This window comes from Rhodobacter sp. (genome assembly GCA_020637515.1).
Lineage (GTDB): Bacteria > Pseudomonadota > Alphaproteobacteria > Rhodobacterales > Rhodobacteraceae > Pararhodobacter.
Genome location: JACKKG010000001.1, coordinates 1,136,841 through 1,248,363 on the forward strand (window position 1 = coordinate 1,136,841; position 111,523 = coordinate 1,248,363).

107 protein-coding genes and 3 riboswitches (2 of these 110 only partly in view) are annotated in these 111,523 nt (G+C 69.3%); of the genes, 64 read left to right on the plus strand and 43 right to left on the minus strand.

Translation table 11 applies throughout. The annotated features are described in order from the left end of the window. From H6900_05500 to H6900_05540, 9 genes are all read left to right on the plus strand, one after another. A protein-coding gene (locus H6900_05500) for a trypsin-like peptidase domain-containing protein (GenBank protein MCC0072726.1) crosses the window boundary here: on the plus strand, positions 1 to 566 show its end. It extends 1,282 nt beyond the left edge of the window; only the last 566 of its 1,848 coding nucleotides appear in the window; the start codon falls outside the window, past its left edge; its stop codon occupies positions 564 to 566. Positions 567 to 710: 144 nt separating this feature from the next. Continuing rightward, a complete protein-coding gene (locus tag H6900_05505; protein MCC0072727.1) occupies positions 711 to 3,278 on the plus strand; it encodes a pyruvate, phosphate dikinase in 2,568 nt (855 codons plus the stop codon). A 362-nt stretch (positions 3,279 to 3,640) separates the two neighbouring features. Beyond that, positions 3,641 to 4,186 carry a cell wall hydrolase gene (locus H6900_05510; protein MCC0072728.1) on the plus strand — a complete coding sequence of 182 codons (546 nt, stop codon included), beginning with the start codon at positions 3,641 to 3,643 and terminating at the stop codon, positions 4,184 to 4,186. A 114-nt stretch (positions 4,187 to 4,300) separates the two neighbouring features. Next, on the plus strand, positions 4,301 to 5,215 hold the full coding sequence (locus H6900_05515; protein ID MCC0072729.1) for a dihydroneopterin aldolase: 915 nt from the start codon (positions 4,301 to 4,303) through the stop codon (positions 5,213 to 5,215). 48 nt (positions 5,216 to 5,263) lie between these two features. After that, positions 5,264 to 6,232 (plus strand): dihydropteroate synthase, encoded by a 969-nt coding sequence (gene folP / locus H6900_05520; protein ID MCC0072730.1) that lies wholly within the window; start codon positions 5,264 to 5,266, stop codon positions 6,230 to 6,232. Then, positions 6,229 to 7,572: a phosphoglucosamine mutase gene (locus H6900_05525; protein MCC0072731.1), complete on the plus strand. Its 1,344-nt coding sequence runs from the start codon at positions 6,229 to 6,231 to the stop codon at positions 7,570 to 7,572. The genes folP and H6900_05525 overlap by 4 nt, the downstream gene beginning before the upstream one ends. Positions 7,573 to 7,647: 75 nt before the next feature. Beyond that, complete coding sequence (locus tag H6900_05530; protein ID MCC0072732.1) at positions 7,648 to 8,382, plus strand: ABC transporter ATP-binding protein; 735 nt, start codon at positions 7,648 to 7,650, stop codon at positions 8,380 to 8,382. Then, positions 8,379 to 10,739, plus strand: a complete 2,361-nt coding sequence (locus H6900_05535) for an FtsX-like permease family protein (GenBank protein MCC0072733.1) — start codon at positions 8,379 to 8,381, stop codon at positions 10,737 to 10,739. Before H6900_05530 ends, H6900_05535 begins: the two co-directional genes overlap by 4 nt. A gap of 10 nt (positions 10,740 to 10,749) precedes the next feature. Continuing rightward, on the plus strand, positions 10,750 to 11,946 hold the full coding sequence (locus tag H6900_05540) for an HlyD family efflux transporter periplasmic adaptor subunit (protein MCC0072734.1): 1,197 nt from the start codon (positions 10,750 to 10,752) through the stop codon (positions 11,944 to 11,946). An 83-nt stretch (positions 11,947 to 12,029) separates the two neighbouring features. On the opposite strand, the gene H6900_05545 is transcribed toward H6900_05540, so the two are convergent. From H6900_05545 to leuC, 5 genes are all read right to left on the minus strand, one after another. Continuing rightward, positions 12,030 to 13,046 carry an endonuclease/exonuclease/phosphatase family protein gene (locus H6900_05545; GenBank protein MCC0072735.1) on the minus strand — a complete coding sequence of 339 codons (1,017 nt, stop codon included), beginning with the start codon at positions 13,044 to 13,046 and terminating at the stop codon, positions 12,030 to 12,032. After that, entirely contained in the window at positions 13,043 to 13,894 is an 852-nt protein-coding gene (locus H6900_05550) for a hypothetical protein (GenBank protein ID MCC0072736.1), read from the minus strand. The genes H6900_05545 and H6900_05550 overlap by 4 nt, the downstream gene beginning before the upstream one ends. A 245-nt stretch (positions 13,895 to 14,139) precedes the next feature. Next, entirely contained in the window at positions 14,140 to 14,745 is a 606-nt protein-coding gene (gene leuD / locus H6900_05555; GenBank protein MCC0072737.1) for a 3-isopropylmalate dehydratase small subunit, read from the minus strand. An 18-nt stretch (positions 14,746 to 14,763) separates the two neighbouring features. Continuing rightward, on the minus strand, positions 14,764 to 15,285 hold the full coding sequence (locus tag H6900_05560; protein ID MCC0072738.1) for a DUF308 domain-containing protein: 522 nt from the start codon (positions 15,283 to 15,285) through the stop codon (positions 14,764 to 14,766). A gap of 33 nt (positions 15,286 to 15,318) precedes the next feature. Further along, positions 15,319 to 16,728 carry a 3-isopropylmalate dehydratase large subunit gene (gene leuC, locus H6900_05565; GenBank protein MCC0072739.1) on the minus strand — a complete coding sequence of 470 codons (1,410 nt, stop codon included), beginning with the start codon at positions 16,726 to 16,728 and terminating at the stop codon, positions 15,319 to 15,321. Between the two features lie 316 nt (positions 16,729 to 17,044). On the opposite strand from leuC, the gene H6900_05570 reads away from it, so the two are divergent. From H6900_05570 to rlmH, 3 genes are read left to right on the plus strand one after another with little or no spacing between them, the layout of a single operon-like run. Then, positions 17,045 to 18,391 carry a mechanosensitive ion channel gene (locus tag H6900_05570; protein MCC0072740.1) on the plus strand — a complete coding sequence of 449 codons (1,347 nt, stop codon included), beginning with the start codon at positions 17,045 to 17,047 and terminating at the stop codon, positions 18,389 to 18,391. A gap of 33 nt (positions 18,392 to 18,424) precedes the next feature. Next, positions 18,425 to 18,844 (plus strand): ribosome silencing factor, encoded by a 420-nt coding sequence (gene rsfS, locus H6900_05575; protein ID MCC0072741.1) that lies wholly within the window; start codon positions 18,425 to 18,427, stop codon positions 18,842 to 18,844. Further along, positions 18,844 to 19,314, plus strand: coding sequence for a 23S rRNA (pseudouridine(1915)-N(3))-methyltransferase RlmH (rlmH, locus tag H6900_05580; protein ID MCC0072742.1), 471 nt, complete (start codon positions 18,844 to 18,846; stop codon positions 19,312 to 19,314). Before rsfS ends, rlmH begins: the two co-directional genes overlap by 1 nt. 147 nt (positions 19,315 to 19,461) lie before the next feature. Here rlmH and cobO read toward each other — a convergent pair whose 3' ends face one another. Further along, on the minus strand, positions 19,462 to 20,082 hold the full coding sequence (gene cobO / locus H6900_05585) for a cob(I)yrinic acid a,c-diamide adenosyltransferase (protein ID MCC0072743.1): 621 nt from the start codon (positions 20,080 to 20,082) through the stop codon (positions 19,462 to 19,464). Positions 20,083 to 20,118: 36 nt separating this feature from the next. After that, positions 20,119 to 20,327, plus strand: a riboswitch (cobalamin riboswitch). A 71-nt stretch (positions 20,328 to 20,398) separates the two neighbouring features. Here cobO and H6900_05590 point away from each other — a divergent pair. The 7 genes from H6900_05590 to cobJ are packed head-to-tail and all read left to right on the plus strand — an operon-like array spanning position 20,399 to position 28,253. Next, a complete protein-coding gene (locus H6900_05590) occupies positions 20,399 to 20,761 on the plus strand; it encodes a DUF1636 domain-containing protein (protein MCC0072744.1) in 363 nt (120 codons plus the stop codon). Continuing rightward, positions 20,758 to 21,792, plus strand: coding sequence for a cobalamin biosynthesis protein CobW (cobW, locus tag H6900_05595; GenBank protein ID MCC0072745.1), 1,035 nt, complete (start codon positions 20,758 to 20,760; stop codon positions 21,790 to 21,792). Before H6900_05590 ends, cobW begins: the two co-directional genes overlap by 4 nt. Then, positions 21,793 to 25,044, plus strand: coding sequence for a cobaltochelatase subunit CobN (gene cobN / locus H6900_05600; protein ID MCC0072746.1), 3,252 nt, complete (start codon positions 21,793 to 21,795; stop codon positions 25,042 to 25,044). Next, the gene (locus H6900_05605) at positions 25,034 to 26,161 is read left to right on the plus strand and encodes a cobalamin biosynthesis protein CobG (GenBank protein ID MCC0072747.1); all 1,128 of its coding nucleotides are present in this window, start codon (positions 25,034 to 25,036) and stop codon (positions 26,159 to 26,161) included. The genes cobN and H6900_05605 overlap by 11 nt, the downstream gene beginning before the upstream one ends. Then, positions 26,162 to 26,791 (plus strand): precorrin-8X methylmutase, encoded by a 630-nt coding sequence (locus H6900_05610; GenBank protein MCC0072748.1) that lies wholly within the window; start codon positions 26,162 to 26,164, stop codon positions 26,789 to 26,791. Next, positions 26,788 to 27,510 (plus strand): precorrin-2 C(20)-methyltransferase, encoded by a 723-nt coding sequence (gene cobI / locus H6900_05615; GenBank protein MCC0072749.1) that lies wholly within the window; start codon positions 26,788 to 26,790, stop codon positions 27,508 to 27,510. Before H6900_05610 ends, cobI begins: the two co-directional genes overlap by 4 nt. Further along, entirely contained in the window at positions 27,507 to 28,253 is a 747-nt protein-coding gene (gene cobJ, locus H6900_05620; GenBank protein MCC0072750.1) for a precorrin-3B C(17)-methyltransferase, read from the plus strand. Before cobI ends, cobJ begins: the two co-directional genes overlap by 4 nt. 107 nt (positions 28,254 to 28,360) lie before the next feature. Here cobJ and H6900_05625 read toward each other — a convergent pair whose 3' ends face one another. Further along, positions 28,361 to 29,092, minus strand: coding sequence for a cobalt-precorrin-6A reductase (locus tag H6900_05625; protein ID MCC0072751.1), 732 nt, complete (start codon positions 29,090 to 29,092; stop codon positions 28,361 to 28,363). Between H6900_05625 and cbiE the strand changes: the two genes are divergently transcribed. The 12 genes from cbiE to H6900_05685 all read left to right on the plus strand — a co-directional run bounded on the left by cbiE (position 29,091) and on the right by H6900_05685 (position 40,065). Then, on the plus strand, positions 29,091 to 30,290 hold the full coding sequence (gene cbiE, locus H6900_05630) for a precorrin-6y C5,15-methyltransferase (decarboxylating) subunit CbiE (protein MCC0072752.1): 1,200 nt from the start codon (positions 29,091 to 29,093) through the stop codon (positions 30,288 to 30,290). The two genes, H6900_05625 and cbiE, sit on opposite strands and share 2 nt — an antisense overlap. Continuing rightward, on the plus strand, positions 30,287 to 30,634 hold the full coding sequence (locus H6900_05635) for a cobalamin biosynthesis protein (GenBank protein MCC0072753.1): 348 nt from the start codon (positions 30,287 to 30,289) through the stop codon (positions 30,632 to 30,634). The genes cbiE and H6900_05635 overlap by 4 nt, the downstream gene beginning before the upstream one ends. After that, positions 30,631 to 31,416 carry a precorrin-4 C(11)-methyltransferase gene (gene cobM / locus H6900_05640; GenBank protein ID MCC0072754.1) on the plus strand — a complete coding sequence of 262 codons (786 nt, stop codon included), beginning with the start codon at positions 30,631 to 30,633 and terminating at the stop codon, positions 31,414 to 31,416. The genes H6900_05635 and cobM overlap by 4 nt, the downstream gene beginning before the upstream one ends. Continuing rightward, positions 31,413 to 32,732: a cobyrinate a,c-diamide synthase gene (locus H6900_05645; protein ID MCC0072755.1), complete on the plus strand. Its 1,320-nt coding sequence runs from the start codon at positions 31,413 to 31,415 to the stop codon at positions 32,730 to 32,732. Before cobM ends, H6900_05645 begins: the two co-directional genes overlap by 4 nt. An 85-nt stretch (positions 32,733 to 32,817) precedes the next feature. Continuing rightward, on the plus strand, positions 32,818 to 33,534 hold the full coding sequence (cobA, locus tag H6900_05650) for a uroporphyrinogen-III C-methyltransferase (protein ID MCC0072756.1): 717 nt from the start codon (positions 32,818 to 32,820) through the stop codon (positions 33,532 to 33,534). Further along, a complete protein-coding gene (locus tag H6900_05655; GenBank protein ID MCC0072757.1) occupies positions 33,531 to 33,848 on the plus strand; it encodes a DUF1636 family protein in 318 nt (105 codons plus the stop codon). The genes cobA and H6900_05655 overlap by 4 nt, the downstream gene beginning before the upstream one ends. A gap of 64 nt (positions 33,849 to 33,912) precedes the next feature. After that, a riboswitch (cobalamin riboswitch) is annotated at positions 33,913 to 34,113 on the plus strand. A 29-nt stretch (positions 34,114 to 34,142) separates the two neighbouring features. Continuing rightward, the gene (locus H6900_05660; GenBank protein ID MCC0072758.1) at positions 34,143 to 34,307 is read left to right on the plus strand and encodes a CbtB-domain containing protein; all 165 of its coding nucleotides are present in this window, start codon (positions 34,143 to 34,145) and stop codon (positions 34,305 to 34,307) included. Positions 34,308 to 34,326: 19 nt separating this feature from the next. Beyond that, positions 34,327 to 35,073: a CbtA family protein gene (locus H6900_05665; protein ID MCC0072759.1), complete on the plus strand. Its 747-nt coding sequence runs from the start codon at positions 34,327 to 34,329 to the stop codon at positions 35,071 to 35,073. 56 nt (positions 35,074 to 35,129) lie between these two features. Beyond that, a riboswitch (cobalamin riboswitch) is annotated at positions 35,130 to 35,314 on the plus strand. A 34-nt stretch (positions 35,315 to 35,348) separates the two neighbouring features. Continuing rightward, positions 35,349 to 36,020, plus strand: coding sequence for an energy-coupling factor ABC transporter permease (locus H6900_05670; GenBank protein MCC0072760.1), 672 nt, complete (start codon positions 35,349 to 35,351; stop codon positions 36,018 to 36,020). Between the two features lie 64 nt (positions 36,021 to 36,084). Beyond that, a complete protein-coding gene (locus tag H6900_05675) occupies positions 36,085 to 36,816 on the plus strand; it encodes a precorrin-6A synthase (deacetylating) (protein MCC0072761.1) in 732 nt (243 codons plus the stop codon). Between the two features lie 109 nt (positions 36,817 to 36,925). Further along, positions 36,926 to 38,941: an FAD-dependent oxidoreductase gene (locus H6900_05680; protein ID MCC0072762.1), complete on the plus strand. Its 2,016-nt coding sequence runs from the start codon at positions 36,926 to 36,928 to the stop codon at positions 38,939 to 38,941. 218 nt (positions 38,942 to 39,159) lie between these two features. Continuing rightward, positions 39,160 to 40,065: a LysR family transcriptional regulator gene (locus H6900_05685; protein ID MCC0072763.1), complete on the plus strand. Its 906-nt coding sequence runs from the start codon at positions 39,160 to 39,162 to the stop codon at positions 40,063 to 40,065. Between the two features lie 81 nt (positions 40,066 to 40,146). Here the strand turns inward: H6900_05685 and H6900_05690 are convergent, their stop codons facing one another. The 3 genes from H6900_05690 to H6900_05700 all read right to left on the minus strand — a co-directional run bounded on the left by H6900_05690 (position 40,147) and on the right by H6900_05700 (position 42,938). Beyond that, entirely contained in the window at positions 40,147 to 40,290 is a 144-nt protein-coding gene (locus tag H6900_05690) for a hypothetical protein (GenBank protein MCC0072764.1), read from the minus strand. A 96-nt stretch (positions 40,291 to 40,386) separates the two neighbouring features. Further along, a complete protein-coding gene (locus tag H6900_05695; GenBank protein MCC0072765.1) occupies positions 40,387 to 41,313 on the minus strand; it encodes a GTP-binding protein in 927 nt (308 codons plus the stop codon). Continuing rightward, on the minus strand, positions 41,310 to 42,938 hold the full coding sequence (locus tag H6900_05700; GenBank protein MCC0072766.1) for an amidohydrolase: 1,629 nt from the start codon (positions 42,936 to 42,938) through the stop codon (positions 41,310 to 41,312). The genes H6900_05695 and H6900_05700 overlap by 4 nt, the downstream gene beginning before the upstream one ends. 259 nt (positions 42,939 to 43,197) lie before the next feature. On the opposite strand from H6900_05700, the gene H6900_05705 reads away from it, so the two are divergent. The 5 genes from H6900_05705 to H6900_05725 all read left to right on the plus strand — a co-directional run bounded on the left by H6900_05705 (position 43,198) and on the right by H6900_05725 (position 48,674). Further along, positions 43,198 to 44,775, plus strand: coding sequence for an ABC transporter substrate-binding protein (locus H6900_05705; protein MCC0072767.1), 1,578 nt, complete (start codon positions 43,198 to 43,200; stop codon positions 44,773 to 44,775). Between the two features lie 75 nt (positions 44,776 to 44,850). Continuing rightward, entirely contained in the window at positions 44,851 to 45,831 is a 981-nt protein-coding gene (locus H6900_05710; protein MCC0072768.1) for an ABC transporter permease, read from the plus strand. A 4-nt stretch (positions 45,832 to 45,835) separates the two neighbouring features. Continuing rightward, positions 45,836 to 46,711: an ABC transporter permease gene (locus H6900_05715; protein ID MCC0072769.1), complete on the plus strand. Its 876-nt coding sequence runs from the start codon at positions 45,836 to 45,838 to the stop codon at positions 46,709 to 46,711. Further along, positions 46,708 to 47,700 carry an ABC transporter ATP-binding protein gene (locus H6900_05720; protein MCC0072770.1) on the plus strand — a complete coding sequence of 331 codons (993 nt, stop codon included), beginning with the start codon at positions 46,708 to 46,710 and terminating at the stop codon, positions 47,698 to 47,700. Before H6900_05715 ends, H6900_05720 begins: the two co-directional genes overlap by 4 nt. After that, the gene (locus H6900_05725) at positions 47,697 to 48,674 is read left to right on the plus strand and encodes an ATP-binding cassette domain-containing protein (protein ID MCC0072771.1); all 978 of its coding nucleotides are present in this window, start codon (positions 47,697 to 47,699) and stop codon (positions 48,672 to 48,674) included. The genes H6900_05720 and H6900_05725 overlap by 4 nt, the downstream gene beginning before the upstream one ends. Before the next feature lie 425 nt (positions 48,675 to 49,099). Here H6900_05725 and H6900_05730 read toward each other — a convergent pair whose 3' ends face one another. Next, positions 49,100 to 50,479, minus strand: coding sequence for an aminotransferase class III-fold pyridoxal phosphate-dependent enzyme (locus tag H6900_05730; GenBank protein MCC0072772.1), 1,380 nt, complete (start codon positions 50,477 to 50,479; stop codon positions 49,100 to 49,102). 153 nt (positions 50,480 to 50,632) lie between these two features. On the opposite strand from H6900_05730, the gene H6900_05735 reads away from it, so the two are divergent. The 3 genes from H6900_05735 (at position 50,633) to H6900_05745 (ending at position 54,748) form a co-directional block, all read left to right on the plus strand. Further along, positions 50,633 to 52,102 (plus strand): PLP-dependent aminotransferase family protein, encoded by a 1,470-nt coding sequence (locus H6900_05735; GenBank protein ID MCC0072773.1) that lies wholly within the window; start codon positions 50,633 to 50,635, stop codon positions 52,100 to 52,102. Positions 52,103 to 52,229: 127 nt separating this feature from the next. Continuing rightward, the gene (gene xsc, locus H6900_05740) at positions 52,230 to 54,005 is read left to right on the plus strand and encodes a sulfoacetaldehyde acetyltransferase (GenBank protein MCC0072774.1); all 1,776 of its coding nucleotides are present in this window, start codon (positions 52,230 to 52,232) and stop codon (positions 54,003 to 54,005) included. Next, on the plus strand, positions 54,002 to 54,748 hold the full coding sequence (locus H6900_05745; GenBank protein MCC0072775.1) for a sulfite exporter TauE/SafE family protein: 747 nt from the start codon (positions 54,002 to 54,004) through the stop codon (positions 54,746 to 54,748). Before xsc ends, H6900_05745 begins: the two co-directional genes overlap by 4 nt. 71 nt (positions 54,749 to 54,819) lie before the next feature. Here H6900_05745 and H6900_05750 read toward each other — a convergent pair whose 3' ends face one another. Beyond that, positions 54,820 to 55,689 carry a phosphate acetyltransferase gene (locus tag H6900_05750; protein ID MCC0072776.1) on the minus strand — a complete coding sequence of 290 codons (870 nt, stop codon included), beginning with the start codon at positions 55,687 to 55,689 and terminating at the stop codon, positions 54,820 to 54,822. A 38-nt stretch (positions 55,690 to 55,727) separates the two neighbouring features. On the opposite strand from H6900_05750, the gene H6900_05755 reads away from it, so the two are divergent. Continuing rightward, complete coding sequence (locus H6900_05755; protein ID MCC0072777.1) at positions 55,728 to 56,861, plus strand: citrate (Si)-synthase; 1,134 nt, start codon at positions 55,728 to 55,730, stop codon at positions 56,859 to 56,861. Between the two features lie 6 nt (positions 56,862 to 56,867). Here H6900_05755 and H6900_05760 read toward each other — a convergent pair whose 3' ends face one another. Continuing rightward, the gene (locus H6900_05760) at positions 56,868 to 58,244 is read right to left on the minus strand and encodes a multicopper oxidase family protein (GenBank protein MCC0072778.1); all 1,377 of its coding nucleotides are present in this window, start codon (positions 58,242 to 58,244) and stop codon (positions 56,868 to 56,870) included. A 194-nt stretch (positions 58,245 to 58,438) separates the two neighbouring features. Here H6900_05760 and H6900_05765 point away from each other — a divergent pair, with 194 nt between their 5' ends. The 6 genes from H6900_05765 (at position 58,439) to H6900_05790 (ending at position 65,878) form a co-directional block, all read left to right on the plus strand. Continuing rightward, positions 58,439 to 59,281: a DMT family transporter gene (locus H6900_05765; protein MCC0072779.1), complete on the plus strand. Its 843-nt coding sequence runs from the start codon at positions 58,439 to 58,441 to the stop codon at positions 59,279 to 59,281. A gap of 157 nt (positions 59,282 to 59,438) precedes the next feature. After that, the gene (locus tag H6900_05770; GenBank protein ID MCC0072780.1) at positions 59,439 to 60,533 is read left to right on the plus strand and encodes a TRAP transporter substrate-binding protein; all 1,095 of its coding nucleotides are present in this window, start codon (positions 59,439 to 59,441) and stop codon (positions 60,531 to 60,533) included. 64 nt (positions 60,534 to 60,597) lie between these two features. Continuing rightward, positions 60,598 to 61,635, plus strand: coding sequence for a TRAP transporter small permease subunit (locus H6900_05775; protein ID MCC0072781.1), 1,038 nt, complete (start codon positions 60,598 to 60,600; stop codon positions 61,633 to 61,635). Between the two features lie 5 nt (positions 61,636 to 61,640). Next, entirely contained in the window at positions 61,641 to 64,298 is a 2,658-nt protein-coding gene (locus H6900_05780; GenBank protein MCC0072782.1) for a TRAP transporter large permease subunit, read from the plus strand. Positions 64,299 to 64,433: 135 nt separating this feature from the next. Further along, positions 64,434 to 65,393, plus strand: a complete 960-nt coding sequence (locus H6900_05785; protein MCC0072783.1) for an acetyl-CoA carboxylase carboxyltransferase subunit alpha — start codon at positions 64,434 to 64,436, stop codon at positions 65,391 to 65,393. Then, a complete protein-coding gene (locus H6900_05790) occupies positions 65,390 to 65,878 on the plus strand; it encodes a GNAT family N-acetyltransferase (protein ID MCC0072784.1) in 489 nt (162 codons plus the stop codon). Before H6900_05785 ends, H6900_05790 begins: the two co-directional genes overlap by 4 nt. 89 nt (positions 65,879 to 65,967) lie before the next feature. Here the strand turns inward: H6900_05790 and H6900_05795 are convergent, their stop codons facing one another. From H6900_05795 to H6900_05810, 4 genes are read right to left on the minus strand one after another with little or no spacing between them, the layout of a single operon-like run. Next, positions 65,968 to 66,300 (minus strand): TfoX/Sxy family protein, encoded by a 333-nt coding sequence (locus H6900_05795; GenBank protein ID MCC0072785.1) that lies wholly within the window; start codon positions 66,298 to 66,300, stop codon positions 65,968 to 65,970. Continuing rightward, on the minus strand, positions 66,284 to 67,036 hold the full coding sequence (locus tag H6900_05800; GenBank protein ID MCC0072786.1) for a 1-acyl-sn-glycerol-3-phosphate acyltransferase: 753 nt from the start codon (positions 67,034 to 67,036) through the stop codon (positions 66,284 to 66,286). The genes H6900_05795 and H6900_05800 overlap by 17 nt, the downstream gene beginning before the upstream one ends. Beyond that, positions 67,036 to 67,917, minus strand: coding sequence for a cell division protein FtsX (locus tag H6900_05805; protein MCC0072787.1), 882 nt, complete (start codon positions 67,915 to 67,917; stop codon positions 67,036 to 67,038). The genes H6900_05800 and H6900_05805 overlap by 1 nt, the downstream gene beginning before the upstream one ends. Continuing rightward, positions 67,914 to 68,585 (minus strand): ATP-binding cassette domain-containing protein, encoded by a 672-nt coding sequence (locus tag H6900_05810; GenBank protein MCC0072788.1) that lies wholly within the window; start codon positions 68,583 to 68,585, stop codon positions 67,914 to 67,916. Before H6900_05810 ends, H6900_05805 begins: the two co-directional genes overlap by 4 nt. Positions 68,586 to 68,718: 133 nt before the next feature. Here H6900_05810 and H6900_05815 point away from each other — a divergent pair, with 133 nt between their 5' ends. Continuing rightward, positions 68,719 to 69,495 carry a zinc-ribbon domain-containing protein gene (locus H6900_05815; GenBank protein ID MCC0072789.1) on the plus strand — a complete coding sequence of 259 codons (777 nt, stop codon included), beginning with the start codon at positions 68,719 to 68,721 and terminating at the stop codon, positions 69,493 to 69,495. A 31-nt stretch (positions 69,496 to 69,526) separates the two neighbouring features. Here H6900_05815 and H6900_05820 read toward each other — a convergent pair whose 3' ends face one another. Both H6900_05820 and H6900_05825 read right to left on the minus strand, forming a co-directional pair. Next, a complete protein-coding gene (locus H6900_05820) occupies positions 69,527 to 69,904 on the minus strand; it encodes a diacylglycerol kinase (protein MCC0072790.1) in 378 nt (125 codons plus the stop codon). An 87-nt stretch (positions 69,905 to 69,991) separates the two neighbouring features. Then, positions 69,992 to 70,234: an accessory factor UbiK family protein gene (locus H6900_05825; protein ID MCC0072791.1), complete on the minus strand. Its 243-nt coding sequence runs from the start codon at positions 70,232 to 70,234 to the stop codon at positions 69,992 to 69,994. A 117-nt stretch (positions 70,235 to 70,351) separates the two neighbouring features. On the opposite strand from H6900_05825, the gene H6900_05830 reads away from it, so the two are divergent. The 4 genes from H6900_05830 to H6900_05845 all read left to right on the plus strand — a co-directional run bounded on the left by H6900_05830 (position 70,352) and on the right by H6900_05845 (position 74,106). After that, the gene (locus H6900_05830) at positions 70,352 to 71,236 is read left to right on the plus strand and encodes a prolipoprotein diacylglyceryl transferase (GenBank protein MCC0072792.1); all 885 of its coding nucleotides are present in this window, start codon (positions 70,352 to 70,354) and stop codon (positions 71,234 to 71,236) included. Further along, positions 71,233 to 72,318 (plus strand): SAM-dependent methyltransferase, encoded by a 1,086-nt coding sequence (locus H6900_05835; protein ID MCC0072793.1) that lies wholly within the window; start codon positions 71,233 to 71,235, stop codon positions 72,316 to 72,318. Before H6900_05830 ends, H6900_05835 begins: the two co-directional genes overlap by 4 nt. Then, positions 72,315 to 73,067 carry a peptidoglycan editing factor PgeF gene (pgeF, locus tag H6900_05840; protein ID MCC0072794.1) on the plus strand — a complete coding sequence of 251 codons (753 nt, stop codon included), beginning with the start codon at positions 72,315 to 72,317 and terminating at the stop codon, positions 73,065 to 73,067. The genes H6900_05835 and pgeF overlap by 4 nt, the downstream gene beginning before the upstream one ends. 346 nt (positions 73,068 to 73,413) lie before the next feature. Beyond that, positions 73,414 to 74,106, plus strand: a complete 693-nt coding sequence (locus H6900_05845) for an aquaporin (protein MCC0072795.1) — start codon at positions 73,414 to 73,416, stop codon at positions 74,104 to 74,106. A gap of 24 nt (positions 74,107 to 74,130) precedes the next feature. On the opposite strand, the gene recR is transcribed toward H6900_05845, so the two are convergent. The 7 genes from recR to H6900_05880 all read right to left on the minus strand — a co-directional run bounded on the left by recR (position 74,131) and on the right by H6900_05880 (position 80,074). After that, positions 74,131 to 74,730, minus strand: coding sequence for a recombination protein RecR (gene recR / locus H6900_05850; GenBank protein MCC0072796.1), 600 nt, complete (start codon positions 74,728 to 74,730; stop codon positions 74,131 to 74,133). A 1-nt stretch (position 74,731) separates the two neighbouring features. Next, complete coding sequence (locus H6900_05855; GenBank protein ID MCC0072797.1) at positions 74,732 to 75,088, minus strand: YbaB/EbfC family nucleoid-associated protein; 357 nt, start codon at positions 75,086 to 75,088, stop codon at positions 74,732 to 74,734. A gap of 55 nt (positions 75,089 to 75,143) precedes the next feature. Beyond that, positions 75,144 to 76,865, minus strand: a complete 1,722-nt coding sequence (locus tag H6900_05860; GenBank protein MCC0072798.1) for a DNA polymerase III subunit gamma/tau — start codon at positions 76,863 to 76,865, stop codon at positions 75,144 to 75,146. A 79-nt stretch (positions 76,866 to 76,944) separates the two neighbouring features. Then, positions 76,945 to 77,532: a hypothetical protein gene (locus H6900_05865; protein MCC0072799.1), complete on the minus strand. Its 588-nt coding sequence runs from the start codon at positions 77,530 to 77,532 to the stop codon at positions 76,945 to 76,947. 85 nt (positions 77,533 to 77,617) lie between these two features. Next, a complete protein-coding gene (locus H6900_05870) occupies positions 77,618 to 78,100 on the minus strand; it encodes a hypothetical protein (GenBank protein ID MCC0072800.1) in 483 nt (160 codons plus the stop codon). Positions 78,101 to 78,321: 221 nt separating this feature from the next. Continuing rightward, positions 78,322 to 79,296: an NAD(P)H-quinone oxidoreductase gene (locus H6900_05875; protein MCC0072801.1), complete on the minus strand. Its 975-nt coding sequence runs from the start codon at positions 79,294 to 79,296 to the stop codon at positions 78,322 to 78,324. A 106-nt stretch (positions 79,297 to 79,402) separates the two neighbouring features. After that, complete coding sequence (locus tag H6900_05880) at positions 79,403 to 80,074, minus strand: COQ9 family protein (protein ID MCC0072802.1); 672 nt, start codon at positions 80,072 to 80,074, stop codon at positions 79,403 to 79,405. 129 nt (positions 80,075 to 80,203) lie between these two features. On the opposite strand from H6900_05880, the gene H6900_05885 reads away from it, so the two are divergent. Together H6900_05885 and H6900_05890 are read left to right on the plus strand one after the other, a co-directional pair. Continuing rightward, on the plus strand, positions 80,204 to 80,410 hold the full coding sequence (locus H6900_05885; protein ID MCC0072803.1) for a 30S ribosomal protein S21: 207 nt from the start codon (positions 80,204 to 80,206) through the stop codon (positions 80,408 to 80,410). A 120-nt stretch (positions 80,411 to 80,530) separates the two neighbouring features. Beyond that, positions 80,531 to 81,844 (plus strand): glycosyltransferase family 4 protein, encoded by a 1,314-nt coding sequence (locus H6900_05890; protein ID MCC0072804.1) that lies wholly within the window; start codon positions 80,531 to 80,533, stop codon positions 81,842 to 81,844. Here the strand turns inward: H6900_05890 and H6900_05895 are convergent. Continuing rightward, positions 81,819 to 82,277: an Lrp/AsnC family transcriptional regulator gene (locus tag H6900_05895; GenBank protein MCC0072805.1), complete on the minus strand. Its 459-nt coding sequence runs from the start codon at positions 82,275 to 82,277 to the stop codon at positions 81,819 to 81,821. The genes H6900_05890 and H6900_05895 overlap by 26 nt on opposite strands. Before the next feature lie 146 nt (positions 82,278 to 82,423). Here H6900_05895 and ald point away from each other — a divergent pair, with 146 nt between their 5' ends. After that, positions 82,424 to 83,542 (plus strand): alanine dehydrogenase, encoded by a 1,119-nt coding sequence (ald, locus tag H6900_05900; protein MCC0072806.1) that lies wholly within the window; start codon positions 82,424 to 82,426, stop codon positions 83,540 to 83,542. A 101-nt stretch (positions 83,543 to 83,643) separates the two neighbouring features. Beyond that, positions 83,644 to 84,999, plus strand: coding sequence for a hypothetical protein (locus H6900_05905; GenBank protein ID MCC0072807.1), 1,356 nt, complete (start codon positions 83,644 to 83,646; stop codon positions 84,997 to 84,999). A gap of 3 nt (positions 85,000 to 85,002) precedes the next feature. On the opposite strand, the gene H6900_05910 is transcribed toward H6900_05905, so the two are convergent. After that, a complete protein-coding gene (locus H6900_05910) occupies positions 85,003 to 85,503 on the minus strand; it encodes an Lrp/AsnC family transcriptional regulator (protein ID MCC0072808.1) in 501 nt (166 codons plus the stop codon). A 199-nt stretch (positions 85,504 to 85,702) separates the two neighbouring features. On the opposite strand from H6900_05910, the gene trxB reads away from it, so the two are divergent. Further along, positions 85,703 to 86,644 (plus strand): thioredoxin-disulfide reductase, encoded by a 942-nt coding sequence (trxB, locus tag H6900_05915; GenBank protein ID MCC0072809.1) that lies wholly within the window; start codon positions 85,703 to 85,705, stop codon positions 86,642 to 86,644. A gap of 185 nt (positions 86,645 to 86,829) precedes the next feature. On the opposite strand, the gene H6900_05920 is transcribed toward trxB, so the two are convergent. After that, positions 86,830 to 87,297, minus strand: a complete 468-nt coding sequence (locus H6900_05920; protein ID MCC0072810.1) for an NUDIX hydrolase — start codon at positions 87,295 to 87,297, stop codon at positions 86,830 to 86,832. Positions 87,298 to 87,340: 43 nt separating this feature from the next. Between H6900_05920 and H6900_05925 the strand changes: the two genes are divergently transcribed. Then, a complete protein-coding gene (locus tag H6900_05925) occupies positions 87,341 to 88,105 on the plus strand; it encodes an alpha/beta hydrolase (GenBank protein MCC0072811.1) in 765 nt (254 codons plus the stop codon). 32 nt (positions 88,106 to 88,137) lie between these two features. On the opposite strand, the gene H6900_05930 is transcribed toward H6900_05925, so the two are convergent. Genes H6900_05930 through H6900_05940 form a run of 3 tightly spaced genes read right to left on the minus strand, consistent with a single transcriptional unit; the run spans position 88,138 to position 91,534 of the window. Next, entirely contained in the window at positions 88,138 to 88,959 is an 822-nt protein-coding gene (locus H6900_05930) for an alpha/beta hydrolase (protein MCC0072812.1), read from the minus strand. Between the two features lie 58 nt (positions 88,960 to 89,017). Beyond that, positions 89,018 to 90,142: a hypothetical protein gene (locus H6900_05935; protein MCC0072813.1), complete on the minus strand. Its 1,125-nt coding sequence runs from the start codon at positions 90,140 to 90,142 to the stop codon at positions 89,018 to 89,020. Between the two features lie 57 nt (positions 90,143 to 90,199). Further along, a complete protein-coding gene (locus H6900_05940) occupies positions 90,200 to 91,534 on the minus strand; it encodes an amidase (GenBank protein MCC0072814.1) in 1,335 nt (444 codons plus the stop codon). Positions 91,535 to 91,618: 84 nt separating this feature from the next. Here H6900_05940 and H6900_05945 point away from each other — a divergent pair, with 84 nt between their 5' ends. Further along, entirely contained in the window at positions 91,619 to 92,845 is a 1,227-nt protein-coding gene (locus H6900_05945) for an FAD-dependent monooxygenase (GenBank protein MCC0072815.1), read from the plus strand. Between the two features lie 30 nt (positions 92,846 to 92,875). Here the strand turns inward: H6900_05945 and hrpB are convergent, their stop codons facing one another. Next, positions 92,876 to 95,485: an ATP-dependent helicase HrpB gene (gene hrpB, locus H6900_05950; GenBank protein ID MCC0072816.1), complete on the minus strand. Its 2,610-nt coding sequence runs from the start codon at positions 95,483 to 95,485 to the stop codon at positions 92,876 to 92,878. Positions 95,486 to 96,117: 632 nt separating this feature from the next. Here hrpB and meaB point away from each other — a divergent pair. Both meaB and rpmB read left to right on the plus strand, forming a co-directional pair. After that, positions 96,118 to 97,152 (plus strand): methylmalonyl Co-A mutase-associated GTPase MeaB, encoded by a 1,035-nt coding sequence (gene meaB, locus H6900_05955; protein ID MCC0072817.1) that lies wholly within the window; start codon positions 96,118 to 96,120, stop codon positions 97,150 to 97,152. Positions 97,153 to 97,258: 106 nt separating this feature from the next. Then, a complete protein-coding gene (rpmB, locus tag H6900_05960) occupies positions 97,259 to 97,540 on the plus strand; it encodes a 50S ribosomal protein L28 (protein MCC0072818.1) in 282 nt (93 codons plus the stop codon). A gap of 216 nt (positions 97,541 to 97,756) precedes the next feature. Here rpmB and recO read toward each other — a convergent pair whose 3' ends face one another. Both recO and purD read right to left on the minus strand, forming a co-directional pair. Beyond that, positions 97,757 to 98,482: a DNA repair protein RecO gene (gene recO, locus H6900_05965; protein MCC0072819.1), complete on the minus strand. Its 726-nt coding sequence runs from the start codon at positions 98,480 to 98,482 to the stop codon at positions 97,757 to 97,759. A gap of 3 nt (positions 98,483 to 98,485) precedes the next feature. Next, on the minus strand, positions 98,486 to 99,748 hold the full coding sequence (gene purD, locus H6900_05970; GenBank protein MCC0072820.1) for a phosphoribosylamine--glycine ligase: 1,263 nt from the start codon (positions 99,746 to 99,748) through the stop codon (positions 98,486 to 98,488). 67 nt (positions 99,749 to 99,815) lie between these two features. Between purD and H6900_05975 the strand changes: the two genes are divergently transcribed. Beyond that, on the plus strand, positions 99,816 to 101,372 hold the full coding sequence (locus H6900_05975; GenBank protein MCC0072821.1) for an exodeoxyribonuclease VII large subunit: 1,557 nt from the start codon (positions 99,816 to 99,818) through the stop codon (positions 101,370 to 101,372). On the opposite strand, the gene H6900_05980 is transcribed toward H6900_05975, so the two are convergent. From H6900_05980 to purE, 5 genes are all read right to left on the minus strand, one after another. After that, positions 101,369 to 102,397: an LLM class flavin-dependent oxidoreductase gene (locus H6900_05980; GenBank protein MCC0072822.1), complete on the minus strand. Its 1,029-nt coding sequence runs from the start codon at positions 102,395 to 102,397 to the stop codon at positions 101,369 to 101,371. The two genes, H6900_05975 and H6900_05980, sit on opposite strands and share 4 nt — an antisense overlap. Positions 102,398 to 102,483: 86 nt before the next feature. Beyond that, positions 102,484 to 105,678 carry a 4Fe-4S dicluster domain-containing protein gene (locus H6900_05985; protein MCC0072823.1) on the minus strand — a complete coding sequence of 1,065 codons (3,195 nt, stop codon included), beginning with the start codon at positions 105,676 to 105,678 and terminating at the stop codon, positions 102,484 to 102,486. Between the two features lie 24 nt (positions 105,679 to 105,702). Continuing rightward, positions 105,703 to 106,143, minus strand: a complete 441-nt coding sequence (locus H6900_05990; GenBank protein MCC0072824.1) for a MarR family transcriptional regulator — start codon at positions 106,141 to 106,143, stop codon at positions 105,703 to 105,705. Between the two features lie 96 nt (positions 106,144 to 106,239). Next, complete coding sequence (locus H6900_05995) at positions 106,240 to 107,310, minus strand: 5-(carboxyamino)imidazole ribonucleotide synthase (GenBank protein ID MCC0072825.1); 1,071 nt, start codon at positions 107,308 to 107,310, stop codon at positions 106,240 to 106,242. Then, the gene (purE, locus tag H6900_06000; GenBank protein ID MCC0072826.1) at positions 107,303 to 107,782 is read right to left on the minus strand and encodes a 5-(carboxyamino)imidazole ribonucleotide mutase; all 480 of its coding nucleotides are present in this window, start codon (positions 107,780 to 107,782) and stop codon (positions 107,303 to 107,305) included. Before purE ends, H6900_05995 begins: the two co-directional genes overlap by 8 nt. Positions 107,783 to 107,890: 108 nt before the next feature. On the opposite strand from purE, the gene H6900_06005 reads away from it, so the two are divergent. Further along, the gene (locus H6900_06005) at positions 107,891 to 108,985 is read left to right on the plus strand and encodes a class I SAM-dependent RNA methyltransferase (protein ID MCC0072827.1); all 1,095 of its coding nucleotides are present in this window, start codon (positions 107,891 to 107,893) and stop codon (positions 108,983 to 108,985) included. Between the two features lie 28 nt (positions 108,986 to 109,013). Here the strand turns inward: H6900_06005 and H6900_06010 are convergent, their stop codons facing one another. After that, positions 109,014 to 109,553 carry a hypothetical protein gene (locus tag H6900_06010; protein MCC0072828.1) on the minus strand — a complete coding sequence of 180 codons (540 nt, stop codon included), beginning with the start codon at positions 109,551 to 109,553 and terminating at the stop codon, positions 109,014 to 109,016. 41 nt (positions 109,554 to 109,594) lie between these two features. Then, positions 109,595 to 109,813, minus strand: coding sequence for a DUF465 domain-containing protein (locus H6900_06015; GenBank protein ID MCC0072829.1), 219 nt, complete (start codon positions 109,811 to 109,813; stop codon positions 109,595 to 109,597). A gap of 167 nt (positions 109,814 to 109,980) precedes the next feature. Between H6900_06015 and H6900_06020 the strand changes: the two genes are divergently transcribed. Together H6900_06020 and H6900_06025 are read left to right on the plus strand one after the other, a co-directional pair. Continuing rightward, complete coding sequence (locus H6900_06020) at positions 109,981 to 110,394, plus strand: Hsp20 family protein (protein MCC0072830.1); 414 nt, start codon at positions 109,981 to 109,983, stop codon at positions 110,392 to 110,394. A gap of 12 nt (positions 110,395 to 110,406) precedes the next feature. After that, positions 110,407 to 110,628: a DUF1150 family protein gene (locus H6900_06025; protein MCC0072831.1), complete on the plus strand. Its 222-nt coding sequence runs from the start codon at positions 110,407 to 110,409 to the stop codon at positions 110,626 to 110,628. Between the two features lie 13 nt (positions 110,629 to 110,641). Here the strand turns inward: H6900_06025 and H6900_06030 are convergent, their stop codons facing one another. Then, positions 110,642 to 111,523, minus strand: the 3' portion of a protein-coding gene (locus H6900_06030) for a FliI/YscN family ATPase (GenBank protein ID MCC0072832.1). Its footprint extends 429 nt past the window's final position; 882 of the gene's 1,311 nt are visible here — the last part of the coding sequence; the start codon falls outside the window, past its right edge; its stop codon occupies positions 110,642 to 110,644.

Sequence of the window (111,523 nt, forward strand, 5' to 3'; positions counted from 1 at the left end):
CCGGCACCGTCGTCACCACGGCCGAGGCCGTCCAGGGCTGCGGCCGCGTCACCATCGACGAGGCCTATCTGGCCAACGTCCGTTCCGTCGATGCCGCCTCAGGCATCGCGGTGCTGACGCCCCAGGACCCGCTGGTGCCCCTGGCCTTTGCCCAGTTCGCCGCCACTGAACCCAGCCTGGACAGCGAAGTGCGCGTCGCTGGTTTCAGCTATCAGGACACGCTGACGCGGCCGATCGTGACCTTTGGCCGGCTCAGCGAAGCGTCGGGCCTGAACGGCGAGGCCGATCTGCGCACGCTGACGCTGGACGCCCAGCCCGGCGATTCCGGTGGTCCGGTGTTCGACGGATCGGGCGCGGTGATCGGCATGTTGCTGCCGCGCCCGGCCACCCCTGGCCGGATGCTGCCCGAGGACGTGAACTTTGCCGTCTCGGCGCAGGCGATCCAGGCGGCGCTGACCGGCGCGGGCGTTTCGCCCAGCGTCAGCAGCGGCACCCGGGCCATGTCGCCCGAGATGCTGACGCGCATGTCGGGCGATCTGTCGGTTCTGGTGTCCTGCTGGAACTGACGGTCACGAACGGAACGAAATCGGGGGGCGCGGTCCACGGGGCCGCGCCCCTTTGCCATGGCGCAACAGCCTGAGGACCCGCGAAATTTCTGCGCTTGCACGGTCGGCGTTTCGGCCTATCCTGCGCCCCGTCAGGAGAACCCCATGGCAACCAGAAACCTCAGCCTCGTCGATTACACCGAAATCACCGGTTCGGCGCCCATCGCGCTGCGCTCGCACGGGTGGCGCGCGAAGTGCCTGCAACGGCTGGTGCGGCTGGACATGCCGGTGCCGCGGACCGTCGCGCTGTCCTTTGAGGCGGTGCGCGCGATCGCGGCGGGCTCGATGCCCGAACTGACCGCGTTGACGGGCCGGTTTGAGGCCGGGCAGCTTCTGTCCGTGCGCCCCTCGGCCGAGAACCCCGACTGGGGCGGACCGGGGGCGATCCTGAACATCGGCATGAACGACGAGCGCCACGCCGAGATCGCCGAACGCTGCGGCGAGCCGGTCGCGACCGCGCTGTATCTTTCCTTTGTGCAGTCCTATGCGCAGCACGTCGCGCGGCTGGACCCCGACATGTTCGCGGTGGTGGAACCGTGCCTGCCGGCGCTACAGGCCGCGCTCTACGACTATGAAAAGGAAATGGAGGAACCCTTTCCCCAGGACCCGCGCAAGCAACTGGCCGAGGTTCTGCGCTCGATGGCGCGCGCGTGGGAGGGGACCTCGGCGCGGCTGCTCCGACAGGCCAAGGGCGCCCCTGAGGAGGCCGGTCTGGGCCTGGTCGTGCAGGCCATGGCGGGCGGGCTGGGCACGGGCGAAAGCGGCGCCGGCGTGATCCAGTTCATTGAGCCCGTGACCGGCGCGCCGCAGGTGACCGGGCGCTACGCGGTCCGGGGCCAGGGACGCGAGGCGATCTCGAACAATCCGCAGGCGATCTATCTGACCAAGGACCCGCGCGGCCCCTCTCTGGAAGAACAGGAACCCGCGGCCTTTGCCGAACTGATCCGTCACGGCGCGGTCTGCCGCCAGAAGCTGCGCGAGGAAATGCAGATCGAGTTCACCATCACCGGCGGCAAGCTGTGGGTGCTGGACGCGCTCAAGGTTCCGCGCAACAGCCGCGCCGCGGTGCGTATCGCCGTGACCCTGGCCGAGGACGGCATCATCACCCGCAAGGAAGCGTTGATGCGCGTCACCCCGCGGGCGTTGTCGGACCTGCTGCACCGTCAGGTCGATCCGCGCGGCGCCCGCGACGTGATCGCGCGCGGTATTGCCGCCAGCCCCGGCGCGGCCACCGGGCGGCTGGTCTTTACCTCGACCGGCGCGCAAGCCAGCGCCGCGCGCGGCGAACCCTGCATCCTGGTGCGGCGCGAAACCTCGCCCGAGGATATTCGCGGGATGCACGCGGCGGCGGGCGTCCTGACCGAACGCGGCGGCATGACCAGCCACGCGGCGGTGATCGGGCGCGGCCTGGGCGTGCCCTGTATCGTCGGCGCCTCCGGCCTCAGGATCGACCTGAAGGCCCGGCAGTTGCACACCGCGCGCCACGTCCTGATCGAGGGCGATCTCATCACCATCGACGGCACCGCCGGCGAGGTTCTGCGCGGCGAGGCCGTGATGCTGGAGCCGGCGCTGGACCATTGGTTCAGCACGTTGCTGGACTGGGCGGACGCGCTGCGCGACATCGGCGTGCGCGCCAATGCCGACACGCCGGCGGATGCGCGCATCGCCCGCGGGTTCAAAGCCGAGGGCATCGGCCTGTGCCGGACCGAACACATGTTCTTCGAAGATGACCGCCTGACCGTCATGCGCGAGATGATCTTTGCCGACAGCGGCCAGGAACGTGCTGCCGCGCTGGCCCGTCTGCTGCCCATGCAGCGGTCGGATTTTCAGGAGCTCTTCGCCATCATGCAGGGCTTGCCCGTGTGCATCCGCCTGTTCGACCCGCCGCTGCACGAATTCCTGCCCCACACGCGCGAGGGGATGAAGCAGTTGGCCGACGCGCTGGACAAGCCCCTGTCCGAGGTGACCCGCCGGGCCGAGGAACTGGCCGAGTTCAACCCGATGCTGGGTCTGCGCGGCGTGCGGCTGGGTGTGACCCTGCCCGAAATCTACGAGATGCAGGCCCGCGCCATCTTCGAGGCGACGATCGAAACTGGCCGCCGGGGCGAAAAGGTGGTCCCCGAGATCATGATCCCGCTGGTCAGCGCCATGCGCGAGGTCGAACTGGTCAAGGCCCGTATCGACGCCGTCGCGGCCGCCGTGCGCGTGGAAAAGGGCACCCCGTTCGAATATCGTCTGGGCGTGATGGTCGAGACGCCCCGCGCCGCGCTCAGGGCGGCCGAGATCGCCCAGCACGCCGATTTCATGTCCTTTGGCACCAATGACCTGACGCAGATGACCTATGGCCTGTCGCGCGATGACGCCGGGCGCTTCATGTCCTATTATGTGCAGGCCGGCGTCTTCCCCGAGGACCCGTTCCACGTGCTGGACACCGAGGGCGTGGGCGAATTGCTGCTGATCGCGGCCGAGCGTGGCCGCAGCGCGCGCAAGGACCTGACGCTGTCCATCTGCGGCGAGCATGGTGGCAGCCCCGAATCGATAGCCTTCTGCCGCGAGGCGGGCTTCGACTATGTCTCGTGTTCGCCATTCCGCGTTCCGGTGGCGCGTCTCGCCGCGGCGCAGCTGACCCTGCACGAAGCCGACGCGGCCGAACCGATGCCGGACCTGCGCTGACAGCGCAAACCGGGCGCCGTCGGGCCCGGTGCCGGCGTTGCGGCGCTGCGGCGATAGGCGGCAGGGGCTGGCGGCGCGCCGTTGTGGACGCGCGGCGGATTTTGCGCTATGCAACCGATGGGGACCTGCGGTCTTGGGGGGAGACCGGGCCGCGCTTTTCCCGCTGTGAAACCAGATGAAACCGCAAGAAATGCGGTGACCGGACGCCCTTGGCACGGCTTTTGTGCTGCCACGGCTGACAGAGGATGGACGGTATGGGACTGATGCATCGTTTGGCGCCCTTGGGGGCTGCCGTCGCCTTGATCGTATCGTTGCTGCCCGCGCCCGCGGCGGCAGACCTGCCGCTTGAGCAGAGCCTCGCCATGGCGTTGAGCGCCGAACGCGAGGCCATGCGCGGTGTGAGTTCGGCGCTGGTCAGCCGTGCGACGACGCCCTTGGCCGAACCCTCGGCGATCCGGCGCTATGACATCGGGTATCTGATGTCGATGCCGCAATCCAACGACTCCGCGGTCCAGTGCCTGCAAGAGGCCATCTATCACGAGGCCCGGGGCGAGGATGTCTATGGCCAGTTCGCCGTGGCCGAGGTGATCCTGAACCGCGTCGATCTGCCGAATTACCCCGACAGCGTCTGCGGCGTGGTGCATCAGAACGCCGGGCGCCGGAACGCCTGCCAGTTCAGCTATGCCTGCAACGGGCGGTCGCGAGCGATGACCGAACCGACCGCGCGGCGCCTCGCCAATGCCATTGCGCAGGTCATGATCGCCGGTGCACCGCGCGAACTGACCGACGGTGCGACGCATTTCCACACCTCGGGTGTGCGGCCGCGCTGGGCGGCCAGCTTTCGACGCACCGCGCGCTACGGCTCGCATCTGTTCTACCGCGAACCCTTGCGGTTTTCGAGCAACTGATCCGATCGGACACACCGACGTGTCGTCCCGGGGCCGTTTCTGGCCGCTCATGGGCTGGGCTTGACGCGCTGGCGGGGGTAAGAGGCGCCATCATGTCCCGACCGGAGGCTCGCCATGAGCACCGACAGCCACCTGGCCTTTGCCCATCCCGAAGAACGCGCCGAAGCCACCGCCTCGGCCGATCCGCGTGATCGGATTTCGTTGCGCGACTATCAGGTCGAGGCCGAGATCGGCGCCTTCCAGACCGAGCGCGGCCATACCCAGCGGCTGATGTTCAATATCGTGGTCGAGGTGCGGCCCCAAACGGGCCCGGTCGATGACGACGTGGACAAGATCATGTCCTACGACACCATCACCGAGGCCATCGCCGACGAACTGGCGGCGGGCCGGTTGAACCTGCTTGAAACGCTGGCCGAACACGTCGCGGAACGCATCCTTGCGCATCCCCGCGCGATGCGGGCCTTCATCCGCATCGAAAAGCTGGATCGCGGGCCGTTCAAGCTGGGGGTCGATATCATCCGCACCGCCGCCGCGCAGCCGGTGCGCCAGCAGACCGGCGATCAGCTCGCCGTGCATCCGATCGTCGTCTACCTGGACAACGCCCATATCGCCGCGCCCGACCTGCCGGCCCGCATCGACGTGCTGGCCGCGGGTGGTATGCCGGTGGTGCTGTGCGTCGGCCTGCCCGACAAGGACGTGCCCGCGGTCGATGTGACCGCCGTGCAGCGCCGCATCGACCTGCTGGCCATCGAACAGAACGCCTGGGTGCTGGCCGGGCGGGACCGCCGCTGGCTGGTCACCGAATCGCGCACGGAAATCGACTGGGCGATCCGACAGGGCCGCACCATCGTCTGGGCGCCGTCGAAGCTGGTGCTGGACACGCCCGACGCGCCGATCCAGCACGCCGCGAACGGTCCGGCGTTGGCGCTTTGGCTGGCGGAATCGCTGGCGGCGCAGGTGATGTTCCTGCCCGAGGGTATCCGGCTGTCGGCAGGAAGCCGCGTGCGTCTGGAAACATTTCCGGCCTGAGCCCCCGGCGCGCTTGCCTTGGCCCCCGCGATCTGATTCTCAAAGGGTATGACCTCGCCGCTGCATCCCGTTCCGCGCACCGATCTGCCGCGCCCGCCCGGCGCCCTCCCGTTGGCGGGCTCGGCGCATGTGTGGTGGGACGCGACCGGCGTCGCGCGGCCCGCGGCACTGTCCGCGCCGCGTCCGATCCTGCCGGGTCTGCCCGTGGACCGGCCGCTGGTGATGGGCATCGTCAATGTCACGCCCGACAGCTTCAGTGACGGCGGCACCCTGGGCGGGGTGCCCGAGGCCGTGGCGCGCGCGCAGGCGATGGTCGCGGCCGGGGCGGATATCCTGGACATCGGCGGCGAAAGCACCCGTCCCGGCGCCGCCGAGGTCCCCTCCGACGCCGAAATAGTCCGCACCGCGCCGGTCATCGCGGCGATCCGCGCGGCTGGAATTGCCACGCCGATCTCGATCGACACGCGCAAGGCCGGCGTGGCCCAGGCCGCGCTGACGGCCGGGGCGAATATCGTCAACGATGTCTCGGCCCTGTCGTGGGACCCCGATCTGGCCCGCGTCACCGCCGAGGCCGGCGCGCCGATCTGCCTGATGCATGCGCAGGGCACACCGCAGACGATGCAGCAGGCGCCCCGTTACCAGGACGTTCTGGGCGAGGTTTACGACTATCTCGCCCGGCGGATGGACCACGCGGTCGCGCAGGGGATCGCCCCCGAGCGGCTGATTTCGGACGTCGGCATCGGCTTTGGCAAGACGCTGCAACACAATCTGACCTTGCTGAAAGGCTTGTCGCGGTTCCATGCGCTGGGCGCCCCGATCCTGCTGGGGGCCTCGCGCAAGCGGTTCATCGGCACGCTGTCGGGGGTCGATGTCGCGGCGCAGCGCGTGCCGGGGTCGGTGGCGGTGGCGCTTTGGGCGGCGGCGCAGGGCGCGCAGATCCTGCGCGTGCACGACGTGGCGGAAACGGTTCAGGCGCTGGCGCTGTGGCGCGCGCTGACATTGGAGACGAACGAATGACCCGGAAGCTCTTTGGCACCGACGGCGTGCGCGGACAGGCCAACGCATGGCCGATGACCGCCGAGATGGCGCTGAAACTGGGCGCGGCGGCGGGCCGCCATTTCCGGCAGGACGGCAAGAACGGGCACAGGGTGGTGATCGGCAAGGACACGCGGCTGAGCTGCTACATGCTGGAAAACGCCCTGACCGCCGGGCTGTGTTCGACCGGCATGAACGTGCTGCTGCTGGGTCCTGTGCCGACGCCGGCGGTCGGTTTCCTGACGCGCTCGATGCGGGCGGATGTGGGGATCATGATCTCGGCCAGCCACAACCCGGCCACGGACAACGGCATCAAGTTCTTTGGCCCTGACGGCTTCAAGCTGTCCGATCAGGCCGAAGCCGCGATCGAGGCGCTGATCGCCGAGGGGTGCGAACTGGCCGCCCCGCTGGAGATCGGTCGCGCCCGGCGCATCGACGACGGCCTGGGCCGCTATGTCGAATACGCCAAGACGACCCTGCCCAAGGGGGCGCGCCTGGACGGGTTGAAGGTGGTGATCGACTGCGCCAACGGTGCCGCCTACAAGGCCGCCCCCGAGGTCCTGTGGGAACTGGGGGCCGAGGTGATCCCCGTGGGCGTCACCCCCGACGGCACCAACATCAACAAGGGCGTCGGATCGACGCAACCGCGCGCGGCGGCGGAAACGGTCGTGGCGCATGGCGCGGATCTGGGGATCTGCCTGGACGGCGATGCGGACCGCGTGCTGATCCTGGACGAACACGGCCAAGTCGCCGACGGCGATCAGATCATGGCGCTGATGGCGGCCCGATGGGCGGCCGAGGAACGGCTGAACGACGGCACGCTGGTGGCGACGGTGATGTCGAACCTGGGGCTCGAACGGTTCCTGCACCGAAAGGGGCTGCGACTGGAACGCACCGCGGTGGGTGACCGCTACGTGGTCGAACGGATGCGCGAGAAGGGGCTGAACCTGGGCGGCGAGCAGTCGGGCCATATCGTCATGACCGATTACGCCACAACGGGCGACGGGCTGATCGCCGGCTTGCAGTTCCTGCTGGCCATGGCCGAGACCGGCCAACCCGCCAGCGCCCTGACGCGCCAGTTCGAACCCGTGCCGCAAAGCCTGCGCAATGTGCGTTACGCCGCCGGTCAGACCCCGATGGAGGCCGCCAGCGTGCGCGCCGCCATTGCCCAGGCCGAAGCGCGGCTTCACGGCTCGGGTCGGTTGCTGATTCGCAAGTCGGGCACCGAACCTTTGGTGCGGGTGATGGTGGAATGCGAGGACACGACCCTGCTGGACGAGATCGCCGCCGGCCTGGTGGCCGAGATCGAGGCCGCGCTCTGACGACAGGGCGGGCCCGGGCGCCCGGGTCTTGCTTTGCATCAAGGCAAGCGCGGCGCGCTGCGCTATAGTGGCACGATGAAGGCCGTTGCCCCTCCCTCCAGGCCCGCCGGGCCCGTGTTCCGCGTCGAGGACGTCACCCGCGTCTATCGCACCGGAAAGGTCGCGGTTCAGGCGCTGCGGGGCGTGACCCTGTCGCTGACCGAGGGCGAAATGGTCGTGCTGCTGGGGGCATCGGGGTCGGGGAAATCCACCTTGCTGAACATCCTGGGCGGGCTGGATCAACCCAGCAGCGGCCGCGTGTTCTTTCGCGACCAGGACCTGACGCGCGTTTCCGACCGCGCCCTGACAGCGTTTCGGCGCGATCACGTCGGCTTTGTCTTTCAGTTCTACAACCTCGTGCCCAGCCTGAACGCGCGCGAGAACGTCGCCCTGGTGACCGAGATCGCCCGCAACCCCATGCGGCCCGAAGAGGCGCTGGAACGGGTCGGGCTGGGCCCCAGGATGGACCATTTCCCGGCCGAATTGTCGGGCGGCGAACAACAGCGCGTGGCCATCGCGCGCGCCATTGCCAAGCGCCCGGATGTGCTGTTGTGCGATGAACCCACGGGCGCGCTGGACAGCGCGACCGGCGTTCAGGTGCTTGAGGCGCTGACGCAGGTGAACCGCGATCTGGGCACCGCCACGGTGATGGTGACGCACAACGCCTCGATTCGCCGGATTGCGCATCGAGTGGTGGTGCTGGGCGATGGGCAGATCAAGTCGGACGAGGTGAACGCCACCCGCGTCGATCCGCGCGAGGTGTCCTGGTGACGGCGCTGGACCGCAAGCTGTTGCGCGACCTCAGGCGGATCTGGGCGCAGACACTGGCCATCGCGCTGGTGCTTGCGTGCGGCATCATGATGCTGGTGGGGATGCAGATGACCCAGTCCAGCCTGCGCGGGACGCAGGCGGCCTATTACGAACGTCACCGCTTTGCCGACGTGTTCGCCGCGATGACCCGCGCGCCCCGCGCCGTCGTCGCGCAGGCACAGCAGATCGACGGCGTCGCCCAGGCCGAGGGGCGCATCGGCTTTCAGGCCGTTCTGGACGTGGACGGGCTGGCCGAACCGGCGACCGGGCGCGTCGTCTCGCTGCCCGCCGGCGGCAATGCGCTGAACGTGCCGCTACTGCGCCGGGGCCGCCTGCCCGATCCCGACCACCCCGCCGAGGTCGCCCTGAACGAGCCCTTTGCCGAGGCCAACAACCTGCTGCCCGGCACCCGGTTTCGCGCCGTTCTGAACGGACGCCTGCGGGACCTGACGGTGACCGGCTGGGTCCTGTCGCCCGAGTTCGTCTATACCATCGCGCCCGGCGCGATGATGCCCGACGACCGGCGCTATGGGTTGATCTGGATGACCGAATCCGCCGCCGAGGCGGCGATGGACATGGGTGGAGCCGTGAACGAGATCGCGCTCGGCCTGACGCGCGGCGCCGACGCGCGCGCGGTGATCGCGGCGCTGGACCGGCTGCTGGCGCCCTATGGTGGCACCGGCGCCTATGGCCGCGACCGGCAGATGTCGCACGCCTTTCTCGATGGCGAGATGACGCAGTTGAGCGTGCTCGCGCGGTTCCTGCCGCCGGTGTTCCTGCTGGTCGCCGCCTTTCTGGTCAACATGGTTCTGGGCCGCCTGATCAAGATGGAGCGCACGCAGATCGGCCTGCTGAAGGCGATCGGCTATTCCACGCGCCAGATCGCCTGGCACTATCTGAAACTGGCATTGCTGATCGGCGTGATCGGCGTGGCGATGGGGATCGCCATGGGGCAGTGGATCGGCAGTTCGATGATCGGCATGTATCGCGACTATTTCCGCTTTCCGGTCATCCTGCGCGATCCCGCGACGGGGGTCATGGTGCTGGCGGCGGTGCTGGGCATGGCGACGGCACTTGCGGGGGGCTGGCGGGCGGTCATGGCGTCGGTCCGGTTGCCCCCGGCCGAGGCCATGTCGCCCCCCGCGCCGCCCAATTTCAGCCGGGGCTGGGTGGACCGCGCCGTGGCGGCGCTGCGCGTGCGGCAGACCACCATGATGATCCTGCGCTCGGTCTTGCGCTGGCCCGGGCGCGCGGCGATCACGCTGTTCGGGGTCATGGCCTCGGTCGCGCTGCTGGTCGCGTCCTATTTCAGCTTCGATTCCGTCACGCTGCTGGCGGACACGATGTTCACCCAGTCGAACCGCCAGCAGGTCACGCTGGTGCTGAACCGGGCGCAACCCGAACGCGCAATACTGGACGCTGGCAGCCTGCCCGGCGTGCGGCTGGCCGAGGGCGGCTTTGCGATGCCCGCGCGGCTGGTGAATGGCCATCGCAGCCGTCTCAGCGGGTTGCAGGCGCATTTTCCCGGGGCGACGCTGGCCCGCCTGATCGACGATGCGGGGCAGGTCGTCACCTTGCCGGATCAAGGTGTGGTGCTGCCCGAACGTCTGGCCGCCGCGCTGGATTTGCGCGTCGGCGACCGCCTGCGGATCGAGATGCTGGCCCCGCCGCGCGAAACGCTGGACCTGCCGGTGGCGGCCGTGATCGCCCAGGGTATGGGGCAAGAGGCGCATATCGCCGCCGCGCCGCTCTTTGCCGCGATGCGTGTCGCGCCGCAGGTGAACCGCATCGACCTGATGGTCGATAGCAATGCGATGGCCGCGCTGAACGCCCGCATCAAGGTGACCCCCGCGGTCGCCGGCCTCACCGACTGGGCCGATGTGCGGCGCCAGTTCGACGCCACGCTCAGCCAGAACCTGCTGACGACGATGACAATCCAGACGCTGGTCGGGCTGATGATCGCGATCGGCGTGGTCTACAACGCCGCCCGCATCCAGGTGTCGGAACGCAGCCACGAACTGGCCAGCCTGCGGGTTCTGGGGTTCTCGCGCGCCGAGGTCGGCTATGTCCTGGTCGGCGAGGTGATGGCGCTGACCCTGGTCGCGATTCCGGCAGGCTGGGCGCTGGGCTATGCGTTGTCGGCAGGGCTGGTGTCGGCCATGGCGACCGACCTGATGGCGATCCCCTTCGTCATCACACGGCGCACCTATGCCATGGCCGGGATCGCTGTCTTTGTCGCCGCCCTTGGGGCAGTGCTGTTGGTGCGCCGCCGGCTGGATCGTGTGGATCTGGCGGTGGCCTTGAAAGCGCGGGAATGAGGAGGGCGGCATGGCCTGGACCCGGATATTGACCTTGGGCGCGCTGGGCGCGGCCGTCGTGGGCGCAGCGGTCTGGGCGCTTTGGCCGCAACCCACCGCCGTGGACATGGCGGACGTCGCGCGGGGGGCGCTGCGCGTCACCGTCTCGGCCGAGGGGATCACGCGCGTGCGCGAACCCTATGCCATCACCGCGCCGATCGCGGGCATGGTTGCGCGGTCACCCGTTCAGGTGGGCGACAGGGTGATCGAGGGGCAGACAGTTCTCGCCATCCTCAGCCCGGCGGAACCGGCGCTGATGGACGCCCGCTCACGGGCGCAGGCCCAGGCCGCGGTGGCCGAGGCCCAGGCCGCCGTCACCCTGTCCGACACGAACCTGCGCCGATCCCTGACCGAACTGGGGCAGGCGCAGACCGCGCTCGAACGCGCCCGCGCGCTGGCCGAGGGCGGCACGATCTCGCATCGGTCGCTCGAGGATGCGGAACTGGGGTTCACGCTGGCGTCGCAGGCCCTGGCGGCCTCGCGGTCCGAACGCGACCTGCGGCAAGCGGCGCTGGAGCGCGCTCAGGCGCAACTGCTGGAACCGGGGGATATCGCGGGCGACGGCGCGCCCTTGCGCGTGCTGGCGCCGCATTCCGGCGTGGTGCTGGCGGTGACCGACGAAAGCGCGCGCCCGGTTCAGGCGGGGGCGCCGCTGATGTCGCTGGGCGATCTCGGCGACCTCGACATCGAGACGGACCTTCTGTCCACGGATGCGGTGCGCGTCGCCGTCGGTGCCTCGGCCGAAATCGAACGCTGGGGCGGGGTCGGGGTGCTGCCCGCGGTGGTGCGGCGGATCGAACCCGCGGCCTTTACCCGCGTGTCGGCCCTGGGGATCGAGGAACAGCGCGTGCGGCTGCGGCTGGATTTCACCGCCCCGCCCGCGGATCGTCCGGGCCTGGGTGATCGCTACCGCGTCTTCGTGCGCATCACGGTCTGGCAGGGCGACGATCTGGTGCTGGTGCCGCAGGCCGCGCTGTTCCGCTCTGGTGGCGGCTGGGCGGTGTTTCGGGCCGTTGACGGGCTGGCGCGGTTGACGCCCGTCACGGTCGGACCGCAGGCCGAGGGCCAGGCCGAGGTCGTATCGGGGCTGGAACCCGGCGAGCGTGTGGTTCTCTATCCGCCCACCGCTCTGGCGCCCGGCGCCCGGGTCGTGCAGCGCCCTGAGTGACCGAAACCGCGACGGGGGTTGCGCCGATGTGTGCGCCCCCTGGCGACGGCGGGGCCGTTCGTGCCCGGCGGACCCGCTCCACGTCAGGGCGGCCAGGCGAGGTCGGCCCACACCAGCGCGTGGTGTGCCGTCCCCGCGGGCCAGATCAGGCCCGCGTCCAGCACCCGCAACCCCGCCGCCGGCAGCAGGTAGTCCACGCGCAGCGCGCCTGGTCCCTCGGGCCACCAGCCGGTCGCGGTCGGCGGCGCCCCGGCGGGGGGATGCGCCGCGCGGGGTTCAGGGTCTTGCAGGGTGGCGAGTCGCAACAGGGCGCGGATCTGCGCATGATCGCCGTCGCCTCGCGCCGGGTCCAGGTTGGCGCCGCCCAGCAGCACAAAGGGCGCCCGCGGCGCCGGGCCAAGCGCCCCCTCCAGCCGCAGCCGCCAAAAGGCGGTCTCGTCGCCGTTGCGCAACCGGTTCCGGCCGTGCGGGCCGCCAAAGGCCGGCGGCCCGGCGTGCCAGGCCAGCAGCGTCAGCGGTGCCCCGGGGGTATCGACCGCCAGTTCCCAATGGTTGGTCGTAGACAGGCGCTGAGCGGCAAATACGGCCTCCGAGGGGAACAATGCCCCGTCAACCCGGGGCAATCGGGCCCCCGGCAGGTCACGCCACAGACGGGTGCTGTGATCGACCAGCGTATCCCCCATGAGCGGCCAACGCGACAGCAGCGCCATGCCGCCCGCGCCGGCAAAGCGGCCCCAACCCTGCGCATCGTCCGCCGTGCCGGTCCGACCGTCGCCGTCCAGATCCAGCCCGGTCGCCAGTCCGGTATTCGGCCGTGGTGCAAAGCGGTTGGGCAGGGTCAGGCCACCCTGGGCCAGCAGGTCGGCAAAGGCCGTCAGCGCCAGCGCATCCAGATCGTGGTCCAGATCGAGCAACAGCAAGATGTCGGGTCGCGCCTCCAGGATCGCGTCACGAGCGGCCAGAACGTCCGCGTCCTGGCGGCGGATGTCGCGCAGCAACAGCCCCGGCCCGTCACGGCCCAGATCCGTGTGAAACACCGCGATTCGCACACTGTCGGCGAGGGCGGGCAGCGCCAGGACGACCAGCAGCGCGGCGATCAGGCCGCGGCGAAGGCGTTCCCTTCGCTGTCGGCAAAGCGCCGGCGGCTGGCCCGGATCATCCGGGCGACGCGGGCCATGGCCACGCCGCGCATCACCAGATTGGCCGGCACATAGGCCCACAGCACGATCCCCCAGACGAATCCCATGGGCGAGACCAGCGTCAGCGGCTTGACCAGGATTTCGGATACCAGCACCGCGCCCGGCAGCAAGAATGGCAGAACAAGTCCTAACGCAATGTTAAGACGCGCATGGCGTTGCAGGCGCAGCACCACGTCGTTGCCCGCCGTCGGATCGAAGGTCGGCAGGTTGATCCAGACGTTGAACGGCCCGGTTCCCATTGGCCAGGCGTTCAGGCGGATCGCCGCGACAAAGCCCAGCACCGTCGTCGCCGCCAGAACCAGCGACAGCGCCGCGCCGTTGCGCACCAGCATCGCGTGTCCATCGGGCAGACTGTCGGGCAGCGCGGACACCAGCAGGGACACCGGGCTGATGGCAAAGTCCAGCATCTGACCGCAGACAGCGGCCGCGCTGCCTGCCAGGCCGCTCAGCAGCCCCGGTTCGACCAGGTTGCGCTGCATCAGCGACAGCAGCACCGCCAGCACGGCGATCAGCGCAAAGCGCGTGCGATTGAACGGCGCGGCAAAGCGGAACTCGATCAGGCCGGGATATTCCGAGGCATATTCGGCAAATACGATGCCGCCTGCGATCACCGCCAGCAGCACCATGCTTTGCGCCGTGTCGGGGGCGGTCGAGGGGACCACCAGCGCCGGGAACAGCGCCAGCAAGCCGACGAGCAGCGCTCGCAGGGCGGCGCCGGGAAGGTGGGACCTTGTTTTCGCGTCACCCATACTCGATCCCCTTGCCGGCCGGTGAGAGCCGGTGGAGTGTTTCTCGCGGCCAAGGAACAGGGCCGCCTGCCTCAATTTTGCCACAATTCTGCCCATTTTCGCCCGACCTCGCAAGACTCACGAACAGGGTGGGGGCTCAAAGCGTGTTTTTCGAGGCTGAAATGTCGCAGGTTTGCATCAATAATGAGGAAAAAAAGGGGCGCCCCGCGAACGGGACGCCCTAATGCGCTGCAAAGACTGAAAAATCAGAGCCAGGGGAACTGCGTCTGCGCCCGCGATTCATAGGCGTCGATTGCCGACACTTTTTCCAGACTGAGCCCGATATCGTCCAGCCCGTTCAACATGCAGTGCTTCTTGAACGGATCGATGTCAAAGGCATAGCGCGTGCCGTCGGACGCGGTGACGGTCTGATCCTGAAGATTGACTGTGATGCGGGCGTTGGCGCCCTTGCTGGCGTCGTCCATCAGGTGATCGACCGCCTCTTGCGGCAGGACGACCGGCAGGATGCCGTTCTTGAAGCAGTTGTTGTAGAAGATGTCGGCAAAACTGGTCGAGATGACGCAGCGGATGCCGAAGTCCAGCAACGCCCAGGGCGCGTGCTCGCGCGACGAACCGCAGCCGAAGTTGTCGCCCGCAACGATGATTTCTGACTGGCGATATTGCGGCTGGTTCAGCACGAAATCGGGGTTTTCGTTGCCGTTCCGATCGTAGCGCATCTCGTCGAACAGGTTGACCCCCAGGCCCGACCGCTTGATGGTCTTCAGAAAGCCCTTGGGGATGATCATGTCCGTGTCGATATTGACCAGCGGCATGGGGGCAGCGATGCCGGTCAGGGTGGTGAATTTGTCCATTGAAGTCTCCGATTCGGCCTAGGCAGAGCGCGCCTTTCGGGCAGCGTATCCCAGGACCAGAAGGCTCACGCCGTTCGACAGAAGCTCGACGCCCAGCAGGATGCCGAGCAGGCTCATGGTCGCGGCAGCGAAGTTGAAGAAGATGTAGAGCGCCAGCGCGAGCGACACGATGCCCGACAGCAGCATCGGCACGAAGAAGGCCGTGCCGCGCAGGTTCATCGAGACATAGAGCCGCACCAGACCGCTGGCGCCCACCAGGATCATGATCAGCGAGGTCAGGGAAATCATGCCTTCCAACGGGTTGGACAGGAACGCCCAGCCCAGGAAGGCCAGCGCCAGGCCCAGCAGCAGCGCCAGCGCCTTGTGCTGCCAGCCCGCGACCGTGAAGCCGGTCACGACCTGGATGCCGCCGGTGACCAGCAAAAGCGCGCCGGTCAGCGTGGTGACGGCCAGCGAGGCCAGCACGACATTGCCCAGGACGAACGCGCCCAGGGCGATCGACAGAAGGCCCAGAAGGACCAGTTTCAGCCAGGCACTCATTTCACTCTCCTCGGGTTGGTGACGGCTGGCAGCTTACACCAGATCGCGCACATCCGTCAGGTGCCCGGTGACGGCCGCCGCGGCGGCCATCGCGGGCGACATCAGGTGCGTGCGCCCCTTGTAACCTTGCCGCCCCTCGAAGTTGCGGTTCGAGGTCGAGGCGCAGCGCTCGCCCTCGGCCAACTGGTCGGGGTTCATCGCCAGGCACATCGAGCAGCCGGCCATACGCCATTCCGCGCCGGCGTCGATGAAGATCTGCGCCAGGCCTTCTTCCTCGGCCTGGGCCCGCACCAGGCCCGAGCCGGGGACGACCAGCGCCCGGACGCCCGGCGCCAGCTTGCGGCCCTTCAGCACGGCGGCGGCGGCGCGCAGGTCCTCGATCCGGCCGTTGGTGCAGGACCCGATGAAGACGGCGTCGATCTTGATGTCGGTCAGCTTCATGCCGGCGGTCAGGCCCATGTAGTCGAGCGATCGCTGCGCGGCCTCGACCTTGCCACCCTTGAAATCGCCCGGCGCGGGAACCGAGGCCGAGATCGGCAGCACGTCCTCGGGCGAGGTGCCCCAGGTCACGACCGGTTCGATATCCTCGCCGCGCAGGGTGACGATCTTGTCGAAATGCGCGCCCTCATCGGTGTAAAGGGTCTTCCACCAGGTCAGCGCGGCCTCCCAGGCGGCGCCCTTGGGGGCGTGCGGGCGGCCCTGGACATAGGCGAAGGTCGTCTCGTCGGGGGCGATCAGACCGGCGCGCGCGCCGCCCTCGATGGCCATGTTGCAGACCGTCATGCGGCCTTCCATCGACAGGCTGCGGATCGCCTCGCCGCAATATTCGATGACATGGCCGGTGCCGCCCGCGGTGCCGGTCCTGCCGATCACCGCCAGCGTGATGTCCTTGGCCGTGACGCCCGGGCGCAAGGTGCCGGTGATCTCGACCTTCATGTTTCGGGATTTCTTCTGGATCAGCGTCTGCGTGGCCAGGACGTGCTCGACCTCGGAGGTGCCGATGCCGTGCGCAAGGGCGCCAAAGGCACCATGCGTCGCGGTGTGGCTGTCACCGCAAACCACGGTCATGCCCGGCAACGTCCAGCCCTGCTCGGGGCCGACGATGTGCACGATGCCCTGACGCACGTCCGAGACCGGGTAATAGACCAGGCCGAAATCCTTGGCATTCGTGTCCAGCGCCGCGACCTGGATGCGGCTTTCCTCGGTCATGGTTTCGGCATTGGCGCGGTCCAGCGTGGTCGGCACGTTGTGGTCCGGCACGGCGATCGTCTTGCCGGGGGCGCGCACCTTGCGGCCGGCCATCCGCAGACCCTCGAAGGCCTGGGGGCTGGTCACTTCGTGGACCAGGTGACGGTCGATATACAGCAGGCAGGTGCCGTCGTCGGACTGATCGACGACATGGGCATCCCAGATCTTGTCGTAAAGCGTTTTCGGAGCGGTCATGGCTCATCTCTCGGAGTTTGGCTTGGGAAGGGTAGGGTGCGTGCGAGCACGCACCTTACGGCGGACCACAGGTCAGCCGAGACGCGCCAGAATCGACCGGTTCTCGCGGGCGAAACGCTGCGGCAGGCGCGCGTGATCGGTCATGTCGAAATAGCGGATCATGGCCGTTTCATACGCCCGAATCGGGGTCCGGGCAACAGGATTGCGGACGGGCCGCGCGTGCGCCGGTCGCCGTCGTCTCGCCTCGCGCCCGGCTGCGTCCTCGGCGCGGCAACAGCCGCTTCCAACCCGCGCGCACTGGCCCTAGACTGCGGCCATGGACGGCGAACTGGCAACATGGATCGACACCTGGCGCGCGGGGGCCTCGGGCTTTGGCGGGGCGCTGCTGAGCTCCGCGCAGACCTTGCTTCTGCCCTCGCGGTTGACGCAGGTCGCCGTGACCCTGGCGATGATGGCCCTGGCCTGGGTGCTGGCCCGGGCGCTGTCTTCGCGGTTCGAGGCCTGGATGCGCGGGCTCGAGGGGCGGCCGAAATGGCAACTCCGCCTGCTCATCGTGCTGCGTCGTCGTCTGGCGCTGACCCTCTTCGTCGCCTTGATCTGGCTGGCGGTCGGCGTCTTCGCGGCGATCTACCAGTTCCCCTCGCGGCGCTACCTGCTGGAACTCTTCGCCACCATCGCCTCGGCCTGGCTGGGGATACGGATTGCCGCGCAGGTGGTGCGCAACAGGCTTTTGCGGCAGGCCCTGGTGTGGGGCCTGTCGATCTGGGTTCTGCTCTATTTCCTGGACCTGACCGCCGCGACCGCGACCTTCCTCGACAGCATCGCCGTGCAGTTCGGCAGCTTCCGCCTGTCGGTGCTGTCGGTGCTGAAGGCGCTGGTGCTGACGGCCGGGCTGCTCACGCTGGCGCGCCTGCTCACGCTGGGTGCGGCCGGTCGGATCAAGGGCAACGCCGATATCAGCCCGTCGATGCAGGAACTCCTGGTCAAGGTGTTGCGCATCGGCCTCTACGGCGCGGCCTTCTTCATCGGGCTGAAGGCCGTGGGGTTCGACCTGACCGGGCTCGCGGTGCTGTCCGGGGCGATCGGTGTCGGCCTGGGGTTCGGCCTGCAAAAGGTCGTGTCGAACCTGGTCTCCGGCATCATCATCTTGCTGGACAAGTCGGTGAAGCCCGGCGACGTCATCAGCCTGGGCGACACCTTCGGCTGGATCAACACGCTGGGCGCGCGCTACGTCTCGGTGGTGACCCGCGACGGCAAGGAATACCTGATCCCGAACGAGGACCTGATCACCGGCCAGGTGGTGAACTGGTCGCACACCAACGACCTGGTGCGGCTGGACCTGAAATTCGGCACCTCGTATCACGACGACCCGCATGCCGTCCGCGCCATCGCCATCGCGGCCGCCTCGGGCGCGTCCCGGGTTCTCGCCGATCCGGCGCCCGTCTGCCACATCGTGAATTTCGGCGATTCCTCGGTGGATTACCTGCTGCGTTTCTGGATCCGCGACCCCTCGGCCGGACTGACCAATATCCGCGGCGCGGTCTATCTGGCGCTGTGGGATGCGTTCAAGGCGCACGGCGTTTCGATCCCCTTTCCGCAACGCGAGGTCCGGTTTTTGCCCCCCTCGGCGGGCGATCGCGCGGGGACTGCGGCGGCGGATTGAGATTTCCCGCGCCGCTTGCTACATTGGACCCAGTTGCCCCTTCAGGAGGACAGATCTCTGTCTTACATCGACCCGGCCGCCCCTGCGGCCCCCGCCCCCGAACCCGCGCCGCGTGATTACAGCGGCGACGATGTTCTGGCACTGGTCCTCCAATCCCTCGACGACGACAAGGCCGAGGAGGTCGTGCAGATCGACCTGCGCGGTCGCTCGTCCGTGGCCGATTACATGGTGATCTGCTCGGGCCGCTCGTCGCGTCAGGTCGGAGCGATCGCCGAAAAGCTGATGGAACGGCTGAAGGAACGCTTTCGCATCTCGGCCCGGTCCGAGGGCAAGGAAACCGGCGACTGGGTGCTGATCGACACGGGCGACGTGGTGGTCCACATCTTCCGCCCCGAAGTGCGCGAGTTCTACCAGCTCGAACGCATGTGGCAGGTGCCCGCGGGCAAACCCTGATGCGGCTGCATCTGTGCGTCGTGGGCCGGCTGCGATCCGGCCCCGAACGCGAGCTGATCGACGATTACCTGAAACGCTTCGACCGCACCGGGCGGCCCCTGGGCCTGGGCCCGGCGGTCGAACACGAGGTCGAAGACCGCAAGGGCGGCGGGATGGACGCCGAAGCGACGCTGCTGACCCGCGCCTGTCCGGCGGGCGCGGTGCGCGTCGTGCTGGACGAACGCGGCGATGCGATGTCCTCGCCCGAGTTCGCGGCCCGCCTGTCCCGCTGGCGCGACGCCGGCGCGCAGGACGTGGCGCTGATGATCGGCGGTGCCGACGGGCTGGCGCCGGCCTTGCGCGATCAGGCCGACGCGGCGCTGTCCTTTGGCCGGATGGTCTGGCCGCACGCCCTGGCCCGGGTCATGCTGGCCGAACAGCTCTACCGCGCGGCGACGATCCTGGCAGGATCGCCCTATCACCGGGTGTGACGCCCCCGGGCTTGCGGTGCAAGGGTGCGTATTTGGAACAAGGTGAGGGGGCAGTTAAGCATTGGTTAACCGCCCCTTCTTTGTGCCGGAAATATCCCGGGGGTGAATTCGCGGAACGCGAAGAGGGGGCTGGCCCCCTTGCCGCGCTCAGAACTCGACCCCCGGCTGGGCCTTGATCCCGGACCGGAACGGGTGTTTCACCAGCGTCATCTCGGTCACCAGATCGGCCAGGTCGATCAACTCGGGCTTGGCGTTGCGGCCGGTCAGCACAACATGGGTCATCGCGGGTTTCTCGTCGCGCAGGAAGGCCACGACCTCGGCCACGTCGAGGTAGTCGTAGCGCAGCGCGATGTTGATCTCGTCGAGCAGCACCATGCGGATCGACGGGTCGCGGATCAGGTCCTTGGCCTTGTCCCAGCCGCGCTGCGCGGCCGCGATGTCGCGCGCCTTGTCCTGCGTTTCCCAGGTGAAGCCCTCGCCCATGGCGTGGAACTGGCAGAGGTCGCCGAAATGGGTGGTCAGCAGGCGGCGCTCGCCGGTGTCCCAGGCGCCTTTGATGAATTGCACCACCGCACAGGGCATCCCGTGCGCGATGGCCCGCAAGATCATGCCGAAGCCCGAGCTCGACTTGCCCTTGCCCGGACCGGTGTGGATGATGACGAGGCCCTTCTCGCCCTGGCGGTCCTCTTTCATCCGGTCGCGCGCGGCCTTGATCTTCTGCATCTTTGCCTTGTGCCGATTCGCGTTGTCGTCGCCGTCGGTGTCCATCGTGTCGCTTCCCCGCTTGACTCGATTGCCCCCGGGGCGCATGTCCACCGGGCTGGTGCCTGTCATCTGACGGGTGAAAAGGGAATGCGACAGGGGCAAAGGTCAACCCCCCAGGCGCAGCCGCCCCCGCGACCGTGACCGGAGGGGCCGTCCACAGCCACTGGCGCAAGCCGGGAAGGCGGGCGGCCGGCGGCGCAAGCCGACCTTCGCAAGCCGGGAGACCTGCCAGCATGGAACAACCAGCCGGACGGGGTGCGCCGGCGACGGGTTCGGCTGCCGCCTTCCCCGCGCTTTCGCCCCGCCGATGAGGAGGCGTATGGACGCGACGGTCGAACTTCTGGTCTGCGTGACCTGCAAGCGCGAAGGCATGGACCCGGCCGCGCCGCGTCCCGGGGCGCAACTGGCGCGGGTGCTTGCCGGCGGGTTGCCGCAGGGCGTGGTGCTGCGCGAGACCGAGTGCCTGTCGAACTGCACGCGCGGTTGCACCGTTGCGCTGCGCGGTCCCGGGCGCTGGACCTATGTCTACGGCAACCTCGCCCCGGACCAGTCCGCGGTCGTGGCCGAGGGGGCGGCGAAATACGCCGCCACCGCCGACGGGCTGGTCCCCTGGCGTGAGCGTCCCGACCATTTCCGCAAGAACTGCATCGCCCGCATTCCCCCCATGGAGGCCTTCGAATGAGTCTGGCAAAGACCCCTGTCACCGTGATCACCGGCTTTCTCGGCTCGGGCAAGACGACGCTGATCTCGCATCTGATGCGCAACGCGGGCGGGCGCCGCCTGGCGGTGGTGGTCAACGAATTCGGCACGCTCGGGGTGGATGGCGAGATCCTCAAGTCCTGCGCGATCCCGGATTGCCCGGCCGAAAACATCGTCGAGCTGGCGAACGGCTGCATCTGCTGCACGGTCGCCGACGATTTCGTCCCCACGGTCGAGGCCCTTCTGGCGATGGAGCCGCGCCCCGATCACATCCTGATCGAGACCTCGGGCCTGGCACTGCCGAAGCCCCTGCTCAAGGCCTTTGATTGGCCCGCGATCCGCTCGCGTATCACCGTGGACGGGGTCATTGCCCTGGCCGATGCCGAGGCCGTGGCGGCGGGACGCTTCGCGCCCGATGTGGCGGCGGTGGATGCCCAACGCGCGGCGGACGAGAGCATCGACCACGAGACCCCCTTGAGCGAAGTGTTCGAGGACCAGATCAGTTGCGCCGACGTGGTCTTGCTGACCAAGGCGGACCTGGCGGGCCCCGAGGGGCTGGCCAAGGCCCGCGCCGTGATCGCTGCCGAGGCCCCGCGCCCGCTTCCGGTCGTCGAGGTGACCGAGGGCGCGGTGGATGCCCGTGTCATCCTGGGGCTGGCCGCGGCGGCCGAAGACGACCTGCACGCGCGTCCGTCGCATCATGACGGGCACGATGACCACGAACACGACGATTTCGACACGATCGTGGTCGAACTGGGCGAGGTCGAGGCGCTGGACCCGCTGGTCGCGCGGATCGAATCGATGGCGCGCGATCTCGATATCCTGCGGGTCAAGGGCTACGTCGCCGTGCAGGGCAAGCCGATGCGCGCCCTGGTGCAGGCCGTGGGCGCCCGGGTGCGCCACCAGTTCGACCGCGCCTGGAAACCGGGCGAGGCGCGGCTGACGCAGCTTGTGGTGATCGCCGAGCACGACCGCATCGACGCGGCCGCCATTCGCCGGGCGCTGGGGCTCTGAATGCACATCCTCTTTCGCGAAAGCCACGGGCTGGAGGAAACCGCAGCACCGCAGGATCTGGGGCAGACGCCCGCGGACCTGGTGGTGCTGTCGTTTTCCGATTCCGACCTGGGCGCCTTTGCGGAAGGGTTCCACCGCGCACGCCGGACGGGCAATGCCGACCATCCGACGCTGCGGCTGGCCAATCTGGCGACGCTGAAGCATCCGCTGTCCGTCGATACCTATGTCGAATCAACGCTTTCGCGCGCCAAGGGGGTGCTGATCCGGCTGATCGGCGGGGTGCCTTATTGGGACTATGGCCTGCAACAGGTGCAGGCGCTGGCCAGCCGCACGGGGCTGGCCGTCGCCGTCCTGCCCGCCGATGGCCGGCCCGACCCCCGACTCGATGCGGTCAGCACCTTGCCGGTGTCCACGCTGCGCCGGCTCCAGTCGCTGTGCGATCAGGGCGGCGCGGTCGCCGCGCAGGCCGCGCTTCAGCAATTCGCGCTGGCCTCGGGCCTTTATGCGCCGCCGGTGCGCGGGGTGCGGGCGCTGCCTGTGGTCGGGGCCTGGACGCCCGAAGGGGTCTCTTGCCCCGCCGCTCTGGCGCTGGGCGAGCGGCCGCGCATCGTGCTGACCTTTTACCGCGCCTATCTGACCGCCGCCGATACCGAGCCGCTTGAACAGATCGCCGCCGCCTTCGACGCCGCCGGCTACGATGTCGTCGGCCTGTTCGCCCCCTCGCTCAAGGCCCCCGAGGCGCGTGGCTGGCTGGCCCGTTGGGTGCGCGCGCTGGCCCCCGTCGCGGTCATCAACGCCACCGCCTTTTCCGCGCAGGACCAGGACGGCACGCCGCTGGACACCGCCGGGGTGCCCGTGTTCCAGGTGGCGCTGGCCACCAACCCCCGCGCGGCCTGGGACGCGGCCGAGCGGGGCCTGTCGCCCGCCGATCTGGCCATGCATGTCGTCCTGCCCGAGGTGGACGGTCGCCTGTTCGGCGCGGTGGTCAGCTTCAAGGGCCCCGACGCGCCCGATCCGGACCTCGAATTCGCGCGCATCCGTCACCGTGCCGAGGGCGAGCGCATCGCGGCCCTGGTCGCGCGTGTCACCGCCTGGCATCGCCTTGCACGGACGCCCGCCGGTGAGCGTCGGCCGGCGCTGGTGCTCAGCACCTATCCGGGCAAGGGCTGGCAGATGGCCCATGCGGTGGGACTCGATGCGCTGGAAAGCGCGCGGGCGATCCTGGCGGACCTGGCCGTGCAGGGCTATGCCGTCGCCGCCGCCGATCCCGGGGCGCTGCAAAGCGCGCGCATCGACTGGCCGCTGTTCGACTATCGCCTGGCGCTGGCCACGTTGCCGCAACCGCTGCAAGAGGCGATCCACCTGGCCTGGGGCGACCCCGAGGACGACCCCGATGCCCAGGACGGCGCCTTTTCCTTTGCGGCGCTGCGCGCGGGCAACGCGCTGGTCGCCCTGCAACCGGAACGCGGTCGGACACAGCGCCGCGACGACGATTATCACGACACCGCCCGGGTCCCGCGCCACGCCTATGTCGCCTTTTACCTGTGGCTGAAACGGCAGGCCGACGCGCTGGTTCACATCGGCGCCCATGGCACGCTGGAATGGCTGCCGGGGAAATCCGTGGCCCTGTCGGACACCTGCTGGCCCGAGGCCCTGACGCGCGGCCTGCCGGTGATCTATCCCTTCATCGTCAACGACCCGGGCGAAGCCGCGCAAGCCAAGCGGCGGATCGGCGCGGTGACCCTGGGCCATGTGCCGCCGCCGCTGACCCTGGCGCAGACCGGCGCCGGGATGCAGCGGCTGGAAGCCCTGCTCGACGAATTTTCCAACGCCGACGGGTTGGACCCCGCCCGCCGCGACCGGCTGCAATCCGGCATCCGCGCCGAGGCGCAGGCGCTTGGGCTCGAGGATGAGCTGGGACTGACCCGCGCGACATCGCTGGCCGAGGCGATCACCCGCATCGACCGCTTTGTCTGCGATGTCAAGGAAAGCCAGTTCGGCGAGGGGCTGCATGTCTTTGGCACGGGCACGCAGGGCGCGGCGGAGCGCGCCGGTCTGGCCGCCGCGCTGGCCGGGCGCTGGGTGCCGCCGGGGCCCTCGGGCAGCCCGTGGCGCGGGCGCCGGGACGTGCTGCCGACCGGGCGCAACCTGTTCACCACCGACCCGCGCGCCGTGCCCACCCGCGCCGCCCATGCCCAGGGCGTCAAGCTGGCCGAGGAACTGGTGCGCCGCCATTTGCAGGACCACGGCGACTATCCCCGCGGGCTGGTCATCGACCTGTGGGGCAGCGCCACGATGCGCACCGCGGGCGAGGAATTCGCCATGGCGCTGCATCTTCTGGGCGCGAAACCGCGCTGGGACGAGGGGTCCGGCCGCGTCGCCGGGGTGGATATCCTGCCGATCGCCGAACTCGACCGCCCGCGTCTCGATGTGACGCTCAGGGTTTCGGGCCTGTTTCGCGACGTGTTTCCCGATCTGGCGGCGCTGTTCGGGCAGGCGGTGCGCGCACTGGCCGGGCGCGACGAGGCGCCCGACTGGAACCCCTATGCAGGGCGCGACGATCTGGCCCGCGTCTATGGCCCCGCGCCGGGCACCTATGGGCTGGGCATGGGCGACGCCGCCGAAACCTATACCCGGACCGCCCGCGCCGCTGCCGGCGAAGCCTGGCTTGCGGCCTCGGCCCATGCGCTGGATGCCGACGCCGAGAATGCCGAGGATGCCGAGGGGCTGAAGGCCCGGGTGCGCCACGCCGACGCCTTTGTCCATCTTCAGGACCTGCCTGAAACCGACCTGTTGCTGGCAGCCGACTACGCCGCGCACGAGGCCGGCTTTGCCGCCGCGCAGGCCGTGACGGGCGGCAAGGCCGCGCTGTATCATTTGGACGCGCGCGACCCCGCCCAGCCCCGTGCCCGCACCCTGACCGAGGAACTGGCCCGTGTGGTCCGCGCCCGCGCCGCCAATCCGCGCTGGGTCGATGGCATGATGAACCACGGGTTCCGGGGCGGGGCCGAGATCGCCGCGACCCTCGACCATCTGGGCGCCTTTGCGCATCTGGCGGGTGCGGTTCCGGCGCAGTTGTTCGACCTCTACCACGACGCCACGCTGGGCCGGGCCGATGTGCGGGCCTTTCTGGAACGGGAAAACCCGCAGGCGCTGGCGGCGATGCAGGCCCGTTTTGCCGCCTTGCACGCGGCTGGTCTGTGGGAGACACGGCGCAATTCCATTCTGGCGGGGTTGACCCATGAGCTTTGAGGTCAAGGGCTGGTGCCCGGGCGCGCACCGCCCGATGATGTCGGGCGACGGCTTTGTCGTCCGCGTCCGTCCGCGGCTGGCGCAACTGAGCCGGGCGCAGGCGCTGGGCCTCTGTGCGGCGGCCCAGGCCCATGGCGCGGGGCTGATCGACCTGACCAACCGCGCGAATGTGCAGGTGCGGGGCGTCGGCGAATCCGCCTGGCCCGCGCTGATGGATGACCTGGGCGCGCTGGGCCTGCTGGATGCCGATGTCGCCACGGAAACCCGGCGCAACATCGTCACCGCGCCCGATTGGCGCAAGGGTGACGAAACCGAATGGCTGGCGATGGAACTGACCGCGCGGCTGGACGAACTGCCCGCGCTGCCGCCCAAGATGGGCTTTGCGATCGACGCGGGCGCGGCGCCGGTGCTGCCAGAGGTGCCGTCGGATTTCCGTATCGAACGCGGCGTGTCGGGCGGGCTGATACTGCGCGCGGATGGCCGCGCGGCGGGTGTGCCGCTGCCCGACATGCGCGAGATCGACATGCTGATCCGGCTGGCCTGGTGGTTCGTGCAGACCGGCGGGGCCGAGGCCCGGCGCATGGCCCGCCACACGGCGCCCTTGCCCGACTGGGCCGCCGCGACCGAGCCGCCCGCCGCGCCCCGCGCCGCCTTGCGGCCCGGCGCGCATCCGATGGGCGCGGTGCATGGCGCGGCCTTTGGCCAGGTTCGCGCCGCCGATCTGGCGCGGGCCATCGAAACCTCGGGCCTGACGGCGCTGCGCGTCACGCCCTGGCGCGCCGTCCTGATGCTGGACGCGGCACCCGGTCCGCATCCCGGCCTGGTCTGGCAGGCCGACAGCCCGCTGCTGCGCGTCGATGCCTGTCCCGGTGCGCCCTTCTGCCCGCAGGCCAGCGTCGAGACCCGCACCCTGGCCGAGGCCCTGGCGCCCCGTGTGACCGGCGCGCTGCATGTGTCGGGCTGCGCCAAGGGCTGCGCCCGTGTCACCCCCGCCCACACCGTCCTGACCGGCCGCGCGGGCCGGTTCGACCTTTCCCACGAGACCCTCGCCGGTGGCACGCCCGCCGCCGAGGGGCTGACCCCCGCCCAGGTGCGGGACCATTTCGGAGCCGCCTGAATGCCCTATACCTATGAAACCGACGGCGCCGCGATCTATCGGCAGTCCTTTGCCACCATCCGGGCCGAGGCCGATCTGGCGCGCTTCGACGCCGACGAGGAACAGGTGGTCGTGCGCATGATCCACGCCGCGGGCATGGTCGGGCTGGAAGCGCATGTGAAGATGTCGCCGGGATTTGTCGCCGCCGCGCGCGGCGCGCTCGAGGCCGGCGCGCCCATCCTGTGCGACGCGCGCATGGTGTCCGAGGGCGTGACCCGCTTCCGCCTGCCTGCCGACAATGCGGTCGTCTGCACCCTGCACGACCCGCAGGTGCCCGAGCTGGCGAAAACCATGGCCAACACCCGCTCGGCCGCGGCGCTGGAACTGTGGCGCCCGCATCTGGCGGGTGCGGTGGTCGCCATCGGCAATGCACCGACGGCGCTGTTTCACCTGCTTAACATGCTGGAAGACCCGGCCTGCCCGCGTCCGGCCGCGATCATCGGCTGCCCGGTGGGCTTTGTCGGCGCGATGGAATCGAAAGCGGCGTTGTGGCAGGCGCAGCCGGTGCCCTGCTGCATCGTCGAGGGCCGCCTGGGCGGCAGCGCGATCACCGTCGCCGCGATCAACGCCATCGCGAGCCGCAAGGAATGAGCGCCGCCGCCGGAACCGTGCACGGGGTGGGGCTGGGGCCCGGCTCGGCCGATCTGATGAGCGTGCGCGCCGACCGGCTGGTCCGGGGCGCGCGCCACATCGCCTATTTCCGCAAGGCCGGCAAAGCCGGGCAGGCGCGGCGCATCGTCGAGGGGATGCTGCGCGCGGACGTCGTGGAATTCCCGATGGATTACCCCGTGACCACGGAAATCCCGCTGGACGATCCGCGCTACGCGGCGACTCTGGCCGCCTTTTACGAAGACTGCGCGACCCATCTGCGCGCCCTTGCGCAAGGCGGCGAGGATGTCGTGGTGCTGGCCGAGGGCGACCCGTTCTTCTACGGCTCCTTCATGCATCTTCATACCCGGCTTTCGCCGCATGTTCCGGTGCGCGTGGTGCCGGGCATTCCGGGGATGGCGGCGGCCTGGGCGGCCTCTGGCGAACCGATCACCTGGGGGGACGACGTGTTGACCGTGGCGCCCGCGACCTTGCCCGAGGCCGAGCTGGCCCGCCGCATCGCGGACACCGACGCGCTGGTGGTGATGAAGATCGGCCAGAACCTGGACAGGCTGAAACGCGCCGTCGCGGCCGCGGGCAAGACCGCGGTGCTGGTCGAATACGCGGCCATGCCCGAACAGCGGGTGCGCCCGCTGGATGCGGTCGAACGCGCGCCCTATTTCTCGATCGCGCTGATCCATGGCGCGGGGCGCCGGCCATGAGCGGGTCTGTCGTCATCGCCGGTCTCGGGCCCGGCAACGAGGCCATGGTCACCCCCGAGGTCCGCCAGGCGCTGGACGCGGCGACCGATGTCGTGGGCTACATCCCCTATGTCGCCCGCGTGGCCGAACGGCCCGGACTGACGCTGCACCCGTCGGACAACCGGGTGGAACTGGACCGCTCGCGGCACGCGCTGGAGATGGCGGCGGCGGGCCGGCGGGTGGTGGTGGTCTCCTCGGGCGATCCGGGCGTGTTCGCCATGGCCTCGGCGGTGTTCGAGGCCGTGGAATCCGGTCCCGCCGCCTGGCGCGCGCTGGAGATCCGCGTGCTGCCCGGCATCACCGCGATGCTGGCGGCGGCGGCGGCGGCGGGCGCGCCGCTGGGGCATGATTTCTGCGCGATCAACCTGTCGGACAACCTGAAACCCTGGGCGCTGATCGAAAAGCGCCTGCGGCTGGCGGCCGAGGCGGATTTCGCGATGGCGTTCTACAACCCGCGCTCGGCCTCGCGGCCCGAAGGGTTCGGCCGCGCGCTGGCGGTCTTGCGGGCGGCCTGCGGTGATGCCCGCCCGGTGCTGTTCGCGCGCAATGTCACGCGGCCCGACCAGAGCCTGCGCATCGTGCCGTTGACCGAAACCACGCCCGAGATGGCGGATATGCGCACCGTGGTGATTGTCGGCAACGCGGCGACGCGGGTGATCGAGACCCCGCGCGGGCCGATCCTGTTCACACCGAGGTCGGCATGAGGGCGGTTTCGCCCTCGTTGTCCGCTGTCGCGGACGCCTCGGGCGATCCGCCGGGGGGCGCTGCCCCCCGGACCCCCCGGGATATTTGCGGCACAAAGACGGGTGGGTCAGGCCCCCAGCCACGCGAGGACCTGGGCAATTTCGGTCGCTTCCATACGCGGCGGCAGGCGGGGGCGTTCGATCATCAGGACCGGCAGGCCGAGCGCGCGCGCGGCGTCGAGCTTCGACACGGCGCCGGTGCCGCCCGCGTTCTTGCTGACCACGAGGTCGATGGCGTGTTCGCGCATCAGCGCGCGGTCGGCGTCGGCGCTGAACGGGCCGCGATCCACGACCACGGCATGATGGGGCAGGGGGGGGACCTCGGTCGGGTCATCGACCAGCCGGAGCAGGTAGTGGTGTTGCGGCCGGGCGGCGAATTCGGCCAGGTGCATCCGGCCGATGGCCAGCATGACGCGCCGCGGCGGGCCGTCCAGGGCCGCGACGGCGGCGGCCATGTCGGGCACCTGGTGCCAGTCGTCGCCGGGGCCGGGTTGCCAGGCCGGTCGGGTCAGGGCGATGAGCGGCACGCCGGTTTCGGCGGCGGCGAGGACGGCGTTGGTGCTCATCTGCGCGGCGAAGGGGTGGGTGGCATCGACGATATGGCTGATGCCCTGGCCGCGCAGGTAGGCAACCAGACCCGGCACGCCGCCGAAGCCGCCGACGCGCACCGGGATCGGCTGCGCCTTTGGCTTGTCCACGCGGCCCATGTAGGACAGGGTCGCGTTGCGGCCGGCATCGGCCAGCGCCCGGGCGAGGGCGCTGGCTTCGAGCGTGCCGCCGAGGACGAGGATGTGGGGCATGGCTGACGAACCCTGGTTGACGATCATCGGTCTGGGCGAAGATGGCCTCAACGGGCTGACGGATGCAAGCCGCGACGCGCTGGCGCGCGCCGAGGTGGTGACCGGCGCGGCGCGGCATCTGGCGTTGCTGCCCGGGCTGACCGCTGAACGGCGCGACTGGCCGGTGCCGTTTGCCGACGGTCTCGCGCCGCTGCTGGCGATGAGGGGGCGGCGGGTGGTGATGCTGGCCTCGGGCGATCCGTTCTGGTTCGGCGCGGGCAGCGTCGTCATCCGGTCGCTGGCGCCCGGCGAATGGCGGGTCCTGCCCGGGGTGTCGTGCTTTTCGCTGGCCGCCGCGCGCCTGGGCTGGCCGATCGAGGACACCGTGGTGCTGGCGCTGCATGCCGCGCCGCTGGCGCGCATCCGGCCCTATCTGGCGCCCGGGCGTCGGGTCCTGGCCACCCTGCGCGACGGCGAGGCGGTGGGCAATCTGGCGGCCTATCTGACGGCGGCCGGGTTCGGTGACGCGATGCTGACGGTGCTGGAGGCGCTGGGCGGTCCGCGCGAGCGGGTGCGGCGTGTGGCGGCGGCGGAATTCGACCTGGCCGAGGTGCGCCACCCGGTCGCGGTGGGGGTTGAGCCGGCCGGCGACGGGGCGGTGCTGAGCCTGGCATCGGGCCGGGCGGACGCCTGGTTCGACAACGACGGCCAGATCACCAAGCGGCCGGTGCGGGCCCTGGCGTTGTCGGCCCTGGCGCCTCGGCCCGGCGAAACGCTGTGGGACATCGGCGCGGGGTCGGGCTCGATCGCGATCGAGTGGTTGCTGGCGCACCCTTCGCTCAAGGCGTTCGGATTCGAGGGCAGCCCCGACCGGGCCGCGCGGGCGCGCGAGAATGCGCTCAGGCTGGGAGCGGATCGCCTGACGGTGATCGACGCCACCGCACCCGAGGGGCTGGACCGCGCACCGCTGCCCGACGCGGTGTTCATCGGCGGCGGGCTGTCGCAGACCCTGCTGGAGCGGCTGGAGGGGATGCTGCCCCCGGGGACGCGGCTGGTCGCCCATGCGGTCACGCTGGAATCCGAGGCCCTGCTGGCCCGGTGGCACGCCGAACGGGGCGGCAGCCTGCTGCGGATCGAACTGGCCGAGGCGGCGCCCCTGGGGCGGCGCCGGGGGTGGAAATCCGCCTATCCGGTGGTGCAATGGAGCGTCACGCTATGATCGTCGCGGGTTTCGGCTTTTCCAGCCGGGCGACGGCGGCGTCGTTGCGGGCCGCGCTGGTTGCGACCGGCGCCGCGCCCGCCGCGCTGGCCACCCTGGCGGACAAGGCCGGGGCGCTGGCGCCCCTTGCCCGGGCGCTGGGCCTGCCGGTGATCGCCGTCACCGGGCCGCTGCCCGACACCGACACCCAATCGCCCCGCAGCCTGGCGGCGCGGGGCACCGGCAGCGTGGCCGAGGCCTGCGCGCTGAAGGCCGCAGGCCCCGGTGCGGTGCTGCTGACCCCGCGCGTGACCTCGCCCGACCGGCTGGCGACCTGCGCCATCGCGAAAGGATTCCAGGAATGACCGTTCACTTTGTCGGCGCCGGCCCCGGCGCGCCCGATCTTCTGACCCTGCGCGGGCGCGACATCATCGCCGGGTGCAAGGTTTGCCTTTATGCCGGCTCGCTGGTGCCCGAGGCGGTGCTGGGCCATTGCCCCGAGGGCGCGCGCATCGTCAACACGGCGCCGTTGTCGCTGGATCAGATCATGGACGAGATCGCCGCCGCCGAGGCGCAGGGGCTGGACGTGGTGCGGCTGCACTCGGGCGATCTGTCGGTCTGGTCGGCGATGGGCGAACAGCTCAGGCGGCTGCGCGCGATGGGGATCGCCTATACGGTGACGCCGGGCGTGCCCTCGTTCGCCGCCGCCGCCGCCGCGCTGGGCACGGAACTGACCTTGCCGGGCCTGGCGCAATCGGTGGTGCTGACGCGCACCCCGGGCCGCGCCAGCCCGATGCCCGAATCCGAGACTCTGGCCAATTTCGCCGCCACGGGCGCGACGCTGTGCATCCATCTGTCGATCCACAATCTGGCGCGGACGGTGGCCGATCTGGTGCCCGGATACGGCGCCGACTGTCCGGTCGCCGTGGTCTGGCGCGCGACCTGGCCGGAACAGCGGATCGTGCGCGGCACCCTGGCGACGATCGAGGGGCTGGTTGCCGGCACGATGGAGCGCACCGCGCTGATCCTGGTGGGCCCCGCGCTGGGCGGCGAGGGGTTCGCCGAAAGCAGCCTTTATGCCGTGGACTATGATCGCCGGTTCCGCCCCCAGTCGGCCGATTCGATCTATGCGGACAGCCAGGAATGACCCCCCCGGCTGTTCGCGGGCTGATGATCTCGGCCCCGTCCTCGGGGACCGGAAAGACCACGGTCATGCTGGGGTTGCTGCGCGCCCTGACCGAGGACGGCCTGCGGGTGCAGCCGTTCAAGTCGGGGCCTGACTATATCGACCCGGCGTTTCACCGGGCGGCTTCGGGGCGGCCCTCGTTCAACCTGGACAGTTGGGCCATGGCGCCCGATCTGCTGGCGCGGATCGCCGCCGAGGGGGCGGGGGCCGATCTGGTCGTCGCCGAGGGGTCCATGGGGTTGTTCGACGGTGTGGCCTTTGCCGGCGCCACCGGGCACGGTTCCAGCGCCGAGACGGCCGAGCGGATGGGCTGGCCGGTGGTGCTGGTGGTCGATGTCTCGGGCCAGGCGCAATCGGCGGCGGCGGTGGCGCTGGGGTTCGCGCGCTACCGCCCCGGGTTGCGCATCGCGGGGGTGATCCTGAACCGGGTCGCCAGCCCACGGCACGAGAGGTTGGTGCGGCTGGGCATGGATGCGGCCGGGCTGACGGTGCTGGGTGCGCTGCCCCGGCGTGGCGACCTGAAGCTGCCCGAGCGCCACCTGGGCCTGGTGCAGGCGGTGGAACATCCGGACCTCGAATCCGCGATCGCGGGCTATGCGACCTTTCTGCGCGCGCATGTCGATCTGGAGGCGCTGAAGGCGGCGGCGGACGGTGCGCTGACAGCGCACCCTACGGGGTTGCGACTGACCCCGCCCGCGCAACGCATCGCGCTGGCGCAGGACGCGGCGTTCTCGTTCGCCTATCCGCATCTGGTCGAGGGCTGGCGCCGCGCCGGGGCCGAGGTTCGGCCCTTCTCGCCGTTGGCCGACGAGCCCCCGCCCGACGCCGATCTGGTCTGGCTGCCCGGCGGCTATCCCGAATTGCACGCGGGTGCGCTGGCGGCCGCGGGGCGCTTTCGGGCGGGCCTGCGGCACCATGCCGAGACGCGGCCCGTGCATGGCGAGTGTGGCGGCTACATGGCGCTGGGCGCGGGGCTGATCGACAAGGACGGCACGCGGCACGAGATGGCGGGGCTTCTGGGGCTGGTCACCTCCTATGAAACGCGCAGGATGCACCTGGGCTACCGCCGGGCCGCCCTGGTCGCGCCGATGCCCGGTCACGCGCCGGGTGCGGTGCTGCGCGGGCACGAGTTTCACTATTCAACGATCCTGGCGCAACCCGACGCGCCGCTGGCCCGGGTCACGGATGCCGAGGGTGCCGAGGTGGCCGAGACGGGTTCGGTCCGCGGGCCGGTGTCGGGGACCTTCTTCCATCTGATCGCGGAGGGCGGGGCATGAGCGCGGCCAAGGGGGGCCTTGCCCCCCTCTGCACCTTTGGTGCATTCACCCCCCAGGATATTTTCGGCACAAAGATGGGGCGGGGATGAGCGGGTTTGTATCCTTTGTCGGCTCGGGCCCCGGCGATCCGGACCTGCTGACGTTGCGGGCCGTGAACCGGCTGAAGGGGGCCGAGGCGGTGCTGTTCGACGACCTGTCGGCCGGGCCGATCCTGGATCTGGTGCCGGCCGGCGCCGAGTTGATCGCGGTGGGCAAGCGGGCCGGGCGCCCCTCGCCCAAGCAGGACCACGTCAGCCGGCTGCTGGTGGATTACGCCCGGGGCGGTGCGCGGGTGGTGCGTCTGAAGGCGGGCGATCCCGGCATTTTCGGGCGGCTCGAGGAAGAGATCACCGCGCTGCGCGGCGCCGGGATCGGCTACGAGATCGTGCCGGGGATCACCTCGGCCGCCGCCGCCGCCGCTGCCGCCGGCATCCCGCTGACGCGCCGGCTCGAGGCGCGGCGGGTGCAGTTCGTGACCGGCCACGACGTGACCGGCGGCCTGCCCGAGGGCCTGAACCTGGCCGCGCTGGCCGATCCGCAGGCGACCACGGTCGTGTTCATGCCCAAGCGCACCTTTGCCGCGCTGGCGGCGCGGCTGATGGCCGCCGGGCTGCCTGGCACGACCCCGGCGCTGCTGGCCGAGAACGTCAGCCACCCCGACCAGACCCTGACGCGCAGCACGGTCGAGGGTTTGGCGCGGGTGCTGGAAACGGCCGCGTCGCGGGCCCCCGGGCTGATTCTGTATGGGCCGCTGGCCGAATGAAGCTGACGCTCTGCGCCAGTTGCGCGCTGGGGCGCGGCGGGTTTGCACCGACCCTGGCAGCGGCGCTGGCGCGGGCCGGGATTGCCGCGACGGTGGACACCGTGGATTGCATGTCGGGATGCGCGCGCCCATCGACCCTGGCGGTGCGGGCGCCGGGCAAGACGGCCTATCTGTTCGGCGACCTGACCGAGGCCGACCTGCCGGACCTGCTGCGCTTCGCCGCCGCCTACGAGGCGACCGGGGACGGCTGCTTTGCCGATGCCCGGCCGCTGGGTGCGCTGCGGTTCAAGGCCCTCGCGCGCATACCTGGCTAGGGGGTCGAGGTCGCGTTCGGCCCCCGGTGTGCCGCGATCCGCCTTGACCGGGATCGGGCGACCTGCGAGGGTTGACCCCTCAGTTGCCCCGGTGCGCGGGGCCGAAATGGGAATGGGGTGAGGCCGGTAGCCGATCCCCCAGCCGCCCCCGCGACTGTAAGCGGCGAGCGGGCTGCCAAAGGGCCACTGTCCGGCGACGGGCGGGAAGGCGGCAGTCCGCAGCGACCCGCAAGCCAGGAGACCGGCCTGAGGAAGACATGCAAACGTCGTCGGTGGGACGGCAAGGAGAGCCGAATGAACACGTTGAACCATGCCAAGGCGCATTCGCTGATGGCCCCTGTCCTGGCGATGGCCCTGATCGGCCTGTCCGTGCTGTTCCTGGCGGGCCATGCGCAATCGGCCACGCTGCACGATGCAGCCCATGACATGCGTCATGCGACGGGCTTTCCCTGCCACTGAACCGGTGGCTGGACCCTGAATGTTTCAGAAAATGATGACCGGCGCGTTGATCGCCGGTGTTGCGGCGGGGCTGCTGGCGGCCGTGCTGCATTTCGCGTTCCTGCAGAAACTGATCCTGTTGGGCGAGCAATACGAAACCGGCGCCCTGGTGCATTTCCAGGCCGCGCCGATGGCGCATGACGCCACCCACGGGGCTGCGGACGCGAGCGGCGCCGCGGTGCACGGCGCGCATGACGGGCACGATCACGGCGCCGCGGCCGGCACCAGGTCGGCGCTGGGCCGGGACGCGCTGACGGTCGGGTTCACGGTGCTGATCTACGCCGCCTATGGCATGTTGCTGACCGCAGGGTTCGGCATCGCGGCCTCGTTCGGGCAGCAGATCGGCGCGACCGAGGGGCTGCTCTGGGGCTTGGCCGGGTTCGCCGCGTTCCAGCTTGCACCGGGGCTGGGCCTGGCGCCCGAACTGCCAGGCACCGCCGCCGCCGATCTCGGCGCGCGACAGGTCTGGTGGTGGAGCACGGTCCTGGCCACCGGCGCGGGCCTGGCCCTGCTGGCTTATGGCCGGTCGCGGCTGCTGGCGGCCGTCGCGGTCGCGCTGATCGCCGCGCCGCATGTGTTCGGCGCCCCGGTTCTGGACGGCTATTACGGCTATGCCCCGACCGAGGTCGGCGCCATGTATTCCGCGCGTGTCCTAGGCGTCGGTCTGGCCGTCTGGGCGTTTCTGGGCTGGCTGGCCGGCCGCCAGTGGGCGCGCATCCAGGCCTGAGGTCGCGAACGCGCGGCGCCATGCCGCGAACCGCCTTGACCGTGGCGGGGCTTGCTGTAATCGTGGTCGGGTCAGGTGCCCTGCAAGGGCTGAAACGGGAACGGGGTGAAATGCCCCGGCCGCCCCCGCGACTGTCAGCGGTGAGCTGGCTGCCAACGTGCCACTGTCCCGGACGGATGGGAAGGCGGCAGTCCGCAGCGACCCGCGAGCCAGGAGACCGGCCCGGCGACGAAAACGAATCAATCGCCGTCGGAGGGACGGCAAGGAGTGAAAGCATGCATATCGAACCGGGTGTCGTTGACGGCGCCAAGATGATCCTGTCCTACGGCACCGCCGCCGCCGCTGCGGGCGTGTCGCTGAAACTGATCGCGGACGACCTGAAGCAGCACAACGTGCTGTCCTTTGCCCTGCGTTCGGTGCTGGCCGCCATGGGCACCTTCATCTGCTTCGAGGTCCTGCCGCACATGCCGGTCGGCGTGAGCGAAGTGCACCTGATCCTGGGCACCACGCTGCTGTTGATCCTGGGCGCTGGCCCCGCCGCGCTGGGGCTGGCCGGCGGTCTGCTGATGCAGAGCCTGTTCTTCGCGCCCACCGATCTGCCGATGTATACGGTCAACGTGACCACGCTGCTGTTCCCGCTGTTCCTGATCCACATGGTCGCGGGCCGCATCATTCCCGGCGGCAAGGCCTATGTGGACCTGGGCTATGCCGAGGTTCTGAAGCTGTCGGCCGCCTATCAGGGCGGGATTGTCGCCTGGGTCGCCTTTTGGGCGTTCTATGGCGAGGGGGTTTCGGCCCTGGGCGGCGTGGTCAGCTTCGGCGCGGCCTATATGCTGGTCGTCCTGATCGAGCCGCTGGCCGATCTGGGCGCGCTGGCGCTGGCCAAGGCGTTGCGCAACCACAAGGATTCGGGCCTGTTCGTGAACCGGCTGCACAACGCCGCCTGATCGCGGGTTTTTCGGATACGCGCGGCGGGCCTCCGGGGTCTGCCGCGTTTTTCATGGGGGCCGCATGATCGCGCTCGATCTCATCGGTATCGGCACGGGCAACCCCGAGCATGTCACCCTGGCGGCGATCCGCGCCATGCGCGAGGCCGACCTGATCCTTGTCCCGCGCAAGGGCGACGACAAGGGCGATCTGGCCGATCTGCGCCGCCAGATCTGCGCCGCGCATCTGCCGGACCTGTCGCGGGTGGTCGAATTCGACCTGCCGGTGCGCGATGCCTCGGCCGGGTATCTCGACGGCGTGAACGACTGGCACGACGCCATCGCCGCCCGCTGGGCGGGGGCGATCGCCGCGCATCTGCCGGGTGGCGGGCGCGTGGCGCTTCTGGTCTGGGGCGACCCGTCGCTCTATGATTCCACGTTGCGGATCGCGGCGCGGCTGGGGCTGCGGCCGCGCGTGGTGCCGGGGGTGACCTCGCTCTCGGTGCTGACGGCCGCGCACGCGATCCCGCTCAACGATCTGGGGGCGCCCGTGGTCATCACCACCGGCCGCCGCCTGCGCGAGGGCGGCTGGCCAAAGGGCGCCGACGCCGTGGCCGTCATGCTGGATGCCGGCGGGGCGTTCAGCGCGGTGCCGGCCGAGGGCGTGACCATCTGGTGGGGCGCCTATCTGGGCATGCCGCACGAGGCGCTGATCGCCGGCCCCTTGGCCGACGTCGCCAGGACCGTGCTGGAAACCCGCGCCGCGCTGCGCGCGCGGCACGGGTGGATCATGGACATCTACCTGCTGCGCCGCTGACCCGGGGCGTGAGCCGGGGGACAAGGTCGCCGAATGACGCAAGGTTTCGCATGACTCCGCGCTGGCCCCGGCTAGGGTGGGACACAATCGCCAGACCGGAGGAACCTCGATGTCCAGTCCCTATCCCCATCTTCTCGCGCCGCTCGATCTGGGGTTCACCACGCTCAGGAACCGGGTGCTCATGGGGTCCATGCACACCGGGCTCGAAGAACGCGGCGACTGGGACCGCGTGGCCACCTATTACGCCGAGCGCGCGCGCGGCGGCGTCGGCCTGATCGTCACCGGCGGCATGGCGCCGAACAAGGAAGGCGGCGTGTTCCCCGGGGCCTCGGGCCTGTTCAGCGACCAGGACATCGCCAATCACCGCAAGGTGACGGACGCGGTGCACGCCCATGGCGGCAAGATCGCGATGCAGATCCTGCACGCCGGTCGCTATGCCTATGGTCCCGATTGCGTCAGTTCCTCGGCGGTGAAATCGCCAATCTCGCCCTTCGTGCCGCGCGAACTGGACGAGGACGGCATCGAAAAGCAGATCCGCGACTTTGCCACAGCCGCCACCCGCGCCCGCGAGGCCGGCTATGACGGGGTCGAGGTGATGGGCTCCGAAGGGTATTTCCTGAACCAGTTCCTGTGCCTGCACGTCAACCAGCGCACCGACCGCTGGGGCGGCAGCTACGAGAACCGGATGCGCCTGCCGGTCGAGGTGGTGCGCCGCGTGCGCGAGGCCGTGGGGCCGGATTTCATCATCATCTACCGGATCAGCCTGCTGGATCTGGTGCCGAACGGGCAGACCTTTGACCAGATCCTGACGCTGGCCAAGGCGATCGAGGGGGCGGGCGCGACGATCCTCAACTCGGGCATCGGCTGGCACGAGGCGCGGGTGCCCACCATCGCCACCAGCGTGCCGCGCGCGGCCTTTGCCTGGGTCACCAGGAAGCTGATGGGCCATGTGTCGATCCCGGTCATCACCTCGAACAGGATCAACAACCCCGACACCGCCGAGGCCGTGCTGGCCGGGGGCAATGCGGACATGGTGTCGATGGCGCGGCCGTTCCTGGCGGATGCCGATTTCGTCAACAAGGCCGCCGCCGGCCAAGCCGACACGATCGCGCCCTGCATCGGCTGCAACCAGGCGTGTCTCGACCATACCTTCAGCGGCAAGCTGACGTCCTGTCTGGTCAACCCGCGCGCGGGCCATGAAACCGAACTGCGCTACGAGCCGACCGCGGCCCCGCGCCGGATCGCCGTGGTGGGGGCCGGCCCCGCCGGCCTGTCGGCCGCTCTGGTGGCCGATCAGCGCGGGCACAAGGTCACGCTATTCGAAAAGGACAACCAGATCGGCGGGCAATTGAACCTGGCCCGCCAGGTGCCCGGCAAAGAGGAATTCGACGGCCTGGTGGCCTGGTTCGGAACCATGCTGGCGGCCTCGGGCATCGAGCAGCGGCTTGGCACCGTCGCCACGGCCGCGGACCTGGCGGGGTTCGATGACGTGATCGTCGCCACAGGCGTCACCCCGCGCGATCCCGGCATCCCCGGCGAGGATGGGGCCAATGTTCTGTCCTACATCGACGTGCTGCGCGACAAGGCCCCTGTGGGCAAGCGCGTCGCCGTGGTGGGCGCGGGCGGCATCGGTTTCGACATCGCCGAATACGTCACCCACCAGGGCGTCAGCCCGACGCTGGACGCCGCCGAATGGCGCAGGGAATGGGGTGTGGGCGACCCGTCCGAGGTGCCGGGCGGGTTGCTCGAACCCGCGCCGCCCGCGCCCGCGCGCGCCGTCACGCTGCTGCAACGCAAGGCCGAGAAACCCGGCAAGCGGCTGGGCAAGACCACGGGCTGGATCCACCGCGCCAGCCTTCAGGCGCGCCAGGTGCAGATGCTGGGCGGCGTCAGCTATGAGCGGATCACACCAGAAGGCATCGTTCTGGGCAGCGACAAGGGCGAGCGGTTGCTGGCGGTCGATACCGTGATCCTGTGCGCCGGCCAGGTGCCGAACCGCGCGCTGGCCGACGCCCTGGCCGGGGCCGGCGCCCGGGTGCATGTGATCGGCGGCGCCGATGTCGCGGCGGAACTCGACGCCAAGCGGGCCATCGACCAGGGCGCCCGGCTGGCCGCTGGCCTCTGAGCGCGTCGGCGGTCCAGAAACAACGCGCCCGGGCCCGTTCGGCCCGGGCTTTTTCGTGCACAATCGCCCCCTGATTGCGAAACAATCCATGGGCTATCGGTAAAACTGTGCTGAATTTACAAACGTTTGTCCCAGTTATACCCCCCCCACGCCGCTTTGGCGCCGCATTTGGGGTGTGTAACAGATCCAACGCAACAGGTCGTGTGACGGGTAGTGCAATGGATCGTTTGACTGAAATGGAAGCCTTCGCGACGGTCGTGGACCAGGGCGGTTTTACGGACGCCGCGCGCAAGATGGGCATCTCGAAATCCGCGGTGTCCAAGCACGTCTCGTCGCTGGAAGCGCGCCTTGGAGCCCGGCTGCTGAACCGCACCACGCGCCGCGTCAGCCCCACCGAGATCGGCCTGGTCTACTATGACCGCGCCCGGCGCGTGCTGAACGACGCGGGCGAGGCCGACAGCATCGTCACCGCCATGCAATCCGCCCCCTCGGGTGTGCTGCGCATGTCGGTCGCCACGGATTTCGGCGTCAGCCTGCTGTCGCCGGTGCTGGACGAATTCCTGATGGAGTTCCCGGACATCAGCGTCAACATGGTGCTGAAGAACCGCTATGTCGAACTGATCTCGGAAGGGTTCGACATGTCGATCCGCGTGGGCGAGATGGAGGACAGCTCGCTCAGGGCGCGCAAGATCACCGAAACGTCGCAACGCCTGATCGCCGCGCCGCGCTATTTCCAGGCGCATGGCCGGCCCGAGCGGATCGACGATCTGAACGACCACCGCCTGCTGCATTATTCCAACCAGGCCAGCGCCAACGTCTGGAAGATCACCGCGCCCTCGGGCGAGGTGCGCCAGGTGCGCGGCACGGGCTGGTTGACGGTGAACGATGGCCAGTCGCTGCTGAACGCCGCGGTCAAGGGCCTGGGCATCGCCTATCTGCCGAGCTTCCTGTATCACGACGCGCTGGCCCAGGGCCTGGTCGAGGACGTGATCCCCGATCTGCCGCAGACCACGCTGGGGATCTATGCGGTCTATCCGCCGGGCCGTTTCACCCAGCCCAAGGTGCGGGCCTTCATCGACTTCCTGGTCGAACGCTTTGCCGACAAGGGGCCTGACCTCTGGTGAGTTTCCTGCCCGGTCGTTTCCCTCCGACCGGATGCCGTTGACTGGCCGGCCCTGGTGGCCGGCCATTTTTCATTCCGCGCGTTATTTCTTGCCAACCTTCGAGGTGTCGGCCCCCTTGCCGCCCCCCGCCGCGGCCTCTTTTTCCGCGATGATGCGCGCCTCGGTGGCCTTGTCCGGCGACTTGGGGGCGCCCTTGCCCGCGTCCTTGCCCATACCTTTTTCCATAATTCCCTCCTTGAAACATGACGCCCGGGTCAATCCGGGCCTGGACAGCGTGACAAGAAAGCGGTCGTGGGTCAAAACGTATCTGCGCCGAGGCCCTCAACCGGCGGTCAGCACGGCCTCCCACGCGGCCTGCATATCCGCCGGGTCGAAGCGATCCGCCAGGCCCACGGCGACGGCGCGACCCTGGCCCTTTGGCGGATCGACGGGGCGCCGGCTGGCGTGCAGCCCGGCGCGGTGAAAGGCGCTCCAGCCGCCATCGCGCGTCTGCACCAGCCCTTTCAGGCGGTAAAGCCCGGGGATATCGGCCCCCAGCAGGCGGTCCAGCGCGGCGCCGTCGGCGCTGGCCGGGCCGGTCCAGACCCAGCCGCGATATTCGGCCCCGTGATCGTGCCCATGCCCGTGCGCATGAGGGTCGGCGCGTTTCAGCCGGCGCGGCAAGGGATCGAGCAGCAGTTCGGACGGCACCCGGCCATGATCGGCGACCATGCGCTGGGCCTCGGGCGCGAGGTCCGCCACCACCGCGCGCAGACGCGACAACGCGCCCGGGGGCGCGATGTCGGACTTGGTGATCAGCACCAGCCCGGCGGTGGCCAACTGGTTGCGCAGCGTGTCCGCCAGATAGGCGTCAGCCATCGCCGTTTCGAAATTCACCGCGTCCACCACGACGACCACGCCGTGCAGGTCCATCTCGGGTTCGGCCAGGGCGATCTGGCCCACCGTGAACGGATCGGCCACGCCCGAGGTTTCGATCACCAGGTGTTCGGGGCGGGGTGACATCCGCAGGATGCGGTCGATGGCACGGTAGAAATCGTTGCCGACGGTGCAGCACATGCAGCCGTTCGACAGCGCGACCGTGTCGCCCGAGCGGTTGTCGATCAGGTCCGCGTCCAGCGCGATCTCGCCAAAGTCGTTGACCAGGACGCAGATCCGGCGGCCGTGCTGGTCCGCCAGGATGTGGTTCAGCACCGTGGTCTTGCCCGCGCCCAGATAGCCCGAGATCAGCGTGACGGGTATCGGGGTCATTTGACGAACACGCGGCCGCCCTGCACGGTGCCCAGGACGGGAATGTCGCGCAGATCCTCGGGGGCGCGGGTCAGGGGGTCGTCGCCCAGCACCGCGAAATCCGCGCATTTTCCGGGCGTGATCGAGCCGATGTCACGGTCCAGTTTCAGCGAGCGCGCCGCGCCCAGGGTGATCGCGTGCAGGGCCTCCATCACCGAAATGCGCTGGTTTGCCCCCAGCACCCGGCCCCGGGGCGTGATCCGGTTCACCGCGCACCAGGCGACGTGCAGCGGGCCCAGCGGCGTGACCGGGCTGTCCGAATGGATCGCCAGCGTCACCCCGTTGTCCAGCGCCGATCGGCAGGCATTCATGCGCGCCGCGCGATCGGGACCGACGGTAAAGTCGCAATGCGCATCGCCGTAATACCACAGGTGATTGGCAAAAAGGTTCACGCACACCCCCAGCCGCGCGGCGCGGTGGAACTGGTCTTCGCCCGCCATCTGGCAATGTTGCAGCGTGTGGCGCGAATCGCCGGTGGGATGCGCCCACATGGCCTCTTCGATGGCGTCCAGCACGAAACCGCTGGCCTCGTCGCCGTTGGTGTGCAGTTGCATGTTCAACCCGGCGGCATGCAGCGCGGCGATCAGCGTCTTCAGGCGCGCGGGTTCCAGGTTCCAGATCCCGTTGGGCTGCCCGCCCAGATAACCCGGCCAGTTCATGCGGGCCGTGAAGCCCTGGATCGAACCGTCGGTCATGACCTTGCAGATGCCCATGCGCAGCATGTCGGTGGACCGGGCGCGCACCGCCAGCGCCTTGGCGACGGCGGCCTGGGGGTCCATGCCGATGACCCCCAGCGCGGGCACCAGCCGCAAGGGGTAGTCGGCGCGCGCGGTGACCGCGAGCAGGGTCTCCAGCTCGTCGTCCTCGAGCTCGGCGTAGAGATCGGTCGCGGTGGTCACGCCGGTCTGCACGGCGGCCTTTCCGAATTGCACGATGGCGTGCTCGCCGCGCGACAGGTCCTGAAGTCCGATGTTCAGCCGACGCATCAGCGGGAACATCGCGGCCATTTCCTGCAATTCTCCCATCAGCGTGCCGTCGGGCAGGCGCGGCACGCCCTCGGCGTTGGTGTCGGGGCCATAGCCGGCCAGTTCCAGCGCGGCCGAGTTCGCCGTCATCAGGTGAAAGCTTTGATGGATCACGGCAATCGGGCGCTCGGTCGAGGCGCGGTCCAGGTGCCGGCGGTTCAGGCGATCGCCCTCGAAGAACAGCGGATCAAAGCCCCAGCAGACCAGAGGGGCCCCTTCCGGCAGGGATTCGATCGCGCGTTTCATCCGTTCGATCATATCGTCCACGGTGCTTACGCCGGGCCAGAGCGTGCCGTCCGGGTCCACGCGATCCACGTTGCCGCAATAGAGATAGTCCCAAAGCGCGCCGGTCATCATGTGGCTGTGGGCCTCGACGAAACCGGGCAGCAGCACGGCGTCGCGGAACCGGTCGTCGTGGCGCACCGCGCCCCAGGGCGCCGCGATCTCGGGGCCGCCGACACCCAGAATGCGCCCGTCCCGGACCAGAACATGCGTGGCATGGGGTTGAGTCGGTTCCATCGTGAGGATACGGCGGGCGGAATAGAGGACGGTGTCGGCCATGGGATTTCCTTGTCGGATCGGGTAGGGTGCCACGAAGAATTTCCGGGTTGCGGTTTTTTCGGGCAACCCGTCCACGCGCGCAAATCAACGTATCGACTGACGCCAAGCATGCCGCAGTGCTGCACAGACTCTAGTGCCAGATTTCGGAAAACATAGAGCCAATTCGAGATAATCCTTGATCGCTGTCGGGAGGCTTCCATACTCGGCGCTGAAAAAAAAACCGGGGGTCATCCCCGAATGCCAACTGGGAGAAATGACAATGCGGCTGACGCGTAGAACGTTCTTCGGGGCTTCGGCCTCGCTCATGGCCCTGGGCCTTGGTCCGGTATCGGCCCAGGCACGCCGGGGCGGCGAGCTGGTAATCGTCAGCGGCGAGAACCCGCGGCACCTGAACCCGGCGGTGCAGTCGGGCGTGGCAACGGCGGTGCCGGGCACGCAGATCTTCGCCTCGCCCCTGCGCGTTGACGAGAACTGGGACCTGCATCCCTATCTCGCGCAAAGCTGGGAATGGGCCGACGACGGTCTCAGCCTGACGCTGAACCTGGTTCCGGGCGTGCTTTTCCACGACGGCACGCCGGTCACCTCCGAGGACGTCGCGTTCTCGATCATGACGATCAAGCAGTATCACCCGTTCCAGACCATGTTCGGCCCGGTTGACAGGGTCGAGACCCCGGACGCCAACACCGCGATCATCCGCCTGTCGCAGACCCACCCGGCGCTGTTGCTGGCGCTGACCGGCGCGCTGTGCCCGATCCTTCCCAAGCACGTCTATGGCGACGGTCAGGACATCCCGTCGCACCCGGCGAACACCGCGCCGGTGGGTTGCGGCCCGTTCAAGCTGGTCGAATACGTCGCCGGGCAGCAGATCACCCTGGTGCGCAACGACGACTTCTTCCTCGAGGGCAAGCCCTATCTCGACCGGATCACCATCCGCATCGTGCCCGACGCGGCTTCGGTCTCCCTGTCGCTGGAATCGGGCGAGGCCGATGCCGGCATCATCACCGATGCGACCGCGATCAACCGGCTGGGCAGCACCGACGGCCTGGTCGTCACGCCGCGCGGCTTCGAGGGGATCGGCCCGATCCAGTGGGTGGCGTTCAACACCCGCGTCGCGCCGTTGGACGATGCGCGCGTGCGCCAGGCCATCGCGTATTCCATGGACCGCGACTTCATCCTGAACGCGCTGATGCGTGGCGTTGCCTCCAGCCAGAAAGGCCCGATCATCGAATCGAGCCCGTTCTTCAACCCCGACATGCCCAGCTATAACATCGACCTGGACCGCGCGAATGCGCTGCTGGACGAGGCCGGGCATCCGCGCGGCGCCGACGGCACGCGCTTCAGCCTGACGATGGAGACGATCCCCGGCCGTGATTCGGCGCTGGGCAACGTGCCGGAATACCTGCGCTCGCAACTGCGCGAGGTCGGGATCGATCTGGAATTGCGGGCCTCGCCCGACTTCCCGACCTGGGCGGGCCGTCTGGCCTCGGGCGAATTCCAGATGTCGATGGACATCGTGTTCAACTGGGGCGATCCGGTGATCGGCGTGCACCGCACCTATCTCAGCACCAACATTCGCCCGGTCATCTGGTCGAACACCCAGGGCTATGCCAACCCCGAGGTGGACCGCCTGCTGAACGAGGCCGCGCGCGAGCTGGACACCGACCGCCGCCGCGACCTGTATTTCCAGTTCCAGGACATCGTCGGCAACGACCTGCCGGTCTACTGGGTGAACGCGCTGCCCTATCACCACGTCTATGACAGCCGCATCGACCTGCCGCTGTCGATCTGGGGCATGATGCAGGCCATGGACGAGGTTTACTGGACCGAAGACCGCTGAGCGCGACGCGATCTCTTCTCTCCTCGCCTGACGGCGGGGAGAGCCCGCACTTGAATCTGACCTGAAAGGCCGCGGATGGGATTCTCCAGCTACATTCTGCGCCGGTTGTTCTATGGCCTCATCCTGATGCTTGGGGTCGTGGTTCTGAATTTCTTCCTGATCCACGCCGCACCCGGCGATGCGGCCGAGGTCATCGCCGGCGAGATGGGCGGCACAACCGAGGAAATGATGGCGCAGATCCGGGCCCATTACGGGCTGGATCAACCGCTCTTGTGGCAGCTCTGGCTGTATCTCAAGCAGATCGCGATGCTGGATCTGGGCACCTCGTATCATTTCAACCGGCCCGTCACCGAACTGATCGCGCAACGCATCTGGCCGACGGTGCTGCTGGCAATGACGGCGCAACTGGTGGCCATGCTGATCGGCGTGGTCATGGGGGTGCTGGCCTCGCGCAAGCCGCAGGGCGTGTTCTCGGGGTTCGTGTCGGTCTTTTCGACCGTCGGCTATGCCGCGCCGGTGTTCTGGACCGGGCTGATGATGGTGATCCTTTTCGCGGCGACGATCCCGATCTTTCCCGTCGAGGGGATGGTCAGCGCGCGGTTCCGCGGGTCGGGCCTGGCCTATGCGCTGAACGTCGCCCACCACCTGGTGCTGCCCGCGACGACGCTGGGCATCCTGTTCCTGGCGCAATACGCCCGCCTGTCGCGCACCGCCATGATCGAGGTCCTGGGCGCCGACTATGTCCGCACCGCGCGCGCCAAGGGGCTGGGCGAGGGCAAGGTCACCTTCCGCCACGCGCTGCGCAACGCGGTGCTGCCGATCCTGACCGTCGCGGGCCTGCAATTCGGCAACCTGATCTCGGGCGCGCTGCTGGTCGAGACGGTGTTCAACTGGCCCGGCATGGGGCGGCTGGCCTTCGATTCGGTGCTCAGGCGCGACTATCCGACGCTGCTGGGCGTGCTGTTCTGTGCCTCGGCGGTGGTGGTGATCGCCAACCTGCTGACCGATATCAGCTATCGCTTTGCCGACCCCCGTATCCGCACCGGAGGGCGTTGATCCCATGACCGACACCACCGTCCCAAAGATCGAGGCCGTCAGCCCCCTGCGCGAGGCCTGGCAGCAGTTCCTGCGCAACAAGCCGGCGGTCGCCGGGCTGGTGCTGCTGATCGCCATCGTGCTGTTCGTGCTGTATGGCCGCTATCTGGTCGATGCCGATCCCTACCGCATTGTCTGGGCGCCGCTCAGCGCACCCGGCGCGAACGAAGCGGTGCCGCTGGGCACCGATTTCCTGGGTCGTGACATGCTGATCCTGCTGCTGAAAGGCGGCGCGCCAACCATGGCGGTGGGCCTGTCGGCGGCGCTGCTGACGGTCATCATCGGCATCAGCGTGGGCGCGCTGGCCGGGTATTTCGGCGGCTGGATCGACGATTTGCTGATGCGCTTCACCGAATTCTTCCAGGTGCTGCCCGCGCTGTTGTTCGCGATGGTGCTGGTGACGCTGTTCTCGCCCTCGCTGGTGACGATTTCGTTTGCGATCGGCATCGTGTCCTGGCCGGCGACGGCGCGGCTGACCCGGGCCGAGTTCCTGCGCATCCGCGAGCTGGAATACGTCACCGCCGCCCGCTCGATCGGTGCCGGCAACCAGCGCATCATCTGGAAGGTGATCCTGCCCAACGCGCTGCCGCCGCTGATCGTCTCGGCCGCGCTGACCGTGGGCGTGGCCATCCTGTTCGAGGCCGGCCTGTCATTCCTGGGGCTGGGCGATCCCAACACCATCAGCTGGGGTCTGATGATCGGCCAGAACCGGGCGTTCCTGCTCGAGGCCTGGTGGCCCGTCGCCATCCCCGGGATCGCGATCTTCCTGACGGTCTTTGCCGTGTCGCTGGTGGGCGACGGCCTCAACGATGCCTTCAATCCGAAGCTGAGGTCCCGATGACCCCATTGATGAGCCTTCAGGACCTGCGGGTCGAATTCGACACCCGTCATGGCCGCGTCACCGCATTGAGCAGCGTCAGCCTGGACGTGAGGCCGGGCGAGACGCTGGGCATCGTCGGCGAATCGGGGTGCGGAAAGTCGATCACCGCACTGGCGATGATGGGTCTGATCCCCAATCCGCCCGGCCACCTGACCCAGGGCACCATCACCTTCGACGGCGAGGACATCACCCGCGCCGCGCCGCGCCGGATGCGGCAACTCAGGGGCGGTGAGATCGCGATGATCTTCCAGGAGCCGATGACCTCGTTGAACCCGGTGTTCACGGTCGGCGACCAGATCGCCGAGGCGATCTTGCTGCATCAGGACATGTCCCGGGCCGAGGCCGACAGGCAGGTCGTCGAACTGCTGGAAACCGTCGGTATTCCCGAACCCGCCGCACGGGCCAAGTCGTATCCGCACCAATTGTCGGGGGGGATGCGCCAGCGGGTGATGATCGCCATGGCGATTTCCTGCCGGCCGAAGCTGCTGATCGCGGATGAACCGACGACCGCGCTGGATGTGACCGTTCAGGCGCAGATCTTCGACCTGATGCGCGACATTCAGCAGAAATTCGGCGTGGCGATCGTGCTGATTACCCATGACATGGGCGCCATCGCCGAAATGACCGACCGCGTCGTGGTGATGTATGCCGGGCGGGTGATCGAACAGGGGCTGTCCGACCAGATCCTGGACAATCCGCTGCACCCCTATACGCGCGGCCTGATCGGCTGCATTCCGGTGCTGGGGCGCGAGGCGGCCTCGACCGAGCGCCTGCCGCCCCTGGCCGAGATCCCCGGAGTCGTGCCGCCCCTGCACCTGCTGGGCGATGGCTGCGCCTTCGCCGACCGCTGCGCGCTGGCCGACGCGCATTGCCGCGCCGAACGTCCGCTGCTGCACGACCAGGGCCATGGCCACCCCGTCGCCTGTCACCACGCGGGAGTTCCGGCATGAACCAGCCCCTTCTTTCGGCCCGTGATCTGTCGGTCAACTTCGAGATCGGCCGCAAGGGCCTGTTTGGCAAACCGCGCCTGTTGCGGGCGGTCCGTGGCGTGGATTTCGACCTGATGCCCGGCCGCACCCTGGGCCTGGTGGGCGAGTCGGGGTCCGGCAAGACCACCACGGCGATGGCGGCGATCCGCCTGACGCCGCCCACCGGCGGGTCGGTCACCTTTGACGGAGACGACCTGCTGACCCTGCCACCCGAGGCGATGCGCGCCCACCGGCGGCATTTGCAGGTGATCTTTCAAGATCCCTATTCCTCGCTCAATCCGCGCGACAGGGTGGGTGCCATCGTGCGCGAACCCCTGGATCTGATGGACGTCGGTGATCCGGCAGGGCGCGACGAGCGCGTGCGCGAATTGTTCCGTCTGGTCGGCCTCAGGCCCGACCAGATGACGCTGTTCCCGCACCAGTTCTCGGGTGGGCAGCGGCAGCGGATCTCGATCGCGCGGGCCCTGGCGACGAACCCCCGGCTCATCGTTTGCGACGAACCCGTCAGCGCGCTGGACGTGGCGATCCAGGCGCAGATCCTCAACCTGCTGCGCCGGTTGCAGGACGAATTCGGGCTGAGCTACCTGTTCATTTCGCACGACCTGGGCGTCGTGCAGTTCATCTGCGACGACATCGCGGTCATGTATCTGGGCGAGATCGTGGAATACGCCGATCGACCGACGCTGTTTGCCCAGCCGCGCCATCCCTACACCGCGGTGCTGCTCGATGCCGCGCCGTCGCTTGCGCGGCGCAAGTCGGCCGGGTATCGCCGCGCCGGCATGGTCAAGGGCGACCTGCCGTCACCGATGAACCTGCCCCGGGGCTGCGCCTTTGCCTCGCGCTGTCCGAACGCGCAGGCCCTGTGCCGCGACGAGGCGCCGGTGCTGCGCGCCCTGGGCGACAGCCGCGTCGCCTGCCATTTCCCGCTGAGCTGACACGAAAAGACCCGGCGTTGCCCGCCGGGTCTGAAGATTGGAAATGGCCCCGGGGATTACTTGCTTCCCCCTTTCGCCGGCGTGCCCTTCACGGGTGCCGCGCCCTTGGCGGGTGCCCCCTTGGCCGGAGCACCCTTTGCCGGTGCCCCCTTGGCCCCAGCCTTGCCGTCGCCTTTTGCTGCCATGTCCGCGTCCTCCTGATGCGGGTCCACCGTGCCCTGCGGGGAAATCCCGCACGGGGACGGCTTGCCGGGATGCGCAATCCCGGCCCTTTGACGATACACCCGGCCCGGATTCTGGCAACAGAAACAGTTGTGTGATCGGTGCGATTCCGCCGGCCACGGGGGGCCGGCGGGGATCGTGGTGCAAGGGTGGAAAGGGGCGCTTGCGGGCGGCCAGGCCGCCCGCAGCCGCGCCCCGGAATGTCAGCCGAGGATCTCGGTCAGGGCGCCGTCGATCGCATCGGTGATCTGGTCGATCTGATCCGCGCTGACCACCAGCGCCGGGCTCAGGCACAGGGTGTTGTTGAACCCGGGCAGCGAGCGGTTGGTCATGCCGATCTGCACGCCGCGCTTCATCACCGCGCCAGTGATCGCCGCGACCAGCTTTTCGTCCAGCGGTTCCCGGGTCGCGCGATCCTTGACCAGCTCGGCGCCGCAAAACAGCCCGCGCCCGCGCACGTCGCCGATGACCGCGTGCTTTTCCATCAGCGCATGCAGGTTGCCGATCAGCCGGTCGCCCATCGCCAGCGTGTTCGCCAGCAGGCTTTCGTCCTCGATGATGCGCATGTTCTCGATCGCCGCCGCCGGCCCCGAGGTGCAGCCGCCAAAGGTCGAGATGTCGCGGAAATAGCCCAGCGGGTCGGCGGTGTTGTCCTTGAACATGTCGAACACGGCCTCGGTCGTGACCGTGCAGGAAATCGCCGCATAGCCCGAGGCGACACCCTTGGCCATCGTCACGATGTCGGGTTGGATGCCATAGTTCTGATAGCCGAACCAGGTGCCCGTCCGGCCGACACCGCAGACCACCTCGTCGATGATCAGCAGGACGCCGTATTTCCTGCAGATCTCCTGCACGCGCGGCCAGTAGCCTTCGGGGGGCGTAATGACGCCGCCGCCCGCCGTGACGGGTTCCAGGATGATCGCGCCGACCGTGTCGGCGCCCTCGCGCAGGATCACCTCTTCGATCGCATTCGCCGCGCGCAGGCCATAATCGGCCACGTCGCCCCACTGGCTGCGGTATTCCAGGCAGTGCGGCACCGGAACGAAGCCGTCGGGGAACGGACCATACTGCATCTTGCGCTCATCCTGCCCGCCCGAGGCAAGGCACGCGATCGTCGTGCCGTGATAGTCGCGCTCGCGATACAGGATCTTCCACTTCTTGCCGCCATGCTGACGATGCGCGATCTGGCGCACCATCTTGTAGGCCTTCTCGTTCGCTTCCGAACCCGAGTTGGAATAATACACCCGGCTCATGCCCGGCATCTTGTCGATCAGCATCTTGGCAAAGATCGCGCCCGGAATCGACCCGGCCGAGCCGGCGAAATAGTTCATCTTGACCAGTTGGTCGCGCACCGCGTTGGCGATGCTCTCGCGGCCGTAGCCGACATTGACGGTCCAGACCCCGCCCGAGACCGCGTCCAGCGTCTCTTTTCCGCTGGCGTCCCAGACGCGCAGGCCCTTGCCCTCGACGATGACCCGCGGGTCCACGGTCTCAAAGGGTTTGTGCTGCGTCAGATGGTGCCAGACATGCGTGCGGTCGGCCTCGACCACGGCGCCGATATCGTTGAACGTCGCGGTATCCATCGCGCGAATCTCTCCCTGAAGTGCCGCGCGTGACGGCGGCGTGACGTGACCCCCGATCATCTGCCCTCGCACGGCTTGCGGATAGGGCCAGTTCCGGCCTATTCATAGACCCAGAGGTCGCCATCGGCGGCCACTTGCCCAAGGATTTCCGCAATGATTTCGGTCGAATGCTTCCTGCTCGATCCCAACCGGCCCGGAACCTTGCAGAACCGCATCCGCCAGATGGTGGCCGAAGGCATCCTGGCAGGGCGTCTCAGGCCGGGGGAACGGATGCCGTCGAGCCGCCGCCTGGCCGAACATCTGGGCGTCAGCCGCATCACGGTGACGCTGGCCTATACCGATCTGGTGGCCGATGATTATCTGCGCGCGCAGGGGCGTTCGGGCTATTTCGTGTCGGAAAACGCGCCCCAGCCCGGCGATTTCCCCGAGGTCGGCGCACGCGGCACCGATGCCGTGGACTGGACCCGCGCGCTGGGCCATCGACCGGCCAGCGGGCAGTTGAACATGGGCAAGCCCCGCAATTGGCGCGATTTCCGCTATCCCTTTGTCTACGGGCAGGCGGACCCGGCGCTGTTCGATCACGCCAACTGGCGCGGCTGCATGATCCAGGCGCTGGGGCAAAAGGACTTTGCCCGCATGACCGACGACCAGTTCGAACAGGACGACCCGGGGCTGTTGGAATACATCGCCCGCCACACGCTGCCCCGGCGGGGAATCCTGGCGCGCGGTGACGAGATTCTGGTGACGCTGGGGGCGCAGAACGCACTGTGGCTGACGGCGCAACTGCTGCTGAACCAGCGCCGCAGCGCCGGGATCGAGGACCCGGGCTATCCCGGGTTGCGTGAGATCCTGAACCAGACCCGATGCCGCGTGCAGGGGCTTGCGGTCGGTCCGCGCGGCCTGGACCCGGCGGCGTTGCCGGCCGGTCTGGACGTGCTGTTCTGCACCCCCTCGCACCACTGTCCCACCGGGGCGACGATGCCGCTGGACGCCCGGCACGCGCTGCTCAAGGTCGCCAACGACCGCGGGATGCTGGTCATCGAGGACGACTACGAGTTCGAGATCAGCCCCGACCGCGCGCCCCTGCCGGCGCTGAAGTCGCTGGATCGCGAAGGGCGCGTCATCCACATCGGCAGCTTCTCGAAGTCGCTGTTTCCGGGGTTGCGGCTGGGCTTTCTGGTCGGTCCCGCGCCCTTCATCCGCGAGGCGCGGGCATTGCGGGCCACCGTGCTGCGCCACCCGCCGGGCCTGTTGCAGCGCGCCGCGGCGCATTTCCTGTCGATGGGGCATTACGACGCGATGCTCAGGCGCCTGACGCGTGCCTTTGCAACGCGGCGCGCGGTCATGCTGAAGGCCGCCGAGGAAAACGGCCTGACCATCGCCGGCGCCATCGAGGACGGGGGGTCCAGCCTGTGGATGCGGGCGCCAAAGGGCGTGAACGTGGCCGAACTGGCGCATCAGCTCAAGGATCGCAGCGTCCTGATCGAGCCGGGCACCCCCTTTTTCAGCACAGCGCGCGAGGGCGAGAGCTTCTATCGCATCGCCTATTCCTCGATCACCTCGGACCGTATTCCCGAGGGAATCCAGCGAATCGCCCGGGTGCAGGCGACGCTGGCCCGCTGACCCGTCGATCTGGCGCTAAGTTTCTGTCCCGGCTGGCCCTAAACTTTCGCCAGCCGATCGCCCAATCTGGCAACAGACCGTGCGGCCCGCATTTCGGGCCGCGCCCGATTCCCAAGGACCCAACTCGATGAAAATGACCACCGAAGAAGCCTTCGTCAAAGTTCTCCAGCGCCATGGGATCGAACATGCGTTCGGCATCATCGGTTCGGCCTTCATGCCGATTTCCGACCTGTTCCCCAAGGCCGGCATCACCTTTTGGGACTGCGCGCACGAGGGGTCGGGCGGGATGATGGCCGACGGCTACACCCGGGCCTCGGGCAAGATGTCGATGATGATCGCCCAGAACGGACCCGGCATCACCAATTTCGTCACCGCGGTAAAGACCGCCTACTGGAACCACACGCCGCTGCTGTTGGTCACGCCGCAGGCCGCGAACAAGACCATCGGCCAGGGCGGGTTCCAGGAGGTCGAACAGATGGCGCTGTTCAAGGACATGGTCGCCTATCAGGAAGAGGTCCGCGACCCCTCGCGCATCGCCGAGGTGCTGAACCGCGTGATCGTCAACGCGCACCGCCGGTCGGCGCCGGCGCAGATCAACGTGCCGCGCGACGTCTGGACCCAGGTGATCGACATCGCCCTGCCGGCCGTGGTCGAATTCGAACGCCCCGGCGGCGGGGCGGGCGCGGTGGCCGAGGCGGCGGCGCTGCTGAGCGCGGCGAAGTTCCCGGTGATTCTGAACGGTGCCGGCGTGGTGCTGGGGGGCGCGATCCCGGCCACCATGGCGCTGGCCGAGCGGCTGGATGCGCCCGTTTGCGTGGGCTACCAGCACAACGACGCCTTTCCCGGCTCGCACCCGCTGTTCGCCGGGCCCCTGGGCTACAACGGCAGCAAGGCGGGGATGGAACTGATCGCCAAGGCCGACGTGGTTCTGTGCCTGGGCACGCGGCTCAACCCGTTCTCGACCTTGCCGGGCTATGGCATCGACTACTGGCCCAAGGACGCCAGGATCATCCAGGTCGATATCAACCCCGACCGCATCGGCCTGACCAAGACCGTCTCGGTCGGCATCGTCGGAGACGCCAGGCAGGTCGCCGAGGGGATCCTGGCGCAACTGGACGAACACGCGGGCGACGCGGGTCGGGCCGAGCGCAAGGCCGAGATTGCGCAACGGAAATCCGCCTGGGCGCAGCAACTGGCGTCGATGGACCACGAGGACGACGATCCCGGCACCAGCTGGAACCAGCGGGCGCGCGATGCGAAACCGGACTGGATGAGCCCGCGCATGGCCTGGCGCGCGATCCAGTCGGCGCTGCCGCGAGAGGCGATCATCAGCTCGGACATCGGCAACAACTGCGCCATCGGCAACGCCTATCCCAGCTTCGAGGCGGGGCGGAAATACCTGGCGCCGGGTCTGTTCGGCCCCTGCGGCTATGGCCTGCCGTCGATCGTCGGCGCCAAGATCGGCTGCCCGGACGTGCCGGTCGTCGGTTTCTCGGGTGACGGGGCCTTTGGCATCGCGGTGACGGAACTGACCGCCATCGGCCGCGCCGAATGGCCGGCGATCACGATGGTGGTGTTCCGCAACTATCAGTGGGGCGCGGAAAAGCGCAACTCGACGTTGTGGTATGACGACAACTTTGTCGGCACCGAGCTGGACACCGGCGTGACCTATGCGGGGATCGCGCGCGCCTGCGGGCTGCAAGGCGTCCAGGCCAAGACGATGGACGAACTGACCGCCGCCCTGAACCAGGCGATCGAGGACCAGATGAAGCACGGCAAGACCACGCTCATCGAGGCGCTCATCAACCAGGAACTGGGCGAGCCCTTCCGCCGGGATGCGATGAAGAAGCCGGTGGTCGTGGCGGGTATCGACGCCGCCGACATGCGGCCGCAGCGGGGATGACACTCCCGTTCGGGCTGAGCCCCGAGGCCGCCGCCTTCATGGCGGCGGTCATCTTTGTCGCCGCCTTCGTGCGGGGGTATTCGGGGTTCGGCTATCCCGTGCTGGTGATCGCCGCCGGCGCGCTGGTGATGAACCCGCTGGTGTTGCTGCCGGTGGCGCTGATCGGCGACCTGCTGCTTTGCATCCAGCATTGGCGCGCGGCCCGGCCGCATGTGCATTGGCCGACCGTGCGGCGGCTGGTGATCGGCGCGGCCATCGGCATGGTGCCCGCGCTTTGGGCGCTGGGGCGGGTGGACGAACAGACGGCGCGGGTGGTGATCGGCATCGCGGTGATGCTGGCCGGGCTGGTGATGCTGAGCGGCTGGACGCTGCCTGGCCGGGTCGGGCCCTCGGCCACGCTGGGCATGGGCATCGTGTCGGGGCTGGTCTCGCCCGCCGGGGTGGCGGGGCCGCCGGTCGTGGCGCTGGCCGCGGCGCTGGGCCTGGCGCCGCTGGCCTTCCGGGCGACGCTTCTGGGATATTTCATCGCGCTGGACATCATGACCTTTGGCCAGTTCTGGCTGGCGGGACGGGTCGCGTGGGATGTGCTGTGGGCGGCGCTGCTGTCGGCGCCCCTGGTCGTGGTCGGCAGTTGGTGGGGCGCGCGCGGCGTGCACCGCGCCAATCCGCTGACCTTTCGGCGCATCACCATCGGCGTGATGATCGCGATGGCGGCGCTGGGTCTGGGGCGGGCGCTGCTATGAGGGGCGCGGTCGCAGCGTGGCACGGCCCAAGGTTCCCCCGGGGCGCTGACCCGCGCGATCAGGCCCCGCGGTCAGGGCCTGTCCACCATGGCAAGGGTCACGGCGGTGGCGGCGACGATATCGTCCACGCTGGCGCCGCGCGACAGGTCGCAGACCGGTTTCGCAAAGCCTTGCAGAAACGGGCCCACCGCCTGCGCGCCGCCCAGTTCTTGCATCAGCTTGTAGGCGATGTTGCCCGCATTCAGGTCGGGGAAGATCAGCGTGTTCGCGGCAGGCGCGTCGTATCCTTTCGCCTGTGCGATGGCGGCATTGAGGGCCGCGTCGGCTTGCACAGGGCCGGGGAACCCCGCGTCGGCGGCGGCGGCGCGCACGCGGTCCACCGAGGGGCCGGAACCGGACGAGCCGGTCGAATAGCTGAGCATCGCCACCCGGGCCTCGCCCAGCAGCGCCCGCGCCGAGGCCGCCGAGGCGCGCGCGATGTCGGCCAGTTGCGCCGCGTCGGGATCGGTGTTGACCGCGCAATCGGCAAACACCAGGTCGCGTCCGTCGGGCATCAGCATCAGGAAAAAGCTGGACGGTGTCCGCACGCCCTGGGCCATGCCAACGGCCAGGGCCGCGGCCTCGATCACGCGGCGGGTGGCGTTGGCGGCGCCGGCGACCATGGCGTCGGCCTCGCCCGCGGCGACCATCGCGGCGGCGCGGATCAGCGGCTTTTCAAGCATCCTCAGCGCCAGCGCGGGTTTCAGACCCGGGCGGTTGGCCAGCAGGTGATCGACATAGGCCTCGACCGGGCGTGCCTCGGCCAGGGCGACCGGACGGGCCAGCCCCTCGGCCAGCAGGCGCCGGGTGGCTTCGGCGACCCGGGGGTCCTCGTGTTCGGGCAGGATCACCCGCGCCTTGCGGGCTTTCGCCGTGGCGATGGCCTGTTCCAGAACCCTCATCTTTCCCTCCGTCACCGATCAACCGGGAGACTGCCGATATGACCGACACCGTCAAGATCAACCGCGGCCTGAAGGGCGTTTATTTCGAACGCTCGGGCATTTCCGATATCGACGGCCGCGCCGGGATGCTGACCTATCGCGGCTATTCGATCCACGACCTGGCGACCCGCGCCACCTTCGAGGAGGTCTGCTACCTGCTGGTCCATGGCGAGCTGCCGGACGCCGTCCAACTCGCCGGTTTCGATGCCGCGCTGAAGGCCGGGCGGCAGTTGCCGGGCGCCGTGCACGACATCATCCGCGCCTGCGCCGAGGGGCATCCGATGGATGTGCTGCGCACGGCGGTGTCGGCGCTGGCCGCGCTCGAGCCCGACAGTCAGGACGCCAGCGAGGCGGGCTTTGTCCGCAACGGCATCCGTCTGACGGCCCAGGTGCCGATGATCGTCGCCGCGCACGAGGCGATCCGCAATGGCCGTGCCCCGGTCGAACCCGATCAGAGCCTGAGCCACGCCGCGAACTGGTTGTGGATGTTGAAGGGCGAAAAGCCCAGCGCCGACGCCGCGCGGCTGGCGGATGTGGACTTCATCCTGCACGCCGAGCACGGCTCGAACGCGTCGTCCTTTGCCGCGCGCGTCACCGTGGGGACCGAGGCCAATCTTCATGGCGCCATGGTCAGCGCCCTGTCCACGCTGGCCGGTCCCGCCCATGGCGGCGCGGCCGAGGACGTGATGAAGATGGTCCACGAGATCGGCAGCCCCGACAAGGCCGCCGCCTATGTCGCCGCCAAGCGCGCCGCTAAGGAAGCGGTCACAGGGTTCGGCCACCGCGTCTATCGCGCCGAGGACCCGCGCGCGCGCCACATGCGCGAGGGCGTGCGCAAGCTGGGCGAGGAGATGGGCGAACCCGGCTGGTATGAAATCCTGCAAGCCGTGGTCGAGGCGATGAAGCCCTACGCGCGCCACGGGCTCAACGTGAACGTCGATTTCTACTCGGGCGTGATCTATCAGTTGCACGGCATTCCGATGGACCTGTATGTGCCGATCTTTGCCATTGGCCGAATGCCGGGCTGGCTGGCGCAATGTCTGGAACAGCGGCGCGGCAACATCCTGATCCGCCCGCTGACGCTGTATGACGGCGCCGCGCCACGCGACTGGGTGGCGCTGGCGGACCGCTGAGGTTCGTCAGGTCACGCGCAGATAGCCGGTGAGCCCGGTTTTCTGATGCTCGATGACGTGGCAGTGAAAGGCCCAGTCGCCGGGGTTGTCGGCGACCAGGGCCACATCGATCGTCTCGTATTTCAGCAACAGGGCGGTATCGGTCCAGTTCTGCGGGATGTCGCGCAGGTTCGATGCGAGCGGCAGAAAGGACATGCCGTGCAGGTGGATCGGGTGGTCGTTGGGGCTTTCATTCCTCAGCCGCAGGATATAGGTCCGCCCGCGTTCGAGTGTCGCCAGCGGCCCCGCGCCCGAGGCATCGCCCTGCCAGGACACGCGGTTGATCGACCAGAACGTATAGCCCAGCGACCCGCAATACCCGTCATTCGACGGCGGCCCGCCGGGCGCCCAGCCAAAGACGAACTCGATCACCTCGGGATCGGACAGGTCCGGCGTCGGCAGCGGGTTCGGGGGCAGAGGGCGCAGATCGGCCAGATCGCGACCCAGGTCGCGGCCGGTGGCGCGCAACCGGATCACCGGGCGCAGGCCGCCGGGCTGGTCGTTCAGCACGGCGATTTCCGTTCCCTCGGTCGCGGGCATCCTGAGCGCGATGTCGGCGCGTTGGCCCGGGCCCAGGATCAGCGGCGCCTCGGCGCTGGGCCAGGGCAGGGGGGTGTTCAGCGGGTGGCCGTCAAAGGCGATGATGCGCCCCTCGGCGCCGGGCAGGTGCAGGCGGTAGACACGGGTCGTGTCGGTGGCCACCAGTCGCAGGCGGACCAGGCCGCCGGCGGGCGCGTCCTCGACCGGGTCCCGCTGCCAGTTGGCGGTGTGCACGGTGCCGAAGGTGCCGTCGCGTGCCGCGCCCCGGGGCGTGTAGAAGGCGATGAACTGGCCGTCCTCGCCCAGCCGGAAATCGCGCATGTTCACCGGGATGTCGGCGTCGAATCCGGGGTCGTCGGGTTCCTCGACGATCAGGATGCCGGTCAACCCCAACGCCATCTGCGCCATCGTGTTGCAATGGGGGTGATACCAGTAGGTGCCGGCGTCGGGCGGGGTGAAATCGTAGACGTAGCTGTCACCCTGGCCCATGGGCACCTGCGTCAGATAAGGCACGCCGTCCATTTGCACCGGGATGCGCATCCCGTGCCAATGCATGGTCGTGTAATCGTCGAAGGTGTTGATCACCTCGGCCACGAAGCGTTCGCCCTGCCGCAGGCGAAGCACTGGCGGCGGCGCGTCGGCCGACAGGCTGACCATCCCTTCGGTCACCGCGTTGCCGGTCAGGTCATAGCGCGCACCCTGGATCGTCAGGCGCAACGGCTGGCCGAGGGCGCGCTGTCCCAGGCCGGCGGCGCCCAGGCCGACAGCGGCGCCGGTGGACAGCAGGAAGTGGCGGCGATTCATGGCGGGGGCTCGCATCCGGGATTAGTCGAGTCTTTTTATCAACCAAAGTGGCGCGCCACACCAGCGCCTTTTGCCGCAGTCGGCGACTGCGCGCTCTTGCCTGGGCCAGGCTGCGCGGCTTAAGCAACGAGAGCAAGGGCAGGAGGCACAGGATGGAAACGAGGCAACCGCAACCGCTGAAGGCGGCGGTGTGGATGTGTGGGGCGATCGTCTCGTTCATCCTGATGGCGGTCGCGGGGCGCGCGGTTCAGGTCGATCTCAGCACGTTCGAGCTGATGTTCTGGCGGTCGCTGATCGGGCTGGGCATCGTGTCGGCGCTGATCTGGGTCCGGCACCGGAACTTTGCCCTGATCCGCACCGCCCACCCGGGCCTGCACCTGACGCGCAACGTCTTTCACTTCACCGGCCAGAACCTGTGGTTCTACGGGCTGACGATGATCCCGCTGTCGCAACTGGTGGCGCTGGAATTCACGATGCCGATCTGGGTTCTGCTGCTGGCCCCCATGCTGCTGGGCGAATCCCTGGACCGCACCAAGATCCTGGTCGCGTGCATCGGCTTCGCCGGCGTGCTGATCGTGGCGCAACCGGGGTCGAACGCGCTGAACCTCGGGCATCTGGCGGGGATCCTGGCAGCGATCGGCTTTGCGATGAACCTGATCTACACGCGCAAGATCATGCAGTTCAACACGGTGCTGTGCGTGCTGTTCTGGATGACCTTCAGCCAGGGGGCGATGGCGTTGGTGCTGGGACTGGCGACCGGCTTTCACTGGCCCCCCACGGCGCTGTGGCCCTGGCTGGCGGTGGTCGCGGTCACCGGGCTGACCGCGCATTTCTCGTTGACCACGGCGCTGGGGCTGGCACCCGCGATGCTTGTCGCGCCGATGGAATTCGCGCGCCTGCCGTTGATTGCCCTGGTCGGAGTCTGGCTCTATGCCGAGCCGCTGGATCCGATGGTGTTCCTGGGCGCCGCGCTCATTTTTTCAGCGAATATCTGGAACCTGCGCGCATCTGCGGCAGGGGGTCGCAGAAAGCGTTGATCTGGCAACCAAACCAGGGGGTTCCGGTAAGAAAACCTTACCGATTGCAGGCCGTTCTCAAGCGAAATGGGTTTGCACAGGCCAATCGGTATGCTTTAACCAGACTATCACTGCGTTCGACGACGCAATGAGCACAATAATTCCTGGGAGGAAAAACATGGATCGTCGTTCTTTCCTGCGCGCCTCGACGGTTGGCGGCGCGGCGGCTGCGGCCACGTCGCTGGCGGCGCCGGCCATCGCGCAAGGGCGCACCACCTGCGTGATCGTCTCGACCTGGCCGCGCGGCTTTCCCGGTCTGGGCACCGGGGCCGAGCGTGTCGCGGCGCGGATCACCGAACTGACCGATGGCGCGGTGACCACCGAATACTACGCCGCCGGCGAGCGGGTCGGCGCCTTCGACGCGTTTGACGCGGTCTCGGCGGGCGATGCGCAGGCCTATCACGGCGCCGACTATTACTGGAAGGGCAAGCACCCGGCCTGGTCCTATGTGACCGCCGTGCCCTTTGGCCTGGTGGCGGCCGAACAGAACGCCTTTTTCAAGTATCTGGGCGGGCGCGAGCTGTGGGACGAGCTGGGCGACGAGTTCGGCATCAAGGGCTTCCACGCGGGCAACACCGGCGTGCAGATGGGCGGCTGGTTCAACAAGGAAATGAACTCGCCGGAAGATTTCCGCGGTCTCAGGATGCGTATCCCGGGCATCGGCGGCGACATGATGGCCAATATGGGTGTCTCGGTCGTGTCGCTTCCGGGCGGCCAGATCTATGAGAACCTGGTGTCGGGCGCGATCGACGCGACCGAATGGGTCGGCCCCTGGAACGACTATTTCCTGAACCTCTATCAGGCGGCGCGCTACTACTACTGGCCGGGTGTGCACGAGCCGGGCGCGGCGCTGTCGATGGGCTTCAACAAGTCGTGGCTGACCAGCCTGCCGAGCTGGCAGCAAGCCGCGATCGAGGCCGCCTGCGGCGAGGAAAACGACCGGATGCTGGCCGAATTCAACGCCAACAACGGCACCTATCTGGCTCGTCTGGTGAACGAGCACGGCGTGCAGCTGCGCGAGTTCAACGACGACATCTATGACGCCTTTGGCGTCGCGTCGGACCAGACCTTTGAAGCGATCCGCGCGCATTCGGATCTGGCGAACCGGATGCACGAGGCCTTCCTGGCCGCGCGCGAAAACGCCGGTGGCTGGATGAACATTTCGGACGTGCCCTATCTGCGCCAGCGCAACCGCGTTCTGGGCATCGATTGATCCGGTGACGCTGTAACGGACCAGGCCGGGCGCGCGCAACCAGCGTGCGCCCGGCTTTGTCGTAATGACCGCAAACGAACCCTCACAAGGGGTGGACCCGACCATGACCACCGCGACCGCGACGATCGGTCCCGCGCGCGACGCCACGGCCTTTGTGCTGCGTCTTTTCGCCTGGGGCATCGTGTTCGTCACCTTTGCCTTTCTCGTCGAGAATTATCTGATCCACTGGCTGGGCCTGCCGGGGGCGCGCGGCGTGTTCACGGGCGCGGGCGGCTACCTGGCGGCCGGGGTCTACGGGCTGGCCGGCGTGCTGGCGCTGGCGGCGGCGCGCAACCCGTCGCCGGACGGGCTGCGCGGTGACAGCGCCCGCATCACCGCGGTCGCGGGCTATATCGCGCGCGCGGCCTTCTGGATCGTGCTGCTGGTCGGAATCGCGGATTCCGTGATCTCGTTCCTGAGGGTCGAGGATCTTCTGAACGGGTTGGTCGGCCCCGATCTGGCGACCAGCCTGGGCCTGGCGCAATGGCGCGGGCCCTATGTGCACATGCCGCTGGCGGCGCTGGCGCTGGTCATCGCGTTCTTCACCCGGGGCGTCAGCTTTGTCTGGCTGTCGCTGCTGGTGGTGGTGGTGCAGCTGATCGTCGTTATCGGGCGCTTCGTGTTTTCCTATGAACAGGCCTTCATCGCCGATCTGGTGCGGATGTGGTATGCGGCGCTGTTCCTCTTTTCCTCGGCCTATACGCTGGTCGAGGAAGGGCATGTGCGGGTGGACGTGTTCTATGCCTCGATGGGGACGCGGACAAAGGCACTGGTCAACGGCATCGGCGCGGTGGTGCTGGGCATGTCGCTGATGTGGGTCATCCTGGTGCTGGGCACCGCGACCCGCGCCAGCCCGATCATCGGCCCGTTCATCAGCTACGAACAAGGCCAGCAGACCTATGGCCTGGCCACCAAATACTGGATGGCGGCCTATCTGGCGATCTACGCTGTGCTGATGATGGTGCAATTCGCAGCGATGGTGCTGAAGTCCGGCGCCGACTGGCGCGAAGAACCCGAACCCACCACCCTTTCGGCGACCCCTGCGACTGCCAAGGCGGATTGAGCGACATGGAACTGGTCTTTCTCTGCATCCTCGTGCTGATGATGATGGTGGCGCTGGGCGTCGGCTTTCCGGTCGCCTTTGCGCTGCCGGGCGCGGCGCTGGTGACGATCGGGCTGGCGGCGGCCTCGGGGCTGGCCTTCGCGGGCGACAGCACCGCCTATTTCGGAACGGGCAGCGCCACCGAATGGATGACCGCCGGCGTCACCAACTTTCGCGGCGTCTACTGGGAGGCAAACCGCGACACGCTGATCGCGATTCCGCTGTTCGTGTTCATGGGCATCATGCTGCAACGCTCGCGCATCGCCGAGGAGTTGCTGGTCACGATGGCCAAGCTGTTCGGCCGCCTGCCGGGCGGGCTGGGCATTTCCGTGGTGCTGGTGGGCGCGCTGCTGGCCGCGACCACGGGCATCGTCGGCGCGACGGTGGTGGCGATGGGCCTTATCAGCCTGCCGGCGATGATGCGCAGCAACTATTCGCAGCCGCTGGCGACGGGGGTGATCCTGGCGTCGGGGACGCTGGGGCAGATCATCCCGCCGTCCATCGTGCTGATCATCCTGGCCGACCAGCTGGGGTCGGCGGTGGACACCGCCGGCCAGCTCAGGCTGGCCGAGTATCAGGCCGCGACCGGTGAATTCGCCATGCCGTCCGAGCTGTCGGTGATCCCGGCCTCGGCCGGCGACATGTTCATGGGGGCGCTGATCCCCGGGCTGATCCTGGTGGGGATGTATATCGTCTATATCCTGGGCTTCGCGCTGATCCGGCCGAAATCCGCCCCCGCCGTTCCGATCGAGGGGCAGATGGACCGCGCCTTCTGGGCCGAGGTCTTCTGGGCCACCGTGCCGCCGCTGCTGTTGATCGTTCTGGTGTTGGGGTCGATCCTGACGGGCGTGGCCACGGTGACGCAGGCGGGCGCGGTCGGTGCCGCCGGCGCCGCGGTGATGGCCGGATACAAGCTGCACGACGGGCCGCGCCGCTACTGGCCGGCGATCGTCGGCCTGCTGTCGCTGGCGGCGATCGCGGTGCTGGGGCGCAGCTACAACCTGAACATCCGCCAGCTCGACACCTCGGGCGATTACGCCGGTGTCGCCCTGGCCCTTGTCGCCGTGGGCTTTCTGGTCTGGTCCCTGGTCTGGAGCACCTGGCGCACCTGGCAATACCAGCGCACGCTTTACGCCGTGATGGTGGAAACGGCCAAGACCAGCGCGATGGTGTTCATCATCCTGATGGGCGCGGCGATGCTGATCGCGGCCTTCCGCGCCTTTGGCGGCGACCATCTGGTGACGGAATACCTGACCTCTCTGCCGGGCGGGTTCTGGGCGCAGTTCACCATCGTCATGCTGGTGATCTTCGTGCTGGGGTTCTTCCTGGACTTCATCGAGATCTCGATTGTCGTGGTGCCGATCACCGCGCCGATCCTGCTGATGAACCCCGAGGCGAACGTGACGGCGATCTGGCTGGGGGTGATGATCGGGATGAACATCCAGACCAGCTTTCTGACCCCGCCGTTCGGGTTTGCGTTGTTCTACCTGCGCGGCGTCGCCGACAAGACGGTCCGCACGTTGAGCATGTACAAGGGCGTCATTCCCTTCATCTCCATGCAGCTGATCGGGCTGGCGGTGGTGGGCTATGTCCCGCCGCTGGCGAACTACCTGCCGACGCGCATCGCGCTGTTGTCGGAAACCGCGCCGCCGCCGCGCAACCCGCGCCTTCAGGCCTGCATCGAGACCATCCTCGAACGCACCGTCCCGGCCCAACACGACGCGGTCATCGCGTTGATCGACCGGGTGCGGCAGGCCGATGCCTCGGCCCTGCCGCGCGGCCGGCAGCGCGATCTGGAGCGCGCGCTTGGCGGCTATGAGGACAGCTTCGCGCGCCTGGACGCGCTGGTCGCCGCGCAGGCCGATGTCGCCGCGGCGACCCCGGCCTATGAACCGCTGCACCGGATCGTGCGGCAGGTCCGGCAGGATCGCACGCGGCTGGCGGACCGTATCGCCGCGAACGAGACGCTGATCGGCCGGATGCACGGCGAGGACGAGGCCGCCGAGCGCGCCCGACTCGAGGCACGCAATGCGGCCTATCAGGCGCAGCTTGACGCGCTGGACGGGCAACTTCCCGCCGACTGGGAGGACCGCCACACCGCCTTCCGCGCCCTGACCCGGGCCGAGTCGGACGCGCGCCGGGCCTTCCAGCAGGCGAGTTCGCAAAGCTATGTCGCCATGCGCGACATCGCCGCCGAGATTGCCGCCGGCGACGGGTTCGCCGCGCTCAGGCCGACGGTCGAGAGCATCGTCGCGCGGGTGGGGCAGGCCGATCCCGAGGCCCTGGCCGAGGACTTGAGCACGATGGAATCCGGACTGGGCGAACTGGCGGGTTCGAACGATCTGCGCAGCGCGTCGAGCACCCTCAGGCGCTACCTGACGGGCCGCCGCGCCGATCCCGACCGCGCCGCCCAGGCCGCGCCCGACCTGCTGGCGCAACTGGACGCCGATATCGCCTGGCGCCAGGCCGCCGCGCAGGGCGGTCTGCTGGCCGCGTTGCAGTCCCTCGAGTCGCAGACGCGCGAGACGCTGGGCCTGCGGGAACAGGACCGCCTGCCGCGCGACCTGGCGCTGGAGGTGGCGGGCTGCCTGTCGCATCATCGCGATGTGTCGCTGCAATTCTGAGGGCGGAACCGGGGGGTTTGCCACCCCCCGGACCCCCCGGCGCGTATTTCCGACAAGATGATGGGGCGCGGTCGGCCCCGGTTGCAACCCCGGATCAGGAGTTGCATATAGGCGATGATCCAAGGGGTGTTGCCGATGAATTACCTGGAATTCGAGAAACCGCTGGCCGAGATCGAGGGCAAGGCGACCGAGTTGCGCGCGATGGCCCGCAACAACCCCGAGATGGATGTCGAGAAGGAAGCCGAGGCGCTGGACCGCAAGGCCGAGCAGATGCTGACCGATCTCTACAAGGGGCTGACCCCCTGGCGCAAATGCCAGGTGGCGCGGCACCCGGACCGGCCGCATTGCCAGGATTACATCGACGCGCTGTTCACCGAGTTCACGCCGCTGGCCGGGGACCGCAATTTCGCCGACGATCACGCGATCATGGGCGGGTTGGCCCGTCTGAACGACCGTCCGGTGGTGGTGATCGGGCAGGAGAAGGGCTCGGACACGAAATCGCGGATCGAGCGGAACTTCGGCATGGCCCGCCCCGAGGGGTATCGCAAGGCGATCCGTCTGATGGAGCTGGCCGACCGCTTCAACCTGCCGGTGGTGACCATCGTGGACACGCCGGGCGCCTATCCCGGCAAGGGCGCGGAAGAGCGCGGCCAGGCCGAGGCCATCGCGCGTTCGACCGAGAAATGCCTGCAGGTGGGTGTGCCGGTCGTTTCCGTGATCGTGGGCGAGGGGGGCTCGGGCGGGGCGGTGGCGTTGGCGACCGCCGACAAGGTTCTGATGCTGGAGCATTCGGTCTATTCGGTCATCACGCCCGAGGGCTGCGCGTCGATCCTGTGGAAGGATTCGGAAAAGATGCGCGAGGCCGCCGAGGCGATGCGCCTGACGGCGCAGGATCTGCTGAAGCTGGACGTCATCGACCAGATCATCCCCGAACCCCGGGGCGGCGCACAGCGCGACCGCGAGGCCGCCATTGCGGCCGTCGGCAAGGCGCTGAGCGCGACTCTGGACAAGGTCGCGGGCAAAAGCCGCGACGAGCTGATCGCGATGCGCCGGCGCAAGTTCCTGGACATGGGCCGCAAGGGGCTGGCGGCATGACAGACCTGCGCGTCCGGCCCTTTCAGCCGGGCGACGAGGGCGCGTTGACCGCGATCCTGAATGCGATCATCGCGGCCGGCGGGACCACCGCGTATGAAACCCCGTTCACCCCCGAACGGCTGCGCGCGACGCATCTGGACGGCGCGTCGGTGCTGTGCTGTCACGTCGTTCTCGACCGCGATCACCCGGTGGGCTTTCAGGTGCTGAATGCCAACCCGGCCCTGCCCGAGGGTTGGGGCGACATCGCCAGCTTCACGCGGCGCGATCCGCCGGTTCGGGGGGCGGGCACGGCCCTGTTCGCGGCAACCCGGGCCCGGGCAAGGGCGCTGGGGCTGAGCACGCTGAACGCGACCATCCGCGCGGACAATCGGCCGGGGCTGGCCTATTACGCCAAGATGGGCTTCGTCGATTACGCCCTGCGTCGGGCGGTGCCGCTGGCGGACGGGACGCCGGTGGACCGCATTCTGCGAAAACGCGCGCCCTGAGGCGACAGCGGCAGCGATGGGGGCAGCGATGGGGGCGGCCTCGATCCGGTCGTCCACACCGCCGAGGCGGGGGCCAAGGGCGCAAGCGATCAGCGCCGTTTGCGGGGCTTTTTCGGTTTGGGCATTGGCAGGTCCTGCCAGATCGCCCGAGCGACGGCGCGCAGATGCTCAGGGTCGTCCAGCAGCGCCGCGCCGATCAGATAGGGTTTCGATCCGGGATAGGCGGGGCCGGTTTCCGGCGAATCGATCAGCGCGCGGGCGCCGGATGTGTCCTTCAGGAACAGCGTGTCGTCGCAGATGAACCCCAGCACCTTGTCGTCGAGATACAGCGCGTATTCGCCGAACATCGCGCGCACGCGCGTCTCGCCGGTGCCCTCGAGCAGTTCCAGGATGTAGGCCGCGGTGTCAGGCTGCGTCGCCATGCGAGCCTCCGGGCAGGAAGCCGGCCTCGGCCATCAGCGCGTCCGAGCGATCCTCGACCACCTTTTCGACCTGACCGAGGAAGTCGCGCATGGGCTGGCCCGCGGGGATGAGGGGCAGGAAGTCGATCACCGCCAGACCCGGCTTGCGATAGATGCGCTGGCGCGGCCAGAAGACGCCGACGTTACACGCGACCGGCGCCACGGGCGTGCCCAGTTCCTGATACAGCACCGCGACGCCCACCTTGTAGGGCGGCTTGGCCCCGGGGGCGACGCGCGTGCCCTGGGGGAAGATGATCAGCTGTCCCGGTTCTTGCGTGCCGGACTGCACCTTGTCCACCATCGACTTGATCGCCGCGCCACGCCGGCCGCGATCGACCGGCACGCAGCCGATGCGCAGCGCATACCAGCCCAGGATCGGCGCCCAGACCAGTTGCTTCTTCATGATGAACTTGGGCCGCGGCAGGACGTTGCACAACAAGATGATGTCGAAAAAGCTCTGGTGTTTGGCGGCGATCATCACCTCGCCCGTCGGCACCGGGCCGCGCACCTCGGAGTTCAGGCCGATCATCCAGCGTGCGCTCCAGCGGACCCAGCCGGTCCAGGCGTGCACCGCCGCAAAGGCGCCTTTGCGGCTGACCAGCGCCCAGGGCAGGAACGCCACGGCCAGCACGACCATCGCCAGGTAGATCTGCACCGTGAACAAGAGCGATCTCAGCCATTGAAGCCCGTAGCGCATCAGCCTTCCCTTTTCAGCACCCGCCGCGCCGCGGCGCGGGTCGCAAGCCAGGCAATCCCCCCGGCTAGGGGGGGGATGACCAGCGGTGACAACCATCCGGCCCCGGCAAAGCCCAGGCCCGTCAGGAACCCGCTGTCCCCCGCGACGGGCAGCAGAGCAAAGGCGGCGATGCCCAGCAGCGTGCCGACGGTGGCGCCCACAAAGGCGCGGATCGCGAAACGGCGGGTAAAGGCGCGGGCGATGAACGCATCGCGCGCGCCCACCAGCCTGAGCACGCGGATCACCTGCGCGTTGGCCTCGAGCGAGGCGCTGGCCGCCAGCGTGACCATCGCCGCCATCATGCCGCCGATCAGCGCGACCGACAGCCAGGCGAGCAGCCGCAGGCTGTCGGCGGCCTGCACCAGCGGGCGCCGCCAGCGGGTGTGGTCGTCCAGCACCGCGCCCGGCGCCTCGGAGGCCAGCCTGAGCCTGAGTCCGGCTGCGTCAAAGCCCTGGGACGATTCGATGATCTCGATCATGCGGGGCAGCGCCAGGGATTCGAGCGGCAGGTCGGGCCCGAACCACGGTTCGAGCAGGGCGCGCTGTTCCTCGATATCCATCACCCGGGTCGAGGTGACGCCGGGCGTCGTGCGCAGGATCTCCAGCACCGCGGCGGTCTGCGCGCCGATCTGCGATGGCGGTGCCGACAGTCGCAGCGTGGCGCTTTGCGACAGCGTGTCCGACCAGCGTTGCGCCAGTTGCCCCGAGGACAGCGACAGCGCCAGCGCAAAGACCGCCAGGAACGCCATCGCCGCGGCCGTCGCACCGGTCACGATCGCGGTGATGCCCTTGTCGGGCACCACGCGCGCCGGATCGCCAAAGGGGGCGCGGGCGCCGCTCACAGGTCCGCCCCCGCGGCGTGCAACCCGCCATCGACGATTCGCAGCACGCGGGCCGACACAGCCGACTTGGCGTTGCGGATCAGCGTCATGTCGTGGGTCGCGATCAGCACGGCGGTGCCCATGCGGTTCAGTTCGATCAGCAGCCCCAGCAGCCGCTGCGACATGTCGGGATCGACGTTGCCGGTGGGTTCGTCGGCCAGCACCACCTCGGGCGACAGGATCACCGCGCGCGCCAGCGCCGCGCGCTGGCGTTCGCCGCCGGACAGCGTGGGCGGTAGGGCATCGGCCTGCGCGCCCAGCCCGACCCACCCCAGCAATTCGCGCAGGTCGTTCAGCGGCACGGTGCGGCCGGTCGCCGTGAACGGCAGCGCGACGTTCTCTGCCAGTGTCAGGTGGTCCAGGAACTGGCAATCCTGATGGATCACGCCGATCCGCCGGCGCGTATCGGCCAGCCCGTCGCGGCTGAGCCCACCCAGCGACTGGCCGAACAATTCGACCGTGCCCGCGCGCGGCTGCAATTCGCCGTAGCACAGCTTCAGCAAGGTGCTTTTGCCGGCGCCCGAGGGGCCCGTCAGAAAGTGAAAGGCCCCGGGGGCGATGTGCAGGTCGATCCCCCTCAGCAGCCCGCGCCCGCCGTAGTCGTGCGATACGTTTGCCAGTCGGATCACGCTAACCCCTCTTGCCCCTCCGAAACCGGGCTCCGCCCTTGGAAGTTGGTCTGGGGATTGCTACAACAACGGGACACCGTAGCCAATGGCCGAGGCAGGCGACGGGCGAAATTCGTCCTGTTGAGGAGAGCCGATGCGACTGACCTGTCCGAACTGCAATGCGCAGTACGAGGTGGATGAGAAGGTCATTCCCAAGGGCGGGCGCGATGTGCAGTGCTCGGCCTGCGGTCATACCTGGTATCAATACCCGATGGAGGTGGCGTTGCAGATGCGCGCCGCCGAACTGGATGACGACGACGAGGACGACGACCCCGTCGCGCCGACCCGGCCCGGCGACGGGTCCGGCGCCGCCGGTCTGTCCGCGGACCGGCCCCGGCAGCCCCCCCGGATCGACAAGACCGTGCTCGACGTGCTGCGCGAAGAGGCCGAGCGCGAGATGAGCGAGCGCAAGCGCGGCCAGCAGGGGCTGGAGACCCAGGGCGACCTGGGCCTGACCCGACCGACCCGGTCCAAGGCCGCGCCCTCGCGCATCTATGGCGAGGACGACCCGGCCCCGCCCGAACCCGAGCCCGGCCTGGCCGATGTGCCCGAGGACACCAATGTCGAGCCCGTTCGCCGCCGCAACCTGCTGCCCGATATCGAAGAGCTCAGCTCGACACTGGAGCCGGGTCGCGAACGGTCCGACGACGACGCGGACGATGCCGACGGCGGGGCCGAGACCAAGGGCTTTCGCCGCGGTCTGTCCACAGTCCTGCTGCTCGCGCTGGCATTGGTGATGCTGTATCTGCTGGCGCCGCTGATCGTCGCCTATGTGCCGGCGCTGCGCGGGCCGCTGTCCGCCTATGTCGGCCTGATCGACGGGCTCAGGGCCTCGGTCGCGGGCCTGTTGCGGGGGCTTCTGGGGGGGTGACCGGCGCCTGGCCGGCCCTGCCCGGCCCGGTTCAGCCGCCGCGCACCAGGCCCCAGATCAGCACCAGCCACGCCACGCCGGCGGCGATGGCGGTCACGGCCACCATCGCGCTGCCGCAGTCCTTTGCCTTTCCGGCCAGCGGGTGCGACTCGTCTGTCACGAAATCGACAACCGCCTCGATCGCGGTGTTCGCCAGTTCCGCCGCCAGCAACAGAAGCCCCAGCGCCAGGATCAGCGCCCGTTCCGCCGGCGCCAGGGGCAGCGCAAAGGCCGCCACCGCCGACAGGATATTCGCCAGCGTCCATTGCCTGAGGGATTTTTCGCTGGTCCAGGCCGCTTGCCAGCCGTTCCAGGACCAGATGCAGGTCGATGCCAATCGCCGCAATTCGGCCCGCAGCCATGCCCGCATGAATACCTCCCCAGACGACGGATCGCGCTAGACTAGGGCGGAATGACGGAACTGTGAAGTGGGGGGCGGACCCCGCGGGGGGGCGCGTTACGCGCGGGTTTCCAGGGCCTCGATCCGGGCCTTGAGCGCCTCGTTTTCCTCGCGCGCTTTCTGGGCCATGGCGCGCACCGCGTCGAATTCCTCGCGCGTGACGAAATCGCGGTCGGCAAACCAGCGGTCCATCAGGCTTTTGACGGCGGTTTCGGCCTCGGTCCGGGCGCCGTGGGCCACGCCCATGGCGTTGGTCATCAGTTTCGACAGGTCATCGAAGATCCGGTTTCCGGGCTGCATGATGAACTCCTCAGGCTGGTTCCGCGTCTATATGGGACGAGGCCGGGCGATGCGCAAGGTTGACTTCCCCGCACCGTCACGGGAAACCCGGGACACCCCCGCGATCGAGGACCCCTCATGCCCTTCGTGATCGACTTTCCCGCCTTTCTGCACCCTGAGATCTTCTCGTTGCAGCTGGGCGGCTTCACCCTGGCGTTGCGCTGGTATGCGCTGGCCTATATCGCCGGCTTCGTCATCGGCTGGCGGCTGATCCTGGCGGCGATGCGGCGGCCGCACTGGTGGCCCCACGGCCGCGCGCCCATGACCCCCGAACAGGTCGAGGCCCTGCTGACCTGGATCATCGTCGGCGTGATCCTGGGCGGGCGTCTGGGGTTCGTGCTGTTTTATCAGCCCGGCTATTACCTGGCCCACCCCGCCCGTATCGTGCAGGTGTGGGAGGGGGGGATGTCCTTTCATGGCGGCCTTCTCGGGGCGACACTGGCGGGTTTCGTGTTCGCCTGGCGGCAGGGGATCGCCGCGTCGGCGGTGGGCGATTCGATGGCCATGGTCATTCCGGTCGGGCTGGGCCTGGGGCGGATCGCGAATTTCATCAACGCCGAGCTGTGGGGACACCCCACGACCCTGCCCTGGGGGGTGGTCTTTCCCGGCGCCGGCGGCGTCTGTCCGCCCGACTGGCTGCTGATCTGCGCGCGCCATCCCACCCAGTTATATGAGGCCGGGATGGAGGGCGTGCTGCTGGGGCTGGTGCTGTGGGTCCTGGTCACCCGGCTGGGCGCGCTGCGCCACCCCTGGCGCGTCACCGGAAGCTTCCTGACCGGCTATGCCCTGGCCCGCATCGTGGTCGAAGTCTGGCGGATGCCCGACGACCAGTTTCTGGCGGTCGATCCGGCGGGATACGTGATCCGCCTGGGCGAGTTCGGGCTGACCATGGGGCAGACCCTCAGTCTGCCGATGCTGGCGGTGGGCCTGGGGCTGATCCTGTGGTCGCGGCGGCGCGCATGACGGCGCTGGCGGCGCTTCTGGCGCGGCGCATCGCCGTCAGCGGGCCGATGCGGCTGTCCGATTACATGGCCGAATGCCTACTGAACCCGCTGCACGGCTATTATGCCACCCGCGATCCGCTGGGTGCGGCGGGCGATTTCACCACCGCGCCGGAAATCAGCCAGATGTTCGGCGAGTTGATCGGCCTGTGCCTGGCGCAATCCTGGCTGGATCAGGGCGCGCCCCGCGCCGCCCTGGCCGAGGCCGGACCGGGGCGCGGCACCCTGATGGCCGACATCTGGCGGGCGACGCGCGGCGTGCCGGGGTTCCACGAGCGCGTGACGCTGCACCTGATCGAGGCCTCGCCCGTCCTGCGGGCCGCGCAAGCCGCGCGGCTTGCGGGCGCGCCCGCCACCTGGCACGACAGCGTGGACGCGCTGCCCGATGCGCCGCTGTGGTTCGTCGCCAACGAATTCTTCGACGCGCTGCCGATCCGCCAGTTCCACCGCGCCGGCGATGGCTGGCGCGAGGTGGTGGTGGGCGTGCAGGGCGAGCGGCTTGCACCTGGACTGACGCCGCCCGCGCCACTGGCCGACCTGGCGCATCGCCTGGCCGACACCCGCGACGGCGACATCGTCGAAACCTGCCCCGCCGCCCGCCCGGTGATGCAGGCCATTCAGCAGCGTATCGCGGCGCATGGCGGGGCTGCGGTGATCGTCGATTATGGCGGCTGGCACAGTCTGGGCGACACCTTCCAGGCGATCGAAGACCACGCCTTTGCCGATCCCTTTGCCAACCCGGGCCGTGCCGACCTGACCGCGCATGTGGATTTCGAGGCGCTCGCCCTGGCCGCCGGCGGACTGAGCGCCAGCGCGCTGATGCCGCAGGGCGCGCTGCTGCGCGCGCTGGGGATCGACGCCCGGGCGCAGCGGCTGGCGCGGGGGTTGGGCGGCGCCGCGCTGGAACAGCACCAGGCCGCGTATCGCCGCTTGACCCACGCGCAGGAAATGGGAACGCTGTTCAAGGCGCTGGCCCTGGTTCCGCCGGGGGCGCCGCTGCCGCCGGGTTTCGCGCCCGCAACCGCCAAAGGTTCTGAGACATGACGCTGGAGATCCTGACCTCGGATTCGCTGTCGCCCTTGATGCACGGGTTCTTCACTCGAAAGGGGGGGGCGTCCTCGGGGATCTTCGCCGGGCTGAATTGCGGCGCCGGATCGTCCGATCAAAGCGACATCGTCGCCATCAACCGCGCCCGCGTGGCGCAGGCGCTGGCGGTGCCCAGCGACGCGCTGGTCGGCGTGCACCAGATGCATTCGGCCGACGTGGTCACCGTGACGCGCGCCGGCCCGCAGGGCAAGGCTGACGCGATGGTCACCGACGTGCCGGGCCTGGCGCTGTCGATCCTGACCGCGGATTGCATGCCCGTCCTGCTGGCCGATCCGCAGGCGGGCGTGATCGGGGCCGTCCACGCGGGCTGGAAGGGCGCGCTGGCCGGGGTGCTGGAGGCCACGCTTGACGCGATGGAGGGGCTAGGCGCGGACCGGGGCGACACCTGCGCCGTCATCGGCCCCTGCATCAGCCAGGCCGCCTATGAGGTCGGCCCTGAATTCCTGGATGCCTTTACCGCCGAAGACCCGGACAACGCCTGGTTCTTTGCCAACGGGCAGGGCGACCGCTACCTGTTCGACCTGCCGGCCTATGGCCTGAGCCGGCTGCGCGCCGCCGGAATCGGTCAGGCGGAATGGACGCGGCACTGCACCTATGCGGACCCGGCGCTGTTTTATTCCTATCGCCGCAAGACCCACGCGGGCGAGGCCGATTACGGGCGGTTGATTTCGGCCATTCGGCTGTAGTCGGTGCACAATTACCGTGCGGATGCCCTTTTTCCGCCCGATTTCCCCGCCACAACGGTCTGAGACAGGCGCCGAAGCGCGCCCGCAATCAAGGACCGAGTCAATGGCAAAGCCCTCACGCTGGACCCAATGGGTGATTTCCGAAAGCGCCGATCCGCGCGTTCCGATGCCCTGGAACCGCCGGGCCGAGGTGCGCCACGACCGCCGGCCCCGCCCGCTGTTCGTGCCGGCCTGATCGCCCGCAATTTGCGGGGAATTGCCCGGCGCGGTTCCCTTTGACGGCGACCTCTCGACAGGCCCAGATACCCGGGTCCGGCATAGCGCCGGGGTTAACCGGGTAATGGTCATGGTCAAAGTCTCTCTTGCCGAAGGTATCGGCACGTTCATTCTGGTGTTTTTCGGGGTCGGTTCCGCGGTGCTTATGGGGCCGCATATCGGCCATCTCGGCATCGCTCTGGCCTTTGGCCTGTCGATCGTTGCCGCGGCCTATGGGTTGGGGGCGATTTCGGGCGCGCATCTGAACCCGGCCGTGTCGTTGGGGGCGCTGGTCGCCGGCAAACTGAACGCGCGCGGATTTGTGCTGTATGTCGTCTCGCAACTGGTGGGCGCCGCCGTGGGCGCGCTGGTCGTGTGGCTCATTGCCTCGGGGAGGGCGGATTACGACGTCGCCACCAACGGCCTGGGCCAGAACGGCTGGGGCGCGGGGTATGGCGATGGCTACACCCCGGTCGCGGCCTTCGTGTTCGAGACGGTGGCGACCTTTCTCTTCGTCCTGGTGATCCTCGGCGCGACGCACGCCTCGGCGCCGGTCGGCTTTGCCGGGCTGGCGATCGGCCTGACGCTGGCGGGCATCCACCTGGTCGGCATCAGCGTCACCGGCGTGTCGGTCAATCCCGCGCGCTCGTTCGGTCCGGCACTGTTTGCGGGCGGTCAGGCGCTGTCGCAACTGTGGCTGTTCTTCCTGGCCCCGGCGCTGGGCGCGGTGCTGGCGGGGTTGCTCTACCGCGCCGAACTGACCCGCGCCGACGCGCGCCCCTGAACGCGCGCCCCTGACCGGAGGGGATCACAGTTGCCGTCGCGCCGCCAGCGCGGCGGCAATCGTGCCCTCGTCCAGATAATCGAGTTCGCCGCCCATCGGCACGCCCCGCGCCAGCGCGCTGACGGCAACCCCCGTGGGGGCCAGCGATTCGGCGATGTAATGCGCGGTGGTCTGCCCTTCGACCGTGGCGTTGAGGGCCAGGATCACCTCGTGCACCCCCTCGTCGCGCACGCGTTCGACCAGGGCGGGAATGCGCAGCATCTCGGGGCCGATGGATTCCAGCGCCGACAGCGTGCCGCCCAGGACGTGGTAGCGGCCCTTGAAACCGCCCGCGCGTTCCATCGCCCAAAGGTCGGACACGTCCTCGACCACGCACAACGGGCCCGTCGCGCGGGACGGGTCGGCGCAGATCGGGCAGAGATCGTGGTCCGAGATATTGCCGCAGACCCGGCATTCGCGCGCGCTGTCGGCAACGCGGGTCAGGGCCTGCACCAGGGGCTCCAGCACCACGGCGCGCTTTTTCAGCATGTGCAGCACGGCGCGGCGGGCGCTGCGCGGGCCCAGACCGGGCAGCCGCGCCATCAGCGCGATCAAGGCCTCGATCTCGCCGGGCGCCGAGGTCATGTCACAGGCCCGGCAGGTTCATGTCGCGCGGCAGGCCCATGGATTCGGCCAGCTTGCCCATCTCGTCCTTGGCGCGGTCCTGCGCGCGGCTCTGCACGTCCTTGATCGCGGCCAGGATCAGGTCCTCGACCACTTCCTTGTCGTCGGCGTTGAAGATCGACGGGTCGATGCTGAGGCCGGTCAGCACGCCCTTGGCGTTCGCCGTCGCCTTGACCAGGCCGGCGCCGGATTCGCCTTGCACGACCAGGGTATCCAGCTCGGCCTGAAGATCGGCCATCTTCTGCTGCATCTCCTGCGCGGCCTTCATCATCTTGCCCATGTCGCCGAGGCCGCCAAGCCCCCCCAACCCTTTCAGCATGTCCTGCTCCTGTCGTGCGTGGATGAGGGGAAGATAGGGACCCGGGCGGCGGACCTCAATCCTCGAACGGGTCCCATTCGTCCTCGACCTCGGGCAGGGCCGATTCGGCGACCTGCTGCGCGGTTTCGGCCGGGGGCTTGAAACCGGCGATCCGGGCACCGGGAAATGCCGCGATCACGGCCTGGACCAGCGGGTCCTGCAACGCCCGCGCCCGGCGTTCGGCGGCCTCGGCGTCCTTTTGTTCGACGATGGTCTGGCCGCCACCCTTGCCGATCGACACGCCCCATCGCGCGCCGGTCCAGTGCTGTAGCCGCTGCGCCAGACGCGCGGCCAGATCGGCGCGGGCGGTTTCGGTCGGCTCGAATTCGATCCGGCCGGGGGAATAGCGCACCAGCCGCAGATCTCCCTCGACCTCGGTCAGAAGCTGGATGTCGCGCCGTTCGCGCAACAGGGCGACCACGCTGTCAAACGTCGCGAACTGCGCCAGTGCCGAGGGCGCGCCCGCCAGCGCCGCCTGCGCCCCGCCGCCACCCATCGGCACCGCACCGCGCCCCATCGCGCCGACCCCGCCACCGCCACCGCCAACACCCGGTGGCAGCGGCGCACCGCCCGGCCCGGGCGGCGGCGCGTCCTGAAGGCGGCGGATCAATTCGTCCGGCGTCGGCAGGTCGGCCACATGGGTCATGCGGATCACCGCCATCTCGGCGGCCATCATGGGGTTCGGCGCCTGCGCGACCTCTTCCAGCGCCTTGAGCAGCATCTGCCACATCCGCGCCAGCACCCGCAGGTCCAGACGGCCGGCCAGATCGGCGCCGCGCGTGCGCTCGTCAGGGCTGACGGTGGGGTCCTCGGCGGCTTCGGGCGTAATCTTGATGACGCTGACCCAATGGGTGATTTCGGCCAGATCGCGCAGCACCGCGACCGGGTCCGCCCCGTCCGCGTATTGGGCGGCCAGTTCCTGCAACGCGCCGGCGGCATCGCCCCGCAGCACCGATTCGAACAGGTCCATGACGCGGCCCCGATCGGCCAGGCCCAACATCGCGCGCACCTGGTCGGCGCCGGTTTCGCCCGCGCCATGGCTGATCGCCTGATCGAGCAGGCTCATCGCGTCCCGCACCGAACCCTCGGCCGCGCGCGTGATGAGCGCCAGCGCCTCGGCGCTGATCTCCGCCCCTTCCAGCCCGGCGATCTTCGCCAGATGGGCGATCATCACCTCGGGCTCGATCCGGCGCAGATCGAAGCGTTGGCAGCGCGACAGAACGGTGACGGGAACCTTGCGGATTTCGGTGGTGGCAAAGATGAATTTCACATGCGGCGGAGGCTCTTCCAGCGTCTTCAGCAGCGCGTTGAAGGCGCTGTTCGACAGCATGTGCACTTCGTCGATGATGTAGATCTTGTAGCGCGCGCTGGCGGCGCGATAGGCCACGGAATCGATGATCTCGCGGATGTCGTTGACGCCGGTGCGGCTGGCCGCGTCCATCTCGAGCACATCGACATGCCGCCCCTCGGCGATCGCCCGGCACGAATCGCACTGGCCGCAGGGTTCGGTCGTGGGGCCGCCCGCGCCATCGGGGCCGGTGCAGTTCAGCCCCTTGGCGATGATCCGCGCGGTGGTCGTCTTGCCGGTGCCGCGGATGCCCGTCATGATGAAGGCGTGATGGATGCGGTCCGCCGCAAAGGCGTTCTTCAGCGTGCGCACCATCGCCTCTTGCCCGATCAGGTCGGCAAAGGTTTCGGGGCGGTATTTGCGGGCGAGAACCTGATAGGTCTGGGTCATGGCCGTCCTTTCGGCCGCAGACTAGCCCGCAAGCCCGCCGCAGACCAGAGGCCAGTTTCCCGGCCGCCGGCGCGCGCGATCACGGGGCGGGCGGGGCGCCCGATCCACCGTCGTCCAGGCTGAGCCCGTCCAGGCTTGCTGCCGGGGCCGAGGCCACCAGCGCCGGGATCCGGCCGAACGACCCCGAGACGGTGACCGCGCAGCCCGGAATGCCCCAGTAGTTCTGGATCCGCAGGCGCAGGAACACCAGCGCGGTGTCGGGGCCGAACGTGCCGTTCACGGGATACAGCACGTCACGACGCAAGACGCGGATGCGCGGGTTGGTCGGATACAGCGAATGCGAGGCCGAAAAGATCTGCCGGCCGATCGCGGAATAGAAACTGTTCGAGCGTTCCAGATGCGCCCAGCGGCGAAACAGGACCGTGCCGTCAGTGAAGGTCAGGCTGACTTCGGACGGATTTCCGAATTCTTCGCCCGGGCGATAGTGGAACCGCCCGTAACTGACCCTCGAGGTGATCGACGGATTGGACGGGCTGCACTCCTGGGTATAGTTGTAGATGGCACCGCCGCCAAGGAACGTCTGCGCCGCCGCGGTCGTCGCGGTGCCCAGCATCAGGGCAGCGCAGGCGCAGGCGGCAAGTCGGCTGAGGATCGTTTTTCCGGTCATGAGAAAGGCTCCGTGAAGATCGTGCGCGCGCGCGACATGTGGCTGTCCCGGCGCGAGGCAGGGAGGCGCCGCGCGGCGTCCGGTTTCAAATCTGGTGCAGGAACACGCTGAAAACGGCCGAGCATCCGGCCAGGTCATCCATGTTGTCGATCTGGAAATTCAGAAAGCGATCCGCGCTGTCGGCTTCGGTAAAGGCCGGTGGAGGCTGGAATGTCACCGTCATCACGTTGTTCGGCACCCAGGCGTCACCGCCACCGCCCACCACGGCGAACCAGGTGACCTGGACGGGCGTGCCATAGCTCCACCCGCTGGGAATGGTCAGGTGAAACGCATAGGTGTTGTAGCTGAGGCTGATCGTATCGTTGGTCGGCGAATTGCCGGGCAGGCCACCGGGCCGGTATCGGCCCACCAGGGCGCTGCCATCGGTGGGCAGATAGCCATAGGCCTCGCAGCCCGAATAATTCCCCACGACGCCCCCGCCATGAAATTCGGTCACCGCTCCGGCCTGCGTGAAACTGCCCGCCGCCAGGAAAACCGCCGTGGCAAAGGAAAAATAGGACCTTGTCATGAACACCCCCCCCAAAGATCGTCAGAATAGGTCGATTGTGGGTGCTGATGACCGCAGCGTCAACATTTCCCTGCCCCGGGGCGCGAATGATGCGATTCCAACACAATTCTGGCGCGACAGAACGCACCGCGCGGCGCGCGCGGTGTCTGGTGCCGAGGGGCGGCCCGGGCCGGCCCGCCTGCGCATTGGCGACGGCTTGCCAACCCGGGTGGGGGCGTGGGTCAGGCGCCGATCTTCAGGACGATCTTGCCCACATGCTGCGAGCTTTCCATGCGGCTGTGTGCCTGTGCCGCCTGGTCCATCGGGAACTCGCTGTCGATCACCGGCGCGATCCGCCCCGAGGCCAGAAGCGGCCAGACCTCGCGTTCCAGCGCCTCGGCGATGCGGGCCTTGGCGGCGACGGATTGCGGGCGCAGGGTCGATCCGGTGATCGTCAGCCGCCGGGTCATGACCTGGGCAAAGTTCAACGCGACCTTGGGGCCCGACAGAAAGGCGATCTGAACCAGCCGTCCGTCATCGGCCAGCGCCTGGACGTTGCGCGGCAGGTAGTCGCCGCCGACCATGTCCAGGACGACATGCGCGCCGCCCTCGGCTTGCAGGACGGTGACAAAATCCTCGGCCCGGTAATTGATCGCGCGCTCGGCGCCCAGCTTCAGGCAGGCGTTGCACTTGTCATCCGACCCGGCGGTGGTGAACACCCGCGCGCCGCGCGCGGCGGCCAGCTGGATCGCCGTCGTGCCGATGCCCGAACTGCCGCCATGCACCAGGAACCGTTCCCCGGCCTTCAGCGCGCCCCGGTCGAACACATTGGTCCAGACGGTGAAGAAGGTCTCGGGCAGGCAGGCGGCGGCGCGCAGGTCCATCCCGTCGGGCACCGGCAGCGCGTGCACGGACGGGGTGGCGACATATTCGGCATAGCCGCCACCGGGCAGCAGGGCGCAGACCCGGTCCCCCTCGCGCCAGCGGCCGACGCCGGGGCCGACCGCGGCCACCACGCCCGAGGCTTCCAGTCCGGGCAGGTCCGAGGCCCCGGGTGGCGGGGCATAGGCCCCCGCGCGTTGCAACGCGTCGGGCCGGTTCACGCCGGCATAGGCCACGCGGATCACGATCTCGCCCTCGCCGGGAACCGGGACGGCGCGGCTGGCGGGGGTCAGCACCTCGGGCCCGCCGGGCCGGGAAATCTCGATCACGCGCATCATGTGCGATTGGGGCGGCATGGGGGTCTCCGTTTGATTGCGGCAAAGTCGAATGTCGGATCGCGGTGGCGGCGCGGTGGCGGAAAGATCGTTCCCGGGCCGCGGCTCAGTCCTGCCAGGTGCCGGGCATCGGCCCCGGGGGCTGCGGCTTGCGCAGCCCCTCGAGCACGCGCAGGGGCAGGCCCAGCGTGGCGTTCAGCACCGGCGAGGCCTTGATCCTGGCCTTGGTTTGCTCAAAGCGCATCACGTCCTCGATCCGGCGATCCAGAAAGGCCCAGGTGTCGGCGGCGCCGTCGCTGTCGTCGCCCAGCCAATACAGCACCACCGACGAATAGACCCCCGCCAGGATTGCGCGCTTGGAATACCAGTTGCCGTCCACGCTGGTATCGCCCAACGCGGTCCAGATCGAATCGGCGGTGGCCCAGACGGCGCGCGCGGCCTCGGGCGCGTTCTGCGGCAGGGCCATCAGCGCGGCGGCCCGGCGCACCGCCTCGCGGTCGGCGCCCTCGAGCCGCAGCCGAACCGCCAGCGCGACCCGTTCGCGGAACCTGAGCGCGCCCAGGTCGCGGTCCGCCAGCGCGGCGATCATCCGCGCGTCACCCTGCCGGTGATAGGCCAGCGCCAGGTCCAGCCCGCCGCGCGGAAAGAGCGCCCGCGCCAGATCCGTGCCGACCGCGGCACTCTGGGCCGCCGCACGCAGCGTCGCTTCGGACCAGCCGTCAAAGGGCACGTGCGGCAGGGCGGCATCCAGAATGCGGGTGGCGGCGGGATCGGTCATGGCGGCCTCGGTGGCGGTTTGCCCACGGGGTATACCCCGATTCAGGCGTGGACAAGTCGCGCCGGCCTTGCTAAAGGGGCGCGTCCTGCAAATGACGTCACACTAGCTTAGAAAGGTGGTGAAAACCACATGCAGGTATCGGTTCGCGACAACAACGTCGAACAGGCACTTCGGGCGCTGAAGAAAAAACTCCAGCGCGAGGGTGTGTTTCGGGAAATGAAGCTGAAGCAGCATTTCGAGAAACCCTCTGTCAAGAAGGCCCGTGAACAGGCCGAGGCGATCCGCCGCGCGCGCAAGCTGGCGCGCAAGAAGGCGCAACGCGAAGGCATGCTCTGACCGGTTTCGCCCCTCGGGGCGACGGATAGAACCCCCGGGCCGCAAGGCGCGGGGGTTTTTCGTTGCGCCCCTGTGCTTTGGGGGAATTGACGTGGCGAACGCCCTCGCGGACAAGGGCTCATGTCCGTTGCACCCCTGCCTTCGCCGCCCCGCGTGCTGATCGTCGCCGACAACGCTTCGGCCGCGTTCGGCGGCGAAGCGATCCTGCCGCTCAAGTATTTCACGCTGCTCGCCCGGCGCGGCCGGGACGTGCGCCTGATTACCCACGCGCGCAATCGCCCGGCGCTCGAGGCCGCCTTTCCCGACCTCGCGGCGCGCGTGCTCTATTCGCCCGATACCGCCGCGCACCGCTGGCTCTGGCGGATCGGCAGCCGGTTTCCCGGCGCGATCCGCGATCATCTGTTCGGGAATCTGATGGGCCTGGTGACCGGCTGGCAGCAACGCCGCATGGCGCAGGCGCTGATCCGGGCCGGCGGCATCGACCTGGTGCACCAACCGATCCCCGTCTCGCCCGCCGCGCCGTCCCTGCTGTTCGGTCTGGGCGTTCCGGTGATTATCGGGCCGATGAATGGCGGCATGAGCTATCCCCCGGGCTACGCGGATTTCGAAGGCCGCGCGGCGCAGCTTTTCGTCGCCCTGGGGCGTCCGCTGGCCGGGGTGCTGAACCGGGTGATCCCGGGCAAACGGCGCGCGCGGCTGCTGCTGGTCGCGAATGCGCGCACGCGCGATGCGCTGCCGGTGCGCAACCGCCCGGTGGTGGAGCTGATGGAAAACGGTGTCGATTTCACGCTGTGGCCGCAAGCCGGCGCGCGGCCGGCGCCGCAGGGACCGCTGAAACTGGTGTTCATGGGGCGGCTGGTGCGGCTCAAGGCGGTCGATGTGACGCTTCAGGCCCTGGCCCTGCACCGGCAGGCGCATCCCGACCGGCCGGTGACCCTGGCGATCCTGGGCGACGGGCCGGAACTCGGGGCGCTTCAGGCTCAGGTGCAGGCGCTGGGGCTGGACGACGCGGTGACGTTCCACGGGTTTCTGCCGCAAGCCTCGTGCGCCGCGCATCTGGCCGCCGCCGACGCGCTGGTTCTGGCCAGCCTGCGCGAATGCGGTGGCGCGGTGGTGCTCGAGGCGATGGCGATGGGGCTGGCGGTGATCGCGTCGGACTGGGGCGGGCCAGCGGGCTACCTGACGCCCGACACCGGGATCCTGGTGTCCCCGGTGCCGCGCGCGGGATTCGCCGACCGCCTGGCCGAGGCGATCGGCACCCTGGCGCGGGACCGCGCGGCGGCGCATGCGATGGGGTCGGCGGGCGCGGCCCGTGCGCGGGCGGAATTCGACTGGCAGCACAAGATCGACACGATCGAAACGCTGTATCGGCAGGCGCTGACGGACCAGGGCGGGCGCGCGCCCCGGGTCAGAGATCCAGCGCGGTCGTCTTGACCACGGTGCGCAGGGCAAAGGACGATTGCATCTGCGCCACGCCCGGCAGACGCGCCAGATACTGGCGGTGGATGCGGGCGAAATCCTCGGTATCCTCGACCATCAGTTTCAGCAGGAAATCGGCGCTGCCCGCCATCAGGTGGCATTCCAGCACGTCGGGAATGCGCGCGACCGCCCGTTCAAAGGCGTCCAGCACCTCGTCCGACTGGCCGTTCAGCGTAATCTCGACGAAGACGGTGGTCGGCTTGCCGATCCGGCGCGCATCGACCAGCGCGACATAGGCGGAAATGAACCCCTCGGTCTCGAGCCGCTGCACCCGCCGGTGGCAGGCCGAGGGCGACAAGGCGATCCTTTCGGCCAGATCGGCGTTGGATATCCGCCCCTCGCGCTGAAGGACCTGAAGGATGCGTCGGTCTGTCGGGTCTAGCTGCATTGCAGCGCAACTTTCATCGAAAAATCTGCGGTTCGGTCGAAGCCTCTTGCAAGTCTCTTGGTGTTTTAGGGGAAAAAATCAAGCAGTTTCGCGGAAATTTGCGCGATCCTCCCAGCTTGAACGCAGCACCCCCAGGAGGATTCGAAATGCTGATCGGTTGCCCAAGGGAAATCAAGCCGCAAGAGTTTCGGGTCGGGATCTCGCCAGCGGCTGCGCACGAGGCCGCCGCCGCCGGTCATTCCGTCATCATCGAGGCCGGTGCCGGTCTGGGTTCGGGATTTACCGATGACGACTACCGCGCCGCCGGTGCCGCGATCGTCGACACCGCGACCGAAATTTTCGCCCGCGCCGAGATGGTGGTCAAGGTCAAGGAACCGCAGGCCGTCGAACGCAAGCAACTGCGCGAAGGGCAAGTGCTGTTCACCTATCTGCACCTGGCGCCCGATCCCGAACAGACGCGCGACCTGCTGGCCTCGGGTGCGACCTGCATCGCCTATGAAACCGTGACCGACCGGATGGGCGGCCTGCCGCTGCTGGCGCCGATGTCCGAAGTCGCGGGCCGTCTGGCGCCGCAGGTTGGCGCCTGGACCCTGCAAAAGGCCAACGGCGGGCGCGGTGTCCTGATGGGGGGTGTGCCGGGCGTGCTGCCGGCCAGGGTTGTGGTGATCGGCGGCGGTGTCGTCGGCACCCACGCGGCGCGGATCGCCGCCGGCATGGGCGCGGACGTGACCGTTCTGGACCGCTCGCTGCCGCGGATGCGCTATCTGGACGACGTTTATGGCGGCACCTTCAAGACCGCCTATTCCAGCGCCGCCACGACCGCCGAACTGGTGGCCGAGGCCGACATGGTGATCGGCGCGGTGCTGATCCCGGGCGCCGCCGCGCCCAAGCTGGTCAGCCGCGCGCAACTGTCCACGATGAAGCCCGGCGCGGTGCTGGTGGACGTGGCCATCGACCAGGGGGGCTGCTTCGAGACCTCGCATGCCACGACCCACGCCGATCCGATCTACGAGGTGGACGGCATCATGCACTACTGCGTGGCGAACATGCCGGGCGCGGTCGCGCGGACCTCGACCCAGGCGCTGGGCAACGCGACGCTGCCCTTCATGATGGCGCTGGCCAACAAGGGCTGGCGCGTCGCCTGCGCCGAGGACGAGCACCTGCTGAATGGTCTGAACGTGCATGCGGGCAACCTGACCTACGCTGCGGTCGGCACGGCGCTGAACCTGCCGGTCATGGCCGCGCGCGAGGCGTTGCGCGCCTGACCAGGCATCCTGCCCGCAGGGCAGACACCCCTTTCCCTTGGCGGCGTCCGCGGGCAGACTTTGCCTGCGGACGTTGTTCATCGGGGGCATGAGGGCAGACCATGGTGCGATTGCTGGGGGCGCTGGCCCTCTTGCTGGGGATCGGCGCGGCGGGCGGCTGGGCGCTGGGCCTGCGCGATCTGGCCCGGGTCGAGGCGACGGTGCAGACCCTCGATCTGCGCGATCTTGCGCCGGGCGCCGCGCAGGATTGCTTCTGGATCGGGCCGGTCACCAGTGTTTCGCTGAACATGGCCTTTCCCGACAGTGGTGCGCTCTATTGGCCGGCCGTGTTCCTCGCCCCGACCGAGCCGGGCAGCTATCTTGAGATCGCCGGCACCTTTCCGCGCGCGCGCTATCTGTCCCTGCACAGCTATCTTGCCGGCGGCGTGCCCTTCGACCGGCTCAGCGATGCCGACCTGCGCCCTGACCCGGGCCAACGCAACCCGTTCGCCACGGGTCCCTGGACGCCGGGCCAGACCTATACGCTGCGGGTTCGTGCCGGCGAACCCGAGGTCCCGCGCCCGGCCAACACGCTGTATGCGGGCCCGCCCGGGCAGGCCGATCCCGCGCCGCTGATCCTGCGTCTTTACGTCCCCGAGGGGGATGCCGACCTGCCCCGCGTCACGCTGGTGCGCGCGGACGGCCAGCGCCTGACCGGCACCGCCCTGTGCGACGCGCTGGACAGTGCCCGCCCCGGGGCCGAGTCGCGCCGGATCGAAGCCCCGATGATCGCGCCGGGGGCCTATGCCAGCTTGCTGGACGGGCGCGCGGGGCAACCGCTGGGTGGCGACTGGGCGCTGTTCTGGAACCCCCGGCTCAGCCTGCTGCGGCTGGCCGCGCCGACGCTGGCGCGGCTGGCCGGAATGGCCGCGCGGCTGGGCCTGTTTCCCCGCGCCTCGGGGTATTACGCCAATCTCGACATGAGCTATGTCTCGACCATGATCGACGCGACCCGGGGCGCGGTCGTCGTGCTGGACGGGCGGTTGCCCCGCACCCCGGCGCACGGCGCCGGCGCCGCCGAGGCCGCCGACATCGACCTGCGCTACTGGTCGCTCTGCACGAACGAGGGGCTGGCCAGCACGCGGTTCGTCGATTGCCTGCGGGACGACCAGGTGACCACGCGGGACGATCCCGACGTTTCGCGCCGCTACACGATCGTCGTTTCGCGCCCCGAGGACCGCCCCCGCAACGCCCGCGCCGCCTGCGGCGTGAACTGGCTGGACTGGGGCGCGCACGGCGACGGGGCGGGCAACGATCACCTGGGCCTGCTGATCCTGCGCAATCTGCTGCCCGCACCCGGTTTCGCGCAGGCGATCCAGCGCATCCCCTATCCCGGCGCCGAACGCGCCACGATGGGCGCGTTCCTGCCCAGCCTGACCTATACCAGCCGCGCCGCGTTCGAGGCGCGCGGCTGCTAGGGCTCAGGCCTCGCGCGTGTAGCGGTCTTCCAGCACATCGAAGGGAACGCCCGGTTCATCCTTGGCGCAGCGGATCACCAGCGAGGTCTTCACGCTGGCGACGTTGTCGGCGGCCAGCAGGTCCTCGGTCAGAAAGTTCTGGAAGGTGCTCAGATCCGGCGCGACGCATTTCAGGATGAAGTCGATCTCGCCATTCAGCATGTGGCACTCGCGCACCAGCGACCAGGCGCGGCAGCGGTCCTCGAAGGCGCGCAGATCGGCCTCGTTCTGGCGATGCAGGCGCACCATGGCAAAGACCTGCACCTCGAACCCCAGTTCGCGCACATCGACCCGGGCGTGATAGCCGCGGATATAGCCGGCTTCCTCCAGGGTGCGCACACGCCGCAGGCAGGGCGGCGCCGAAATGCCGACACGCTTGGCCAGTTCGACGTTGGTCATGCGCCCGTCGGCCTGCAATTCAGCCAGAATCATGCGGTCGATCGGATCGAGTTTCGCGCCGGCCATGGCGGATTTGCTCCCTTCAGGTTTGCGCTTGTGTAGGCGTGATCGCCCCTGTGCGCAATATTATTTCGCAAGCCCGCAATTTCTGGTCCCGCGCGGTGCTTGCGCCGTCGAAACGGGCGCGCTACCACCCGGGCACCCCTTGCATGGCGCCCCGCCCGTATTACATGCGCAAAAACGAATGTGTTTTCAGGAGCCCCCGATGTCCGACACCAAACACACCCGCCTTCTGATCGTCGGTTCCGGCCCGGCGGGTTATACTGCGGCCGTCTATGCCGCGCGCGCCATGCTGGAGCCCGTTCTGGTGCAGGGCATGCAGCCTGGCGGGCAGTTGACCATCACCACCGACGTGGAAAACTGGCCGGGCGAGACCTCGATCCTGGGCCCCGACCTGATGACCCGCATGGAAGGCCATGCCCGCGAAATGGGCGCCGAGGTGGTCACCGACACGATCACCGCGCTGGACCTGTCGCGCCGGCCCTTCACCGCCACCGGCGACAGCGGCACCACCTACACCGCCGACGCGCTGATCCTGGCGACCGGGGCGCAGGCCCGCTGGCTGGGACTCGAGTCCGAGGAAAAGTTCAAGGGCTTCGGCGTCTCGGCCTGCGCCACCTGCGACGGGTTCTTTTATCGCGGCAAGGAAATCGTCGTGGTCGGCGGCGGGAACACCGCGGTCGAAGAGGCGCTGTTCCTGACCAACTTCGCCTCGAAGGTCACGTTGGTGCATCGCCGCGACAGCCTGCGCGCGGAAAAGATCATGCAGGACCGGCTGTTCAAGCATCCCAAGATCGCGGTCATCTGGGACAGCGAGGTGGTCGAGGTCCAGGGCACCGAGATGCCGCTGGGCGTGACCGGAGCCAAGCTGCGCAACCTCAAGACCGGCGCGGAACAGGTGGTGCCCTGCGACGGGTTCTTCGTCGCCATCGGCCATGCGCCGGCGTCTGAACTGGTCAAGGATCAGGTAAAGCTGCACGCCGGCAACTACGTCTGGGTCGAGCCCGGCTCGACCCGCACCTCGGTCGAAGGGGTCTTTGCGGCGGGCGACCTGACGGATGACAAATACCGCCAGGCCGTGACCTCGGCCGGCATGGGCTGCATGGCGGCGCTCGACGCCGAGCACTGGCTCGCCGCGCAGGACTGACGCCTGCCCCGTGGCGCCGGCGTTCGCCTCGTGAACCAGCCCCCATGAACCAGCCCCCGTGAACCGGCCTGCGAACCGGCCCGGCCTGGGCCCCCGCGCGGCGCTTCAGCGCCGCGCCCGGTCGCCCGAGGGCTGACGCATGGAATGCGTCCGGCCGAGGGCGAAACCCCCGCCCGGACTCCGCCCTAGCGGACAATCTCTTCCAGCGGATCATACAGCAGCCCGCCCGTGCCAAAGGCCACGTCAGGCAGGCTGTCGGGCTTGAACCGCAGCGCGCGCAACGCGCTCTCGGTCACCCAGCGGCGGCGGGTCACCACCCCCTCCGGGTCGGTCCAGTCGTCGCCCTTGGGCATCGCCACCACCTGCGCGCGGAAATACACGTCCACCTGGTGAAACCCGCTTTCGGGGTCGTGAAATTCGTTCACCAGGCAAGGTGCGCCGACGCGGATTGCGATGCCGGTTTCCTCGTGCACCTCGCGCATCAGGTTCTCGGGCAACGAGCGTCCGCGCTCCACGCCGCCGCCCGGCGCGCACCACAGATCGCTCTGATCGCCCGGATAGGCATTGACGATCAACAGCCTCCCGCCGCGCACGATCACCGCCCGCACCGCCACTCTCGGCCCCATGACGCCCTCCGATGGTTGCGCACGCATTCTTGCGCTTCTTCCGCGCGCTGACGAGCGTATAGTGGCCGCCATGAGATCATCCCTGCTTGCCCTGCCGTTTCTTGCCGCGACGCCCGCCCAGGCCGATTGCGTGGTCCTGTTGCACGGGCTCGCGCGCAGCGAAAACTCCCTGTTCCTGCTTCAGCAGGTGCTCGAGTTTCACCAGTATCGCGTCGTCAACCACACCTATCCGTCCGAGGACGCCCCGATTGACGATCTTGTGCGCTACGTCGGGCAGGCCGCGGCCGAATGCGGCACCGACCGGCTGAATTTCGTGACCCATTCGCTGGGCGGCATCCTGGTGCGCGCCTGGCTGGGGCAACAGCATCCGCCCAATCTGGGCCGCGTGGTGATGCTGGCGCCACCCAACCACGGCTCCGAGATCGTCGATACCCTGGACGAGAACGACCTGCTGCGCCGCGTCGTCACCTGGTTCAACGGCCCCGTCACGCGGCAACTGGGCACCGATGCCGATTCGGTCCCCAACCGCCTTCCGCCGGTGGATTTCGACCTGGGCGTGATCGCCGGCGACGTGGCGGTGAACCCCTTGAATCCGATCGGCGTGGGGATGTTCGACGGGCCCAACGACGGCACCGTTTCGGTCGCCTCGACCCGGGTCGAGGGGATGGCGGATCACATCACCATCTCGGCCGGCCATACGCTCATCATGAACAACCCGATCGCCATGGCCGAGGTGCTGGAATTCCTGCACGACGGGGCCTTCGATCACGGGATCACGCTGGGGTCGGCGCTGCGCAAGCTGGCGCATCCCTGGCCCCCGGCGCACGCCGGGTAGACCCCGCGCGCATCCGTTCCCGTGCCTGCACGTCAGGCCTCGCTGGCGAATTCGGCCAGCAGCGCGTTGAAGGCGGCCGGGGCCTGCCGGAAGGGCGCGTGCCCCGCGCCCGAGATCCGCATCATGCCGTGGCGCCACAGGGTCGGGGCGTCGAGCGTGTCAAAGAACGCAGGCTTCAGGAACGGGTCTTCCGCGCCGTTCGCCACCGCAAAGGGCACCTTCAGCCCCCGGACGATGGCGCGTTCGTCCATCGGTGCCCCCATCACCACCGAGGTGAACATGATCTCGCGCGCGCGCCCGTCGGTGCGCTTGACCATCGCCAGCAGATGCGGGTCCACCGCGCCGTCGATCCCGCCGGTGTGCAGCGCATAGGCTTGCGCGTCGGCGTCGGTGAAATCGCGCTTGGCGGTCAGGTTCTCGGCCGCGGGGTCGATGTTGAAGGCGGCCATAAGGTCCTCCATCACCGGGGTGATGGGGGGCGTGCCGCTGATCATGATGCCCGCCAGCGGCACCGCGCCCCGGCCCGCCAGTTCCAGCGCCGCGTGCCCGCCCAGGGACCAGCCAAAGACCACCGGCCGCGTCACCGCCAGCGCGGCCAGCACCCGTTCCAGCGCGGCGGCGTAGCCGGCAAAGGTATAGGCGGTTTCGGGCGCGGGCGCGTCGTCCGAGGCCCCGTGCCCCGGCAGATCGGGCGCGATCAGGCGAAAGCCCTGAAGGTCCGTCGCCGCGAATTGCGGTTCGAACACCTCCTTGCAGGCCGAATTGCCGTGGATCATCAGCACCGGCCGCCCCGTGCCGCCGCTGTCGCGCACCGCGAGGGTGCCGAAATCGGTGTCGATGCTGTGGATCGTCATGCGCTGTCTCCTGCTGTTTGCGCCAGCGTAATCCCGGCTGGCCGGTCTTGGCCATCCCTCAGCGCAGGACGATGCGCACGATCAGCCGCAACCCGGGGCGTGCGGCCCTGTGCAGCAGCGGCGTCAGCAGGCCCAGGCCCGCGCTGAACAGGCCCAGCACGCCGGCGACCAGCGCCCAGACCTCGTTCGCCAGGCGCATCCCCAGCCTGAGAAAGCGTGACTTGCCCATCATTTCCAGCGTTCCCAGCGTGCGCGGCCCCAAGGCATCCGAGGCCCGGGCAAAGCGCGCGGCCTCGGCCGGGGTGTCGATCGCACCCATCAGATGCAGGGTCTGCCGGGTGCCCAGGCGTGCGTTCAGATGGCCCAGGTCCTCGGCCAGGGCAACGGCGGGGCGGATCAGGCGCGGGCGGGCCAGCCGCGCCAGGTCGTCGGCCCCGCGCACGGCGGGCAGGCGCGCCCAGTCGATGCCCCAGACAAAGGCCCGGCGGAACACGGCCAGCAGGCCAGGCGCCAGGCGGCGCATCCGGTGCGCGACGCGCAGCAACGCCGCACCGGCCTTGACCGTCAACGAGGTTCCGCCCGTGACCACCACCAGCCCCGTCGCCGCCAGCCCGACGAAGCTGATGCCGACATCGACCTGATCGACCGGGGCGCCGGCGACGTAATGCCCGCCCTCGCGCGCCAGCGCCACCACGTCGCCCAGGGGGGTGACGTTGATCGCCACGCCGCAGGCCAGCGCGGCCGACAGCGTGCAGTCGCGCAGGTCCCAGGCGCAGGCCGCACAGTCGAGGCCGGTGGCGATCCAGCCGGTATCGGCGGCTTTCAGCGCGTCGCGCCGGGCGATCAGCGGGTCGGGCAGCGCGATGCCCTGCGCGTCGGCCAGGTCGCTCAGCGCGTCGATCACGACCCAGTCGCGGGGGTCCTGGTCCAGGCGGGCTTGCAGCCGGTCGGCCAGCGCCTGGGGCGTCGCCGCGCGGGCCGCCCCGCGTTCATAGGCGGCGACCAGACCCGATTCGCCGCGCTGCACCAGCAGCGAAAATCCGGGGGTGTGCGCGAGGTCCCAGGCCCACCACAGGCTCCAGCCCAGCGAGGCCACGGTGACCAGCGCCAGCACCGCCCGCTCGATCCGCAAGCGGCGCTGCGTGCGGGGATCCGGCGGGGCAGGTTTGCGCAGCAGGGCCATGACGCGACCAATGTGGGCCAGGGCGGGGCGCGGGACAAGGGCACCGCGCCCCGCCTGTCAGGCCTTGAGCGCGCGTTCGGCCGCGGCCCCCAGCCTGAGCAGCCGTGCCTCGTCGCGGGGCCGGGCCATCATCATCACCCCCGTCATCGGCACGCCCGTGGGCAGGGTCAGCGCGCAAAGCCCCATCAGGTTGCCGATTCGCGTGTTGCGCAGGGTCTTCAGATTGAAGGCCGCGAAATAGGCGGGGTCGGCCAGCAGGCGGTCGATGCGCTCGGGCAGGGTCGGCGCGGTCGGGATCAGCACCGCGTCATACCCGGCAGTCGCCGCGCCATACGCGGCGCGCAACACCTCGAGCCGGCGCCAGGCGCGCACATAGTCATGCGCCGGATACTGTGCGCCGGCCCGGAAGCGGTCGCGCACGGGGGCGAACATGACGTCGGGGTTGGCCTCGATCGTGTCGCCCCAGATGCCGTAGCATTCGGCGGTGAACAGCACGCCCGCCAGATCCATCGCCTCGGCCACCGCGGGGACCGGGGCGCGGTCGATGCGGGCCCCCGCCCGCGCCAACGCCGCGAGCGCCTGTTCGAACCCCTGCGCCGCGGCCGGATCCAGGTCTGCAAGCGCAACGGTTTCCAGCACCAGCATCCGCGTGCCCTTCAGGCTGGCTCCGGTCAGGTCCGGCGCGGGGGTGCTGTCCAGCAGCGCAAAGGCCAGGGCGGCGTCCTCGACCGTGCGGGCCAGGGGGCCGATGGTGTCGAACTTTTCGGCCAGGGGCACGACGCCGGACAGGGGGATGCGTCCGGCGGTGGTCTTCAGCCCGACCAGGTCGTTCCAGACCGACGGCACCCGCACCGATCCGCCGGTGTCCGACCCGATGGACAGCGGCGCCAGCCCCCAAGCGACCGAGGCCGCCGAACCCGAGCTGGACCCCCCCGGCACGCGGTCGGGGTCGTGGATGCAGGGCGGCGTCGCCGTGACCGGGTTCAGCCCCAGCCCCGAGAACGCGAGCTCTGTCATATGCGTCTTGCCCAGGGGTGGCAGGCCCGCATCCGCAAGACGGCGCACCACCTGCGCGTTGCGCGTGGGCACCCGGCCCTTCAACAGCGCGCTGCCGGCCTCGGTGGCGACGCCGGCGGTGTCGAACAGATCCTTCCACGAGACCGGCACCCCGTCGAGCGGCCCGCGCCTGAGACCGGCCTGCGCCCGCCCGCGCGCCGCCGCGGCGGCATCCAGCGCGCGCTGGCGCATCACGCGCGCATAGATGCGGTCGCGGTGCGGGTGGCTGTCGATCGCGTCCAGAAACGCGGCGGTCAGCGTGACCGGGCAGATGCGCCCCGCCTCGATCCCGCGGCCCAGATCCGCCGCGCTCATGCTGCGCCAGGTGTCGCTCATGCCTGCCCCCGTTCCAATGATCGCGTCACGCTAGCGCGCGCGCGTCGCATGGACAATCCCGCGCGCGCGTGCATTGGTGGGGGCATGGAACACGACGCGGATATCCTGATCGCGGGCGGTGGGCTGAACGGCCCCGCCCTGGCCTTGGCGTTGGCGCAAGGGGGGCTTTCGGTCGCCGTGATCGACGCGCGCCCGGCCGATCTGCGGGCCGAGGTCACCTTTGACGGGCGCGCCTATGCGCTGGCGCTTGCCTCGGTCAAGGTGGTGCAGGCGCTGGGGCTATGGCGCGGGCTTCAGGACAAGGCGCAGCCGATCCTGGGCATCCGGGCCAGCCAGGGGCACGCCGGTCAGGGGCCCTCGCCCCTGATGCTGGGGTTCGACGCCGCCGAGATCGAAGAAGGCGCCATGGGCCAGATGCTGGAGGACCGGCATCTCTACGCGGCCTTTCTGGCGGCGATGCAGGCCGCGCCGGGTATCACGCTGCATTCGGGCGCCAGCGTCATCGCGCAAGAGCCGGGGCCCGGGGGAATCGCTGTCACGCTCGACGACGGGCGGGTCCTCAAGGGGCGCGTGCTGGTCGGTTCGGACGGGCGCGATTCGGGTGTGGCGAAACGCGCCGGCATCCAGCGGTGGGGGCACGACTATGGCCAAACCGCGCTGGTCTGCGCCATCGACCACGAAAAACCGCACGGCGGGGTCGCGCATCAGTTCTTCATGCCGCCGGGGCCGCTGGCGATCCTGCCGCTGCCGGGCCATCGCAGTTCGATCGTCTGGAGCGAACGCACCGCCACCGCCGAGGCGATCCAGCGGCTGGATGACGCCGCCTATCTGGAGGTTCTGAAACCCCGATTCGGCCGCTTCCTGGGCGAGATCGCGCTGGCGGGGCGGCGGTTTGCCTATCCCCTGCGGCTGACCGTGGCCGAGCGCTTCGTGGCCGAGCGGCTGGTGCTGGTGGGCGACGCGGCGCATGGTGTGCATCCGATTGCCGGCCAGGGGCTGAACCTGGGCCTGCGGGATGTCGCGGCACTGGCCGAGGTGATGATCGAAGCCGCGCGCCGCGGCGAAGACATCGCCGCGCCCGACGTGCTGGCGCGCTATCAGGACTGGCGGCGTTTTGACACGGTGCGCATGGCGGTCGGGATGGATGCGGTGAACCGTCTGTTTTCCAACGGCAACCCGCTTCTTGAGGCGGTGCGCGGACTCGGCCTGGGCGTGGTCAATGCGCTGCCCGCCGCGCGGCGCTATTTCATCCGCGAGGCCGCCGGTCTGAACGCGGCGGAACCGCGGATGATGCAGGGCCTGCCGGTCTGATCGGCGCCGCGCGGGGCGGCGGGTTCCGGTTCAGGTGCCGCGCGGTTTCGCGCGCAGGGTCGGGTCGGCCTGGCGCGGGTTTTCGGGCCAGGGGTGCCGGGGGTATTGCCCGCGCATGTCCTTGCGCACGTCGGCATACGAGCTGTCCCAGAACCCGGGCAGATCGGTCGTCACCTGCACCGGCCTTTGCGCCGGGCTGAGCAGCGTCACCTTCAGCGGCAGCCGGTTCGGTCCGACCGTCGGATGCCGCGTTACGCCGAACATCTCTTGCAGCCGCACCGCGATTTCCGGCTGACCCGAGGCGTAGTCGATCGCCACCTTGCGCCCCAGCGGGGTCTCGAAATGCGCGGGCGCAAGCCGGTCCAGCGCCTGCATCTGGTCCCAGTCCAGTGCGCCGCGCAGGGCCTCGGTCAGATCCAGGGCTTTCAGGTCCTCGGCGGTGCGCACGCGCGTCAGGTGGGGCAGCAGCCAGTCCTCGGCGCGGTCCAGCAGGCCCGCGTCGCTGACATCGGGCAACGCGACCCCTTGCGCGCGCAACAGCGCCACCCGGGCCTGAAGGCGCCGCGCGGCGGGACCCAGCGTCAGCCCCTGCGCCCTGAGGCCGTCCAGCGCGGCGCGCGCGCGCGCCTCAGGCGGCGCGTCCCAGGGGCGTTCGGCCAGAACCAGCGCGCCCAGCCTCTCGCGCGAGCGGGCGATCACGCGGCCCTCACGCGCAGACCATTCGCACAGATCGTGCCAGCCGATGTGGTCGCCGAACAGGGCGCGCAGGGCCGCTTCGCCGATCGGCAGCGCCTGACGGATGCGCGCCTCGCGCGGGTCGCCATCCAGATCGGTCGCGACGATCAGCCGCTGCTGCGCCAGCGGATCGGCGGCGTCGAACACCGCGCCCTTGCCGCCCGACAACAGGTAGCGCGGCGCCTCGCCCCGGCGCCTGAGACCGATGCGGTCGGGATAGGCCAGCGCCGCCATCTCGGCCGGGTCCAGCCCCCGGTCGGGCGGGGCCAGCCGGGCAAGGCGCCTGGCCTCGGTCCGGATCCGTTCAAGCGTCTCGCGCTTTGCAGGATGCGGGCCGCGCTCGCCTGCCAGCGCCCGCAGCCTGAGCGTCAGGTCGGCGGGCGCCCCGGTCAGCGGGTCGCGATCGGCGATCAGCGCGGCCAGCGGCGCGGCGCCCTGTCCGGCGATGAGCAGCATGTGCGCCAGCCGGGGGTGCAGGGGCAGCGCGGCCATCGCCCGGCCATGCGGCGTGATCCGCCCGCCCGCGTCCAGAGCGCCCAGATCGCCCAGCAGCGCGCGCGCCTCGGCCATGGGGCCGGGGGGCGGCGGCGTCAGGAAACCCAGATCGGCCGACCCCCACAGCGCCAGTTCCAGCGCCAGCCCGGTCAGATCGGCGGTTTCGATCTCGGCCGGGGCAAAGGCGGGCAGGGCGCCTTCCTGCCCCCGGGTCCACAGCCGGTAACAGACCCCCGGCGCCACGCGCCCGGCACGCCCGCGCCGTTGCTCGGCCTCGGCCAACGAGACGCGTTCCGTCACCAGCCGCGCCATTCCCGAATTGGGATCGAACCGCGCGCGGCGGGCCTGGCCCGCGTCCACCACCACCCGCACATCGGGAATGGTGAGCGAGGTTTCCGCGATCGCCGTCGCCAGCACCAGCTTGCGCCCCGTCGGCAGCGGCACCAGCGCCGCGCGCTGGGCGGCGAAATCCATTGCGCCAAAGAGCGGTTGCAACGCCACCTCGGCCGGCAGGTGCGGGGCCAGCAGGGCGGCGGTGCGGCGGATCTCGCCCTCGCCGGGCAGGAAGACCAGCACGCCGCCCTCGGTCTCGGCCAACGCGCGCAGGGTCAGATCGACCACCGCCTGAGGCAGGCGCGCCTCGCGCGGCACGGGCGCATCCAGCCAGCGGGTTTCCACCGGAAAGGCGCGCCCCTCGGCTGTCAGTAGGGGGGCACCGCCCATCAGCGCGGCCACCGGCGCCGCGTCCAGGGTGGCCGACATGACGATCAGCACCAGGTCCTCGCGCAGCGCGGCGCGGCTTTCCAGCACCAGCGCCAGCCCCAGGTCGGCGTTCAGGCTGCGCTCGTGGAACTCGTCGAAGATCACGGCGCCAATGCCGTCGAGCGCGGGGTCCGATTGCAGCATCCGGGTCAGGATGCCTTCGGTCACCACCTCGATCCGGGTGGCCCTGCTGACCCGCGAGTCGCCGCGGACGCGATACCCCACAGTCGCGCCGACCCCCTCGGCCAGGGTTTCGGCCATGCGCTCGGCGGCGGCGCGCGCGGCCAGTCGGCGCGGTTCCAGCATGACGATTTTCCCGCGCACCGCCTCCAGCAGCGCCAGCGGCACGCGGGTCGTCTTGCCAGCGCCTGGGGGGGCTTGCAGCACCGCCTGGCCATGGCGCTGCACGGCCTGCACAAGCTGCGGCAGCAGGGGGTCGATGGGCAGGGTATCCAGGGGCAGGGGGCTCACGGTGGTCAGAACTGGCGCAGGACGCGCATCCGGCCATAAGGGGTATGGGTGACGATGCGTGTCAACTGCCAGTCGCCGCCCGCGTCGCGCCGATAGTCCAGGGAAAAGGCCAGCGCCTGGTAATCCTGAAGTTCGGTCGCGGAATACCCGCCGACGCGGATATAGGCACCCGAGCATTGTGCATCGTTGCCCGAAACATGCGCGGCATCGACGCGCAGGCGCGAATGGCGCCGCCCGTCGAACAGCTCCAGCACCTGCCCGCAGGGCACCTCGGGGCGCGGGCGCAGCAGGTAATAGAGGGCGCTCATCGGGTCCAGCGTGCCGCCCTGATCGGCGGCGTCGATGTCCCAGGGTTGCGCGGGTTCCGGCGGGGCCAGCGCCAGAATGCGGGGCACGCCGTCGGTATAGGCCAGTTCCGACTGGATCTGCCGCCGCCCGGTATCGACGTCGCCGCGATAGTGCTGCGGATCGAGCGTCTCGCCCTGCCGCCGGCCCTGCACCGACAGGTCCAGATGCACCGAGCGCAACAGCCCCACCAGCCCGGCCGTGACGACATGCCCCTCGGCGGCATAGCTTTGCGCGTCCTCGCTTGCCGAGACGGTCACATCCGCCACGTGCAGGATGCCGTAGCGCACCTCGAACCGCGCTTCGAGCGCCGAGGCAGGCACCGCGAGGCCCAGGGTCAACAGCAGCGCGAGACGGGCGAGACGGGGCACCGGACCCTCCATTCCGACGCCCGGGCTGGACATTCCCGCCCCGGGCAGGGCAAACAGCGTGGCAGACACCACGCCCGGAAGGTTGACGGTTTCATGCGCCAGCACAACCCCCAGAACGACCTGGCCCAGCGGATTCTCGCCGGGGATCGCCGCGCGCTGGCGCGGGCGATCACGCTGGTCGAAAGCACCCGCGCCGATCACCGCGAGCAGGCCACCGCGCTGCTCGGGGCGCTGGCGGGTCACGACCGGCAGGCGCTGCGAATCGGCCTGAGCGGCACGCCGGGGGTCGGCAAGTCCACCTTTATCGAGGCCCTGGGCACGATGCTGTGCGGGCGGGGCCTGACCGTGGCGGTGCTGGCGGTGGACCCGTCCTCGGCGCGGACGGGCGGGTCGATCCTGGGCGACAAGACCCGGATGGAGCGCCTGTCGCGGCTGCCGGGCGCGTTCATCCGCCCTTCGCCCAGCCAGACGCATCTGGGCGGCGTCGCGCGGCGAACGCGCGAGGCCGTGGCACTGTGCGAGGCGGCCGGGTTCGACGTGGTGCTGATCGAAACGGTCGGTGTGGGCCAGTCGGAAACCGTGGTGGCGGAATTGTCGGACGTGTTCGTTCTGCTGCTGGCACCGGCCGGCGGCGACGAGTTGCAGGGCGTCAAGCGCGGCATCATGGAGGCCGCCGACCTGATCGTTGTGAACAAGGCCGACGGCGACCTCAAGGCCACGGCAACGCGCACCTGCGCCGATTATGCGGGGGCGCTCAGGCTGCTCAGGCGCCGGCCGCAGGACGCGCCCGGCTTTCCCAAGGCGCTGACCGCCTCGGCGCTGGAGGAACGCGGGCTGGACACCGTCTGGGGCGAAATCGACGCGCTGGGCAACTGGCGGCGCGCGCATGGCCAATGGCAGGCGCGGCGCGCGGCGCAGGCCCGGCACTGGTTCCACGAGGAGGTGCGCCAGGCGTTGCTGGCCCGACTGGAAACCCCGCAGGCGCGCGCGCGCATGGCCGAACTGGCTGAACGCGTGGCGCGCGGCGAGGCGGCGGCCGGGGCGGCGGCCCGGGCCATGCTGGCCAGCCTGCAGAGCGGGCCGCAATCGGATGGCGAATCCCTTGACGGGGGTGCCGATTCCGCCTAATAGGCCCTTCGAGATTCCGGGCGCTGCTGCGGTGGCGCCCTTTGCTGTTGACGGCGCTTTCCCATTTCGGGGCCCGCGCCCGCCTGACAAAGACGAGGATGAGACCATGTCGCGCCGTTGCGAACTGACCGGAAAAGGCCCGATGTCGGGCAACAACGTGAGCCACGCCAACAACAAGTCCAAGCGCCGCTTCCTGCCGAACCTGGTGGATGTGACGCTGGCCTCGGAAGTCACCGGCAAGGCCTACAAGCTGCGCATTTCGGCCGCCGCGCTGCGCTCGGTCGATCACCGGGGCGGGCTGGACGCCTTCCTGGCGAAGGCCAAGGACGTGGAACTGTCGGACCGCGCGCTGGCCATCAAGAAGGAAATCGCCAAGGCCGCTGCCTGAGCGATCTGCCCTCGAGGCACGCCGAGACCCCGTCCCGAGTGACGGGGTTTTTGCGTTTTTGCCCGGGCGGGTTGACGGGTTGACGGGTTGACGGGGCAGGCGGGGGGCTGCCGCCCCCCGCACCCCCTGCCCAAAGGGGGTCTTCACCCCCTTTGGAAACCCCGTGCCCGCACTCTGCGAGGGGTGGCGGTGGCGCGACGCCGCAGGCGGGTGCGGTCAGCGTGGGGCGAAGCGGCGTTCCAGGCGGGCGCGGGCCTCTGGCAAGGGGCGGTGGCCCAGCCCCGGGGCGAGCGTGTCGCGCAGGAAATGGCCCGTCGTGTGCAAGCCCTGTGCCATCTGTGCGCGGTCGTCCGGCCCGTCCGCCGCGCGCAAAAGCGCCGGCAGCGGCAACAGGCGATCGGCCCACGCGCCCGCGCCGCGGATGCTGACTGCCCGCCCGCTGCGCGGCGAGACATAGGCCAGCTCCCCGGTTTCGCCGGTGACCGCGCAATCGCCCAGGTCGAGGCCATAGCCCGTTTCCTCGAGCAGGGTGCGCTCCCAGCCCAGATAGGCGCCGAACCACGGCGCGCCGGTCGCCAGCCGGTCCAGAAGGCCCTGGGTCACGGCGTAGAGACGCGGTTGCGGGTCGCGTTCGGGCAGGGCGAAGGACGCGAGGGCCGTCAGGGCGTTCAGCGCCGCCAGCCGGTCGGCATCGCCCAGGATCGCGCCGGCGCGGCTGCGCTGCATTTCGGCGGTGAAATGGCCCAGGTGATCGTCGAGCCGCGCGCGCCAGGTCAGTGCCAGCGTGTTGCCCGGTTGCAGCACCGGCGCCATGCGGCGCCCGGTGCCGCCGCGCACCACGCCCTTGTGCAAGCCGTGGGCTGCGGTCAGAACCTCGACGATGGCGGCGTTCTCGCCGTGGGGACGTGCCGTCAGCAGGATGCCGTCACCCGTCCATTCCATGCGTCAGAGCGCCCGCCAGCCGATGTCGCGGCGGCAGAACCCGCCGGGCCAGTCGATGCCGTCCACCAGCGCATAGGCGCGGGCGTGGGCCTGGGCCAGGGTCGCGCCGCGCGCGGTGACGTTCAACACCCGCCCGCCCGCGGCAAGCAGGTGGCCCTCGTGGGTGCGGGTGCCGGCGTGGAAGACCATGGTGAAGCTGTCTTCGGGCAGGGCGTCCAGGCCCTTGATCTCGGTGCCCTTGTCATAGGCGCCTGGGTAGCCGTTCGCGGCCATGACCACGGTCATCGCGTGGTCGTCGGCCCAGTTGACCCGGGCCTCGGCCAGGCGCCCCTCGGCGCAGGCCAGCATGAGGTCCAGCGCCTGGGCCCCCAGCCGCATCATCAGCACCTGGCATTCGGGGTCGCCGAAGCGGACGTTGTATTCCACGAGCCGCGCGCGCCCGTTGTCGATCATCAGCCCGGCATAGAGCACCCCCTGATAGGGCGTGCCGCGCCGTGCCATTTCGGCCATGGTCGGGCGAACGATCGCGTCCAGCGCCTGGCGGGCGATGGTATCGGTCAGCACGGGAGCCGGGGAATAGGCACCCATGCCGCCGGTGTTGGGGCCGGTGTCGCCTTCGCCGACGCGCTTGTGGTCCTGGGCGGTGCCGATGGGCAGCACGGTCTCGCCATCGACCAGCACGAAAAAGCTGGCCTCCTCGCCCTGCATGAATTCCTCGATCACGACCTCGGCGCCGGCCGCGCCAAAGGCCCCGCCGAAGATCTCGTCCAGGCCCTCCAGGGCCTCGTCCAGGGTCATCGCGACGATCACGCCCTTGCCCGCGGCGAGACCGTCGGCCTTGACCACGATCGGGGCGCCCTGCGCGCGGACATACGCCTTGGCGGCCGCCAGATCCGAGAACCGGGCCCAGCCCGCCGTGGGTGCACCGGCCGCGTCGCAGATTTCCTTGGCAAAGGATTTGGAGCTTTCCAGCCGCGCCGCCGCCGCCGAGGGGCCGAAGCACAGGATGCCCGCCGTCCTGAGCGCATCCGCGACCCCGGCCGCCAGCGGCGCCTCGGGGCCGATCACCACGAAATCGATGGCGTTTTCCTCGCAGAAGGCGACGACCGCCGCGCCGTCCTCGGGCGTCAGCGCGGCGCATTCCGCGATCGCGGCGATGCCGGCGTTGCCGGGCGCGACGATCAGGCGGTCGCATTTCGGGTTCTGCTTGATCGCCCAGGCCAGCGCGTGTTCGCGTCCGCCCCCCCCAAGAACCAGAATGTTCATGTCGCACCCCTTGGCCGCCGTTGCCCGGCGTTCTAAGGTCTGGGGCGGACCGACACAAGCGAGACCGATGGACCTGATCGACGACGACCTGCCCGGCCCGGGCGGCAATGCGCATGAATTCACCGTTTCGGACCTGTCCGGGGCGGTCAAGCGCGCGCTCGAGGGCGAATTCGGCCGCGTGCGGGTGCGCGGCGAGGTGGGGCGCGTCATGGTCGCGCGCACCGGGCACATGTATTTCGACCTCAAGGACGACCGTGCGGTGATCGCCGCGGTGTCCTGGAAGGGGCAGGTCGCGCGCATGGCGATCCGACCCGAGGAAGGCATGGAGGTCATCGCGACCGGCCGGCTGACCACCTATGCGCCGCAATCGAAATACCAGCTTCAGGTTGACAATGTCGAACCCGCCGGCGCCGGCGCGCTGATGGCGATGCTCGAGGCGCGGCGCAAGGCGCTGGCGGCCGAGGGGCTGTTCGACGCCGGGAACAAACGTCCGATCCCCTATCTGCCGCAGGTGATCGGCGTCATCACCTCGCCCTCGGGGGCGGTGATCCGCGATATCCTGCACCGGCTGGCCGACCGTTTTCCGCGCCGGGTGATCGTCTGGCCGGTGGCGGTGCAGGGCGAACGCTGCCCTGCCGAGGTGGTGCGCGCCATCAAGGGGTTCAACGCGATCGCGCCGGGCGGGCCGGTGCCGCGCCCCGATGTGCTGATCGTTGCGCGCGGCGGCGGCTCGATCGAGGATCTGTGGGGCTTCAACGACGAGGCCGTGGTGCGCGCGGCGGCAGCGTCGGAGATCCCGCTGATTTCCGCCGTCGGGCATGAAACCGACACCACGCTGATCGACCACGCCGCCGACCTGCGCGCGCCGACGCCGACCGCCGCCGCCGAGCTGGCCGTGCCAGTGCGGGCGGACCTGCTGGCGCATGTCGCAACGCTGGGCGCCCGGCTTCATCGGGCGGCGACGGGGGCGGTGCAGGCGCGCGAGCAGCGTCTGAGGGACCTGTCGCGCGCGCTGCCCCGGGCCGAGGCGCTGCTGGCCACGCCGACCCAACGCTTCGACCGCGTGTCGGACCGGTTCGCGGGATCGCTCAAGGCCCTGGCGCAGCGCAAGGCGCTGGACCTGAATCGCGCGGCAGCCGGGCTGCGCCCGGGGGTGCTGCGGCACCGGCTGGAACAGCGCGCCGACCGGCTGGCGGCCGGCGCCGGGCGGCTGGCGCCCGCGCTGGCGGCGGGTCTGGCGCGCAAGGGCGACCGCCTGGCCGCGCTGCGCTTGCCGCAGGGGCAGCTTGTGCGCGACCTGGCCCGCGCAGCCGAACGGCTCGAGGCGCGGGGACAACGGATGCGGCCCGCGCTGCTGGCCGATCTGGCGCGCCGGCGCGACCGGCTGGACGCGCTGGGCCGGATGCACGGTTCACTGGGCTATGAGCAGACGCTGGCGCGCGGTTATGCCGTGGTGCGTGACGCCGACGGCCGGCCCCTCACCGATGCCGAGGCGGTGCGGGCGCTGGCGCAGTTCACCGTGCAGATGCGCGACGGCACCCTGGACGCGATGCCGCTGGCCGCGTCGCCGCGCCCGCGCAAGAAACCGACCGAACCGGGGCCGGGCCAGGGCAGCCTGTTCTAGCCGGCCAGCATGTCGCGCACCATCGGGATCACCCGTTCGCCGTAAAGCTTCAGGCAGGCCATGTTCGCGGCGTGCGGCACGGGCCCCGAGGTGTATTTCAGGTCGAACCGCTGCACCCCCAGCCCCCGGACCGCGCGCACGATCTTGCGTGCCACGGTGTCCGGCGCGCCGACGAACAGCGCGCCCTGCTCGACCTCGGCCAGAAAGCGGTCGCGGGTCACGGGCGGCCAGCCGCGTTCGCGCCCGATGCGGCCGAACTGCGCCTGATAGTGGGGCCACATCCCCTCGCGCGCGGCCTCGTCGGTGTCGGCCACGAAACCAGGTGAATGGATGCCGATGGGCCGGGCGGGGGTGCCCAGTTGCGCGACCGCGCGGTGGTAAAGGTCCACATAGGGCTTGAAGCGCAACGGATCGCCGCCAATGATCGCCAGCATCAGTTGCAGGTCCTGCCGGGCGACGCGCACCACCGATTCGGGGCTGCCGCCGACGCCGACCCAGGTGGTCATCGGCTGCGACAGCGGCGGATAGACGGTAACCCCCTGCAAGGGCGCGCGAGTCTGACCTCGCCAGGTCACGGTCTTGTCGCGAAGCAGGCGGGCGAAGATGTCCAGCTTTTCCTCGAACAACTGGTCATAGTCCTGCATGTCGTAGCCGAACAGCGGGTAGCTTTCGGTGAAGCTGCCGCGCCCCAGGATCGGTTCCGCCCGCCCGCCCGACACCGCGTGCAGCGTCGAGAACCGCTGGAATACGCGCACCGGGTCGTCGGTGGACAGGATCGTGACGGCGGTGCCGAGCTTGATACGCGCGGTGCGCCCGGCGATCGCCGCCAGCACGATCTCGGGCGCGGAAATGGCAAAGTCGTCGCGGTGGTGTTCGCCCAGCCCGATGAAGTCGATGCCCAGATCATCGGCATAGACGGCCTCGTCCACCACGTCGCGCAGCACCTGGTCCATCGGCTTCGGCCGCCCGTCGGCGCCGGTGGAAACATCGCCAAAGGTATCCAGTCCCATCGAGATCGGGGTCATGTGAAAGCTCCTGCTGGTGGTCCACAGCTAGCCCGCCGCCCGCCGCCGGTAAAGGCGCGGGCGCGCAGGGTGGAGTGTGCGCAGGCTCACAGGTCCAGCGTGATCGTGCCCCCCTCGGTGGCGGCGCGCGAACAGCAAAGCACCACCTTGGCGGCGCGTTCCCTGGCGGACAGGACATAGTCGCGGTGCTCGATCCCGTCGGGCGAGCGATGCGCGACGGCGCAGACCGCGCAGATCCCGTCCGAGCATTTCACCGGCACCGCGATGCCCGCCCCTGCCAGGGCCTCGGTCGCGGATTGATCGGCCGGCACGGGTATGTCGCGTCCCGATTTCGCAAGATGCAGGGTAAAGGGGTGGTTCACATACTCGGGCGCCTCGGGCACGGCGAAATATTCGCGCGCCAGGGCGTCCTCGGGCCAGCCCTGCGCCTGCGCGGTGGCAAAGACGCCGTCCATGAACCCCGCGCCGCCGCAGGTGTAGAGCCGCGCGCCGGGCCGGTAGGGTGGGATCAACGTGGCCAGGTCCACGCGCGGGCCATCCGTCTTGACATGCGTTTGCGCGCGCGCGGCCCAGGGGGCGGCGGCGATTTCGGCGGCGAAGGGCGCGACGCCGCGCGCCAGATAGTGCAGGCGAAAGTCGCGGTCCAGCGCGTGAAGCCTGTGCGCCATGGTCAGCATCGGCGTGACGCCGATGCCGCCGCCGATCAGCAGGGTAAAGGGCGCGTCCTCGTCCAGCGGGAACAGGTTCGTGGGCGGAGTGACGAAAAGCCGGCGCCCCTCGCGGAACACGCGGTGGATCAGGATCGATCCGCCGCGCCCCTGCGGTTCGCGCTGGATGCCCAGCACGTATTTCGATCCGTCCGCCGGATCGCCGGCCAGCGAATATTCGCGCTGATATTCGGGCGCGATCATCACGTCGATATGCGCGCCCGCGTCGAATGGCGGCAGCGGCTGGCCATCCGCGCGGGTCAGTTCGAAGCGCACGGTGTCGTCACTCAGATCCTCGCGCCGGGTGATCGTCACCGGAAAGACCGGCGGCTCACCGGCCACGCCCGGCCCGGGGGCCAGCCCCGCGATCTGGCCGCGCGCCAGGCGGTTGCGGTATTCCTCGGGTGTCAGCAACTGGCGATAGCGTTCGATCCCGGCCTCGCGGTTCAGGGGCTGGGTGATGGGAAAGGGCAGGGGCATCACGTCCGCCGGGTAGACCGCCAGGGTCTGATCCTCGTATTTCAGGTCCAGGTCGCGGCTCAGATCCCGGCGATTGGTTGCGCCCGCGCGGACATAGCGCGTGCCGGGCTTGTCCAGTTCGATGTCCCACCACCAAGTCTTGACCGGGTTGATGGCCCCGCGCCCCAGCCGGTCGTCCAGCGCCGCCAGCGCCCTGGCCGAGCCCGGAGCTGTCATCGCCAGCCAGCGGAAGGGAGCCTCGGCAAAGAGCCCTTGCAGGTTCCAGGGGCAGGTCTTCATGCAGCGCCCGCACATGCCGCCGGCCTGGTTGGTGATGCGGTAACGCGCGCATTTCTCGGCGTCGGATTTCCAGATCTCATAGCCGTTATACATCAGCTTTGGACCGGCCGTGATCGCCCCTGAGGGGCATTCGCGCGCGCATTTGTTGCACGCCCCACAGAACCGTTGCAGGCCAAAGTCGATGGGCTTGTCGTGGCGCATGGGCATGTTGGTGGTGACCGCGCCCGATTTCAGGCGCGGGCCCAGATAGGGGTTCAGGATCACTTCGCCGATGCGACTGACCTCGCCCAGGCCGGACAGCAACAGCAGGGGCGGTTGCAGCACGTCCCCGTCGATCACCGAATGCACCCGGGCGGAATAGCCCAGCCGGCGGATCTGTTCCGCCACCACGCCCCCCAGCAGCGAGAACCGCAGATACGCGCGCATCGACTGCGCGACGCTGATCCAGTCGTCGCCCGAGGCGCCCTCCATCGTCTCGTGCCCCTGATCGAGCAACATGTTGACCGAATTCGCGTGATAGGGGGTGATCGCCTCGCCGGCGGAATTGTGCGAGTAATAGGCCCAGTCGGGCACCCGGCTCAGGCCGACGGCGTCGGTGGACAGGTAATAGCTGGCAGCCTTGAGGTTGTCGGCGTTCCTCTCGGGGTCGGAGGCCACGACCGGGCCCCGCGCCTCGCCGAATTGCAGAAGCAACAGCGCCCCCAGCGCGCGGCGGGCGCAGGCGCCGATCGGGGATTTCGCCACGTAGCGGCCGCCCTTGGCGCCCTCCTGCACGGCCTTGCCCATGTCGCCGTAAAGCGCGCGGGCAAAGAAATCGGCGCGTTTGGGAAAGCGCGGCACGCGGGCCTCGTCGATCAGCGTGGTCGGTTCCTCGACCCGTTTCAGGCGCTCGAACGGATAAGGGCCCATGCGGAATTCGCGGTGGGCAAAGGCCTCGGCCGTGGCGGCGCGGCGCGGTGCGGCGGCGCCGGTCCACCACGCGACGCCGTGGCTGCGGCCCGTGCGCCCGTCGCCCACCAGCGGCTGATCGGGTGCCAGCGTCAAGGTGGTGGTCACGGCGGCCAGCCCGTAGCGCGTGCCCAGATAGGGGTTCACCGCCTGCCCGTCCCGGGCAAAGGCCAACCCCGCACTGACCGCGAGGCGCGGCAGATCCACCTCGGAGGTCGAGGCCGAATGCGCCCGCGCATCATGGCCCAGCATGCGCAGATAGGACGACAGCACCACGGCGGTGTTGTTCGCCAAAAGCGCCGCCCGCTGCGCCTGGGTGCCGTGCAACCAGTCGGTGCCGGGTTCGCCCTGCACGGGGTCGCGGGTGTAATCGACGGCGATCACCAGCGCGAACCGGTGCGCGGTGACCGGCCCGTGGGGGCTGCGCGCGGCATCCAGAATGTCGGCATAGATCGCGTCGATGCCGGCGGCGTGGGTCTTGGGCTGGCCCTGCTCCAGTTCTGCGCGCAGGGCGTCGATCATCGGGTTGCGGTGCGGGCTGGGCAGATGATGGTCCGGCACCAGCGCGCAGACCCCCATCAGCGCCGCGTCGAAATAATGGCCCGCGGCCTTCAGGTGGTTCGAACGGTCCTGCGGGTCGTCTGGGATCTCGGCCTCGGCATGGACGACGGGACCCTGGCGCACGGTGTCGAACATCGTCTGATAGCGCGCCATGGCGTGGCTCAGCGATTGCGGGTCGGGATGGTCAAAGGCCAGCGGCCGCGACCAGGGCAGGGCCGACAGGTCGGGCGTGCCCCCCCGGCGCAGACGCTCCATCGGGAAGGGGCCCAGATGGACGGGACGATCGGCATGGGAAAACAAGGGCATCGCGGCGCTCCGTCAGGGTCGGGATCAGAAGTCGGTGGGGTCGGGCTCGCCCTCGGCCAGGCGGGCCAGGGCCTGGGTCAGGCATGTCAGGTCGTCGTCCGAAAGCTTGGCCGCGAAATGCGCCTGCAACGCGTCCGAGGCCGCGCGCACCTGCGCCAGGATCGCCTGTCCGGGCGCGGTCAGCGCAACCGCGGTCTGCCGTCCGTCGGTGCCGCCGGGGGCGCGGGCGATCAGCCCCTTGGCTTCCAGCCCCTTGAGCAGGCGCGACATGGCCGGCCGAGTGATGCCGACATAGGCCGCCAGGTCGGACGGCGTGGCGACGCCTTCGTCGCCGACCCCCGCCAGCACCGTAGCGCCCAGGCGGGTCAACCCCTTGGGCAGCGCGGCCTCGTGCCGGGCCTGCATCAGCCGCGCCAGACGCGAGACGCGGAACCCCAGACGATTGTGCAGACGATACCCGGACACGCGGACCCCCGACCCTGAAGCGGGAGAGTGGCGAAAATGATTACCAATGTCAATCAAATTGCGGCGCCGAGGCTCCCTGGGGCCGGCCCCGGGGTTCTAGCCGCGCAGGATACGGTTGATATGGCCCATCTTGCGGCCCGGCCGGGGCGCGCCCTTGCCGTAGAGGTGGATCTGCACGTCGGCCGTCCTGGCCAGATCGGGCACGCGGTCCACATCGTCGCCGATCAGGTTTTCCATCACCACATCGGCATAGCGTTCGCCATTGCCCAGCGGCCAGCCGGCGACGGCGCGGACGTGCTGTTCGAACTGGTCGATGGCGCAGCCCGCCTGCGTCCAGTGGCCCGAGTTGTGGACCCGGGGCGCGATTTCGTTCACCACCAGCCCCTGCGCGGTGACGAACAACTCCACCCCCATCACCCCGACATAATCGAGGGCGGTCAGGACGCGGCTGGCCAGCAGCACGGCGTCCACGCGCTGCGCGTTGGTCAGGCGCGCGGGCACCGTGGTGGTCCGCAGGATCCCGTCGCGATGCACGTTCTCGCCGGGATCGAAACAGGCGACTTCGCCGCCTGGGCCGCGCGCGGCGATCACGCTGACCTCGTGGGTGAAGGTCACGAACCCCTCCAGGATCGCCTCGGCGCCGCCCAGTTCGGCCATTGCGGCGGGGGCTTCGGCCGGGTCCACGATGCGCACCTGCCCCTTGCCGTCATAGCCCAGGCGGCGGGTTTTCAAGATCGCCGGCGCACCGATCGCGGCCAGCGCGGCGTCCAGCGCGGCGGCGTCGGGGATGTCGCGGTAGGGTGCGGTCGTCAGGCCCAGCCCCGTGAGGAAATCCTTTTCCGTCAGCCGGTCCTGCGATACCGCCAGCGCGCGCCGGTTCGGGCGCACCGGGCGCAGGCTTTCCAGCAGGTCCAGCGTGGCGGTGGGGATGTTCTCGAATTCGTAGGTGATGACATCGACCGAGGCCGCAAAGGCCCTGAGCGCCCCCTCGTCATCCCAGGGTGCGGTCGTCACCCGCTCGGCGACATGGCCCGCGGGCGGGTTCGCGCCCGGGTCGTAGATGTGGCTGCGCAGGCCCAGACGCGCGGCGGCGACGGACAGCATCCGCCCCAACTGGCCGCCGCCGAGAATGCCGATGCACGCGCCGGGTTGCAGGGGGTCACTCATCGCGGGGTTCCTCGGGGATCGAGGCGCTCAGCGCCTCGCGCCAGGCATCGACCCGCGCCGCCAGCGCCGGGTCGCTCATGGCCAGGATCTGCGCGGCCATCAGCCCGGCATTCGCGCCGCCGCCGATCGCCATGGTCGCCACCGGATAGCCCTTTGGCATCTGCACGATGGAATAGAGACTGTCCACGCCCGACAGCGCCCGCGTCTGGATCGGCACACCGATCACCGGCACGCGGGTTTTCGACGCCATCATGCCTGGCAGATGGGCCGCGCCACCGGCGCCGGCGATGATGACCTTCAGCCCGCGCGCGACGGCGGTCTTGCCATACTGCCACAGCCGGTCGGGCGTGCGGTGGGCGCTGACGATCCGAGCCTCGTATCCGATCCCCAGCTCGTCGAGGATCGCGGCCGCGTCGCGCATCGTCGGCCAGTCGGACTGGCTGCCCATGATGATTCCCACGTCCACGGTCATCGCGTCTCTCCGGCGTTATTCGGGCGTTTGCCTGCGCGCGCCCTAGCACTTTGCGGGCCGGATGCAAAGGCACTCGCGGCCTGGGGCGTTTGCGGATATGCGGGGGGCATGAGCGACCGCATGTATCTTGTCACCGCCCCGGGTCTGGAACCCGCCCTTGCCGACGAGGCCCGCGCCGCCGGGTTTCACGACGTGACCCCCGGTATCGGCGGGGTCGAGGTCGCGGGCGGCTGGCCCGAGGTCTGGCGCGCCAATCTGGTGCTGCGCGGCGCCGTGCGCGTGCTGGCGCGGGTGGCCGAGTTCCGCGCGATGCACCTGGCGCAACTGGACAAGCGCGCGCGCAAGGTGGACTGGGCGGCGATCCTGCGCCCCGATGTGCCCGTGCGGGTCGAGGCGACCTGCCGCAAGTCCAAGATCTACCACGACAAGGCCGCCGCGCAGCGTGTCGAACGCGCCATCACCGAGGGGATCGGTGCGCCGCTGGGCCCCGGCGGGATCGGCATCAAGCTGAGAATCGAGGACGACCTGTGCACAATCTCGGTCGATACGTCGGGCGAGTCGCTGCACAAGCGCGGGTTCAAGACCTTTACCGGCAAGGCGCCCCTGCGCGAGACGCTGGCCGCCCTGATCTTGCGGCAGATGGGCTTTGACGGCACGCAGGCCGTGGTCGATCCCATGTGCGGTTCGGGCACGCTGGTGATCGAGGCCGCCGAGATCGCCGCCGGGCTGCAACCGGGGCGCGGGCGGGCGTTCGCGTTCGAGCGGCTGGCGGGGTTCGATCCGGCCGCCTTTGCCGCGATGCGGGTCACGCCTTCGGTCCCGCCCGCGCTGCGCTTTTTTGGCGCGGACCGCGACCAGGGTGCGGTCGCCGGGGCCCGGGCCAACGCCGAACAGGCGGGGGTCGCCGAATGGTGCCGGTTCGATCGCGCGCCGGTCAGCGAGCTGACCGCGCCTGACGGGGTCGCGCCGGGCATCGTTCTGGCCAACCCGCCCTGGGGCGCGCGCATCGGCGAGCGCAAGTTGCTGTTCGCCCTCTATGGTGCTCTGGGCCAGCGCCTGGCTGACGGGTTCAAGGGGTGGCGCGTCGGGCTGATCGCGCCAGATGCCGGGCTGGTCAAGGCGACCGGTCTGGCGCTATCGGCGGCGGGGCCCACCATCGACATGGGCGGCACCCGCGTGACGCTGTGGCAGGGCACCGTCTGAGGGGGCCCGATTCGGGCGGGCGCTGGCGCTACTTGGCCGGCGCCTGCGGTGCGTCCGGTGTCAGCGCGCCGATCGACAGGCAATCGCCCAGAAAGGCATGCGCCGGCTCCGAGGCGCCGGCCAGCGGCAGCACCACCGCGCCCCGGCCGTTCACCGAATAGCGCAGATCGCCGCCCGCCATCAACGCCAACCAGAACGGATCGTCCAGGCCGACCGCGAAATTGACGCCCCAGATGCCTTCTTCCATACGCTGCACCCTGCCGTCGATGGCGCTGTCATAGCCGTTCGCGTGCAGGCTGACCGACACCTGCGCATCGTCCGGCAGGCCATCGACGGGCGCGCCAAGATTGACGTCGCCGTAGATCCAGTTCGCGCCGATCGAACAGGTGATGAAGGCGCGCATGTCGTCTGTCTCGGGCACGCCAAAGGCCAGGTTCAGGATCGTGTCCAGCGGATTCGCCGCGACCGACCGCGCATAGGTCCAGGCCATGCCCTCCTGCGCCTGCGCGGATTCTGCGGCGGCAACAAGGGACCCTGCGACGAGAACGGCGGGAACCAGTCGGGACATCGCAAACTCCTTGTGAAGGCACGATGCTGGCGCGGGCCGCATCACGCAATGATATCTGGGGTCAATTCGTCTTCGATCCGCGAAATGGTGTCTTTCAGCGCCAGCTTGCGCTTCTTCAGGCGTTTCATCGCCAGTTCGTCGCCGGTGCCGCGTTGGTGCATCGCCGCGATCGCCTCGTCGAGGTCACGATGCTCGCGCCGCAAAACCTCCAGCTTCACGCGAAGGACCTCTTCGTGGTTCAGCTCCATCGGTGCGTTCATCGGCGGCGACTCGGTTCTGATTTTTCACCAGTGTAGCGGGTTTTCCCTGCGCAGGCAAAGCCTTCGGGCCCCTTGCAGGGGCTGGTGGCGGCCCCCATATTCAGGGTCAAGCCGGTTTGCCGCCTGTGCGGGGGCCGGCGTGTGTGTCGCTGATGCAGGACCGGACCATGACCAAATTCGCCTTTCCTTCGCACCCGCTGCTGCTGGGGTTCGAGCCCCTCGAACGGCTGGTCGAACGCACGGCCCGCGCGGGTGCCGAGGGGTATCCCCCCTTCAACATCGAGCTGCGCGAACCGAACCTCTATGTCGTGACCCTGGCCGTGGCCGGCTTTGCTGCCGAGGACATCGCCATCACCCTTGAAGATCGCCAGTTGGTGGTGCGCGGCCAGCAGGCCGATCCGACGCCGGACCGCGTTTTCCTGCATCGCGGCATCGCCACGCGGCAGTTTCGCCGGGTCTTTGCCCTGGCCGAAGGGGTCGAGGTGACCGGCGCCCGGCTGGACAACGGCCTGCTGGAAATCATGCTGGAGCGGCGCGAACCGGAGACGGTCGTGCGCACAATTCCCATCAACCGTGGCTGACAGGAGGCGACGATGAAAACCCCGTATCCCGGTTTGCCCGAGGGCAAGATCGCCTATGTGCGCCGGATCGACCCCCAGACCCTGCCGGACGAGATCCGCAACCAGATCCCCGAGGACACGCAGGTCTGGGGCGTCCATGACGAGGCAGGCGAGTGCATCGCCCTGACCCAGGACCGGCGCACCGCCTTTTTCGTCGCGCGCGAAAACGACCTGACCCCGGTCAGCGCGCACTGAAAGGCGGGCGGGCCTAGCCGTCCAGCACCTTGCGCAGCCGGGCGAAACTGTCGCCCGGCGACGCCGCGCCCTGGCCGCCCAGATAGGCGTCCAGCCTGGGCCACAGCTTGATCGCGCGGTCCGTCAATGGGTCCGAGCCCTGCGCATAAAGCCCTGCCTGGACCATCATTTCCGCGCGCTCCCAGGCCCCGACGAGGCGCCGGACCTCGGCGATCTGGGCGTTCTCTGTCGGCGTCGCAGCGCCCGGCAGCGACCGCGAGACCGAACGCATCAGGTCGATCGCGGGGAACCGGCCGCGTTCCGCGATGGTCCGGTCCAGGACCACATGGCCGTCCAGCACGCCGCGCAGGATGTCGGCGACGGGTTCGTCCATGTCCGAGCCCGCGACCAGCACCGTAAACACCGCCGTGATGTCGCCCTGGTCGGCCTCGCCGGGGCCCGCGCGTTCGGCCAGGGCCATGATCTGATGCGCGGTCGAGGGCGGGAACCCGCGCAGCGACGGCGCCTCGCCCGCCGCCAGCGCGATCTCGCGGTGGGCCTCGGCAAAACGGGTGACCGAGTCGCACAGCAGCAGCACATGCTGGCCGAGATCGCGGAAATGCTCGGCCACGGCCATGGCGCTGTAGGCGGCGCGCCGGCGCGCCAGCGGCGATTCGTCCGAGGTCGCGCTGACCACCACCGACCGCGCCAGCCCCTCGGGGCCCAGCACGCTTTCGGTGAAATCGCGCAATTCGCGCCCCCGCTCGCCGACCAGCGCCAGAACCACGACGTCGGCCTCGATCCCGCGGGCAAGCTGGCCCAGCAGCATCGTCTTGCCCACGCCCGAGCCCGCGAACAGGCCGATGCGTTGGCCGCGCACGATCGGCAGAACGGTGTTGAACGCATCCAGACCGGT

Bases quoted from the DNA above. Each gene is read 5' to 3' on its own strand.
- H6900_05505 (MCC0072727.1), top strand. From the start codon at position 711: ATGGCAACCAGAAACCTCAGCCTCGTCGATTACACCGAAATCACCGGT.
- H6900_05510 (MCC0072728.1), top strand. From the start codon at position 3,641: ATGGCGTTGAGCGCCGAACGCGAGGCCATGCGCGGTGTGAGTTCGGCG.
- H6900_05515 (MCC0072729.1), top strand. From the start codon at position 4,301: ATGAGCACCGACAGCCACCTGGCCTTTGCCCATCCCGAAGAACGCGCC.
- folP (MCC0072730.1), top strand. From the start codon at position 5,264: ATGACCTCGCCGCTGCATCCCGTTCCGCGCACCGATCTGCCGCGCCCG.
- H6900_05525 (MCC0072731.1), top strand. From the start codon at position 6,229: ATGACCCGGAAGCTCTTTGGCACCGACGGCGTGCGCGGACAGGCCAAC.
- H6900_05530 (MCC0072732.1), top strand. From the start codon at position 7,648: ATGAAGGCCGTTGCCCCTCCCTCCAGGCCCGCCGGGCCCGTGTTCCGC.
- H6900_05540 (MCC0072734.1), top strand. From the start codon at position 10,750: ATGGCCTGGACCCGGATATTGACCTTGGGCGCGCTGGGCGCGGCCGTC.
- H6900_05550 (MCC0072736.1), bottom strand. From the start codon at position 13,894: ATGGGTGACGCGAAAACAAGGTCCCACCTTCCCGGCGCCGCCCTGCGA.
- leuD (MCC0072737.1), bottom strand. From the start codon at position 14,745: ATGGACAAATTCACCACCCTGACCGGCATCGCTGCCCCCATGCCGCTG.
- H6900_05560 (MCC0072738.1), bottom strand. From the start codon at position 15,285: ATGAGTGCCTGGCTGAAACTGGTCCTTCTGGGCCTTCTGTCGATCGCC.
- leuC (MCC0072739.1), bottom strand. From the start codon at position 16,728: ATGACCGCTCCGAAAACGCTTTACGACAAGATCTGGGATGCCCATGTC.
- H6900_05570 (MCC0072740.1), top strand. From the start codon at position 17,045: ATGGACGGCGAACTGGCAACATGGATCGACACCTGGCGCGCGGGGGCC.
- rlmH (MCC0072742.1), top strand. From the start codon at position 18,844: ATGCGGCTGCATCTGTGCGTCGTGGGCCGGCTGCGATCCGGCCCCGAA.
- cobO (MCC0072743.1), bottom strand. From the start codon at position 20,082: ATGGACACCGACGGCGACGACAACGCGAATCGGCACAAGGCAAAGATG.
- H6900_05590 (MCC0072744.1), top strand. From the start codon at position 20,399: ATGGACGCGACGGTCGAACTTCTGGTCTGCGTGACCTGCAAGCGCGAA.
- cobW (MCC0072745.1), top strand. From the start codon at position 20,758: ATGAGTCTGGCAAAGACCCCTGTCACCGTGATCACCGGCTTTCTCGGC.
- cobN (MCC0072746.1), top strand. From the start codon at position 21,793: ATGCACATCCTCTTTCGCGAAAGCCACGGGCTGGAGGAAACCGCAGCA.
- H6900_05605 (MCC0072747.1), top strand. From the start codon at position 25,034: ATGAGCTTTGAGGTCAAGGGCTGGTGCCCGGGCGCGCACCGCCCGATG.
- H6900_05610 (MCC0072748.1), top strand. From the start codon at position 26,162: ATGCCCTATACCTATGAAACCGACGGCGCCGCGATCTATCGGCAGTCC.
- cobI (MCC0072749.1), top strand. From the start codon at position 26,788: ATGAGCGCCGCCGCCGGAACCGTGCACGGGGTGGGGCTGGGGCCCGGC.
- cobJ (MCC0072750.1), top strand. From the start codon at position 27,507: ATGAGCGGGTCTGTCGTCATCGCCGGTCTCGGGCCCGGCAACGAGGCC.
- cbiE (MCC0072752.1), top strand. From the start codon at position 29,091: ATGGCTGACGAACCCTGGTTGACGATCATCGGTCTGGGCGAAGATGGC.
- H6900_05625 (MCC0072751.1), bottom strand. From the start codon at position 29,092: ATGCCCCACATCCTCGTCCTCGGCGGCACGCTCGAAGCCAGCGCCCTC.
- H6900_05635 (MCC0072753.1), top strand. From the start codon at position 30,287: ATGATCGTCGCGGGTTTCGGCTTTTCCAGCCGGGCGACGGCGGCGTCG.
- cobM (MCC0072754.1), top strand. From the start codon at position 30,631: ATGACCGTTCACTTTGTCGGCGCCGGCCCCGGCGCGCCCGATCTTCTG.
- H6900_05645 (MCC0072755.1), top strand. From the start codon at position 31,413: ATGACCCCCCCGGCTGTTCGCGGGCTGATGATCTCGGCCCCGTCCTCG.
- cobA (MCC0072756.1), top strand. From the start codon at position 32,818: ATGAGCGGGTTTGTATCCTTTGTCGGCTCGGGCCCCGGCGATCCGGAC.
- H6900_05655 (MCC0072757.1), top strand. From the start codon at position 33,531: ATGAAGCTGACGCTCTGCGCCAGTTGCGCGCTGGGGCGCGGCGGGTTT.
- H6900_05660 (MCC0072758.1), top strand. From the start codon at position 34,143: ATGAACACGTTGAACCATGCCAAGGCGCATTCGCTGATGGCCCCTGTC.
- H6900_05665 (MCC0072759.1), top strand. From the start codon at position 34,327: ATGTTTCAGAAAATGATGACCGGCGCGTTGATCGCCGGTGTTGCGGCG.
- H6900_05670 (MCC0072760.1), top strand. From the start codon at position 35,349: ATGCATATCGAACCGGGTGTCGTTGACGGCGCCAAGATGATCCTGTCC.
- H6900_05675 (MCC0072761.1), top strand. From the start codon at position 36,085: ATGATCGCGCTCGATCTCATCGGTATCGGCACGGGCAACCCCGAGCAT.
- H6900_05680 (MCC0072762.1), top strand. From the start codon at position 36,926: ATGTCCAGTCCCTATCCCCATCTTCTCGCGCCGCTCGATCTGGGGTTC.
- H6900_05685 (MCC0072763.1), top strand. From the start codon at position 39,160: ATGGATCGTTTGACTGAAATGGAAGCCTTCGCGACGGTCGTGGACCAG.
- H6900_05690 (MCC0072764.1), bottom strand. From the start codon at position 40,290: ATGGAAAAAGGTATGGGCAAGGACGCGGGCAAGGGCGCCCCCAAGTCG.
- H6900_05695 (MCC0072765.1), bottom strand. From the start codon at position 41,313: ATGACCCCGATACCCGTCACGCTGATCTCGGGCTATCTGGGCGCGGGC.
- H6900_05700 (MCC0072766.1), bottom strand. From the start codon at position 42,938: ATGGCCGACACCGTCCTCTATTCCGCCCGCCGTATCCTCACGATGGAA.
- H6900_05705 (MCC0072767.1), top strand. From the start codon at position 43,198: ATGCGGCTGACGCGTAGAACGTTCTTCGGGGCTTCGGCCTCGCTCATG.
- H6900_05710 (MCC0072768.1), top strand. From the start codon at position 44,851: ATGGGATTCTCCAGCTACATTCTGCGCCGGTTGTTCTATGGCCTCATC.
- H6900_05715 (MCC0072769.1), top strand. From the start codon at position 45,836: ATGACCGACACCACCGTCCCAAAGATCGAGGCCGTCAGCCCCCTGCGC.
- H6900_05720 (MCC0072770.1), top strand. From the start codon at position 46,708: ATGACCCCATTGATGAGCCTTCAGGACCTGCGGGTCGAATTCGACACC.
- H6900_05725 (MCC0072771.1), top strand. From the start codon at position 47,697: ATGAACCAGCCCCTTCTTTCGGCCCGTGATCTGTCGGTCAACTTCGAG.
- H6900_05730 (MCC0072772.1), bottom strand. From the start codon at position 50,479: ATGGATACCGCGACGTTCAACGATATCGGCGCCGTGGTCGAGGCCGAC.
- H6900_05735 (MCC0072773.1), top strand. From the start codon at position 50,633: ATGATTTCGGTCGAATGCTTCCTGCTCGATCCCAACCGGCCCGGAACC.
- xsc (MCC0072774.1), top strand. From the start codon at position 52,230: ATGAAAATGACCACCGAAGAAGCCTTCGTCAAAGTTCTCCAGCGCCAT.
- H6900_05745 (MCC0072775.1), top strand. From the start codon at position 54,002: ATGACACTCCCGTTCGGGCTGAGCCCCGAGGCCGCCGCCTTCATGGCG.
- H6900_05750 (MCC0072776.1), bottom strand. From the start codon at position 55,689: ATGAGGGTTCTGGAACAGGCCATCGCCACGGCGAAAGCCCGCAAGGCG.
- H6900_05755 (MCC0072777.1), top strand. From the start codon at position 55,728: ATGACCGACACCGTCAAGATCAACCGCGGCCTGAAGGGCGTTTATTTC.
- H6900_05760 (MCC0072778.1), bottom strand. From the start codon at position 58,244: ATGAATCGCCGCCACTTCCTGCTGTCCACCGGCGCCGCTGTCGGCCTG.
- H6900_05765 (MCC0072779.1), top strand. From the start codon at position 58,439: ATGTGTGGGGCGATCGTCTCGTTCATCCTGATGGCGGTCGCGGGGCGC.
- H6900_05770 (MCC0072780.1), top strand. From the start codon at position 59,439: ATGGATCGTCGTTCTTTCCTGCGCGCCTCGACGGTTGGCGGCGCGGCG.
- H6900_05775 (MCC0072781.1), top strand. From the start codon at position 60,598: ATGACCGCAAACGAACCCTCACAAGGGGTGGACCCGACCATGACCACC.
- H6900_05780 (MCC0072782.1), top strand. From the start codon at position 61,641: ATGGAACTGGTCTTTCTCTGCATCCTCGTGCTGATGATGATGGTGGCG.
- H6900_05785 (MCC0072783.1), top strand. From the start codon at position 64,434: ATGAATTACCTGGAATTCGAGAAACCGCTGGCCGAGATCGAGGGCAAG.
- H6900_05790 (MCC0072784.1), top strand. From the start codon at position 65,390: ATGACAGACCTGCGCGTCCGGCCCTTTCAGCCGGGCGACGAGGGCGCG.
- H6900_05795 (MCC0072785.1), bottom strand. From the start codon at position 66,300: ATGGCGACGCAGCCTGACACCGCGGCCTACATCCTGGAACTGCTCGAG.
- H6900_05800 (MCC0072786.1), bottom strand. From the start codon at position 67,036: ATGCGCTACGGGCTTCAATGGCTGAGATCGCTCTTGTTCACGGTGCAG.
- H6900_05815 (MCC0072789.1), top strand. From the start codon at position 68,719: ATGCGACTGACCTGTCCGAACTGCAATGCGCAGTACGAGGTGGATGAG.
- H6900_05820 (MCC0072790.1), bottom strand. From the start codon at position 69,904: ATGCGGGCATGGCTGCGGGCCGAATTGCGGCGATTGGCATCGACCTGC.
- H6900_05825 (MCC0072791.1), bottom strand. From the start codon at position 70,234: ATGCAGCCCGGAAACCGGATCTTCGATGACCTGTCGAAACTGATGACC.
- H6900_05830 (MCC0072792.1), top strand. From the start codon at position 70,352: ATGCCCTTCGTGATCGACTTTCCCGCCTTTCTGCACCCTGAGATCTTC.
- H6900_05835 (MCC0072793.1), top strand. From the start codon at position 71,233: ATGACGGCGCTGGCGGCGCTTCTGGCGCGGCGCATCGCCGTCAGCGGG.
- pgeF (MCC0072794.1), top strand. From the start codon at position 72,315: ATGACGCTGGAGATCCTGACCTCGGATTCGCTGTCGCCCTTGATGCAC.
- H6900_05845 (MCC0072795.1), top strand. From the start codon at position 73,414: ATGGTCAAAGTCTCTCTTGCCGAAGGTATCGGCACGTTCATTCTGGTG.
- recR (MCC0072796.1), bottom strand. From the start codon at position 74,730: ATGACCTCGGCGCCCGGCGAGATCGAGGCCTTGATCGCGCTGATGGCG.
- H6900_05855 (MCC0072797.1), bottom strand. From the start codon at position 75,088: ATGCTGAAAGGGTTGGGGGGGCTTGGCGGCCTCGGCGACATGGGCAAG.
- H6900_05860 (MCC0072798.1), bottom strand. From the start codon at position 76,865: ATGACCCAGACCTATCAGGTTCTCGCCCGCAAATACCGCCCCGAAACC.
- H6900_05865 (MCC0072799.1), bottom strand. From the start codon at position 77,532: ATGACCGGAAAAACGATCCTCAGCCGACTTGCCGCCTGCGCCTGCGCT.
- H6900_05870 (MCC0072800.1), bottom strand. From the start codon at position 78,100: ATGACAAGGTCCTATTTTTCCTTTGCCACGGCGGTTTTCCTGGCGGCG.
- H6900_05875 (MCC0072801.1), bottom strand. From the start codon at position 79,296: ATGCGCGTGATCGAGATTTCCCGGCCCGGCGGGCCCGAGGTGCTGACC.
- H6900_05880 (MCC0072802.1), bottom strand. From the start codon at position 80,074: ATGACCGATCCCGCCGCCACCCGCATTCTGGATGCCGCCCTGCCGCAC.
- H6900_05885 (MCC0072803.1), top strand. From the start codon at position 80,204: ATGCAGGTATCGGTTCGCGACAACAACGTCGAACAGGCACTTCGGGCG.
- H6900_05890 (MCC0072804.1), top strand. From the start codon at position 80,531: ATGTCCGTTGCACCCCTGCCTTCGCCGCCCCGCGTGCTGATCGTCGCC.
- H6900_05895 (MCC0072805.1), bottom strand. From the start codon at position 82,277: ATGCAGCTAGACCCGACAGACCGACGCATCCTTCAGGTCCTTCAGCGC.
- ald (MCC0072806.1), top strand. From the start codon at position 82,424: ATGCTGATCGGTTGCCCAAGGGAAATCAAGCCGCAAGAGTTTCGGGTC.
- H6900_05905 (MCC0072807.1), top strand. From the start codon at position 83,644: ATGGTGCGATTGCTGGGGGCGCTGGCCCTCTTGCTGGGGATCGGCGCG.
- H6900_05910 (MCC0072808.1), bottom strand. From the start codon at position 85,503: ATGGCCGGCGCGAAACTCGATCCGATCGACCGCATGATTCTGGCTGAA.
- trxB (MCC0072809.1), top strand. From the start codon at position 85,703: ATGTCCGACACCAAACACACCCGCCTTCTGATCGTCGGTTCCGGCCCG.
- H6900_05920 (MCC0072810.1), bottom strand. From the start codon at position 87,297: ATGCGTGCGCAACCATCGGAGGGCGTCATGGGGCCGAGAGTGGCGGTG.
- H6900_05925 (MCC0072811.1), top strand. From the start codon at position 87,341: ATGAGATCATCCCTGCTTGCCCTGCCGTTTCTTGCCGCGACGCCCGCC.
- H6900_05930 (MCC0072812.1), bottom strand. From the start codon at position 88,959: ATGACGATCCACAGCATCGACACCGATTTCGGCACCCTCGCGGTGCGC.
- H6900_05935 (MCC0072813.1), bottom strand. From the start codon at position 90,142: ATGGCCCTGCTGCGCAAACCTGCCCCGCCGGATCCCCGCACGCAGCGC.
- H6900_05940 (MCC0072814.1), bottom strand. From the start codon at position 91,534: ATGAGCGACACCTGGCGCAGCATGAGCGCGGCGGATCTGGGCCGCGGG.
- H6900_05945 (MCC0072815.1), top strand. From the start codon at position 91,619: ATGGAACACGACGCGGATATCCTGATCGCGGGCGGTGGGCTGAACGGC.
- hrpB (MCC0072816.1), bottom strand. From the start codon at position 95,485: ATGCTCGGGTGCCTATATCCGCGTCGGCGGGTATTCCGCGACCGAACT.
- meaB (MCC0072817.1), top strand. From the start codon at position 96,118: ATGCGCCAGCACAACCCCCAGAACGACCTGGCCCAGCGGATTCTCGCC.
- rpmB (MCC0072818.1), top strand. From the start codon at position 97,259: ATGTCGCGCCGTTGCGAACTGACCGGAAAAGGCCCGATGTCGGGCAAC.
- recO (MCC0072819.1), bottom strand. From the start codon at position 98,482: ATGGAATGGACGGGTGACGGCATCCTGCTGACGGCACGTCCCCACGGC.
- purD (MCC0072820.1), bottom strand. From the start codon at position 99,748: ATGAACATTCTGGTTCTTGGGGGGGGCGGACGCGAACACGCGCTGGCC.
- H6900_05975 (MCC0072821.1), top strand. From the start codon at position 99,816: ATGGACCTGATCGACGACGACCTGCCCGGCCCGGGCGGCAATGCGCAT.
- H6900_05980 (MCC0072822.1), bottom strand. From the start codon at position 102,397: ATGACCCCGATCTCGATGGGACTGGATACCTTTGGCGATGTTTCCACC.
- H6900_05985 (MCC0072823.1), bottom strand. From the start codon at position 105,678: ATGCCCTTGTTTTCCCATGCCGATCGTCCCGTCCATCTGGGCCCCTTC.
- H6900_05995 (MCC0072825.1), bottom strand. From the start codon at position 107,310: ATGAGTGACCCCCTGCAACCCGGCGCGTGCATCGGCATTCTCGGCGGC.
- purE (MCC0072826.1), bottom strand. From the start codon at position 107,782: ATGACCGTGGACGTGGGAATCATCATGGGCAGCCAGTCCGACTGGCCG.
- H6900_06005 (MCC0072827.1), top strand. From the start codon at position 107,891: ATGAGCGACCGCATGTATCTTGTCACCGCCCCGGGTCTGGAACCCGCC.
- H6900_06010 (MCC0072828.1), bottom strand. From the start codon at position 109,553: ATGTCCCGACTGGTTCCCGCCGTTCTCGTCGCAGGGTCCCTTGTTGCC.
- H6900_06015 (MCC0072829.1), bottom strand. From the start codon at position 109,813: ATGAACGCACCGATGGAGCTGAACCACGAAGAGGTCCTTCGCGTGAAG.
- H6900_06020 (MCC0072830.1), top strand. From the start codon at position 109,981: ATGACCAAATTCGCCTTTCCTTCGCACCCGCTGCTGCTGGGGTTCGAG.
- H6900_06025 (MCC0072831.1), top strand. From the start codon at position 110,407: ATGAAAACCCCGTATCCCGGTTTGCCCGAGGGCAAGATCGCCTATGTG.